The organism is Salipiger sp. PrR002 (assembly GCF_010500775.1).
Taxonomy (GTDB): Bacteria; Pseudomonadota; Alphaproteobacteria; order Rhodobacterales; family Rhodobacteraceae; genus Salipiger.
This window is the reverse complement of record NZ_JAAGOU010000007.1, coordinates 1-109,498: the sequence shown is the minus strand read 5'-3', so window position 1 is coordinate 109,498 and position 109,498 is coordinate 1. Positions and strand designations below refer to the sequence as shown.

Annotated in this window: 117 protein-coding genes and 1 tRNA gene (1 of these 118 cut by a window edge); 45 read left to right on the top strand and 73 right to left on the bottom strand. The window is 66.7% G+C overall.

Translation table 11 applies throughout. The annotated features are described in order from the left end of the window. The 19 genes from G0A00_RS09535 to G0A00_RS26510 all read right to left on the bottom strand — a co-directional run. Positions 1–449: the 5' portion of a DUF2163 domain-containing protein gene (locus G0A00_RS09535; protein WP_164181856.1), read on the bottom strand. It extends 433 nt beyond the left edge of the window; 449 of the gene's 882 nt are visible here — the first part of the coding sequence; its start codon is at positions 447–449; the stop codon falls past the left edge of the window. Beyond that, positions 449–1,081 carry a DUF2460 domain-containing protein gene (locus G0A00_RS09530; protein ID WP_164181855.1) on the bottom strand — a complete coding sequence of 211 codons (633 nt, stop codon included), beginning with the start codon at positions 1,079–1,081 and terminating at the stop codon, positions 449–451. The genes G0A00_RS09535 and G0A00_RS09530 overlap by 1 nt, the downstream gene beginning before the upstream one ends. A 10-nt stretch (positions 1,082–1,091) precedes the next feature. Next, a complete protein-coding gene (locus tag G0A00_RS09525) occupies positions 1,092–1,745 on the bottom strand; it encodes a phage tail tape measure protein (protein WP_164181854.1) in 654 nt (217 codons plus the stop codon). Beyond that, a complete protein-coding gene (locus G0A00_RS09520; RefSeq protein ID WP_164181853.1) occupies positions 1,729–1,941 on the bottom strand; it encodes a rcc01693 family protein in 213 nt (70 codons plus the stop codon). Before G0A00_RS09520 ends, G0A00_RS09525 begins: the two co-directional genes overlap by 17 nt. Then, positions 1,938–2,261 carry a gene transfer agent family protein gene (locus G0A00_RS09515; RefSeq protein ID WP_164181852.1) on the bottom strand — a complete coding sequence of 108 codons (324 nt, stop codon included), beginning with the start codon at positions 2,259–2,261 and terminating at the stop codon, positions 1,938–1,940. Before G0A00_RS09515 ends, G0A00_RS09520 begins: the two co-directional genes overlap by 4 nt. Next, entirely contained in the window at positions 2,262–2,684 is a 423-nt protein-coding gene (locus G0A00_RS09510) for a phage major tail protein, TP901-1 family (RefSeq protein ID WP_164181851.1), read from the bottom strand. Between the two features lie 26 nt (positions 2,685–2,710). Continuing rightward, positions 2,711–3,118: a DUF3168 domain-containing protein gene (locus G0A00_RS09505; RefSeq protein ID WP_164181849.1), complete on the bottom strand. Its 408-nt coding sequence runs from the start codon at positions 3,116–3,118 to the stop codon at positions 2,711–2,713. Beyond that, positions 3,115–3,453, bottom strand: a complete 339-nt coding sequence (locus G0A00_RS09500; RefSeq protein WP_164181847.1) for a head-tail adaptor protein — start codon at positions 3,451–3,453, stop codon at positions 3,115–3,117. Before G0A00_RS09500 ends, G0A00_RS09505 begins: the two co-directional genes overlap by 4 nt. Further along, the gene (locus G0A00_RS09495) at positions 3,450–4,043 is read right to left on the bottom strand and encodes a head-tail connector protein (protein ID WP_164181845.1); all 594 of its coding nucleotides are present in this window, start codon (positions 4,041–4,043) and stop codon (positions 3,450–3,452) included. The genes G0A00_RS09500 and G0A00_RS09495 overlap by 4 nt, the downstream gene beginning before the upstream one ends. A gap of 64 nt (positions 4,044–4,107) precedes the next feature. Then, positions 4,108–5,292, bottom strand: a complete 1,185-nt coding sequence (locus G0A00_RS09490) for a phage major capsid protein (RefSeq protein WP_164181843.1) — start codon at positions 5,290–5,292, stop codon at positions 4,108–4,110. Between the two features lie 28 nt (positions 5,293–5,320). Continuing rightward, positions 5,321–5,875: an HK97 family phage prohead protease gene (locus G0A00_RS09485; RefSeq protein WP_164181841.1), complete on the bottom strand. Its 555-nt coding sequence runs from the start codon at positions 5,873–5,875 to the stop codon at positions 5,321–5,323. A 27-nt stretch (positions 5,876–5,902) separates the two neighbouring features. Continuing rightward, on the bottom strand, positions 5,903–6,169 hold the full coding sequence (locus tag G0A00_RS09480; RefSeq protein ID WP_164181839.1) for a hypothetical protein: 267 nt from the start codon (positions 6,167–6,169) through the stop codon (positions 5,903–5,905). Further along, complete coding sequence (locus tag G0A00_RS09475; RefSeq protein ID WP_164181838.1) at positions 6,123–7,343, bottom strand: phage portal protein; 1,221 nt, start codon at positions 7,341–7,343, stop codon at positions 6,123–6,125. The genes G0A00_RS09480 and G0A00_RS09475 overlap by 47 nt, the downstream gene beginning before the upstream one ends. Before the next feature lie 155 nt (positions 7,344–7,498). Next, entirely contained in the window at positions 7,499–8,545 is a 1,047-nt protein-coding gene (locus G0A00_RS09470) for an ABC transporter ATP-binding protein (protein WP_164181836.1), read from the bottom strand. Beyond that, positions 8,542–9,324, bottom strand: coding sequence for an ABC transporter permease (locus tag G0A00_RS09465; RefSeq protein WP_066106277.1), 783 nt, complete (start codon positions 9,322–9,324; stop codon positions 8,542–8,544). The genes G0A00_RS09470 and G0A00_RS09465 overlap by 4 nt, the downstream gene beginning before the upstream one ends. Beyond that, positions 9,321–10,202: an ABC transporter permease subunit gene (locus G0A00_RS09460; protein WP_066106274.1), complete on the bottom strand. Its 882-nt coding sequence runs from the start codon at positions 10,200–10,202 to the stop codon at positions 9,321–9,323. Before G0A00_RS09460 ends, G0A00_RS09465 begins: the two co-directional genes overlap by 4 nt. A 123-nt stretch (positions 10,203–10,325) precedes the next feature. Continuing rightward, positions 10,326–11,369: an ABC transporter substrate-binding protein gene (locus G0A00_RS09455; RefSeq protein ID WP_235953068.1), complete on the bottom strand. Its 1,044-nt coding sequence runs from the start codon at positions 11,367–11,369 to the stop codon at positions 10,326–10,328. A 325-nt stretch (positions 11,370–11,694) separates the two neighbouring features. Next, positions 11,695–13,041, bottom strand: coding sequence for a DNA-packaging protein (locus tag G0A00_RS09450; protein WP_235953058.1), 1,347 nt, complete (start codon positions 13,039–13,041; stop codon positions 11,695–11,697). Next, entirely contained in the window at positions 12,977–13,318 is a 342-nt protein-coding gene (locus G0A00_RS26510; RefSeq protein WP_235953056.1) for a hypothetical protein, read from the bottom strand. Before G0A00_RS26510 ends, G0A00_RS09450 begins: the two co-directional genes overlap by 65 nt. A gap of 322 nt (positions 13,319–13,640) precedes the next feature. Between G0A00_RS26510 and G0A00_RS09445 the strand changes: the two genes are divergently transcribed. The 4 genes from G0A00_RS09445 to G0A00_RS09430 all read left to right on the top strand — a co-directional run bounded on the left by G0A00_RS09445 (position 13,641) and on the right by G0A00_RS09430 (position 15,935). Further along, positions 13,641–14,828: a pyridoxal phosphate-dependent aminotransferase gene (locus G0A00_RS09445; RefSeq protein ID WP_164181830.1), complete on the top strand. Its 1,188-nt coding sequence runs from the start codon at positions 13,641–13,643 to the stop codon at positions 14,826–14,828. A gap of 18 nt (positions 14,829–14,846) precedes the next feature. Continuing rightward, on the top strand, positions 14,847–15,194 hold the full coding sequence (locus G0A00_RS09440) for a TfoX/Sxy family protein (protein ID WP_164181828.1): 348 nt from the start codon (positions 14,847–14,849) through the stop codon (positions 15,192–15,194). 120 nt (positions 15,195–15,314) lie between these two features. Continuing rightward, the gene (locus G0A00_RS09435; RefSeq protein WP_066106261.1) at positions 15,315–15,494 is read left to right on the top strand and encodes a YqaE/Pmp3 family membrane protein; all 180 of its coding nucleotides are present in this window, start codon (positions 15,315–15,317) and stop codon (positions 15,492–15,494) included. Positions 15,495–15,512: 18 nt separating this feature from the next. After that, positions 15,513–15,935, top strand: coding sequence for a DUF4112 domain-containing protein (locus G0A00_RS09430; RefSeq protein ID WP_164181825.1), 423 nt, complete (start codon positions 15,513–15,515; stop codon positions 15,933–15,935). A 79-nt stretch (positions 15,936–16,014) separates the two neighbouring features. Here the strand turns inward: G0A00_RS09430 and ndk are convergent, their stop codons facing one another. Continuing rightward, complete coding sequence (gene ndk, locus G0A00_RS09425; RefSeq protein ID WP_066106256.1) at positions 16,015–16,437, bottom strand: nucleoside-diphosphate kinase; 423 nt, start codon at positions 16,435–16,437, stop codon at positions 16,015–16,017. A 325-nt stretch (positions 16,438–16,762) separates the two neighbouring features. On the opposite strand from ndk, the gene G0A00_RS09420 reads away from it, so the two are divergent. From G0A00_RS09420 to G0A00_RS09410, 3 genes are all read left to right on the top strand, one after another. Next, entirely contained in the window at positions 16,763–18,637 is a 1,875-nt protein-coding gene (locus G0A00_RS09420) for an ABC-F family ATP-binding cassette domain-containing protein (RefSeq protein ID WP_164181823.1), read from the top strand. A 49-nt stretch (positions 18,638–18,686) separates the two neighbouring features. Next, positions 18,687–19,310 (top strand): MarC family protein, encoded by a 624-nt coding sequence (locus tag G0A00_RS09415; RefSeq protein WP_164181821.1) that lies wholly within the window; start codon positions 18,687–18,689, stop codon positions 19,308–19,310. 88 nt (positions 19,311–19,398) lie between these two features. Then, positions 19,399–19,983, top strand: coding sequence for a TIGR02281 family clan AA aspartic protease (locus G0A00_RS09410; RefSeq protein WP_164181819.1), 585 nt, complete (start codon positions 19,399–19,401; stop codon positions 19,981–19,983). Positions 19,984–19,986: 3 nt separating this feature from the next. On the opposite strand, the gene G0A00_RS09405 is transcribed toward G0A00_RS09410, so the two are convergent. From G0A00_RS09405 to G0A00_RS09395, 3 genes are all read right to left on the bottom strand, one after another. After that, entirely contained in the window at positions 19,987–20,646 is a 660-nt protein-coding gene (locus tag G0A00_RS09405; protein ID WP_164181817.1) for a Crp/Fnr family transcriptional regulator, read from the bottom strand. Between the two features lie 508 nt (positions 20,647–21,154). Further along, positions 21,155–21,613: a DNA polymerase III subunit chi gene (locus G0A00_RS09400; protein ID WP_164181814.1), complete on the bottom strand. Its 459-nt coding sequence runs from the start codon at positions 21,611–21,613 to the stop codon at positions 21,155–21,157. Between the two features lie 67 nt (positions 21,614–21,680). Next, the gene (locus G0A00_RS09395) at positions 21,681–23,153 is read right to left on the bottom strand and encodes a leucyl aminopeptidase (protein ID WP_164181812.1); all 1,473 of its coding nucleotides are present in this window, start codon (positions 23,151–23,153) and stop codon (positions 21,681–21,683) included. Positions 23,154–23,315: 162 nt separating this feature from the next. Here G0A00_RS09395 and lptF point away from each other — a divergent pair, with 162 nt between their 5' ends. From lptF to rsmA, 6 genes are all read left to right on the top strand, one after another. Continuing rightward, positions 23,316–24,440, top strand: coding sequence for an LPS export ABC transporter permease LptF (lptF, locus tag G0A00_RS09390; protein ID WP_164181809.1), 1,125 nt, complete (start codon positions 23,316–23,318; stop codon positions 24,438–24,440). Beyond that, a complete protein-coding gene (gene lptG, locus G0A00_RS09385; protein WP_164181807.1) occupies positions 24,437–25,531 on the top strand; it encodes an LPS export ABC transporter permease LptG in 1,095 nt (364 codons plus the stop codon). The genes lptF and lptG overlap by 4 nt, the downstream gene beginning before the upstream one ends. Then, positions 25,528–27,696 carry an LPS-assembly protein LptD gene (locus tag G0A00_RS09380; protein WP_164181805.1) on the top strand — a complete coding sequence of 723 codons (2,169 nt, stop codon included), beginning with the start codon at positions 25,528–25,530 and terminating at the stop codon, positions 27,694–27,696. The genes lptG and G0A00_RS09380 overlap by 4 nt, the downstream gene beginning before the upstream one ends. Then, complete coding sequence (locus G0A00_RS09375) at positions 27,687–28,925, top strand: peptidylprolyl isomerase (protein ID WP_164181803.1); 1,239 nt, start codon at positions 27,687–27,689, stop codon at positions 28,923–28,925. Before G0A00_RS09380 ends, G0A00_RS09375 begins: the two co-directional genes overlap by 10 nt. Next, positions 28,922–29,908, top strand: coding sequence for a 4-hydroxythreonine-4-phosphate dehydrogenase PdxA (pdxA, locus tag G0A00_RS09370; protein WP_164181801.1), 987 nt, complete (start codon positions 28,922–28,924; stop codon positions 29,906–29,908). The genes G0A00_RS09375 and pdxA overlap by 4 nt, the downstream gene beginning before the upstream one ends. Positions 29,909–29,978: 70 nt before the next feature. Next, entirely contained in the window at positions 29,979–30,818 is an 840-nt protein-coding gene (gene rsmA, locus G0A00_RS09365) for a 16S rRNA (adenine(1518)-N(6)/adenine(1519)-N(6))-dimethyltransferase RsmA (RefSeq protein WP_164181799.1), read from the top strand. A 301-nt stretch (positions 30,819–31,119) separates the two neighbouring features. Here rsmA and mltG read toward each other — a convergent pair whose 3' ends face one another. The 12 genes from mltG to G0A00_RS26360 form a co-directional block, all read right to left on the bottom strand. Next, entirely contained in the window at positions 31,120–32,280 is a 1,161-nt protein-coding gene (gene mltG / locus G0A00_RS09360) for an endolytic transglycosylase MltG (RefSeq protein ID WP_164181796.1), read from the bottom strand. A 1-nt stretch (position 32,281) separates the two neighbouring features. After that, positions 32,282–33,541 (bottom strand): beta-ketoacyl-ACP synthase II, encoded by a 1,260-nt coding sequence (gene fabF / locus G0A00_RS09355; RefSeq protein ID WP_164181794.1) that lies wholly within the window; start codon positions 33,539–33,541, stop codon positions 32,282–32,284. Positions 33,542–33,634: 93 nt separating this feature from the next. After that, on the bottom strand, positions 33,635–34,429 hold the full coding sequence (locus G0A00_RS09350) for a glycosyl transferase (protein WP_164181792.1): 795 nt from the start codon (positions 34,427–34,429) through the stop codon (positions 33,635–33,637). Positions 34,430–34,517: 88 nt separating this feature from the next. Further along, the gene (locus G0A00_RS09345) at positions 34,518–35,807 is read right to left on the bottom strand and encodes a DUF3422 family protein (RefSeq protein ID WP_164181790.1); all 1,290 of its coding nucleotides are present in this window, start codon (positions 35,805–35,807) and stop codon (positions 34,518–34,520) included. 144 nt (positions 35,808–35,951) lie between these two features. Continuing rightward, entirely contained in the window at positions 35,952–37,028 is a 1,077-nt protein-coding gene (locus G0A00_RS09340) for a DUF1513 domain-containing protein (protein ID WP_164181788.1), read from the bottom strand. A gap of 4 nt (positions 37,029–37,032) precedes the next feature. Continuing rightward, the gene (locus G0A00_RS09335; RefSeq protein ID WP_164181787.1) at positions 37,033–38,028 is read right to left on the bottom strand and encodes an imelysin family protein; all 996 of its coding nucleotides are present in this window, start codon (positions 38,026–38,028) and stop codon (positions 37,033–37,035) included. Further along, on the bottom strand, positions 38,029–39,573 hold the full coding sequence (locus G0A00_RS09330) for a di-heme oxidoredictase family protein (RefSeq protein WP_164181786.1): 1,545 nt from the start codon (positions 39,571–39,573) through the stop codon (positions 38,029–38,031). Further along, entirely contained in the window at positions 39,560–40,045 is a 486-nt protein-coding gene (gene bfr, locus G0A00_RS09325) for a bacterioferritin (RefSeq protein WP_164181785.1), read from the bottom strand. Before bfr ends, G0A00_RS09330 begins: the two co-directional genes overlap by 14 nt. Beyond that, complete coding sequence (locus G0A00_RS09320) at positions 39,993–40,289, bottom strand: bacterioferritin-associated ferredoxin (RefSeq protein WP_164181784.1); 297 nt, start codon at positions 40,287–40,289, stop codon at positions 39,993–39,995. The genes bfr and G0A00_RS09320 overlap by 53 nt, the downstream gene beginning before the upstream one ends. A 14-nt stretch (positions 40,290–40,303) precedes the next feature. Next, positions 40,304–41,563 (bottom strand): imelysin family protein, encoded by a 1,260-nt coding sequence (locus tag G0A00_RS09315; RefSeq protein ID WP_164181783.1) that lies wholly within the window; start codon positions 41,561–41,563, stop codon positions 40,304–40,306. A 54-nt stretch (positions 41,564–41,617) separates the two neighbouring features. Continuing rightward, the gene (hemP, locus tag G0A00_RS09310; RefSeq protein WP_083191255.1) at positions 41,618–41,779 is read right to left on the bottom strand and encodes a hemin uptake protein HemP; all 162 of its coding nucleotides are present in this window, start codon (positions 41,777–41,779) and stop codon (positions 41,618–41,620) included. Beyond that, entirely contained in the window at positions 41,779–41,955 is a 177-nt protein-coding gene (locus G0A00_RS26360) for a hypothetical protein (RefSeq protein WP_203595326.1), read from the bottom strand. Before G0A00_RS26360 ends, hemP begins: the two co-directional genes overlap by 1 nt. Positions 41,956–42,169: 214 nt before the next feature. On the opposite strand from G0A00_RS26360, the gene G0A00_RS09305 reads away from it, so the two are divergent. Both G0A00_RS09305 and G0A00_RS09300 read left to right on the top strand, forming a co-directional pair. Then, positions 42,170–43,306: a metallophosphoesterase gene (locus G0A00_RS09305; RefSeq protein WP_164181782.1), complete on the top strand. Its 1,137-nt coding sequence runs from the start codon at positions 42,170–42,172 to the stop codon at positions 43,304–43,306. Beyond that, positions 43,303–45,927 carry an ATP-binding protein gene (locus tag G0A00_RS09300; protein WP_164214200.1) on the top strand — a complete coding sequence of 875 codons (2,625 nt, stop codon included), beginning with the start codon at positions 43,303–43,305 and terminating at the stop codon, positions 45,925–45,927. Before G0A00_RS09305 ends, G0A00_RS09300 begins: the two co-directional genes overlap by 4 nt. Here the strand turns inward: G0A00_RS09300 and G0A00_RS09295 are convergent. Further along, on the bottom strand, positions 45,924–46,535 hold the full coding sequence (locus G0A00_RS09295; RefSeq protein WP_164184082.1) for a 2-hydroxychromene-2-carboxylate isomerase: 612 nt from the start codon (positions 46,533–46,535) through the stop codon (positions 45,924–45,926). The genes G0A00_RS09300 and G0A00_RS09295 overlap by 4 nt on opposite strands. Positions 46,536–46,816: 281 nt before the next feature. After that, on the bottom strand, positions 46,817–47,458 hold the full coding sequence (locus G0A00_RS09290; protein ID WP_164184084.1) for a MarR family winged helix-turn-helix transcriptional regulator: 642 nt from the start codon (positions 47,456–47,458) through the stop codon (positions 46,817–46,819). Positions 47,459–47,646: 188 nt separating this feature from the next. Here G0A00_RS09290 and G0A00_RS09285 point away from each other — a divergent pair, with 188 nt between their 5' ends. Then, the gene (locus tag G0A00_RS09285) at positions 47,647–49,173 is read left to right on the top strand and encodes an MDR family MFS transporter (protein ID WP_235953219.1); all 1,527 of its coding nucleotides are present in this window, start codon (positions 47,647–47,649) and stop codon (positions 49,171–49,173) included. Between the two features lie 16 nt (positions 49,174–49,189). Here the strand turns inward: G0A00_RS09285 and G0A00_RS09280 are convergent, their stop codons facing one another. The 8 genes from G0A00_RS09280 to G0A00_RS26500 all read right to left on the bottom strand — a co-directional run bounded on the left by G0A00_RS09280 (position 49,190) and on the right by G0A00_RS26500 (position 56,934). Beyond that, the gene (locus G0A00_RS09280) at positions 49,190–50,149 is read right to left on the bottom strand and encodes an isopenicillin N synthase family oxygenase (protein WP_164184086.1); all 960 of its coding nucleotides are present in this window, start codon (positions 50,147–50,149) and stop codon (positions 49,190–49,192) included. A gap of 405 nt (positions 50,150–50,554) precedes the next feature. Next, on the bottom strand, positions 50,555–51,820 hold the full coding sequence (locus G0A00_RS09275; protein WP_164184087.1) for a glycerate kinase: 1,266 nt from the start codon (positions 51,818–51,820) through the stop codon (positions 50,555–50,557). Further along, positions 51,817–53,535, bottom strand: a complete 1,719-nt coding sequence (locus G0A00_RS09270; RefSeq protein WP_164184089.1) for a hypothetical protein — start codon at positions 53,533–53,535, stop codon at positions 51,817–51,819. The genes G0A00_RS09275 and G0A00_RS09270 overlap by 4 nt, the downstream gene beginning before the upstream one ends. Positions 53,536–53,692: 157 nt before the next feature. Next, entirely contained in the window at positions 53,693–54,166 is a 474-nt protein-coding gene (locus G0A00_RS09265; protein ID WP_164184091.1) for a lipocalin family protein, read from the bottom strand. A gap of 83 nt (positions 54,167–54,249) precedes the next feature. After that, positions 54,250–54,966, bottom strand: a complete 717-nt coding sequence (locus G0A00_RS09260; protein ID WP_066106176.1) for an RlmE family RNA methyltransferase — start codon at positions 54,964–54,966, stop codon at positions 54,250–54,252. 89 nt (positions 54,967–55,055) lie between these two features. Continuing rightward, positions 55,056–56,168, bottom strand: a complete 1,113-nt coding sequence (locus tag G0A00_RS09255; protein WP_066106173.1) for a Ppx/GppA phosphatase family protein — start codon at positions 56,166–56,168, stop codon at positions 55,056–55,058. Between the two features lie 31 nt (positions 56,169–56,199). Then, entirely contained in the window at positions 56,200–56,511 is a 312-nt protein-coding gene (locus G0A00_RS26505; protein WP_235953221.1) for a hypothetical protein, read from the bottom strand. Positions 56,512–56,664: 153 nt separating this feature from the next. After that, positions 56,665–56,934 (bottom strand): sulfotransferase family 2 domain-containing protein, encoded by a 270-nt coding sequence (locus tag G0A00_RS26500; protein WP_235953222.1) that lies wholly within the window; start codon positions 56,932–56,934, stop codon positions 56,665–56,667. 150 nt (positions 56,935–57,084) lie between these two features. Here G0A00_RS26500 and G0A00_RS09245 point away from each other — a divergent pair, with 150 nt between their 5' ends. From G0A00_RS09245 to G0A00_RS09230, 4 genes are read left to right on the top strand one after another with little or no spacing between them, the layout of a single operon-like run. Next, entirely contained in the window at positions 57,085–57,399 is a 315-nt protein-coding gene (locus tag G0A00_RS09245) for a virulence factor (protein ID WP_164184093.1), read from the top strand. Further along, entirely contained in the window at positions 57,399–58,319 is a 921-nt protein-coding gene (locus G0A00_RS09240; protein WP_164184095.1) for a methylenetetrahydrofolate reductase, read from the top strand. The genes G0A00_RS09245 and G0A00_RS09240 overlap by 1 nt, the downstream gene beginning before the upstream one ends. Before the next feature lie 38 nt (positions 58,320–58,357). Further along, positions 58,358–59,008, top strand: coding sequence for an HAD family phosphatase (locus G0A00_RS09235; RefSeq protein WP_066106162.1), 651 nt, complete (start codon positions 58,358–58,360; stop codon positions 59,006–59,008). A 25-nt stretch (positions 59,009–59,033) separates the two neighbouring features. Further along, complete coding sequence (locus G0A00_RS09230; RefSeq protein WP_164184096.1) at positions 59,034–60,083, top strand: dihydropteroate synthase; 1,050 nt, start codon at positions 59,034–59,036, stop codon at positions 60,081–60,083. 204 nt (positions 60,084–60,287) lie between these two features. On the opposite strand, the gene G0A00_RS09225 is transcribed toward G0A00_RS09230, so the two are convergent. Beyond that, positions 60,288–61,163, bottom strand: coding sequence for a helix-turn-helix domain-containing protein (locus tag G0A00_RS09225; RefSeq protein WP_164184098.1), 876 nt, complete (start codon positions 61,161–61,163; stop codon positions 60,288–60,290). Positions 61,164–61,329: 166 nt separating this feature from the next. On the opposite strand from G0A00_RS09225, the gene G0A00_RS09220 reads away from it, so the two are divergent. Genes G0A00_RS09220 through G0A00_RS09175 form a run of 10 tightly spaced genes read left to right on the top strand, consistent with a single transcriptional unit; the run spans position 61,330 to position 71,993 of the window. Continuing rightward, positions 61,330–62,544: an amino acid ABC transporter substrate-binding protein gene (locus tag G0A00_RS09220; protein WP_164184100.1), complete on the top strand. Its 1,215-nt coding sequence runs from the start codon at positions 61,330–61,332 to the stop codon at positions 62,542–62,544. A 56-nt stretch (positions 62,545–62,600) separates the two neighbouring features. After that, on the top strand, positions 62,601–63,473 hold the full coding sequence (locus G0A00_RS09215) for a branched-chain amino acid ABC transporter permease (protein WP_164184102.1): 873 nt from the start codon (positions 62,601–62,603) through the stop codon (positions 63,471–63,473). Positions 63,474–63,477: 4 nt separating this feature from the next. After that, a complete protein-coding gene (locus tag G0A00_RS09210; protein ID WP_164184104.1) occupies positions 63,478–64,416 on the top strand; it encodes a branched-chain amino acid ABC transporter permease in 939 nt (312 codons plus the stop codon). Beyond that, a complete protein-coding gene (locus G0A00_RS09205; protein ID WP_164184106.1) occupies positions 64,413–65,141 on the top strand; it encodes an ABC transporter ATP-binding protein in 729 nt (242 codons plus the stop codon). The genes G0A00_RS09210 and G0A00_RS09205 overlap by 4 nt, the downstream gene beginning before the upstream one ends. Further along, positions 65,134–65,868 (top strand): ABC transporter ATP-binding protein, encoded by a 735-nt coding sequence (locus G0A00_RS09200; protein ID WP_164184108.1) that lies wholly within the window; start codon positions 65,134–65,136, stop codon positions 65,866–65,868. Before G0A00_RS09205 ends, G0A00_RS09200 begins: the two co-directional genes overlap by 8 nt. A gap of 17 nt (positions 65,869–65,885) precedes the next feature. Then, a complete protein-coding gene (locus G0A00_RS09195) occupies positions 65,886–67,334 on the top strand; it encodes an aldehyde dehydrogenase (protein WP_164184110.1) in 1,449 nt (482 codons plus the stop codon). Between the two features lie 43 nt (positions 67,335–67,377). Beyond that, positions 67,378–68,427, top strand: a complete 1,050-nt coding sequence (locus G0A00_RS09190) for a TRAP transporter substrate-binding protein (protein ID WP_164184112.1) — start codon at positions 67,378–67,380, stop codon at positions 68,425–68,427. Then, positions 68,427–68,933: a TRAP transporter small permease gene (locus G0A00_RS09185; protein ID WP_164184114.1), complete on the top strand. Its 507-nt coding sequence runs from the start codon at positions 68,427–68,429 to the stop codon at positions 68,931–68,933. Before G0A00_RS09190 ends, G0A00_RS09185 begins: the two co-directional genes overlap by 1 nt. Continuing rightward, on the top strand, positions 68,930–70,288 hold the full coding sequence (locus G0A00_RS09180; protein WP_066106137.1) for a TRAP transporter large permease: 1,359 nt from the start codon (positions 68,930–68,932) through the stop codon (positions 70,286–70,288). The genes G0A00_RS09185 and G0A00_RS09180 overlap by 4 nt, the downstream gene beginning before the upstream one ends. 1 nt (position 70,289) lies before the next feature. Then, positions 70,290–71,993 (top strand): thiamine pyrophosphate-requiring protein, encoded by a 1,704-nt coding sequence (locus tag G0A00_RS09175; RefSeq protein WP_164184116.1) that lies wholly within the window; start codon positions 70,290–70,292, stop codon positions 71,991–71,993. A 216-nt stretch (positions 71,994–72,209) separates the two neighbouring features. Here G0A00_RS09175 and G0A00_RS09170 read toward each other — a convergent pair whose 3' ends face one another. Beyond that, positions 72,210–72,443, bottom strand: a complete 234-nt coding sequence (locus G0A00_RS09170) for an acyl carrier protein (RefSeq protein WP_007800270.1) — start codon at positions 72,441–72,443, stop codon at positions 72,210–72,212. A 218-nt stretch (positions 72,444–72,661) separates the two neighbouring features. After that, positions 72,662–73,399: a 3-oxoacyl-[acyl-carrier-protein] reductase gene (gene fabG, locus G0A00_RS09165; protein ID WP_066106055.1), complete on the bottom strand. Its 738-nt coding sequence runs from the start codon at positions 73,397–73,399 to the stop codon at positions 72,662–72,664. A 227-nt stretch (positions 73,400–73,626) separates the two neighbouring features. Here fabG and G0A00_RS09160 point away from each other — a divergent pair, with 227 nt between their 5' ends. Then, on the top strand, positions 73,627–74,589 hold the full coding sequence (locus tag G0A00_RS09160; protein WP_164184118.1) for a homocysteine S-methyltransferase family protein: 963 nt from the start codon (positions 73,627–73,629) through the stop codon (positions 74,587–74,589). 396 nt (positions 74,590–74,985) lie between these two features. Here G0A00_RS09160 and G0A00_RS09155 read toward each other — a convergent pair whose 3' ends face one another. From G0A00_RS09155 to G0A00_RS09145, 3 genes are all read right to left on the bottom strand, one after another. Then, positions 74,986–76,029 (bottom strand): glycine betaine/L-proline ABC transporter ATP-binding protein, encoded by a 1,044-nt coding sequence (locus G0A00_RS09155; RefSeq protein WP_164184121.1) that lies wholly within the window; start codon positions 76,027–76,029, stop codon positions 74,986–74,988. Between the two features lie 11 nt (positions 76,030–76,040). Next, entirely contained in the window at positions 76,041–77,081 is a 1,041-nt protein-coding gene (locus tag G0A00_RS09150; RefSeq protein ID WP_164184123.1) for a proline/glycine betaine ABC transporter permease, read from the bottom strand. 112 nt (positions 77,082–77,193) lie between these two features. Further along, positions 77,194–78,180, bottom strand: a complete 987-nt coding sequence (locus G0A00_RS09145) for an ABC transporter substrate-binding protein (RefSeq protein ID WP_164184125.1) — start codon at positions 78,178–78,180, stop codon at positions 77,194–77,196. Between the two features lie 441 nt (positions 78,181–78,621). On the opposite strand from G0A00_RS09145, the gene G0A00_RS09140 reads away from it, so the two are divergent. Beyond that, a complete protein-coding gene (locus G0A00_RS09140) occupies positions 78,622–79,644 on the top strand; it encodes a phosphatase PAP2 family protein (RefSeq protein ID WP_235953223.1) in 1,023 nt (340 codons plus the stop codon). 81 nt (positions 79,645–79,725) lie between these two features. On the opposite strand, the gene G0A00_RS09135 is transcribed toward G0A00_RS09140, so the two are convergent. Further along, a tRNA-Leu gene (locus G0A00_RS09135) sits at positions 79,726–79,810 on the bottom strand. A 156-nt stretch (positions 79,811–79,966) separates the two neighbouring features. On the opposite strand from G0A00_RS09135, the gene G0A00_RS09130 reads away from it, so the two are divergent. Next, positions 79,967–80,464, top strand: a complete 498-nt coding sequence (locus G0A00_RS09130; RefSeq protein ID WP_164184127.1) for a Hint domain-containing protein — start codon at positions 79,967–79,969, stop codon at positions 80,462–80,464. 24 nt (positions 80,465–80,488) lie between these two features. Here G0A00_RS09130 and G0A00_RS09125 read toward each other — a convergent pair whose 3' ends face one another. Further along, positions 80,489–82,027 (bottom strand): NAD(P)H-hydrate dehydratase, encoded by a 1,539-nt coding sequence (locus G0A00_RS09125; protein ID WP_164184129.1) that lies wholly within the window; start codon positions 82,025–82,027, stop codon positions 80,489–80,491. 171 nt (positions 82,028–82,198) lie between these two features. Between G0A00_RS09125 and G0A00_RS09120 the strand changes: the two genes are divergently transcribed. From G0A00_RS09120 to G0A00_RS09100, 5 genes are all read left to right on the top strand, one after another. Continuing rightward, entirely contained in the window at positions 82,199–82,537 is a 339-nt protein-coding gene (locus tag G0A00_RS09120; RefSeq protein WP_164184131.1) for a P-II family nitrogen regulator, read from the top strand. Between the two features lie 100 nt (positions 82,538–82,637). Then, a complete protein-coding gene (gene glnA, locus G0A00_RS09115) occupies positions 82,638–84,044 on the top strand; it encodes a type I glutamate--ammonia ligase (RefSeq protein ID WP_164184133.1) in 1,407 nt (468 codons plus the stop codon). Positions 84,045–84,184: 140 nt separating this feature from the next. Beyond that, the gene (locus tag G0A00_RS09110) at positions 84,185–84,400 is read left to right on the top strand and encodes a hypothetical protein (RefSeq protein WP_066106022.1); all 216 of its coding nucleotides are present in this window, start codon (positions 84,185–84,187) and stop codon (positions 84,398–84,400) included. A 181-nt stretch (positions 84,401–84,581) separates the two neighbouring features. Then, on the top strand, positions 84,582–85,388 hold the full coding sequence (locus G0A00_RS09105; protein WP_164184135.1) for a lytic transglycosylase domain-containing protein: 807 nt from the start codon (positions 84,582–84,584) through the stop codon (positions 85,386–85,388). 131 nt (positions 85,389–85,519) lie between these two features. Then, complete coding sequence (locus G0A00_RS09100; RefSeq protein ID WP_164184137.1) at positions 85,520–86,170, top strand: hypothetical protein; 651 nt, start codon at positions 85,520–85,522, stop codon at positions 86,168–86,170. Between the two features lie 13 nt (positions 86,171–86,183). Here G0A00_RS09100 and G0A00_RS09095 read toward each other — a convergent pair whose 3' ends face one another. The 10 genes from G0A00_RS09095 to yajC all read right to left on the bottom strand — a co-directional run bounded on the left by G0A00_RS09095 (position 86,184) and on the right by yajC (position 93,915). Then, on the bottom strand, positions 86,184–86,915 hold the full coding sequence (locus tag G0A00_RS09095) for a DUF3445 domain-containing protein (protein WP_164184139.1): 732 nt from the start codon (positions 86,913–86,915) through the stop codon (positions 86,184–86,186). A 386-nt stretch (positions 86,916–87,301) separates the two neighbouring features. Beyond that, positions 87,302–87,853: a DsbE family thiol:disulfide interchange protein gene (locus tag G0A00_RS09090; RefSeq protein WP_235953224.1), complete on the bottom strand. Its 552-nt coding sequence runs from the start codon at positions 87,851–87,853 to the stop codon at positions 87,302–87,304. After that, on the bottom strand, positions 87,846–88,004 hold the full coding sequence (gene ccmD, locus G0A00_RS09085; RefSeq protein WP_193789490.1) for a heme exporter protein CcmD: 159 nt from the start codon (positions 88,002–88,004) through the stop codon (positions 87,846–87,848). Before ccmD ends, G0A00_RS09090 begins: the two co-directional genes overlap by 8 nt. Beyond that, positions 88,001–88,729, bottom strand: a complete 729-nt coding sequence (locus G0A00_RS09080; RefSeq protein ID WP_164184141.1) for a heme ABC transporter permease — start codon at positions 88,727–88,729, stop codon at positions 88,001–88,003. Before G0A00_RS09080 ends, ccmD begins: the two co-directional genes overlap by 4 nt. An 86-nt stretch (positions 88,730–88,815) precedes the next feature. After that, positions 88,816–89,472 (bottom strand): heme exporter protein CcmB, encoded by a 657-nt coding sequence (ccmB, locus tag G0A00_RS09075; RefSeq protein WP_066105998.1) that lies wholly within the window; start codon positions 89,470–89,472, stop codon positions 88,816–88,818. Further along, a complete protein-coding gene (gene ccmA / locus G0A00_RS09070; protein ID WP_164184143.1) occupies positions 89,469–90,083 on the bottom strand; it encodes a heme ABC exporter ATP-binding protein CcmA in 615 nt (204 codons plus the stop codon). Before ccmA ends, ccmB begins: the two co-directional genes overlap by 4 nt. Positions 90,084–90,218: 135 nt before the next feature. Continuing rightward, positions 90,219–90,572, bottom strand: coding sequence for an Mth938-like domain-containing protein (locus G0A00_RS09065; protein WP_066105995.1), 354 nt, complete (start codon positions 90,570–90,572; stop codon positions 90,219–90,221). Between the two features lie 396 nt (positions 90,573–90,968). Next, positions 90,969–91,937, bottom strand: coding sequence for a protein translocase subunit SecF (gene secF, locus G0A00_RS09060; protein WP_164184145.1), 969 nt, complete (start codon positions 91,935–91,937; stop codon positions 90,969–90,971). Positions 91,938–91,940: 3 nt separating this feature from the next. Next, positions 91,941–93,602: a protein translocase subunit SecD gene (secD, locus tag G0A00_RS09055; protein ID WP_164184147.1), complete on the bottom strand. Its 1,662-nt coding sequence runs from the start codon at positions 93,600–93,602 to the stop codon at positions 91,941–91,943. A 25-nt stretch (positions 93,603–93,627) separates the two neighbouring features. After that, positions 93,628–93,915 carry a preprotein translocase subunit YajC gene (gene yajC / locus G0A00_RS09050; protein ID WP_066105986.1) on the bottom strand — a complete coding sequence of 96 codons (288 nt, stop codon included), beginning with the start codon at positions 93,913–93,915 and terminating at the stop codon, positions 93,628–93,630. 226 nt (positions 93,916–94,141) lie between these two features. On the opposite strand from yajC, the gene G0A00_RS09045 reads away from it, so the two are divergent. From G0A00_RS09045 to G0A00_RS09035, 3 genes are read left to right on the top strand one after another with little or no spacing between them, the layout of a single operon-like run. Further along, positions 94,142–94,852: a serine protease gene (locus G0A00_RS09045; RefSeq protein ID WP_235953225.1), complete on the top strand. Its 711-nt coding sequence runs from the start codon at positions 94,142–94,144 to the stop codon at positions 94,850–94,852. Between the two features lie 50 nt (positions 94,853–94,902). Continuing rightward, on the top strand, positions 94,903–96,195 hold the full coding sequence (gene serS, locus G0A00_RS09040) for a serine--tRNA ligase (protein WP_164184149.1): 1,293 nt from the start codon (positions 94,903–94,905) through the stop codon (positions 96,193–96,195). 15 nt (positions 96,196–96,210) lie between these two features. Then, a complete protein-coding gene (locus tag G0A00_RS09035; RefSeq protein WP_164184151.1) occupies positions 96,211–96,912 on the top strand; it encodes a hypothetical protein in 702 nt (233 codons plus the stop codon). Between the two features lie 162 nt (positions 96,913–97,074). On the opposite strand, the gene G0A00_RS09030 is transcribed toward G0A00_RS09035, so the two are convergent. Then, a complete protein-coding gene (locus tag G0A00_RS09030; protein ID WP_164184153.1) occupies positions 97,075–97,359 on the bottom strand; it encodes a hypothetical protein in 285 nt (94 codons plus the stop codon). Between the two features lie 383 nt (positions 97,360–97,742). On the opposite strand from G0A00_RS09030, the gene G0A00_RS09025 reads away from it, so the two are divergent. Next, positions 97,743–98,165, top strand: a complete 423-nt coding sequence (locus G0A00_RS09025; protein ID WP_164184155.1) for a DoxX family protein — start codon at positions 97,743–97,745, stop codon at positions 98,163–98,165. 88 nt (positions 98,166–98,253) lie between these two features. Here the strand turns inward: G0A00_RS09025 and der are convergent, their stop codons facing one another. Next, the gene (gene der, locus G0A00_RS09020) at positions 98,254–99,732 is read right to left on the bottom strand and encodes a ribosome biogenesis GTPase Der (RefSeq protein WP_164184157.1); all 1,479 of its coding nucleotides are present in this window, start codon (positions 99,730–99,732) and stop codon (positions 98,254–98,256) included. Positions 99,733–100,011: 279 nt separating this feature from the next. Continuing rightward, positions 100,012–101,538 (bottom strand): aldehyde dehydrogenase (NADP(+)), encoded by a 1,527-nt coding sequence (locus G0A00_RS09015; protein ID WP_164184159.1) that lies wholly within the window; start codon positions 101,536–101,538, stop codon positions 100,012–100,014. Positions 101,539–102,077: 539 nt separating this feature from the next. Between G0A00_RS09015 and G0A00_RS09010 the strand changes: the two genes are divergently transcribed. Beyond that, positions 102,078–102,743 (top strand): PRC-barrel domain-containing protein, encoded by a 666-nt coding sequence (locus G0A00_RS09010; protein WP_164184161.1) that lies wholly within the window; start codon positions 102,078–102,080, stop codon positions 102,741–102,743. A gap of 10 nt (positions 102,744–102,753) precedes the next feature. Here the strand turns inward: G0A00_RS09010 and G0A00_RS09005 are convergent, their stop codons facing one another. The 5 genes from G0A00_RS09005 to G0A00_RS08985 form a co-directional block, all read right to left on the bottom strand. Beyond that, complete coding sequence (locus G0A00_RS09005; protein WP_066105953.1) at positions 102,754–103,485, bottom strand: gamma-glutamyl-gamma-aminobutyrate hydrolase family protein; 732 nt, start codon at positions 103,483–103,485, stop codon at positions 102,754–102,756. Further along, a complete protein-coding gene (locus tag G0A00_RS09000; protein WP_164184165.1) occupies positions 103,473–104,450 on the bottom strand; it encodes an amidoligase family protein in 978 nt (325 codons plus the stop codon). The genes G0A00_RS09005 and G0A00_RS09000 overlap by 13 nt, the downstream gene beginning before the upstream one ends. Further along, positions 104,434–106,233, bottom strand: a complete 1,800-nt coding sequence (locus G0A00_RS08995; protein WP_164184167.1) for a sensor histidine kinase — start codon at positions 106,231–106,233, stop codon at positions 104,434–104,436. Before G0A00_RS08995 ends, G0A00_RS09000 begins: the two co-directional genes overlap by 17 nt. Positions 106,234–106,349: 116 nt before the next feature. Continuing rightward, a complete protein-coding gene (locus G0A00_RS08990) occupies positions 106,350–106,910 on the bottom strand; it encodes an RNA polymerase sigma factor (protein WP_066105943.1) in 561 nt (186 codons plus the stop codon). Continuing rightward, complete coding sequence (locus tag G0A00_RS08985) at positions 106,907–107,077, bottom strand: NepR family anti-sigma factor (protein WP_164184169.1); 171 nt, start codon at positions 107,075–107,077, stop codon at positions 106,907–106,909. The genes G0A00_RS08990 and G0A00_RS08985 overlap by 4 nt, the downstream gene beginning before the upstream one ends. Positions 107,078–107,199: 122 nt before the next feature. Between G0A00_RS08985 and G0A00_RS08980 the strand changes: the two genes are divergently transcribed. Continuing rightward, positions 107,200–108,000 carry a response regulator gene (locus G0A00_RS08980; protein ID WP_164184171.1) on the top strand — a complete coding sequence of 267 codons (801 nt, stop codon included), beginning with the start codon at positions 107,200–107,202 and terminating at the stop codon, positions 107,998–108,000. Between the two features lie 169 nt (positions 108,001–108,169). Here the strand turns inward: G0A00_RS08980 and G0A00_RS08975 are convergent, their stop codons facing one another. Both G0A00_RS08975 and G0A00_RS08970 read right to left on the bottom strand, forming a co-directional pair. Further along, positions 108,170–108,334: a DUF1328 domain-containing protein gene (locus G0A00_RS08975; RefSeq protein WP_083191243.1), complete on the bottom strand. Its 165-nt coding sequence runs from the start codon at positions 108,332–108,334 to the stop codon at positions 108,170–108,172. Positions 108,335–108,365: 31 nt separating this feature from the next. Continuing rightward, positions 108,366–108,554 carry a PLDc N-terminal domain-containing protein gene (locus G0A00_RS08970; RefSeq protein WP_066105939.1) on the bottom strand — a complete coding sequence of 63 codons (189 nt, stop codon included), beginning with the start codon at positions 108,552–108,554 and terminating at the stop codon, positions 108,366–108,368. A gap of 748 nt (positions 108,555–109,302) precedes the next feature. On the opposite strand from G0A00_RS08970, the gene G0A00_RS08965 reads away from it, so the two are divergent. Next, a partial coding sequence (locus G0A00_RS08965; protein ID WP_164184173.1) for an acetyl-coenzyme A synthetase N-terminal domain-containing protein occupies positions 109,303–109,498 on the top strand: 196 nt, incomplete at its 3' end.

The following is a 109,498-nucleotide window of genomic DNA, read 5'->3' as shown; positions in this document are numbered from 1 at the left end:
GCGCAGGATTTGTGGTAGACCCGCCCCATGGGACGGTTCAGCCGCTCGGTCAGCCCGCGCAGTTCCGCATGAAAGGCCGAAGGGCCGCGCCGGATTTGTCCCAGCGTGCCGCGAAACAGGATGCGGCGCTGGCTGACGTCGATCCAGTTGACCAGCCAAGCGACAAGCTCGGCATCGTCAAAGCGCCCGGCCTCAATGTCCGCCTCCGAGAGCGATGCATCCGACAGCGCGCCCATCGCCTCGGAATTGTCCACCGAAAGCCCGGTCGCCTGCTGCACTGCCTTGGCGCTGAGCCCGCTGTCGGCGCGGAACTCCAGCCCGTCGAAGCTCAGCGCGCGGTCGTGGTCGGTAAAGCCAAGGCGCAGACCGTCGCGCCGGGTCAGCGCCCAGCAGCGCACCACGGTGGTCAGCCCGCCCGCCAGATGGGCGTAAAGCTCTGCCGCGCCCATCAGACCCGCACCTCGACCACCGGCACATCGGGCACTTGTCCGGCCTGAAAGCTCGCGACAGAGACGTTGATCCGGTCGGTGTCGAAGCGCACCGGCACGTCGAACTCAAAGCCCGCGCTGACCTCGGCCCCGGCCAGCGGCGGCTCGGCGAAGGTGACGAGGCCGGTGGTGGTGTCCACCGCGAAATGCACGCCCTCATGCATCTCGACATCCTGCACCGCCGCCAGCACCGTCCCGGCCACCGGCTTGGTGATGGCGCGCGCATAGCTTGCCGTGCCCGAGCGGTAGATCTTGGTGAGTTGGAAGGTGCGGGTCGCGCCGTCGCCGCGAGCGATCACCTGATCCCCGGCAGAGACGCTCTGCGACGGCAGGCAGGAGGCGTAATCCGACCAATCCTTCCAGCGAAACCCGTAAAGCTGCCCGCGCCGCGCCTCGAAGAACGCCAGAAGCTGCGCGATATGATCCAGCGAGCGCAGCCCCAGCCCGGCGTCAAAGCGCCGCCGCGACTGTGCCCAAGGGGTGTTGCGCTCTTCGAAGCCCGAGCTGAGTTCGACCACATCGGTGCGACGCTCTGGCCCGCCCATGGCGCCAAAGCTGAGGTCGGCGGGAAAGCGTATCTCGTGAAAGCTCATGATCGCTCCTTCAGCGGTTGCGCGCGCCCTGCGACAGCGCGCGGCTCATCTGCGCGGCGATCTGCGCGCGGCTGCGCTGAAAGCCCTGCACGTCGGGGGTCTGGATGTTCATCACCACGGTGACCGGCTGGCTGCGTCCCTCGGAGCGCACGCCAAGCCGCCCGTCGGCGCCGCGCGACAGCGGCAGGATCGCCTCGGGCCCCGCCTCGCCCATCAGGCCCGTGCCGCCGCGCATGGGAAAGCGCACCGGCCCGCTGACGACGCCGCCGCTGGCAAAGGGCGTGACCCGCCCCTGCGAGAAGGCGCCGCCCTGCGCAAAGGGCGAAAACGCCCCGAAAAGCTGCGTCACCCCGGCGGCGAGAGCGCCGCCCAGATGGTCGGTCACCGGGCGCACCGCCGCGCGGTAGGCGCTGTCACGCACGCTGCGCGCCACTTGCTCGAGCGCCTCGGAGGCGCTGCGCCCGCCGAACACCACGCCATCGAAGGCCCGCGCCAGCGAGCGGCTGAGCGTGCCTTCGAGCTTTGACGCGCCGCGCCCGGTGGCGGAAAACGTATGGTGGATGCGCTTCAGTTCCGCATCGAACCCCGCCGCCATGGTGCTGGCCCCGCCAAGGCTCTGCTCCAGCCCCTCGAGGGCCCGGTCAAGATCATCCATCTCGGTCATCGCCATCTCCCTGTACCGCGTCCGGGAAGGCCGCGATCAATTCCTCCAGCCGGGCGCGGCCCATCGCGCGCGACCCGCCGCTGCCGCCCAGCATCAGCCGCAGTTCGGCGGGGGTAAGCGCCCAGAACTCCGCCGGGCGCAGCCCCAGCCGCTCGACCGCCGCACGCAAAAGCGCCGCCCAGTCAAAGCCGCTCATCCGGTCTCTCCGGGCAGCGCGAAAGCATGCGCCAGAAGCTCTGCCGCCGCGCGCGCGGCCAGCAGCGGGCCACCGCCGATCTCGGCGCTCACGAGGTCCTGCGCCGTGCCCGGCCAACCGCCCCCGCGCAGCCCCGCGACGATCAGCGCGAGCACATCGCGGGTCGAGCAATTGCCGCTTTCGAAACGGCGCACGAGATCAAGCAGCGTGCCGTCCTCCAGCATCGCCTCAAGTTCCGCCAGCGCGCCCAGCGTCAGCCGCATCACGTGGCGCTGGCCGTCGATCTCCAGCGCCACTTCGCCGCGCCACGGGTTCGGCATTTACGCCTCCACCGCCGGCACGAAGCTCAGCGCCCCCGCCGAGGCGAGCGCGATCTCATAGGTCGCCTCGCCGTCATGGCTGCCGGCATAGTCGATCGAGGTGAGCTGAAACGGCCCCTCGACGGTGCCGAAATCGGGGATGATCACCTGAAAATCCGGCGTCTCTCCGTCAAAGAAGATCTGCCGCGCGCGCTCGTCGGTGCCCGCGTCCTTGAACACGCCCGAGCCAGAGAGATTGGCCGATTTCACCCCGGCCCCGGCGAGCAGTTCGCGCCAGCCCCCGGCGCTTTCCAGAGAGGTCACATCGACGCTCTCGGCGTTGAAGCTCACGCGCGTGGCGCGCAGCCCCGCCATGGTCTCGAACTGGCCGTCGCCGGTCAGGTCGAGCTTGATCAGAAGGTCTTTGCCGTTCTGGGCAACCATTGTCGCAACTCCTTGATTTGGCGCGTTCAGTCGTCTTCGAGCCGCGCGCGGAACGTCATTTCGATGCGGCGAAGCCCGCCGGTCTCGCGGCGGGCGCGGGCGCGGCGGAAGCGCAGGCCGATCAGCCGTCCGCGGCTCAGCACCAGATCGGCCTCATGCAGCGCGTCAGAGACCGCCGCCGCCACCGTCTTGGCCGCCGCAAAGCCCGCCGCCTCGGTCACCACGGCAACGGTGAGATCGTGCCAAGCGCCGCGGCTGCCCACATCCGAGGCATCGCGCGCCTCTTCCGCGCCGAGCGTGACGTAGAGCGGCGGCAGGTTTCCGGCGGGCAGCGCGTCGTAGATGTTGCTGCCGACCAGCTCGGCCAGCGAAGCATCGCCCTGCAGCGCGGCAAACACCGCCGCCTGCAGCGCGCCGGACATCGCATAGCTCATGACGCCAGCTCCTCCTGCGCTTCGCATTGCAGGTAGAGGCCCGAGGTATCGCGCTCGGTCACCGCCTGAATGTCGAAGATTCGGCTGCCGCGCCGAAAGCGCTGGCCCGGTGCCGGGCGGCTCGACGATCCCTCGGGGGCCGCGCGCACGGTGATGCGGAAGCGGCCCCGCGCCACCGGCCCGGCCTCGCCCTGCACCTCGCGCCCGCTGCGCGGCTGCAGTTCGGCCCAGAGCGTGCCGAGCGCCTGCCAACCCTCGGTGAAACCGCCCATACCGTCGGGCGTGCGTGCCGGGGCCTCGAGCACCAGCCGCTGTGAAAGACGCACCGCCCTCATGAGGTGAACCCCATGCGCAGCGGGCGGTAGCGCGCGATCAGCGATGTTACTCCGAAGGGCATGCAACCCTGGCTCAGCGCGGTTTCGTCGCGGTATTCGTAGTAATGCGCCGCGAGCAGCAGCACCGCCTGCGCCAGATCGGGCGGCAGCGCATCGAAACTGGCGGCAAACCCCGCGCTGAAGCGCAGCTCTGCCGCGCCGCCCTCGGGGATGGTCGGAAGCGTGGCCCCCTGCGGGCGCAGCCGCGGGGCGATGCTGTCCACCTCCAGCCGGTAGCGCTCGGGCGCGATCACCTGCGCCGCGCCGTAGCGGTCGATCAGCGCCAGTTCGGTGACGCTCTGCACCGGCGCCAGCGGGAGCACCGCGCCCTCGGGGTCGCGCCAGCCGTGCAGCGTCCAGAGGAAGCTGCGGATCAGCAGCGCCTTGCCGGTCCGTGCCTCGATCGCCGCCAGCGCCGCGCGCAGAAAGGCCCGCAGCACCGGCTCCTGCAGGTCCGCCTCGTCAAAGCCGCTGCCCATGCGCAGCTGCGCCGTCAGCGCCTCGACCGGCAGCAGCTCGTCCGCCACCTGCGTCTCTTCGATCACCATCATCAGCCTTCTCCGGTTCGTGCCGCTGGCGGCCATGGCGACACCCCGCCGCCATGGCCCCTCACGCTCAGCTGGTGGCGCAGCGCAGCAGCTTGATCGCGGCGAAATCGCTCACGTCCCCGCCGACGCGCTTGGTGGCGTAGAACAGCACATGCGGCTTGGCGCTGAACGGATCGCGCAGCACGCGCAGATCGGGGCGTTCGGCGATCGTGTACCCGGCGGCGAAATCGCCAAACGCGATGGGATAGGTATCGGCGGCGATGTCGGGCATGTCCTCGGCGATCAGCACCGGGTAGCCCAGCAGCCGCGCCGGTTGCCCTGCCGAAAGCCCGTCGCTCCACAGGTGCCGCCCGTCCGCATCCTTGAGCTTGCGCAGGGCACCGGCGGTCTTGGAGTTCATCACGAAGCTCGCCTTGGCCCGGTACTCGGCGCCCAGCGCGTAGACGAGGTCGATGATTTTGTCGCCATCGCCGATCCCGGCGGCCACCTCTGAGGGCACATAGCCCAGATTGCCCCACTCCCAGATCTCATTGTCGACCATGCTGTGCGACAGGATGCCCATGGGCTTGTCGACGCCATCCCCCACCACGAAAGCCGCCGCCTCGGCGCGCGAGAACTTGTCGGCGATGCGCCCGGCGAGCCACGCCTCCAGATCGAAGGCCGCGTCGTCCAGCAGCCGCTGCGAGGCTTTGGGCATGGCCGAAAGCTCGTGCAGCTTGATCTGGATGCGGTCGATGGTCGGCGTCTCGCTCTCGGTGCTGTCGGAAAGCTCGTTCGCCCAGCCCGCGCCGGTGTCGCCCTGATCGACCAGCACGTCGAAGGATCCCGCCTCGACGCTCACCACGGCAGCGATGGCACGGATCGAGGCCGCGCCTTCCAGCACGCCGCGCACGGTCTCGGAGGTGACCGGATCGACGAGATAGCCGCCATCCGCCGCGACGGCGGTCGAGAGCGCCTTGCCCTCCAGCACCAGCCCGCGCAGCCCGTCGTCGTCGCCGGTGCGCAGATAGGCGTTGAATGCCTTGCGGTGCGGCAGCTCCAGCTCGGCGGTGGTGGCCAGCGCCGGGCGCGCCGCGGCATGAGAAGTCTTGGTATCCAGCATGGTCAGTCGCTCTTCGTGTTTGTCCAGTTTCGCGTGAATGTCGGCCTGCATGGCCCTGATGTCCGCCGTGAGCCCCGCCATGGCGGCGCCCACTCGGGCGACCGGGGACAGATCTTCCCCGGCCCGAGAATGGCTCTCGGTTGTCTTCATCAACTCGGTCCCCTGTTGAGGGCGCGCGTCAGCGGCGCGCCAGGTCGAGGCGCGCGGCGTCGATGGCCAGCGCCAGATCACGCATCATGTCTGCCTCGGGATGCTCTCCCTTGGCCGCCACCCGCGCACTGGGCAGCATCGGGAAAGTGACAAGCGACACCTCCCAAAGCTCCAGTTCCTTGAGGAGCCTGCGCCCCCCGTGCTCTTTCACCGCCGTGACGGTGCGATAACCGATCGACAGCCCGTCGATGGCCCCCGCAGCGATGAGCGCCGCCGCCTCGCGTCCCTTCTCGACGCTCTCGAGCAGCCGTCCTTTCACATGCAGGCCGCGCGCGTCCTCGCGCACCTCGTCCCAGATGCCGATGGGCTGGCCCGGGTCGTGCTGCCAGAGCATACGAACCGCGCGGCCCTCGTCTGCCAGCCGCTTCAGCGAGGCGGCATAGGCCCCTTGTGCCACGATATCGCCCCCCTGATCCGGCGCGCCGAAGAGCGAGGCATAGCCTTCGATCCGCGTCCCTTCGGCCTTGGTGACCTGCGCGGTAATCTCTGTGCCCAGCCGGCAGAACTTGTGCTCCAGTTGCATCGCTTGCATCCCTTCGTGTTCCGCCCCTCAGGGCGCCATGGTGACCAGTCCCTGCAGCGCCTGCGCCAGCAGACCCGCGGCCACCCCGTAGACCGCCAGCCACAGGCGCTTTTCCAGCCGTTCCAGCACCAGTTCGAGCCGGGCGAGCCGCCCTTCCAGCGCGTCGATCTGCAGCTTGTGCAGCCGCTCGTGGGCATCGAGTTTCAGCGCCGGGGCGCAGGCGAAGGGCTCATAGGGCAGATCGCGCTCACGCACCGGGTTCTTCCCCCATATTCCCCCCCGGTGTGTCGCCATCCTCGGTGAGCGGCGGCAGCCCGAGCATCCGGCGTTTTTCCGGCACGGTGAGGAAGGCCGCCTCGGAGACGCGGCGCCAATGGGTCTCGCGTTCCGCCGACAGGGCTGGCACCTGATCGAGGTCGGGCTTCAGCTCGACCTCCTCGCCGGTGAAGCCCGCCAGCCACCTGCCCAGCGCCGCGCTCACCCGCTGCGCCAGCGGCAGGACGGTCAGCCGATAGAAGGCGCGGTTGGCCTCTTGGTAATTTGCGTAGGTCGCATCCCCGGGGATGCCCAGCAGCATCGGTGGCACGCCAAAGGCGATGGCAATTTCGCGCGCGGCGGCCTCCTTGGTCTGGCGGAACTCCATATCCGAGGGAGAGAACCCCATGGGCTTCCAGTCGAGCCCGCCTTCCAGCAGCATCGGCCGCCCGGCGTTGCGCGCGCCCTGATGGTTGCTCTCCATCTCGGCCACCAGCCGCTCGTACTGGTCCTGCGCAAGCGTGCCCTGCCCATCGGCCCCGGTCCAGACAATCGCCCCCGAGGGCCGCGCCGCATTGTCGAGCAGCCCCTTCGACCAGCGCGAGGCGCTGTTGTGCACATCCACCGCCTGCGCCGCCGGTTGCAGCGGCGACAGGCCATAGTGATCGTCCTGCGGGTGGAAGTTCTTCACATGGCAGATCGGCGCAGGCGTGTCCTGCACGTCAAAGCGATGGCGCCTGCCGTCCACCTGATACTCATAGGCGACGGGCCAGCCATCAGCCCCCGGCACCAGCCGCATCCGTTCCGAGCGCAGCACATGCAGCTCCACGGGCAGCCCGCGTCCCTGGCCCACCGCTTCGACGTAGCCATCCCCCGACAATAGCAGCTGGCCATACAGCGCCTCGAAAAGCTCGGCACGCCCCTGCGCGGGATTGGGTGCGTTCAGGCAGCGCAGGATCGGATGAGTGCTGTAACGCATCTCACTGTCTTGCAGCACCAGCGGCAGCGCGGCGGCAGCCTCCGAGATCAGCTTCACCGCGCGAAAGCCCACGGGGTTGCCAGAGAAACCCTGCCGGGTCAGCGAGCCGGTGTCACGCGGCGTCCACGCCACACGCCCGACCGCCTGCATCGCGACAAGCGGCCCGACGGCCGAGGCCTTCACCTCGGGCAGAGTTTCCCCCTCGCGCGTCCGCCGCAGAAATTCGAACACCATTGCACGCTCCTCGCTTCGCCCCGGAACATCGGCCACCCGGCCGTGTTGCGCGTTGAGAAGAACCCTAGAGAGCGTTGGTTAACCACGCTTGCAGGCAGCGCCCGCCGCTATGGCAACACCCTCTAAGGCAGGTGCAATAAGTCAGGGTCGAAGCGTCAGGCGCCGATCACCAGCGCATCCGAGGGATTGAGCGCCAGCGAGACCGTCTCTCCCACCTGCGGCGGTGCCTGCCGCGTGGTGTTAAACAGATCCACCGCCAGCGGCTGCCCGCCAAGGTCGATGCGCAGGCGGATCACCGAGCCGAGGAAATCAAGCTCGGTGATCGTGCCGGTGAGCGCCGTCTCTCCGGGATGCGCGCCAAGCCGCAGCATTTCCGGGCGCAGCCCCAAGGTCGCCTCACCGGGCGGCACGGCGCGTCCCAGCACCAGCTCGTTCTCGCCCAGTTTCACCCGGCCCACCTGCGGATCAAGCACCTTGGCGTCGAGCGTGTTCAGCGTCCCCACGAAGCCCGCCACAAAGCGGGTCGCGGGGGCATTGTAGATCTCGAAAGGGCTTCCCACCTGCTCGGCCACCCCCTGATGCATCACCACGATGCGGTCGGACATCGACAGCGCCTCTTCCTGATCGTGGGTGACAAAGATGGTGGTGATCCCCAGCTCGCGTTGAATGCTGCGGATCTCGTTGCGCAGGCTCACCCGCACCTTGGCGTCCAGCGCCGAGAGCGGCTCGTCGAGCAGCAGCACCTGCGGCTTGGGGGCCAAGGCCCGCGCCAGTGCCACACGCTGCTGTTGCCCGCCCGAAAGCTGGAACGGATAGCGATCACCCAGCTCCGGCAGGCCGATCAGCGACAGCATCTCCTCGACCCGTGCCGCGATCTCGCGCGCGGGGGTGCCCTTCACCCGCAGGCCGAAGCCGACGTTCTGCGCCACGGTGAGATTCGGGAACAGCGCGTAGGCCTGAAACACCATGCCGATGTTGCGCTGGTTGGGCTTGAGGCTGGAGACCTCGCGCCCCTCGATGGTGATATTCCCGGCGCTTGGGCTCTCGAACCCAGCCACCATCCGCAGCACCGTGGTCTTGCCACAGCCCGACGGCCCGAGCAGCGAGATGAATTCGCCCTTCTGCACATCGAGGTTGAAGTCCTTCACGACGCGGGTGGCGCCAAAGCTCTTTTCCAGGTGAGAAATCGTCAGGAAGCTCATCGGCCCGCCTTGTCGTGTTTGGTAAATCTGGTGACCAGCTGGATCAGCCCCATGCAGGCCCAGGTGATGATGAAAGCGATGGTGGCCAGCGCGAAGGGCTCATAGGCCTTGTTGGCCCCCATCAGCTGCAGATACGGGCCAAAGGCCGGACGGTTCAGCAGCGCCGCCATGGTGAACTCGCCCATGACGATGGCGAAGGTCACGAAAGACCCCGACAGCACCGCGACCAGCACATTGGGCAGGATCAGCTTGGCGATGATGGTGAACCACCCCGCGCCAAGGCTCTGCGCCGCCTCGGTCAGCGTGGCGACGTCGATGGTGCGCAGCCCGGTGTCCACCGCGCGGTACATATAGGGCAGCGACAGCATGGCGTAGCCGAACATCAGCAGCAGGTTGGTGCCAAAGGTCGTGCCGGTCAGCGGCAGCCAGCTCGAGGTGTTGTAAAGCCGGATATAGCCGAACACCGTGACGATCGCCGGGATCACCAGCGGCAGCAGGGTAACAAACTCGACCAGCGGGCGCAGACGCGGCAGCTTCAGCCGCACCCAAAAGGCGGTGGGCACCACCAGCAGGATACCGAAGACGATGGTCAGCAACGCCATCACCACCGAATAGGAGAAGGTCTCGCGGAACTGCGGATCGGCCAGCACCGCGGCATAGGCGTCGAAGCTATATTCGCCCCGCCGCATGGACAGCGAGAACTCGACCATGCCGACCAGCGGCAGGATGAAATAGGTCAGGCCCAGAAGCAGGATGGCCCAAGAGGCAGCCTTGGTCATTTCAGCCACCTTTCGGAACGGATGCGCAGCCAGATGTAGATGACGTTGGCCAGCCCGGTGACGAGGATCATCCCAAAGGCCATGGCATAGCCCAGATGCGGGTTGCCAAGCACGTCACCGCGAATTTGCGCGAACAGCATGATCGGCACGATGTTGAGCGAGCTTCCCGTCAAAGCGATGGCGGTCGCCACGGCGCCGAAGGCATTGGCAAAGAGCAGCGCGAAGGTGCCGAGGATCGTCGGGAAAAGGATCGGCAGCGCCACGATGCGCCAATATTGCGCGCCGCTCGCCCCAAGGCAGGACGCCGCCTCGCGCCATTCGCGCTTCAGCCCGTCCAGCGCCGGGGTGATGATCAGGATCATCAGCGGGATCTGGAAAAAGAGGTATGTGATCGTCAGCCCCCAGAAGCTGAGGATGTTGAACCCCATGGCGCGCAGGTTGATGCCGAACTCGGTGCGCAGGAACATGGTCACCAGACCGAGCGGGCCGAGCGTCGCCAGAAAGGCGAAGGCCAGCGGCACGCCAGCAAAGTTCGAGGCGACGCCAGAGAAGGTCATCAGCGGTGAGCGGATGCCGCGTGGCAGCCCGCCCAGCACCATGCCCGCCGCCATCAGAAAGCCGATGAGACAGCCGATCGCCGAGGAGGCGACGGAAATCTTGATCGAGATCCAATAGGACGACAGGATCGACGCGGTGAACAGCCCGGCGATATTCTCGAAGGTGAAAGAGCCGTCGGCACGCTGGAAGGCACCGATGACGATCTTCATCGTCGGCATCACCAGAAACAGCGCAATGAACAGCGCGAAGGGCAGCAGGCCCAGCCACGTCAGGCTCGGGCGCCAGCGGCGCTTTGGCGGGGGGGATGTCAGGTCAGTCACACAAGGTCCGGATAAGGGCAGGACGGAAAACGCCACTCCCGCCCCGGTGCCTTTGCTTGCAGACACACACCGGCGGGACAGGGGCCCGCCCGGAAAATCCGGTGGGCCCCCAAGAGTTCGGTCTTACTGGACGTTGGCGCCCACGACGGCATCCCAGCCGCCGACGACCGCTTCTTTGTTCCCCGCCTGCTCGTCAAGCGACGGGAAATAGGCGGCTTCATAGCTTTCCGCCGGCGGCAGCGCGTCGAGCAGATCCTGCGGGATCTTGTCATCGGCGGCCATCGCGTTGAACCGCGCCGGGTGGCAGTAGCCCTTGAGCCACAGGCTCTGGCCCTCGTCGGAATAGAGATACTCCATCCACAGTTTGGCGGCGTTCGGGTGCGGCGCGTGGGCCGAGATGCCCTGCACATAGACACCGGCCAGAACGCCCGACTTCGGCACCACCACGTCGACCGGCGGGTTGCCGTTCAGCGTGTCGCGGGCCGCCAGAGCGTTATAGTCCCACATGATGGTGATCGGGGTCGCGCCCTGCGCCAGCGTGCCCGCCTTGCCGATGACCGGCACGAAGTTGCCCGCCTCGTTCATCTTCTTGAAGAAATCGAGGCCCTTCTCACCGGCATCCTTGCCAGCGGCACCACCCTCGGCCATGCCCGCCGCGAGCACCGCGAGGATCGCTTGGTTCGAAGCGCGCGGATCGCCCGCCAGCGCCACCGAGCCCGCGTATTCCGGCTTCAGCAGGTCCGACCAATCCTCGGGCGTGGTGTCGATCAGGTCTTTGTTCACCATGAACGACATGACGCCGTAATAGTCGCCGTACCAGTAGCCTTCCTCATCCTTCACCGCGTCGGGGATCTCGTCCCAGGTCGAAACCTTGTAGGGCTGCAGCAGGCCTTCTTCCTTGGCCTGCGGGCCGAACGACAGGCCCACGTCCAGAACGTCGGGCGCCTGCGGGCCGGTGTTGCCCTTGTTGGCGCGCACCGCTTCCAGCTCATCCGCCGAGCCCGCGTCGGGGTTCAGCTCGTTGACCTCGATGTCGGGGTATTTGGCCTTGAAGCCCGCGATCACGTCGCCATAGCCGCACCAGCTGTGCGGCAGAGCGATGGTGGTCAGCATGCCTTCTTCGATCGCCGCCGCCTCAAGCTCGGACAGGTCTTGCGCCTGTACCATCGACGTCGTGGCCATCAGCGCGGCGACGCCAGCCAGCCAAATCTTTGTATTTGCTTTCACAATCATTCTCCCCGGTATCCGGACCCGGCCCGATTGGCCGTGACGCGCGTGTAGGTTCTTATCTTGACGGTCTCGTGACAGCCGAAAATGTGGCAAAGACCGCGGCGCGAGCCTTGCGTGAAAATTGACGCCGCGCAAGCCTGAGGGTCCGCCGCAGCGCCGCAATCTCGGGAACGTGCATCGAAAACGCCCGCCAACCGGCGAAAATCGCGTCGAAATCCGGATTTGCAGGGGCACCCACCAAAGCCGATGACCCTGCGGCAAGTCACAAAAGCCGCATCCGGGGCCGACGCCAGCTTTCCGCCGGGCCGGTCACCAGTTCGGTCAGCGCCCAGACCAACGCATCCACCCGGTCCGGCGAACCCAGACCGGCAAAGCCCGAAACCGTCATCAGCCCCATCTGCTCTTCGAGCGCTTCGAACCGCCGCGCGTGCCCGATCCGCCCCTGCTCGTAGAGCGCCGCCACCGGCTCGGCGCGGGACGCCTTGCCTCGGGTTGCCGTCACCTTGCGCAGCGGCACATTTGGCGCCACCTGCCGCAGCACCGCCTCGACCATCGCGCCGCCCTGATTGACCTCGGCGACGATGCGGTCCCCCTGCCAGCGCTCCAGCGCCTCGACCGCCGCTTGTGCCCAGCCGGTCGGCCCCATTCCCTGCACCGAGGCATCCTCGAGCACATAGGCCCGCCACGCCTGCGGCGGCCCGTCGCTGACCACGCCGCAGACCACGATCCCGCAGGCATCCGCGCTCTGCCCATCGCCCGCGGGCGGGTCCACCGCCACGACGATCCGGTCAAAGCACCCCGGCACCTCGGCCAGCCGCGCGCGCTCCAGCATGTCCTGCGTCCAAAGCGTGCCATCCACGTCAGAGACCATCTCGCCATCCAGTTCCTGCCGCGCCAGCCGCGTCGCGCCATAACGCGCCCGCACTTCGTCGAGGAAAGACGCCGCAAGATTGGCGCGGTTGGCTTCGGTCGGCGCGCGGGTCACCACGGTGCTCGGCAGCTCCAGCACCTCCTTGAGCACCGCCACATTGCGCGGCGTGGTGGTCACGCAGGCGCGCGGATGGGTGCCGAGCCGCAGCGCGAATTGCAGCATGTCCCATGTCTCGCGCGCCTTGCGCCATTTCGCCAATTCATCCGCCCAAGCGGCATCGAACTGCGGGCCGCGCAAAGCCTCGGGATCATGCGCCGAAAACACCATCGCCTCGGCGCCATTGGGCCACGTCAGGCAACGCCGCGTGGAGCTCCAGTCCGGGCGCCGGTCGGGCGGAGAACAGGCGAGGATGCCGCTGTCACCAAAGACCATCACCTCGCGCGCCTGATCCAGCGTCTCGCCCACCAGCGCCACGCGTTTGCACTGGCCCGGCGAGAGCGGCAGCGCCCCTTCGACCATGGCGCGCACCCATTCGGCCCCGGCGCGGGTCTTGCCCGCCCCGCGCCCGCCCATGATCACCCACGAGCGCCAATCGCCCTCGGGCGGCAGCTGGTGCTCCATCGCCCAGAATTCGAACAGAAAGGGGAGCGCCAGACGCTCCCCCTCGGTCAGCTCAGTCAGAAAGCTCTCCTGCACCGCAGCACCGGCGGAGGCGAGCCATGCGGCAGCCGACCTCAAGCCGGGCCCGCTCGAGATCGAGCGCCCAGTCCCCTGCAATTCCCTTTTGCTTGCGTCTGACATTGGTGATCAGTGCCTCCGTTTCATGAGCGACCTTGAGCCAGTAGCGCAGATCCGCCACCGCCTTGCTGGTCTCGGGTTTGTCCAAAGTACCGCTGTCCTCGTACTGCCCGCGCAGACGCCGCATGTCGGCGCCCAGATGCCGCAGCATGTCGGCGATCATCTCCCGCTCTTCTTCGAGACGGGTCAGTTCCTCGTCGAGATGGATGAGAACCATGGCTCGATACCTTTCTTGCCTGTGGAAAGTGCCTCTGCTCGGCCTGCTTTGGTTTTTTTGGAATGCAGGCCCACCAAACGAAAAAACGGCCACCGGGATCACCCCCGGGGCCGCCTGCTCAATTCGTCCAGCATGTCTGAAAAGCTACGTGGCAGCGCACGCCAAGTCAAGTTACCGGGCCGCGCGGAGCATATCTAAACCACTGTTAATGATTGATAACAACAGAACACCGCAGCGCCCGGTCCAACGCGCACCCTCCGCTCTTGCCGCCCCCCGGACGCTCTGGCACAAAGTCACCCATAGCACAGTCCGGAGCCGCGCCATGCCGACCCTTTCCAGCCGCATCACCTCTCTCAACGCCGGGGGCGGCGATGGCTGGGAGATTTTCTACAAGGCCCGCGCGCTGGTCGCCTCGGGGCAGCCGGTCACCGAACTGACCATCGGCGAGCCCGACACAAAGACCGATCCCGCGATCCTTGCCGAGATGCACCGCGCCGCCAGCGCCGGGCACACCGGCTATGCGGTGGTTCCGGGCACGCCCGCGCTGCGCGATGCCATCGCCGCGCGGGTCACCGAGCGCAGCGGCGTGCCGACCACGCGTGCGAACGTGCTGGTCACCCCCGGCGGACAATCGGCGCTTTTCGCCGCGCATATGGCGGCCTGCACTCCGGGCGGCGCCGCGCTCATGGTCGAGCCGCATTACGTCACCTATCCCGGCACCATCCGCGCCGCCGGGGCGGTCCCCCACAGCGTGCAGACCCGCCCCGAGCGCAGCTTCTTTCCCGATCCCGCCGACCTGCGCCGCAGCGCCGTGGCCAGCGGCGCAAGCTCGCTGCTGATCAACACGCCCAACAACCCCACCGGCGCGGTCTACCCCCGCGAAACGCTGAACGGCATCGCCGATGTGGCGCAAGAGCAGGACCTCTGGGTGATCTCCGACGAGGTCTATGACACGCAGATCTGGGACGGCGCCCACCTCAGCCCCCGCGCCCTGCCCGGCATGGCCGAGCGCACCATGGTGATCGGCTCGCTGTCGAAAAGCCACGCAATGACCGGCAGCCGCATCGGCTGGCTGATCGCGCCCGAAGCGGCGATCGCGGCGCTGATCGATCTGGCCACCAACACCACCTACGGCGTGCCCGGCTACATTCAGGATGCCGCGCTCTATGCGCTCACCGCAGATGCCACGCTGGAGCCGCGCGTCGCCGAGCCGTTCCGCCGCCGCCGCGCGCTGGCACAAGGCATTCTCGCCGCGCAGAACATCGTCGGCCTCGTGCCCTCGGGCGGCGCCATGTATCTCTTCCTCGATGTGCGCGCGACCGGCCTATCGGGCATCGCCTTCGCCGACGCGCTCCTTGACGCGCACCGCATTGCCGTCATGCCGGGCGAGAGCTTCGGCCCCTCGGCGGCGGGCTTCATCCGCGTCGCGCTCACCCTGCCCGACGCGCAGTTCTCCGAGGCGCTCTCGACACTGGCCGGTTTCGCCGCCGGTCTCGCCAAGGCCGCCTGAGCCATGGCAGGCTAGCGCATGTCCGGCACACCGATCTCGAGCATCCGCAACCTTGGGCCCGCGATGGAGGGCGCCTGCATAAACGCGGGCATTCCCGACGCCGAAACCCTGCGCGAGATCGGCGCGGATGCCGCTTACGGGCGGCTGCTCGCCCAAGGCACGAAGCCGCATTTCATCGGCTATTACGTGCTGCATATGGCGCTGCAGGGGCGTCCGTGGAACGATTGCCGCGGCAAGGAGAAAGAGGCCCTGCGCCAGCGGTTCGATGCGCTGGTCGCAGAGCACACAGCCCAAGCCCCGCTCTCCGGGATCGAGGCGATCCTTGACGAGATCGGCGTCGTGGATCCCAACAAGAAAAGCCGTTAGACCACATTATTTAATTATATTTCAACTCCTTGAGGCGCATTCCATCGACCCTCAAGGAACCAGTCCCCGAGTTTGCGTGTTGGCCCTGCAACGACGAACACAACCGCAACGGAGACTGACATGGACCTGATCCGCATCATCCTCTCGATCATTCTTCCCCCCCTCGGCGTCTTTCTGCAGGTGGGTCTGGGCAAGCATTTCTGGATCAACATCCTGCTGACCATCCTCGGCTATATCCCGGGCATCGTGCACGCCATCTGGATCATCGCGCGCACCGGCCCCAAGCAGCAGAGCGTGTAAGCGCGGAGGGCCCCAGCCATGAGCATTTCACAGTCTGATCTCGCGCGGCTCGACCGCATCGATCGCTGGGCGCGGCGCATGGACCGGGCCTACCGCATCCCCTTCACGCCGATCCGGTTCGGCTGGGACGCGGTGCTGGGCCTCGTGCCCGGCGTGGGTGACACGCTCGCCCTCGCGCCGGCGGTCTGGATCGTGAAAGAGGCCCGCGACATGGGCGCGCCCGCGCCGCTGCTGGCGCAGATGGGCGGCAATATCGCGGTCGACTGGATCGTCGGTCTGCTGCCGCTGGTGGGCGATATTCTCGACATCGGCTACCGCGCCAACACCCGCAACGCCATGCTGCTGCGCGACTGGGCGCAGAGCCGCGTGGCGGCAGCGGGCAGCGGCCCCGCAAGGCCCGTCCGCCCGCAGTTGCCTGACGCGGCACCGCCCGCCAAATGAACCTGCCAAACGCAAAAGGGCGCCCCGAGGGGCGCCCTTTCGAATGTCTCGGTCTCACGACCGGGGTGAGCGAAATCGCTCAGCCGACGAGCTCGAGGCCCGAGAAGAAGTAGGCGATCTCTTCGGCGGCGGTTTCCGGCGCGTCCGAACCGTGCACCGAGTTCTCGCCGACCGACTCGGCGAACTCTGCGCGGATGGTGCCCTCTGCGGCGTCTGCCGGGTTGGTGGCGCCCATCACTTCGCGGTTCTTGGCGATTGCGCCTTCACCTTCCAGCACCTGCACGACGACCGGCTCGGAGGCCATGAATTCGCACAGCTCGCCGTAGAACGGACGCTCGGCGTGGACCTTGTAGAACTCGCCGGCCTGCGCCGGGGTCAGCTGGATGCGCTTCTGCGCGACGATGCGCAGGCCAGCTTCTTCGAACTTGGCGTTGATCTTGCCGGTCAGGTTGCGGCGGGTTGCGTCGGGCTTGATGATCGACAGGGTGCGTTCGACGGCCATTTTGGTCTCTCCAATATCGCAAGGCCGGGCGACGGCCCGGCCAGTATTCTCTGGGAGGGGCGTTACCATGGGGTTGATGGATTGGGAAGACCCTGCTGGCCGCCGATGCCTCATTGATAGGCAAAAAGGGGGCGCTGCCCCCTCGCCGCTGCGCGGCTCACCCCCGGCGTATTTTGGAAAGAGAAGAAGATGACGCGCCTTGGTCTTCTTCTCTTTGAAAATACGCACGGCGCGACATGGCCTCCGGGAGGCGCGGCTCGGGCAAAGGCGCTATGCGTGTAAAGGGGGATGTTGCCTGCCCGCGGCCTCTGCTATGGGCAGCCTCATGCTGAGTATTCGTGACATCTCCTATTCCGTCGAAGGCCGCCCTCTGCTCGAGGAAGCCTCTGCCGTGATTCCCGCCGGCCACAAGGTCGGCCTCGTCGGCCCCAATGGCGCTGGCAAGACCACGCTCTTCCGTCTGATCCGCGGCGAGCTGACGCTGGACGGCGGCGAGATCGAGCTGCCCGCCCGCGCCAAGATCGGCGGCGTTGCGCAGGAGGCGCCGGCCTCGGATGTCTCGCTGATCGAGACGGTTCTGGCCTGCGATCTTGAGCGCGCCGCGCTGATGGCCGAGGCCGAGACCGCCACCGACGCGCATCGCATCGCCGAGGTGCAGACGCGGCTGGCCGACATCGACGCCTGGTCTGCCGAGGCGCGCGCCGCCACCATCCTCAAGGGCCTCGGGTTCGACGAGGCGGCGCAGCAGCGCCCCTGCTCGGATTTCTCCGGTGGCTGGCGGATGCGCGTGGCGCTGGCGGGCGTGCTCTTTGCCGAGCCCGACCTGCTGCTGCTCGACGAGCCGACCAACTACCTCGACCTCGAGGGCGCGCTCTGGCTCGAGAGCTACCTGCAGAGCTACCCGCATACGGTGATCGTGATCAGCCACGACCGCGGCCTGCTGAACCGGGCCGTCGGCGCGATCCTGCATCTCGAGGACCGCAAGCTGGTGCTCTATCAGGGCAATTACGACACGTTCGCCCGCACCCGCGCCGAGCGCCGTGCGGTGCAGGCCGCCATGGCCAAGAAGCAGGACGACCGCCGCGCCCACCTGCAGAAATTCGTCGACCGTTTCCGCGCCAAGGCCTCGAAGGCCCGGCAGGCGCAGGCGCGGGTGAAGATGCTGGAGAAGATGGAGCGGATCACCGCCCCCGAGGATGTGGCGAAGCGCGTCTTCACCTTCCCGCAGCCCGACGAGCTGTCGCCGCCCATTCTGGCGCTGGAAGATGCCTCCACCGGCTATGGCGAGACCGTCGTGCTGCGCAAGCTGTCGCTGCGCATCGATCAGGACGACCGCATTGCGCTGCTGGGGCGCAACGGTCAGGGCAAGTCGACGCTGTCGAAGCTCTTTGCCGGGCGGCTGAATCTGATGGGCGGCAAGATGACGTCCAGTTCCAAGCTGCGCATCGGCTATTTCGCCCAGCATCAGGTGGACGAGCTGCATCTCGACGAGACCCCGCTGCAGCACCTGCAGCGCGAGCGCCCCGAGACAGCGCCGCCGAAGCTGCGCGCGCAACTGGCGGGCTTCGGGCTTGGTGCCGATCAGGCAGAGACGGAGGTGGGCCGCCTCTCGGGCGGGCAGAAGGCGCGTCTGTCGCTGCTGCTGGCGACGCTCGATGCGCCGCATATGCTGATCCTCGACGAGCCGACCAACCACCTCGACATCGAAAGCCGCGAGGCGCTGGTCGAGGCGCTGACCGCCTATTCCGGCGCGGTCATCCTCGTGTCGCACGACATGCACCTGCTGGGGCTGGTCGCCGACCGGCTGTGGCTGGTCAAGGACGGCACGGTGACGCCCTATGAGGAAGACCTCGAGGCCTATCGCAAGCTGCTGCTGACCCAAGACAAGCCCGAGAAACCCGGCAAGGCGGCAAAGGCTGCCGAAAAGGCCGCCGCCGCCAAGCCCAAGCGCCCGAGCCGCGACGAGATGCAGGCGCTGCGCTCGGAAGCGCGCAAATGCGAGGAACGGGTCGGCAAGATCGAAGAGATGCGTGAGAAACTGGCCAAGAAGCTGGCCGATCCTGCGCTCTATGAAGATGGCCGCGCGGGTGAGCTGGAGACATGGAACCGCAAATATGCGGAAGTCATGGACGGGCTGCATCGCGCCGAGGCGCTGTGGGAGGCGGCGATGGAGAAGCTGGAGACCGCTCAGGCCAGCTGAGCCCTTCGTTTTTCTGGACAGGCGGGCGTCGAGCCCCTAGCCCTTAGTCATGGACATGGCCTTTCTCATCAGCGCCTTCGCCACGCTTTTCGTGGTGATCGACCCGATCGGGTTGACCCCGGTGTTCATCGCGCTGACCCAAGGGGCGGACAGCGCGCACCGCCGGGCTGTGGGCATTCGCGCCTGTATCACCGCGTTGGTGATCCTGATGCTCTTTGCCTTCTTCGGCGAGGCGGTGCTGGGCTTCATCGGCATCTCCATGCCCGCCTTCCGCATCTCGGGCGGGCTGCTGCTGTTCCTGACCGCGCTCGACATGCTATTCGAGCGGCGCACCAAGCGCCGCGAGGATAAGGTCGAGGATGAGGTGATGCCCGACCCTTCGGTGTTTCCCATCGCCATCCCGCTGATCGCCGGTCCCGGGGCCATCGCCTCGATCATCCTGCTGATGGGCCAGTCGGACGGCGCGCTCGAAACCGCCATGGTGCTGGGCGTTCTGGGCATCGTGCTGCTGATGGTGCTGGGCTGTTTCCTCGTGGCGGGCCCGATGGAGCGCGCGCTTGGCCATGTGGGTATCGTGGTGATCACCCGGCTTTTCGGCATGCTGCTGGCGGCGCTTTCGGTGCAGTTTGTCATCGACGGCATCCGCGGCATCGACTGGTCCGGCGTGTTCTAGGCCCCTGCCCGCGAGCTGCCGCCCCACGCGGGACTCGTAAGCTGCCACAAGACCGCCTACATTACCCCAATGACAGAAGGAGCGCGCCGTGTCGGGCTATGAGATCGGACGTCTGGGCTATCTGGGGCTGTTGCTGACGGCGCTGGTGATCTGGATGTTCGTGCAGCACCGGGGCCGCATCGGTCAGAAACTGCAGCAATTGGCGGCCTGGGGCCTGATCTTTGTCGCGGTGCTGGCGGCCATCGGCCTTTGGGGAGACATCCGCCAGACGGTCCTGCCGCAGCAGTCGATCTTTGCCGAGACCGGGCGGATCGAATTGCCGCGCGCGCCCGACGGGCATTATTACCTGACCCTGCAGATCAACGACGTGCCCGTGCGCTTCGTGGTCGACACCGGCGCCAGCGGCGTGGTGCTGACCCGCCGCGATGCCGAGCGCGCCGGACTGGATCCCGATGCGCTGATCTTCCATTCGCGCGCGCGCACTGCCAATGGCTCTGTCGAGACCGCGCCGGTGAGGCTTGATAAGGTCACGCTCGGACGGTTCGAGGACAGCGATCTGCCCGCCTATGTCAACGGCGGCGAGATGGACAATTCCCTGCTTGGGATGAGCTATCTGCAGCGCTTCGACCGGCTCGAGATTGCCGGTGGAAAGATGGTGCTGCAGCGGGGCTGAGGCTCAGACGTCGATCTTCAGCCGCTCGCGGTCCAGCACGAGGATCGCACCGCGCCGCAGCTCGATGATCCCCTCTCGGCGCAGATCGCCCAGCAGCTTGTTGATGGTCTGCCGCGAGCACCCCACCATGGCGGCAAGGTAGGACTGGCTCAGCCGCGCCTCGCGATGCTCGTCGGTGGTGAACTGGTGCAGGTAGATGCACAGACGCTCTTCGACCGAGAAGAACTGCGCAATGGCCCGCAACTCATTGTCCCGCGTCAGGCGGCTTTGCAGGATCGCAGCAGCGTTGCGCACGATCAGGCGCGGCGGCATGTGCCGGAACAAAAGCTCGTCGGTGGCCGACAGCACGATGGCATCCGGCAGCGTTCGGCAGGTCGAGGCGCAGCGCGTGCCCGACAGACCTTCGACCTCGCCCAGCACTTCACCGGGATCGGCCACATGCACCACGGCGGCATTGCCCTGCTTGTCGAGATAGATCACCTCTACCCGGCCGCGACCGATCAGGTAGAACACCGGGGTCGGCTCACCCTGCTTGAGGATATCCGTCGGCGCATCAAAGCGATGAACGGTACAATCGGCGAGGAAGGCCTCTTTCTGAGCAACCGTCAGCCCCTCGAGGAGTGGACAGCCGAGCAGCGCCTGATGATCGATCAAAGATGTCATAAGATCAGTCCGTTACCCAATTTAACAACTTGTGCAAGAACAAAACACGCATTTCACATGCGGGAAGCTGCAACCTTTTTAAAAGTCGATCATCAACCTAGGCGTTTTTTGGGGATTTTCTATGGGTAAATGGCCGTTTCAACCCAACCCATGGCCCAGGCTTGCAGGGATTTACCCGACGCGCCCAAATCCACAAAGGTCTGAATTGAAACAGCCGTTACTCGTATACCCTCACCCTCTTGCGGGTAAGACCCGCGCAAGACACCGCCGCTCCGCACGAGTCGCGCGTCCGACGATGTAGCGCTCTTATAGGAAGTTTTCCGCCACCAAAGTGTAAGAGAGGTGACATTTCCGAGCAAATTCCGCCGAAAAAGTTTTAAATTTGATAATCTTTATATACTGTTGCAAATGCGCAAGTGTTTTTTCGCGCAGGGCGGGAAAGCGGATATATCCGAACACGTTAGGCGGAGAAAATCTGAAAATCCGCCAGTATCGCAGGAGGTGCCGCTCAGGATTCGGCCTTTTTCTCCCAGCGCCCACTTTCCTCGGACCAATATTGCGCCGTGCACCCTGCGGCGGTCAGCGCGCGCCACTGCCCACGGGCCTGTGTCAGCGCCCGCTCGTCCATACCGTCAAAGAGGATACAGACACGTTCCATCTGCGCGACCTCTTCGGCAGAGACCTCGGCACCATCCACCGACATCAGGCAGCTGGCGCCATTGGGCAGATCGGCGCGCTCGGTCAGCAGGATCGGCTGCTGCGCATCATGGGCGCCCCCGGCCCTGCCATGCGGCAGAAAGCCTTCTTCGGGCCCAAGCCACAGCCGCTCGTCCAGCCAGTCGAGCCGCCCCGGATCGACGCCGCGCACCGCCACCCGCCAGCCTGCCGCCAGAGATTTCTCCAGCAGCATCGGCAGCGTCTCCTCCAGCGGCCTCTGGGTGAGGTGATAGAACATCGCAACGCCCATGGCTCAGGCTCCGTGATCGGCGTGTGGAAGGGGCGCATGGAAGCGCAACGCGGCAGCGCCCATGATCTCAGCCCTCGGTCTTTTCGAAACGCTCGCGCACCAGCCGGTCGAGCGACAGCACGCCCCAGCCGGTCGCCCCGGCGGGCGCAAGCAGGGTCGGCGATTTGACCTTGGCGACCCCGGCGATGTCGAGATGGATCCACGGCACATCGTCGCGCACGAAGCGCTTGAGGAATTGCGCCGCGGTGATCGACCCGGCGGGACGCCCGCCGATGTTCTTCATGTCCGCCAGCGGAGATTTCAGCATGTCGTCATAGGCTTGGCCCAGCGGCATCCGCCACGCGCCCTCGCCTTCGGTCTCGGCGGCCTTGAGGAAGTCGCGGGCGAAATCGTCTTCATTGGCGTAGACGGCGGCATTCTCATGCCCCAGCGCAACGATGCAGGCGCCGGTGAGCGTGGCCAGATCGACCATCGCGGCGGGCTTCACATGCTCTTGCGCGTACCACAGCACATCGCACAGCACGAGGCGGCCCTCGGCGTCGGTGTTGAGGATCTCGATCGTGTCGCCCTTCATGGATTTCACGATATCGCCGGGCCGCATCGCGGTGCCCGAGGGCATGTTCTCGACCAGCCCCACAAGACCCACCACATGGGCGGGTGCCTTGCGCAGCGCCAGCGCCTTCATCACACCCGCAACCGTGCCCGCGCCGCCCATGTCCATGGTCATGTCTTCCATGCCCGGCCCCGGCTTCAGCGAGATGCCGCCGGTGTCAAAGACCACGCCCTTGCCGACCAGCGCCAGCGGATCGTCCTCGGCCCCCTTCCAGCGCATCACCACCATCTTCGACGGCGCGGCAGATCCCTGCCCCACGGCCAGCAGCGCGTTCATGCCCAGTTCGGCCATACGGGCCTCGTCCAGCACCTCGACCTCGACACCAAGCGCGGTCAGCGCCTCGAGACGGGCGGCAAATTCCTCGGTGGTCAGCACGTTGGCGGGCTCGCTCACCAGATCGCGGGTAAAGGCGACCCCTTCGGCCACCGCCAAGAGCGAGGTCGCGGCGGTTTCGGTCTGCTCGGGCTTCGAGCACAGGATGGTTGCCTTCGCCGGGGTCTCGGCGCTCTCGGACTTGTGATTGACCACCGCGTGGCCGCGCAGCGCCAGCGCCAGCGCCAGATGCGGCAGCCGCGCGGTGCTTTCCCCGACGATGGTCAGGGCCGCCGTGCCGGCGGTTTTCGCCAGCGCGGCCCCGGCCTTACGCGCCTCGGCAACGCTCGGACGGCGCTCCAGCTTCACGACATCCAGCGCCTCGGCGGCGAGGCCAGTCGGAAAGGCCAGAGTGATCACTTCACCCGCTTTTGCCTTTTCCCAACGGTCCGACTCCAGCAGCCGCGCCACGGCGCCCTTGGACAGACGGTTGAGGCGCCGGGCACCGGGGCTCATCCGGCCCTCGGCGTTGACCAGCAGCGCCAAGCGCCCTTCCCGCTCGGCCAGCCCATCCAGTTGCACCGCCGAAAATTCGAAACCGCGCAGCTCACTCATCCGCCGTCCTTCCCGTTGTCTGTCGTGTTTGTGTTTGTCTCCGAGTCCTAGTTCGCCGCAATCGGCTTGACCAGAGGCACCTTTTCCGACGATGACCGATCGTCTAGGGTCGTCGCCAAAGGAAAGCCGGGGGAAAATCGAGTGCAGAGATTCGACAGATACATGCTGTCGCAGCTCATGATCCTGTTCGGATTTTTCTCGCTGGTGCTGGTGATGGTCTATTGGGTGAACCGTGCGGTGAACCTCTTTGGCGACCTGATCGCCGATGGGCACACCGGCGGTATTTTCCTCGAGTTCACGCTGCTCAGCCTGCCCGCGGTGATCGGGATCGTGCTGCCGATCGCGGCCTTTGCCGCCGCCGTCTATGTCACCAATCGCGCCAGCAACGATTCGGAACTGACCGTCGTGCAGGCCGCGGGCTTCTCGCCGTGGCGCCTCGCGCGTCCGGTGCTGGTCTTTGGGGTGATCATCGGCGCGATGATGGCGGTGCTGACCCATGCGCTTGTGCCGCTGTCGATTGCCCAGTTGCGCGAGCGTGAGGCCGAGATCTCGGGCTCTGTCTCGGCGCGGCTGCTGCATGAGGGCACCTTTCTGCACCCCACCAAGGGCGTGACCTTCTACATCCGCGAGATCTCGCCCGAGGGCGAGCTGCGCGACGTCTTTCTGTCCGACCGCCGTCAGGAAGGCCGCGAGGTCATCTACACCGCGCGCACCGCCTACATTCTGCGCGGCGACACCGGCGACACCATGCTGACCATGGTCGAGGGCATCGCCGAGACGCTGCGCTTGTCGGACAACAGCCTGTCGACCACCACGTTCACCGATCTCACCTACGACATCTCTGGCCTGATCACCCCCGACCGCCGCCCCGGCCGCCGTGCGCGGCAGATCGGCACGCTGGAGTTGCTGACCGACACCGAAGCGGTGGCCGAAGAGGTCAACGACTCGGTCGGCGAGGTGCTGGAAGAGGCGCATATGCGCTTTGAGCAGCCGCTGCTTTGCGTTGTCGCGGCGCTGATCGGCTATGCGGCGCTGATGACCGGCAGTTTCTCGCGCTTCGGCGTCACCCGGCAGATCGTCGGGGCGATCTTCCTGCTGGTGCTGATCAAGATCATCGAAAGCGCGGTCTCGACCCCGGTGCGGGCCAATGGCGCGCTCTGGCCGCTGATCTACCTGCCCAGCATCGCCGGTTTCGCCATCAGCGCGCTGATGCTCTGGCGCGCCGCCCGCCCCCGCCGTCCCAGCGCCGCACGCCGTCGGCAGGCCGCTTCCGGAGCCGCCGCATGATCCTGCACTACTATTTCGCCCGCCGTTTCCTGAGGCTGTTCTTCGCCATCGGGCTGGTCTTCGCGCTGTTCTTCTTCCTCGTCGATCTGGTCGAGCAGCTGCGGAAGTTCGGCGAGAGCCAAGGCTTTGGACAGGTGGTTCACATCACCCTGCTGAAGCTGCCCGAGGGCGTTTACACGATCCTGCCGCTGGTGATCATCCTTGCGGCGATCTCGCTTTGCATCTCGCTGGCGCGCAGTTCGGAACTGGTGGTCAGCCGCGCCGCGGGGCGCTCGGGCCTGGCGGCGCTGATGGGGCCGGTGGGCGTGGCGCTGGTGATCGGCTGCTTCGCCGTGGCGATGGTCAATCCCATCGTCGCTGCCACCTCTAAGCGCGCCGCCGATCTTGAACAGGAATGGGACAGCGACGGTGGCTCGGTGCTGTCGATCGGCTCCGAGGGCCTGTGGCTGCGGCAGGGCGACGAGAACGGCCAGACGGTGATCCGCGCCAGCCGCACCAACCCCGACGCGACCGTGCTTTACGATGTCAGCTTCGTCTCCTACGCGCCGGGCGGCGGGCCGGACCAGCGCATCATCGCCGAGCGCGCCCGGCTGGAGGGCGGCGACTGGGTGCTGACCAAGGCCAAGACATGGCCGCTCAGCGGCGCGGTGAACCCCGAGGCCGCCTCGCTCAGCTACGACGAGATGCGCCTGCCCTCGAACCTCACCCAAGACGGCATCCGCGACCGTTTCGGCCAGCCCTCGGCGATCCCGATCTGGGAGCTTCCGGCCTTCATTCGCGGGCTTGAAAACGCGGGCTTCTCGGCGCGGCGGCACATCGTGTGGCTGCAGTCGGAACTCGCCCAGCCGGTGTTTCTGGTGGCCATGGTGCTGGTCGCCGCCGGGTTCACCATGCGCCCGGCGCGGCTGGCCAACACCGGGCTTTCGGTGCTCGGGTCCGTCATGCTCGGCTTCGGGCTTTACTACGTCAGGAACTTCGCGCAGATCCTCGGCGAAAACGGGCAGCTGAACCCGCTGCTTGCCGCTTGGGTGCCGCCTGTCGCCGCCTTGCTGCTGGCGCTGGGTCTGGTGCTTCAGATGGAGGAAGGATGACCCCCCACACCCGCCTTCTCGCGGCGGCACTGGCCCTTGGCCTGCCGCTCTGCGCGACCCTTCCCGACGCGCTGCGCGCCCAGACTGCCATCCCTCCAACCGGCGGCGAAGCAGCTGCGACGCCCGCCCTGCTGGTCGCCGACAGCGTCTATGTCGAAAGCGGCAACCGGCTGATCGCCCAAGGCAATGTCGAGGCGCTGCAGGACGGCACGCGGCTGACCGCCAGCCGTATCGTCTACGATCAAGAGGCCGACAGCCTGCAGATCGAAGGGCCAATCCGCATCACCGATGCTTCGGGCAACCTTATGCTGGCCGAGAGCGCCGAGCTTGAAGAAGGGCTGCGCAACGGCATCCTCAGCGGCGCGCGCATGGTGATGAACGAGCAATTGCAGCTGGCCGCCGTCGAGGCGCGCCGCGCCGAGGGCCGCTTTACCCAGCTCAGCCGCGTCGCGGTTTCCTCCTGTCAGGTCTGCGGCAAGGAAGAGGTCCCGCTCTGGTCGATCCGCGCGCAGCGCGTGGTGCACGACGAAGAGGCCAAGCAGATCTATTTCGAAGGCGCGCAGCTGCGGGTGCTTGATGTGCCGGTGTTCTGGGTGCCTAGCATGCGCCTGCCCGACCCCACGCTGAAGCGCACCCGAGGTTTCCTGATCCCGACGTTCCGAAGCTCCACGCTGCTCGGCTTCGGGGTCAAGCTGCCCTATTTCGTGCCGATCGGCGAGCATCAGGACGTCACGCTGACGCCCTATATCTCGCCCGTCACAAAGACGCTGGAGGCGCGCTATCGCCGGGCCTTCGCGCGGGGCGATCTGGAACTCAACGGCGCGCTCACCCGCGACACGCTGACCGATGACACCACCCGCGGCTATCTCTTTGCCGAAGGCACATTCGGGCTGCGCAACGAGTTCCAGCTTGATCTCGATCTCAAGATGGTCAGCGACGAGGCCTATCTGAACGATTACGACTATGAAGACCTCGACCGGCTGGGCAGCACCATCGAGCTGTCGCGTGCCCGGTCCGACGATCTGCTGCGCTTTGGGCTGTCGCATTACCAATCGCTGCGCGCCTCGGAAAAGGACGAGGAACTGCCGTCGTGGATTTTTGACGGGTCTTACGAGAAGCGGTTCTTCCCGGATCGCATCGGCGGCGAGCTGCGGCTCGGCACCGAGCTGCACGGGCATTACCGCACTTCCGACGAGGACATCATCGGGCGCGACGTGGCGCGGCTGACCGCCGAGGCGAGCTGGCGCAAGCGCTGGACGCTGGCGGGCGGCATCCGCATGGGCTGGACCAACAGCCTGTGGTTCGACCGCTACGACTACAGTCAGGACAGCAGCTCGGACAGCGACGTCTCGCGCGTGATGGGATCCACCGCCGTCGAGCTGCGCTGGCCGCTGATCCGGCGCGGTGCCGATGGCGCGCGCACGCTGCTCGAGCCGGTCGCGCAATACGCGCTGGTCGGCGGCACGCGGGTCAATATCGTCTCGGATGAGAGCACCCGTGTCGAGTTCGACGAGGGCAACCTGCTGTCGCTGTCGCGCTTTCCCGCTGCCGACCGGCGCGAGCATGGCCAGTCGGTGGCCGCTGGCCTGCGCTGGCTGCACGAGGCTCCCGATGGCTGGCGCGCGGGCATGACCGTCGGGCGGGTCTGGCAGGCGGATGTGGATGAAGACTTCAGCCGCTCGTCCGGTCTCGACAGCAGCCTGTCCGACTGGCTGATCGCCGCAGGCTTCAGCAATGACGCCGGGCTGACCATCTCGGCGCGCGGCCTGCTCGGCGGGATCACCGATTTCAACAAGGCCGAAGCGCGTGTCGACTGGAGCAATGCGCGCATCGATCTTGGCGCCTCTTACCTGCTGCTGGTGCAGGACCCCGACGAGGACCGCGACGAGACGCAATCGGAATGGTCGCTCGATGGCAGCTACCGCTTCGCCCGCAATTGGACCAGCTCGGCAGAATGGCGCTACGACCTTGCCGATCAACGGCTTGACCGCGCTGGTCTGGGCCTGCAATACCGCAATGAATGCGTCCAGGTGGATTTCTCGGTAACGCGCAAATACGCGTCCTCGAGCAACCTGGAACCGTCAACCGATTTCGGCCTTTCCGTCGCGCTGACAGGCTTCGGCACCACGGATAGCGCCAAGGAGTATCGACGCACATGCAAGTGACCCCCGTCCGCTTTTCGGCCCGCCTTCTCCGTTCCGTCCTCTTGGCGGCCGGTCTGGCGCTCGCTCCTGCCGCGCTGCCCGCGCAGGGGCTGTTCTCGCCCGCGATCACCGTCGACGAGATGGTGATCACCAATTACGAGATCCAGCAGCGCGCACGGATGATTGAGGTGCTCAACTCCGGCCAGAACCCGCAGCAACTGGCGCGCGAACAGCTGATCGACGACCGGCTGCGCATGCAGGCCGCCTCTGACGCGGGGATCACCCCCACCGACGAGGAAATCGAAGACGGGATGAGTGAATTTGCCCAACGCGGCAATCTCGGCCTCGATCAGTTCGTCGCCCTGCTGGCGCAGAACGGCGTCGACGAGCAGACCTTCCGTGATTTCGTCCGCGCCGGATACGCGTGGCGGCAGCTGGTGCAGGCGCGCTTTCAGGGCCGCGCGCAGGTGAGCGACGAAGAGGTCGACCGCGCGCTCTCGGGCACCGGCACCGGCTCGAACGTGCGCGTACTGCTGTCGGAGATCATCATCCCGATCCGTCCCGGCACCGAGGCGCAGGTGAACAGCCTCGCCGAGCGCATCTCGAACTACCGCTCGACCGCCGATTTCTCCGCCGCCGCGCGCGAGTATTCGGCCACCGCCACCCGCGGTGAAGGCGGACGGCTGCCGTGGCAGGATCTCAACGAGCTGCCCCCGGTGCTGCGCCCGCTGGTGATCGGTCTCGCCCCCGGTGAGGTCACCGCGCCGATCCCGATCCAAGGCGCCGTGGCGCTCTTCCAGATGCGTCAGGTCGAAGAGAGCGGCTATTCCGAACCCGAGATTGCCTCGATCGATTACGCCACCTACTACATGGCCGGTGGCCGCAGCGCCGAGACCCTCGCCAAGGCGCGGGTTCTGGCCAGCAAGATCGACCGCTGCGACGATCTTTATGGCATCGCCAAGGGCCAGCCCGCCGAGGTGTTGCAACGCCACCAGCAGGCACCTTCGGAGATCCCCACCGACATCGCCTATGAGCTGTCGAAGCTCGATGCGGGCGAGGTCTCGACCGCGCTGACGCGCTCGAACGGCCAGACGCTGATGTTCCTGATGATGTGCAGCCGCACGCCGGAGGTCACCGCAGATGCCGACCGCCAGCAGGTGAGCATCGGTCTGCGCAACCAGCGGCTCAACCAGCTCTCCGAGGCCTATCTCGCGCAGCTGCGCGCCAACGCGCGCATCATCGAGAAATGAGCCCGCACCGGCCCGCTCTGCCCCTCGCGCTGTCGTGCGGCGAGCCCTCGGGCATCGGGCCGGAACTGGCCGAGGCCGCGTGGCAGGCGCTTGGGGCTGAGCTGCCGTTCTTCTGGATCGGCGCGCCGCACCACCTGCCGGGCACTGTGCCGCATGTGATCATCGAGCGCCCCGCCGAGGCGCCAGAGGCCGCCACGCGCGGCCTGCCGGTGCTGGTGCAAGAGATGCCCGGGCCCCGCGTGCCGGGCGTGCCGCAGGCGGCGCAGGCCGCTGGTGTCGTCGCCGCCATCGAGCGCGGCGTCGCCCTGTGCCAGAGCGGTGAGGCCGCGGCGCTTTGCACCCTGCCGATCTCGAAGCAGGCGCTGGCGAGCGGCTGCGGCTTCGGCTTCCCCGGCCATACCGAATTTCTCGCCCATCTCGGCCATGTGCCCGAGGTGGTGATGATGCTCGCCTGTCCCGAGCTGAAAGTGGTGCCCGCCACCATCCATATCGCGCTCGAAGAGGTGCCGCAGGCGCTGACCGCCGAACTGCTCGAGGCGCGGCTGCGCATCACGCATGCGGCCATGGCAGGCTTTGGCATCGCCCGCCCGCGCATCGCCGTGGCCGGGCTCAACCCGCACGCCGGCGAAGGCGGGCGCATGGGCCGGCAAGAGATCGAGATGATCGCGCCGCTGCTGGACCGGATGCGCGCCGAGGGCTTGGATCTGATCGGCCCGCTGCCCGCCGACACGATGTTCCACGCCGCCGCCCGCGCGCGCTATGACGTGGCGGTCTGCATGTACCACGATCAGGCGCTGATCCCCGTAAAGACACTGGGCTTTGACGAGGGCGTCAATGTCACGCTCGGCCTGCCTTTCGTGCGCACCTCGCCCGATCATGGCACCGCCTTCGACATCGCGGGCAAGGGGCTGGCAAATCCCTCCTCGACGCTGGCGGCGCTGCGCATGGCCGCCGAGCTTTCGGCTGGCGCGGTCCCGGCGTAACGGTATAGAGGGGGCGCTGCCCCCTCGCCCTTCGGGCTCACCCCCGGCGTATTTGGAGAACAATGAAGACATGAGCGGTATCGACGGCCTGCCCCCGCTGCGCGAGGTGATCGCCACCCATCAGCTGAGCGCCAAGAAATCGCTCGGGCAGAACTTCCTGCTCGATCTCAACCTGACCGCAAAGATCGCGCGGGCGGCGGGCGATCTGTCGAATATGGATGTGCTGGAGATCGGCCCCGGCCCCGGCGGGCTCACCCGCGGGCTGCTGGCCGAGGGCGCGCGGCGGGTGCTGGCGGTCGAGAAGGACGCGCGCTGCCTGCCCGCGCTCGACGAGATCGTGCAGCACTACGAGGGCCGCCTCGAGGTGATCAACGGCGACGCGCTGGAGGTCGACCCACTGGAGCGGCTCACCCCGCCAATCGCCATCTGCGCCAACCTGCCCTACAACGTCGGCACCGAGCTGCTGGTGCGCTGGCTGACGCCGACCGACTGGCCGCCCTTCTGGTCGACCCTAACGCTGATGTTCCAGCGCGAGGTGGCCGAGCGCATCGTCGCGCAGCCCGGCTCGAAGGCCTATGGGCGGCTCGCCCTGCTGGCGCAATGGCGCTGCGAGGCGCGCATCGTAATCAGCCTGCCGCCCTCGGCCTTCACCCCGCCGCCCAAGGTCTCCTCGGCGGTGGTGCACCTCAGGGCGCTTCCGGAGCCGCGCTACCCCGCCGATGCCAAGACTTTGGAGCGGGTGGTCGCCATGGCCTTCAACCAGCGCCGCAAGATGCTGCGCGCCGCGCTGAAGGGGCTGACGACGGACATCGAGGACAAGCTGCGGGCGGCGGGCATCGAGCCCACCGAACGCGCCGAGCAGGTCTCGCTCGAGCAATTCTGCGCGCTGGCGCGGGTGCTGAAGGGTTGAACTTAAAGTAGCCTCGGCAGCCGGGCGTGCGCCGGACCGTGGGGTGCCGCCGCACCCAATGGCATGCGCGCTTTATGCCCGCCAAATCCGAAGCACATACGAACGTTTGGCGAGCTAGCCAAAGCGCCAGCCCGCCGGCCGAGCGGTCGTCCATCGCGCTTGGACCGATGGCGCCACGATGAACGACTGCTCGCCCGGCGGCTTCGCCTTGATCCCGGGCGTTTTCATACCGTGCTCTCATCCCAAAACGAAAAAGGCCGGGCATCGCGCCCGGCCTTTTCTTGTTCCCCACAGAGAGCGCTCAGTTGCCCTGAGCCTTCTCCGCTTCGATCTTGCGCCATGCGGCGACGTTGCGGTTGTGCTCGGCCAGCGTGGCCGCGAAGGCATGGCCGCCCGATCCATCCGCCACGAAGTACACATAGTCCGATTGCGCCGGGTTCAGCGCCGCCTCGATGCTGGCGCGGCCCGGGTTGGCGATCGGGGTCGGCGGCAGCCCGTCGATGACATAGGTGTTGTAAGGCGTCTCTTTGCGCAGCTCGGACTGGCGCAGCCCGCGGCCCAGCACGCCCTCGCCATTGGTCAGCCCGTAGATCACCGTCGGGTCCGTCTGCAGGCGCATGCCGCGCTCGATACGGTTGACGAAGACCGAAGCCACCATCGGACGTTCCTCGGCGACACCGGTTTCCTTCTCGACGATCGACGCCATGATCAGCGCCTCTTCGGGGCTGTCATAGGGCACGCCCTCGGCGCGGTTCTGCCACGCCTGCGCGAGGATCGCCTCCTGCGCCTGCTCCATACGCGCGATGAGATCGGCGCGACTGTCGCCGGGGCTGATCTCATAGCTGTCGGGGGCAAGCGAGCCCTCGGCGGGACGCTCGGCGACTTCACCGTCGAGCACGTCGATCTGGCCCAGTTCCTCGACCACTTTCCAGCTGGTCACACCCTCGGCCAGCGCCACGCGGAAGCGCGTGCCGACCTCGGATTTGATCGCCTCATAGCCCTCGGGGCGCGGCTCGTCGCTGGCGGGATCGAACTCGATGCGCTCCACATAGCGGCCGGTCTCGGGGTCGAGCTCGCGCACCTGCACCTCAGCGCTGTTGACGCCGATGCGATAGACCACCTCGGTGCCACAGGTCGACGCGCCGCCCTTGGTGACGATGTCGGTGATCTGCGTCATCGAGGCATGCTCGGGCACCAGATAGGACCCGGCCTTGAGCAGATCGGTCTTGTCGCCATAGTCGGCGCCGAGACGGAAGATCATGTCAGAGCTGATCGCGCCCTGTTCCGCGAGATCGTGCGAGACGCGGGTGAAATTCGAGCCGCGTTCGACCTGCAGGCACATGGGCTGCTCCAGCGGACCCTCGGCGCTGTACTCGTTCTGAGCCCAGAGCAGCAGCCCGCCGGCGAGGAACACCAGCACCACCAGAAAGGTCATCGCGTTGGAGGCGATGTTGCGCCACATATCAGCTGATCTTCCCGAAGATCACGCTCGCGTTGGTGCCGCCGAAGCCGAAGCTGTTGGACAGGGCGTAAGTCACCTTGCGCTCGCGCTTGGCGTTGGGGGCGAGATCGATGGGCGTCTCCACCGCCGGGTTGTCGAGGTTGATCGTCGGCGGCGCGACCTGATCGCGGATCGCGAGGATCGAGAAGATCGCCTCGATCGCACCGGCGGCGCCCAGCAGGTGGCCGGTGGCCGATTTGGTCGACGACATGGTGACGTTCTTGGCGTGATCGCCCAGCAGCCGTTCCACCGCGCCAAGCTCGATCGTGTCGGCCATGGTCGAGGTGCCGTGGGCGTTGATGTAGTCGATGTCCGACGGCTCTAGCCCGGCGGATTTCAGCGCCGCGCGCATCGAGCGCTCGCCGCCCTCGCCATCCTCGGAGGGGGCGGTGATGTGATAGGCGTCGCCCGACAGACCGTAGCCGATGACCTCGGCGTAGATCTTCGCGCCGCGCGCCTTGGCGTGCTCGTATTCTTCCAGCACGACGATGCCCGCGCCCTCGCCCATGACGAAACCGTCACGGTCGGCATCATAAGGACGGCTGGCCTTCTGCGGATCGTCGGCGCGCTTGGTCGACAGCGCCTTGCAGGCGTTGAACCCGGCGATGCCGATCTTGCAGATCGCTGCCTCTGCGCCGCCCGCGACCATCACGTCGGCGTCGCCGTATTTGATCAGCCGCATCGCGTCGCCAATGGCGTGCGCGCCGGTCGAGCAGGCGGTGACCACCGAGTGGTTCGGGCCCCTGAAGCCGTATTTGATCGAGACCTGACCCGAAATGAGGTTGATCAGCGCGCCGGGCACAAAGAACGGCGAGACGCGGCGCGGGCCCTTCTGCTCCATCATCACGGCGGTGTTGGCGATGGAGTTGAGGCCACCGATACCCGAGCCGATCAGAACGCCGGTGCGCTCCAGATCTTCCTTGTCGGTGGGTTTCCAGCCGGAATCCTCGACCGCCTGCTGCGCGGCGGCCATGCCGAAGAGAATGAAGGTATCGACCTTGCGCTGCTCTTTCGGCTCCATATAGGCATCGGCATTGAACGTCCCGTCCGACCCGTCACCCAGCGGCACTTCGCAGGCATAGGTGGTGGTGAGCCCCTCGGTATCGAAGCCTTGAATCGGGCCAGCGCCCGACTGGCCGTCAAGAATACGTTCCCAGCTCTTTTCGACACCATCCGCCAGCGGCGTGACAAGCCCCAGCCCGGTAACCACAACGCGACGCATTGCTCTGCCTCTCTCTCAAGTTCGTAATGTTGACGCCGCTCTTACCGCGCGGGCGGCATAGTCGGCAAGCATAACGGTTAATCTTCCGAAGGATCAGGCCCAGTCTTGGCCGAGATCCGCGCGTGCCCGGTCGATCCAATGCTCGCGCAGCCAATCGCAGGGTTTGGAATGGCGGATCAGGCTGCCGTTGTAGCCCTCCAGCGCCTCGGACATCTTCGGGTGGCCGTGGAAGCAGACCACGCGCGCCACTTCCGGCAGGCGCGGCGCATGCAGCCAATTGCCCGGGAAGGGATTGCAGTCATACTTGAAGGACACAACCCAAGGCTCTGGGATATATGTAAAAACATCGCGATCCATCGCTTTGTGCGAGGTGTAGCGCTGCTCTGACCCGCGGGCCTTTTCGACCTCGGCATAGGCGCCCTTGGCAAGGTCTTCATAAAGAAACCCATGCTGCGCCGGATCGAAACGGAACACCGAGCCATGGCCGGTGGGCCGCCCCTTGCGCTTCTCGGTCCAGTCGTGACGCATGGCGATGGTGCCGGGCGCGAGATCGTGAATTTCGCCCAGCGGGCCGGTGATCACGACGTCGAGATCAAAGCCCAGAACCGGCCCTTCCAGATCGGGAACAAGTCCCGGGCGGAACAGCGAGACCTTGCGCATGGCGCCCTGCCGGTTGGCGACGGCCAGCGCGGCGGCCATGGGCTCGGCAAAGGGTTCGACCGGCAGGTCGATGATCTCGATATCGGGGTGCAGCCCCTCGGCGTGTTCGGTCATGCAAAAGAAGCGCACCGGGCGATCCATATGCCGCCGCACGCCGGAATACAGCCGGTTGACGTATTCCGGCCCAAAGGCGGTGCCCCATTTGATGCAGAAGATATTGGCGCGCATGGTGCCCTCCGAACGGTCTTTCCCGCGCTTTATCGCAAGGCGCGGGAAAGTGCCAACCTTTCGAGGAAAAACCGCCCGCGGCGGCGCGCTAGTGCCCTTCGACCTTGTGCCGGATGCGGTGGATCCCCAGCCAGACCAGCAGCACCACCGGCAGCACCGACATCGCGGTCAGCATGCCCTTCGAGATGCCCACCGCATCGGCGACGGGATAAAGCAGATAGCCCACCAGCGAGACCGCGTAGTAAGAGATCGCGACCACCGACAGCCCCTCGACCGTGGTCTGCAGTTGCAACTGCTGGTCGGCGCGCTTGTCCATGCTGGCAAGGATCTCTTGGTTCTGGGCCGAGCGTTTGACCTCCACGCTCGTCCGCAGAAGCTCGGCGGCGCGCATGGCGCGGGCCGACATGTCCGAGAGCTGCTTTTCGCTGCTTTTCACCGTGCGCATGGCGGGATCAAAGCGCCGCGCCATGAACTCGCGGAAGGTCTGCCGGCCTTCGAACCGCTCTTCGCGCAGCACCGCGATGCGCTGGCCCACCAGCGCCTCATAGGCCGCCGTGGCCGAGAGCCGGAAGGCGCTCTGCGCCGCAACGGTCTCTAGCTCGGAAGACACCCGCAGCAGCGCGCGCAGCGTATCCTCTTCAGGGGTGTCGCCATGGGTCATCTCGGTGGACAGCCGCGTCAGATCCTCGTCGATGCGGATCAGGTCCGAGCGGATGGCGGTGACACGGGTAAACCCGAGCATTGCCATGGTCTTGTAAACCTCGATCTCGCAGATCCGCTGCACCACGCGGCCCACGCGCCGGTCGCCGACGCCGGGGCTGACAAAGATGCCAAAGCGCTGATGTCCGGCCGGGTCGATGCGGAAATCGCCGCCCACCACCAGCGCATCATCCAGCATCCGGCTGACCGCCACGCTGTCGGCGACGAACCAATCGCTGAAGACGTCGTTCATCTGGTTTGGATCGGCGGGACGCCGCGCGATGCGGATCATCGCCGAGGTCATCCGCACGCCGGGGGCTTTCTCGAGCCAGTCCTCGGGGAAGATGCCAAAGTCGCGCGGATCAAAGGGCGTGTCGCCCAGCCCCGGCAGAAAGGCGGTGTAGGTGACGAACTCGGTGTGCAGTTCCCACTTGATCTCGGCCTTGCCGATCTTGCCCGAGTAATGCTTGGCGTCGGGCTGCGGATGCTGCGCGCCGTGACGGTCAAGCAGGTCGATGAGATGCGCCAGATCCGCGCTGCGATCGCGCGAGGCGGCGTCGCTGGGCCGCTTGATCGCCAGATAGATGGCGCGGCAGGGCGCCTCTAGCGATGGGAACGGCCTTGCGTGCAACTCATTGGCAAGCTGATAGCGCAGCGGGTGGTCTTGGATCGGCGGCATAGTGCAGGCTCCGGCAGTCTTTCTCTCGACAGTAGCCAGACACCTCGCGAAGTAAAGAAATTACGCAAGCGATTTCAGTATATTAGCGGAATACCTTTGTATACCGCACGAAGCACCGGCACCCTGCGATGCCAGTGCCCGCGTTCAGCCTGCGATGCGCACCAGATGGTTGTCCCACGCCACCTCGGCGCGGCGCAGCGCCCTCGGGGCGTCTCCGCGCAGTTCGAGGAGCCCGCCAAGCCCGTCGCTGGCGATATAGCCGCCCTCATGCGTGGCCAGACCGCAGACATCGGTCCGCGACACCGCGCCCAGGAAAGCGCCCGCCTCCGAGAACCGGTGGATGCGCCCACCGCGCGGCGAGGTGATGGCGATCTCCTGCCCATCTCCCGAAAAGGCGACGCTGCCCGCATAGCCGTTCATCGCCAGCTCGTCGGCCAGCGGTGCCTCGCAGAGCACCGGTGCCTCACCGCGGCGGTGCAGCCCCAGAAGCGGCGTCGCCGCCCCCGGCTCGCCCTGCCATTGCATGCAGAAGCCCACCAGCCCATCAGCGCGCAGTGCAAGATGGCGGATGGAGTTCTGGTGCAGGTCCTCCTCCAGTTCGACCATCTCCAGCAGCGTGCCATTCAAGCCGACATACGACAGGTTCGGCTTCATGCTGTCGATGTTGAGCTTGGTGCGGTCCCATGCGTCGGTCTGAATGCCGCCATTGGCCACCACAAGGCTCTGCCCGTCCGGCATCAGGCGCATCTCATGCGGGCCAAGGCCGTGGGTGGGGAAATCCGAGACACGTTTGTAGCCCGCCTCGACGTCCCAAATGCCGATCCGCCCGGCGCTGCCTTCGGCCTCCTGCTCGGAGGTGAAGAGCACGGTGCCATCGGCGGAAAACGCACCGTGGCCGTTGAAACTGTGGCCCTCGGGGGCGCTCAACTCGTGCAGCAGCGCGCCGGTGATGCAGTCGATGACCAGCGCATAGGTGCCCGGACGGCGGGCAAAGCCCACGGCCTCGGCGCGGCTGGGGTGGGCGCAGGCGGCATGGCCGCGCGCCGGCAGCGGCACGCGAAAGGCCTCGGCCCCATCGTCGCGCAGGCCGATCAGGGTGAAACTGCCGTCACCCTGTTTCGCGGCGGCCAGATAGGCCGGATCGCCCACCGCCGCCCAGCCCGTCGCGGGCGCGGCAGAGACGGCAAGCAGGCTGGCAAGAAAGCTGCGGCGTGTGGTCATGGCGTCAGTCTCCGTCTGCGGAATTGAACCCGGCGGCGATGCCGAGCGGCGCGCCCAGTTCGGCCTCGATGGCGTCCTTCAGCGCGCGCACCTGCTGCTGCACAATCTCCACATGCAGACGCTCCGACGGATCGCCCACCTGCTGGAACGAGGGGTCCTCGACCCGGCTCGCCACCTCACGCAATTGCTCCATGGCGGCATCGGTCACCGGCATCTCCCAATCGGCCAGCGCCTTGGCGAGCGCATAAGCACCTTCGGCATCGCGCAGCACGTTGCGCAGACTGCGCCCCGAGCGCCACGCCTCGGCGCGGGTCGGACGCGGGCGCTCGAAGCTGCCCAAGGGACGGCCAAGGCGGGTGTCGGCGGTGAACTCGAGCCCCGAGACCACCTGCGTGAAGAGCGCGCGCATCGCCTCATCCTCGGCGAGATAGGTGGCGTTGCCCTCTTCCCCGGCGGTCAGCAGCACATTGGCAAAGCTCTCGGTCCAGCCGGTTTCCAGCGCTGCCGCCTGCCGCGCCAGATCGCGCGTCATCGTCTGCACCAGCGTGCAGGCGTAGCTGCCCTGCGCGTAGCCAGAGAACTCCTCGTCGTAGAGCATGAACTCCAGCGGGTAGAGCCCGCGCACCGCGATCGAGGCATCGGCAAAGGCGGCAGGATCGGTGCCCACCGGGTCTTCGGACGCGATGAAGCGCGACAGCGTCTTGGGGGTGAAGCCCCGGCTGTCGGGCCAGAAGGCCACCGGCAGCGCGCCGGTTTCCGACGGGCCTATGTGAATGTCGGCCAGCGCGTTCCAGCGATCAAAGGCGTGGTTCCAAGGATCGCGCAGGCTTGCGGCGGTGCAATCTTGCTCGGCAGCCTCGGCCAGCGTCGCAGTGGCCTCGGCGAAGGCCTTGAAGCTGGGCAGGATCTGCTCGGAGAGCGCCTCGGGCACCCCGGCGTGAAGCGGGCCACAAAGCGGACCTGCGGCCAGCACGGCGCAGAGGGTCAGACGGTGTTTCATTCACAAACTCTCCAGATATCGGATCAAGGCCGCGCGGTCCGGCGGCGCCATGGACACCACCCGCGCGCGCTGCGTTTCGGCCTCGCCGCCATGCCAGAGGATCGCCTCCAGCAGGCTGCGTGCCCGTCCGTCGTGCAGGAAGGTGGTATGACCGCTCACCCGTTCGGTCAGGCCGATGCCCCAGAGCGGCGCGGTGCGCCACTCGCGCCCCGTGGCGCGGCCCTCGGGCCTGTGGTCGGCCAGCCCCTCGCCCATGTCGTGCAGCAGCATGTCCGAATAGGGCCAGATCAGCTGAAAGCTCTGCTCGGGTTGGGCGTCGAGCCGGTGGGTGACGAATTTCGGGGTGTGGCAGGCTGGGCAGCCGGTCTCGTAAAAGACCTGCTTGCCGCGCAGCACCTGCCGATCGTCCGCATCGCGCCGCGCGGGCACGGCAAGGTTGCGGCTGTAGAAGGTGACGAGATCGAGCGCTTGCTGATCCGCCTCGAAGCCGCCATGCGCCTCGCTATCGCCGCCGGGCGCGGCGCGGCAGACCTCCTGCGCGGCGGTGCAATCGCCCCAGACATCGGGAAAGAGCGGCGTCGAGATGCCGATGTCATGGGCAAAGGCCGAGGCCGACTGCTCGCGCAGCGTCGCCATGCCCGCCTTATGGCCAAAGCGGCCCAGCATGGCTGCGTCATATTCCTGCGACCAGACGATCGCGGCGCGGCCAGAGATGCCGTCGCCATCCGCATCCTCGGGGTCGGCCAGCGCGAGGATGTCCTCTGCCGGGATCGCCTCGAGCAGGCCAAGCCCGATCATCTGCGGGGCCACGCGCGGGCTGAGCATCGCGCCTTTTGCAAGCGGGCCATAGGCGAGGTCTTCGGCGGCATAGCTGGGCGCGCGCAGCACGGCGGTCTCGCCACCCGAGAGCGGCACCTCGACCTCTTCATAGGAGACCGAGAACCGCGCCTCGGCGCCCTGCCCGACCGTGCCGAAATCCTGTATCTGCGTGCCGTAGACCGGATCGGGCGCCGTGGCGATCCACTCTTCGATGGCGGGCATCTCCGCCTCGGGCGCGGCAGGCACCGAGACCCGCAAGAAGATCGACACCGCGCCGTCATTCGGCCCCGCGGGCGGATGGCCGCGCCCGTCCTTCAGATGGCAGTTCTGGCAGCCGCGCGCGTTATAGAGCGGCCCCAGCCCGTCCGAGGCCAGCGTCGACGAGGGCGAGGAGACCCAGAGCTTGCGGAACAGCCCATTGCCGACCTTGAAGTCAAGCTCGCGGTCGAACTCCATATTGCCCGAAGGCTGCGAGAAGGCATCGGCGTTGCGTCGGACGCGCACGGTGGCGGCACCGCCGGGCAGATCCTCGAACTTCTCGGGCGCGCTGAAATCCTGCGGCAGAGCCGTCACGGCGGCGATGCGGGCGGCCTCGGCTTCGGTGCGGGGAATGATGTTGAGGTGCAGATCGCGCAGCGCTGCGCCGGGGCCCGGCGTATCGGCAGCGGCTGCAGCGGATGCGCCGCCCAGAAGGGCGGCGCAGAGCGCGAGGTTACTCGGCTTCATCCATCGGCATGGCGTTGATGACCGCATAGCGTTCGGCACCGACCCGGTCGTAGAGTTCCAGTTGCGTTTCGAGGAAGTCGATATGACCTTCTTCGTCGGTCATCAGCTCCTCGAACAGGTTCTTGCTCACATAGTCGCCCACCGACTCGCAATGCTCGCGGGCTTCTTTGTAAAGCGCCCGTGCCTCATGCTCGGCAGCGAGGTCGCATTCAAGGGTTTCTTTCGGATCCTGACCGATCCGCAGCGGATCGAGCTTTTGCAGGTTCGGATGCCCGCCGAGGAAGATGATCCGGGTGATCAGCTTGTCGGCGTGGCGCATCTCTTCGATGCTTTCCTCGCGGCTTTTCTTGGCCATGTGACCAAGACCCCAGTCTTCCTGAAGGCGATAATGCAGCCAATACTGGCTGACCGCCGTAAGCTCAGACCGGAGTGCCTTGTTGAGATACTCGATGACCTTCTCGTCGCCCTTCATATCCGTCTTCCTGTGGTTGCGCGCGACGCCGGAGGCCGCGCAGGTGCATGGGTACCTCCAGATTGTCGTTGCGTCGCATGGTTTGCAAGAAGAGCGGCATGCAACCTCCGCAATCGGCTGCTTTTCCCAGCGCGTGATATATTTTTCCGGGCGTGATGATCGTCTGCGGGTCAGCTTGACGCATCCAGTCGATCGCGGCGTGAATGTCGCGGTCAGAGATACCCATGCAGTGGCAGACGATCATCGCTTCGGTCCTTCTTACTGGAAGACGGCGTTGGGGTTGTCGAGGCTGTCGGAGCCTTCGAACTCCATGTCCTCAAGCTCGAGCGCGGTGACGATGCGCTCGATGGTGCGGGTCTGGTCGATGAGACCGTCGACGCCGCCCATGATCAGCGCCTCGCCCTTCTCGTTGCCGGCCTCGAGCATCTGATCGTAGCTGAAACCACCCTCGGCTGCGGTCTTGATCTCGCCGAGCGCCACCATGGTCGCGTCGAGCTTGGCCTTCATCTCGGTGTCGAGATCTCCCGAAGTTTCGGCCACCAGATCGCTCAGCGACGGGCCCGAAACGACCGAGCCGTCAACGCGCTCGTACTGGCCGAGATAGACGTTCTGGATGCCCTTGCCGTCGTAGAAATGCGAGTTGTGGGTGTTGTCCGAGAAGCAGTCATGTTCTTCCTCGGGATCGTTGAGCATCAGGCCAAGGCGCATACGCTCGCCCGCCTGCTCGCCGTAGGAGAGCGAGCCCATGCCGGTCAGCATCATGACGATGCCCTGATCGGCATTCTCCGACACCGCCTCGCGCGCGGCGCCGCCCTCGGCCCAGTTGGCGGCCATCTCTTCGAGGTCGGACACCAGCAGGTCGGTCGCGGCGGTCAGATACTCCGCGCGGCGGTCGCAGTTGCCGCCGGTGCAGGCGTCGCCGGTGACGTAATCGGTATAGGGACGCTCACCCGCGCCATGCTCGGTGCCGTTGAGATCCTGTCCCCAGAGCAGGAACTCGATGGCGTGATAGCCGCGCGCCACATTGGTTTCGATGCCGTCGGCCTCGTTCAGCGTGTCGGCGATCAGCTCGGGAGTGATTTCCGACGCGTCCACCTCGGAACCTGCCAGTTCCAGCGTCGAATTGGCGATGACGTTGGACGCGGCGAAGGGGTTCTCGTCGGTGGCACCGCCGTAGGTCTCGTCGACGTAGTCGATCAGACCCTCGTCGAGCGGCCATGCGTTCACCTTGCCTTCCCAGTCATCCACGATCGGGTTGCCGAAGCGGAACACTTCGGTCTGCTGGTAGGGGTTGCGCGACGCGAGCCATGCGTCGCGGGCGGCGGCCAGCGTCTCTTCCGACGGCTCGGCCACCAGCGCGGCGACCGCCTCTTGCAGCGCCTTGGCGGTGGTCAGGCTGTCCTCATAGCCTGCCTGCGCGATGTCGGCGTAGGTGGACACCACCTCAGCCTTGTCGGTGGCGGCCAGCGCCGGTGCGGCAATGGTCAGCGCAAGTACGGATGTGGTCAGGAATTTCATCTCGGTCTCTTCCCTCGTGGCTTGTTATTTTTTGATGCGGCTAGCGGGGGTGGATCACTTGGTCAGGATCAGCTTGCCGGCCTTGGTGATGCGCAGCGTGTAGATCTGCCCGTCGAGCTCGATCTCGGCCAGATTTCCGGCTTCGGTCAGCTGACGCGCGTCGTGGCGCGGAATTGCGGGCTGCACGGCATCGGCCTTCAACCTGTCGATCATCATTATCTCACTCCTCGTGCGGTACGTGCCTTGTCCCCGTCCCGGGATGTCTCGACCCGGTCGATGAGCGCCTCGAAAGTCGCGTCGATCGGCCAGAGACCGCCAAAGACCATATCCAGAAGCTCAGCGCGCATACCGCGCGCCGATACTGCCTCGGAGGTGCCGATGTCGCTGTGCATTCTGGAATCCTCGTCCCTGCGTTCCCGGTATCGGCTTCCCCGCAGGATCCGCGGAGTGGCTGGCTTGCGGTCAAAACTGAGCAAATGAATCGGATTTGTCAATCCGACAAATTCCGTCAGATTTCACAAACCCGCGCAACACCGTGCGGATTCCCGCCCTGTTCGCGTTGCGTTCGCTGTGCAGATGCGCGATCACTTGCGCAAAGGGGAGACAATGGCCGAATTCCGCTTCATCCACAGCTCGGACCTTCACTTGGGCCGGCGCTTCGCCGCCATGCCCGAAGAGATCCGCCCGCATCTCGCCGAGGCCCGCCACGGTGCCATCGCCCGTCTGGCCGAGGCCGCCCGCGCACATGGCGCGGCGCATGTCCTGCTCGCCGGGGATGTCTTCGACACGCCCACGCCCAGCCCGCGCGTTCTGGTGCAGGCGCTCAACGCCTTTGGGGCCGAAGAGGCGCTGACGTGGTGGGTGCTGCCCGGCAACCACGACAGCCTCGGCGCCGAGGCGCTCTGGGCCGAGGTCGCCGCCCGCGCTCCGGCGAATCTGCGACTGCTCGACCGCGCCGAGCCGGTAGAGATGGCCGCCGGGGTCTGGCTCCTGCCCGCGCCGCTGCCGCGCAAGTTTCCGGGCTATGATCTGACCGGCTGGATGACCGGCGCCGAGACGCCCGCGGGCGCGCTGCGCATCGGGCTTGCCCATGGCGCCGTGCGCAGCTTCGACGAAGAGGATGCGCGGGTCGACGAGGTGATCCCGCCCGACCGGGCCGAGACGGCGCGGCTCGACTATCTCGCGCTTGGCGACTGGCACGGGCAGATGTCGCTGGGGCCGCGCACGTGGTACGCGGGCACGCCCGAGCGTGACGGCTTTCGCCACGAGGGGCGCGGCGCCTGTCTTGCGGTCACCCTGCCCGGCCCCGGCGCGGCGCCTCAGGTCGCTGCCGTCGACACCGGGCTTTACCATTGGGCCGACACCGAGCTGAGCCTGCTGCCCGGCCAAGACGCCGCCGAGGCCCTGACCGAAGCGCTGCCCGAGGGCCGCGCGCGCCGCCGCGATCATCTGCTGCGCCTGCGCGCCACCGGCCGCACCACGCTCGCCGGACGCGCCGCGCTCGAGGGCGCTGCGGCGCAGGCGAGCCCCGACTTCGGCTATTTCGAACTCGACACCTCGGCCTTAGGCACCGAACACGAGTTGTCGGATCTCGACGCCATCGACCGCGCCGGGGCACTGCGCATCGCCGCCGAGCGCCTCGCCGAGGCTGCCGAAGACACCGCCACCACCGAGCGCGACAGGCAGGTCGCCAGCGCCGCGCTCAACCGGCTCTACGGGCTCTTGCAGGAGGGTGAGGCATGAAGCTGCGCTCGGTCACGCTTTCCGACATCCGCCGCTTTTCCCGACCGGTCACGCTGCAGGGCTTCGGTCCGGGGCTCAACGTGCTTTCGGCCCCCAATGAGGACGGCAAGTCGACGCTATTCGACGCGCTGCAGGCGCTGTTCTTCGTGCCCCACCGCAGCCGCGCCAAAGAGGTCACCGCGCTGCGCCCCCATGCGGGCGGCGCGCCCACGGTGTCGGCGGAGATCGAGCGCGACGGTACGGTCTTCCGCCTCACCAAACGCTGGTTCTCGCGCGCCATGGCAGAGGTCCATGAGGGTGCCAAGCTTATCGCCAAGGGCGAGGCTGCCGAGGAATGGATCGCCGCGCTCACCGAAGCGCCGGAACAGGGCGGCCCGGCGGGGCTGCTGTGGGTACGGCAAGGGCTGGTGGCGCTTGATCAGGGCGAAAAGCGCGAGCAGGACAATGCGCAGCGCGCACGCCGCGATCTTCTTGCCTCGGTCGCCGGTGAGGTCGAGGCGCTGACCGGCGGGCGCCGGATGGACCGCGCGCTGGCGGCCGCCGAAGCCGCGCTGGCCGAACTGGTCACCGCCTCGGGCAAGTCCAAGGCGGGCGGCCCGCTGAAGGCCGCAGAGGATGATCTGGCCACACTCACCGAGCAGCAGGCCGAGCTTTCGCGCACCGCTCAGGCGCTGGAACGGGCGATCGACGAGCGGCGGCGTCTGCGCGGCGAATTGGCCGAGCTACAGGACCCCGAAGCGCAGGCGGCCCGCGAAACCCGTCTCGCAGAAGCGCGCGCCGCCTATGATGCCGCCCGCGCCCATGCCGACCGCCAGCAGCGCGCCGAAGAGCAGGTTGCCGTGCGGCAGGCGCAGCGCGACAGCGCCGCCGAGAAATCCGCCGCCCTCGCCCGCGCCCGCGCCGCCGCCACCGAGGCCGAGGCGCGCCTCAAGGCGCTGCGCGAGGAAGAGGAGGTGCAGGCCGCCGCCGCGCTGACCGCGAAACAGGCCTTGCAAGGCGCGCGCGAGGCCCGCGAGGCCGCGCGCCAGACCTTCCAGACCGCGCAGAAGGATCAGGCGGCGGCGCAGCAGGCCGCGCTGCTTGCCCGCACCCGCGCCGACCGCGCCGCGCTGCAAAAGCGTCTGAGCGAGGCACGGGCGCTGGCAAAGGCCGAACAGGACGCGCTGAGCGCCGCCCGTCACGGCCCGGACGACACCGCCTTGGAGCGGCTCGAGGCCGCCGCCTCGGAACTGCGCGTCCAGCGCGAGTTGCACGCGCGCAGCGCACCGCGGCTGCGGCTCGACTACCTGCCCGGCGCGCCCGAGGTTTTGCTGGACGGCTGTCCGCTACCCGGCGGCGAAGAGCGCCCGCTGCAGGGCGACACTGCGCTTGATCTGCCGGGCCTTGGCACCCTGCATCTGAGCCCCGGCGCGGTGCAGCAAGGCGATGCGCTCGAGCGTGCCCGCGAGGCGTTCGACGCGGCTCTGGCCGCGACCCATTGCGCCTCACCCGAAGCCGCCCGCGATGCCGCCCGCGCCCGGCGCAAGGCCGAGGCCAGCCTGCAAGAGACCCGCGCCGCCCTGCGCGGGGTCGCACCCGACGGTCTGCGCGCCATCGAGGTGGCGCTGGCGGCGCTGCCCGATGGCCCGAGCGAGAGCGCAGACACGCCCGCCGCCCCCGACCCCGAAGCCGCCGCTGCCGCGCTGCAGGCCGCCGAAGACGCGCTCGCCACCGCCGAGACAAAGCTCGAAGCGGCGCGCAGCCGCGACGAGCAGGCGCGCATGTCCGAGGTCCGCGCCCTCACCGCGCGCGAGGCCGCCGAGGCCCGGCTCGCGGACCTGCAGGCCACGCTGCCCGAGGACCCGGAAGCCGCCGCTGCCCCGCTGGCCGAAGCACTACAGCAGGCCGAAGACGCGCTGACCGCAGCCCGCGATGCCGCCGCTGCGCTGGCCGGCGAGGCTCCGGATCTGCAGAGCGCCGAGGCGACGCTTGCCCGCGCGCAGGCGGTGCTCGATCAGGCCGCCAAGCGCCAGCGCGAACTGGCCGAGCGGCAGGCCGCGCTCGACACCGAGATCAGCCTGCGCGCCGGGGAGGGTGTCGAGGAGGAACTGGCCGCAACCGAAGAGCAACTGACCCGCGCCCGCGCCCGCGCCGAGCGCTATGGGTTCGAGCGCGACACGCTGCTGCTGCTGAAAGAAACGCTGGAGACCGCCCGCTCGGAGGCCCGCGAGCATTATTTCGAGCCGGTCACGCGCGAGCTGACACCGCTGCTGCGGCTGCTCTGGCCCGAGGCCGAACTGGTGTTCGACGAAGACAGCGCCCTGCCCCGGGCTCTGGCGCGCGACGGGCTCGAAGAGCCGATGGAGGTGCTCTCGGGCGGCACGCGCGAGCAGATCGCACTGCTGGTGAGGCTGGCTTTCGCGCGGCTTCTGGCGCGCGGCGGGCGGCATGCGCCGGTGATCCTCGACGATGCGCTGGTCTATACCGATGACGCGCGGATCGAGCGGATGTTCGACGCGCTGCACCGGCAGTCGGGCGATCAGCAGATCCTCGTGCTCACCTGCCGCCAGCGCGCCTTCCGCGACCTTGGCGGCCAGATGCTGACCTATGCGCCCGGAGAATTGCCCGAGGAGGCGCGCTAGGCCGCGTCGCGCTGCAGCGCCGCGCGCAGGCAGTCGATCTGATCCTGCCCGTAATAGCGTCTGCCGTGCAGCACATAGGTTGGCGAGCCAAAGACCCCCGCGTCGATCGCACCGTCGGTCACGGCGGTGACCGCATCGCGCATCTCTTCGGTCTGCGCCCGCGCAAGGATGCGCCCGCCGGGCAGATCGGCGGCTTCGAAGGCTTCCTGCAGATCGCCCGGATCGGCGATGTTGCGGTGCTCGGCCCAGACCCCGCGCAGGCAGGCGAAGGTCACCGCATCCTGATCGAGGCCAAGCACGCCTGCGGCCAGAATGCAGCGGCAGGCAAGCCGCGGATCGGTGGGCCAGCTTGGCGGCATCGCCTCCATCCTCAGACCGCGCAACCGCGCGAGGCGGGCCTGTTGCTCGATCCTGTAGCTGCGGCGGGCCTCGCCATGCTCGTAAGGTGGCGTGACCCCGGCGGCGGCATAGACCCGCGCCATGTCGAGCGGCAGAAAACGCACCCGCGCCCCGGAGTGCCGCGCCAGCGCCATGAGATCGTGATGCCCAAGATAGGCGTAGCCCGACATTGGCGCGAAATAATAGTCAATCACGGGCTCGGCGGGCATGGGTGGGCGCTCCTGGTTTCGGTCAGCTAGCCTGGGTCAGCTCAGAGGGGCGTCCCGCGGGGCCATGGCACAAGCGCCGCATCAAGGCGCTTCGCCCGGGCGTTGCACGCGGGGGCCGATCCCTTCAATCAGGACAAATCCCGCGGATTTGGTCAACGCAGCCAAAGGGCTTGATGCCCCGCCATGCCGCGCCGCGGCGGCCACCGGCAGCTTCCCGCCAGTGGCAGAGCGCGAACGCCTGCATTATTCGCAATGTGAAGACAATCCGCCGTTCTGCGCGGTCACGCCTCGGGCGGTTCCGGCAGTTCGGCAAGCGCCGCGCGAAGATCGGCGATCCGCTCCGCGACCGGCGCGCTGTGCTGCCCGGCGCGGTCCGACCACGCGCTGAACCGGTCCAGCAGCGGCAGGAAAAGCGCGATCTCCCCCGGGTCCCAGTCCTTGAGAAAACTTCCCAGAACCAGAAACTTGTAGCTGCGCACCGCCGAGACGATCTCGGCGCCCGATGTGGTCAGTTCCAGCACCGTGCGGCGCGCGTCCTTCTGGCTGACCGCGCGGCGCACCAGCCCCATGCGGATCAGATCCGAAGCGATGCGGCTGGCGCGCGAGGGGTCGATCCGCAGCCGCGCCGCCACGGTCGATACCATTGTTTCCTCGCCGCGCGCGTCTTCGAATTCGCCCTCGGGCGCGCGCACCGCCAGCAGCACGTCAAGCTGAGCAAGGTCGATCGACAGCCCCAGATCGGCCAGCGCCCGTTCGCCCAATTCACGTTTCATCACCCGCCGCCGCCACTTCTGCAGCGCGACGTCGATGTCGATCGCCGCCTGCGCCGAGGCATCGTCGATCCCCGCGCGGCGAAGATGATCCCTGATCCGGGCGTCTTTGTCGGGCAAGGTCAGGCCCTCCGGATTACGTGCTGTTGACATGTATTTGCTCTTGTCACATATATGCCCTCGACAGCTACCAATCGCAAGGTGCCCCGCCGTGGCCGGTCCGAAGGGACCCGAGCCGGACCGGCGCGCGGCGCCTTACGTGTGTATGCCCTCTGCCTGCCCCGACTGCAGACTGCCCAGACTACTGCCGATCCTGACCGCCGCCACCGAGGAGCCCCCGCATGACCCATCGCGCCGACCCGCTGGACAGCCCCGAGCCCATGGCTCCCGCCCGCTCCGACACCGATCCGGCGGTGATCCGGCTGGCGCTGATCGCCGTGGCCTCGACGCTGCTCTTTGCCTCGCTGGGGCAGACCATCGTGTCCACCGCGATGCCCACCATGGTGGCCGATCTGGGCGGGATGGAGCATATCACATGGGTGATCACCGCCTATCTGATGGCCTCGACCATTGGCGCGCCGATCGCGGGCAAACTGTCGGATCTGTTTGGGCGCAAGGCGGTGCTGCAGACCGGCATCGGCGTCTTCCTCGTGGGCGCGGTGCTCTGCGGCTTTGCCACAAGCATGAGCATGGTCATCGCCGGGCGGCTGGTGCAGGGCGCCGGGGCGGGCACGCTGATCGTCACCTCCATGGCGGTGGTCGGCGATCTGGTGCCCGCGCGGCAGCGCGGACAGGCGCAGGGCCTGATGGGCGCGGCCTTCGGCATCTCGACGGTGGTCGGCCCGCTGCTCGGCGGCTTCATCGTGCAGCACTGGTCGTGGCACTGGATTTTCTTCGTCAACTTCCCCGTCGGCGCGCTGGCCTTCGTCGTGCTGGGCATCGCCCTGCCGAGCCGCACCGACCACAGCCACAAGCCCATCGACTATCTCGGTGCGCTGCTGCTGACCACGCTGCTGGCAAGCGCCGTGCTGATCTCCAACATGGGCGGCAGCGTGCTGGCGTGGAGCCATCCGGGCGTGCTGGCGCTGGCGGCGCTCTGCCTTGCGGCGCTGGTCGGCTTCATCGCGGTGGAGCGCCGTGCGCCCGAGCCGATCCTGCCGCTCTCGCTGTTCCGCAACAACGCCTTTCTGGTGGTCAACTCCATGGGCTTTCTGGTGGGCATGGCGATGTTCGGCACGATCACCTTCCTGCCGCTCTTCCTGCAGGTGGCCAAGGGCATCTCGCCCACCCAGTCGGGGCTTTTCCTTGTGCCGATGATGGGCGGGCTGCTGGCCGCCTCGATCGGTGCCGGGCGGGTGATGTCGAAGACGGGCCGTTACAAGGCGCTGCCGGTGGCCGCGACGGCGCTGCTGGCGCTGGCGATGCTGACGATGACGCAGGTCTCGGGCGAGACGCCGCTCTGGCGCATCGCGCTGAGCATGGTCGGCGTCGGGCTCGGCCTCGGGCCGGTGTTCAGCGTTGGCGTGGCGGCGATCCAGAACTCGATCCCACGCAGCATGATCGGCATCGGCACCGCCAGCGCCAATATGTTCCGGCTGATCGGCGGCTCGATCGGCACCGCCGCCTTTGGCGCGATCTTCGGCCTTGGGCTTGCGCGCAATCTCGACGGAGCCCTGCCCGAAGGCGCAAGCGGCGGCATCCGCAGCATGAGCGCCGAGATGATCGCAGGACTGCCGCCCGAGCAGCAGGCGCAGATCATCGACGGCTTCAGCGCGGCGCTGCATCCGGTGTTCTGGATTGCGTCTTGCGGTGGTCTGCTGGCCTGCGCCATTGGCCTGATGCTGCGCGAACGCCCGCTCGAGGACTGAGCCCCTCCGCAAAAGATCAGGACGCGATGTCGCGCGCCCTGTCCTCTTCCAGCAGCTCCTGCTCCTGCGGGTGTTGCGCGCCGATGCTCTCGAGCCGCGAGCGCAGGTAGTCGGCGGCCATCACCGGAGGGTAGACCGGCGTGCCGGTGCCGGGTAGCGCGGCGATCATGCTCTCGGGGTTCGGATCGAGGAAGAAGGCTACCGACTGCCGGCGCCGCGCGGGCGGCAGCACGCGGTGGGTGGTCGAGACATAGATGTCATTGGTCCAGCGCATCAGGCAATCGCCGATATTGACGATCAGCGCCCCCGGCAACTGCGGCACATCCATCCAGTGCCCGCCGCGCGGCAGCACCTGCAGCCCCGGCTCGCCATCGGTGGCCAGCAGCGTCAGCGCGCCATAGTCCGTATGCGCCGCCGCCCCATGCTCATCGGCGGCCCCGGTGCCGGGCGGGTAGCTCAGCAGCCGCAGCGTCGCCATCGGCTGGGTGAAATGCGGCGCGAAGAACTCCGGCGGCTGGCCGAGATCCATGGCGATCGCCTCATGCAGCTTTATCCCCAGCGACAGCATATGGCCGTAGCAGGCCAGCATCGCCTCGCGGAAGCCCGGCAGATCGGGCCAGAGATTGCTGCCGCGAAACGGCTCTCCGGCCAGAACCCTCGGGTCGTTTTCCGGCAGGTCGAGCCCGACATTGAACGCCTCTTTGCGGTCGGGACGTCCGGCGCCCCCGGCCTGCTCCGAGCCGATCCGCGCCCAGCCCCGGTTGCGCGCATTGCCGGTGATCGACAGCGGCGCTTTCAGCGCTTCGGGCATGTCGAAGAACGCCGCGGCGCGGTCGAAAACGGCGGGCAAAAGCTCGGGCGGCAGCGGCGGATTGGCGAGAAGGAAGAACCCATCCTCGCGGCAGGCCTGCCCCAGCGCGAAGGCAAAGCCCTCGGGATCGTCGGTCAGATCGTCATAATCGAGCACGGGGATCATCGCTGCATTCCCTCCGTGGATCGGCTCACCTGAAGGCGCGGACCAAGGGCCAGCGCGGTTCAGGCAATTCTCCACCATCCTGAAGGCTTCGCAAGCGGTTTGAGCGCCCGGCCCGTGCGCAATGGCACCGAACCGCGCATGGATGAGGGCACGAGGCCCCTCTTCAGCGTCCCTGTGCGGCCCGTCAGCCGCGCAAACGGCGCATCATATGTGCCAAAAGCCCGTTTGGCGCGGGCAGGAAGCAGCAGATCAGCACGAAGCGCAGAGGATTGATAACCATCATGGCGTGATGTCCCCAGAATGCAGCAGCGCCGGCGCGACCCTCGTGCCGGTCGCGGTAAATCTGCCGCCTCGCCGTCACGGATTCGTGACGCCGCCATGACGTTGCAGTGACGCTCTGGGCGCTCAGATCTTTATGAGGATGGCGCGGAAATCATTCACATTGGTGCCCGTCGGCCCCGGCACGAAGAGATCGCCCAAAAGATCGAAGGCCCCCCAAGCATCGTTGCGCGACAGCGCGGCCATGGCATCGCCGCCCGCCGCACGCAGCCGCGCGGCGCTGCCGCCATCGGCGAAGGCGCCAGCGTTGTCCTCGCTGCCGTCGATGCCGTCGGTGTCCGCCGCCAGCGCGTGGATCCCCGGCAGACCGTCGATCGCATGGGCAAAGGACAGCAGAAACTCGGTGTTGCGCCCGCCGCGTCCGCCGCTGCCGCGCAGGGTGACCGTGGTCTCACCGCCCGAGAGCATCACCACCGGCGCGGTGAAGGGCCGCCCGTGCAGCACCACCTCGCGCGCCATCGCCGCATGCACCCGGCCCACGTCGCGCGCCTCGCCCTCCATTGCGTCCGACAAGATCACCGCTGGCACGCCCTCGGCTTCGGCGCGGGCCGCCGCCGCCTCGAGCGACAGCCGCGCCGAGGCTACCACATGCACCTCGTTGCGGGCGAAACAGGCATCCTCGGGCTTTGGCCCCGCCGCAGCGGGGCTGCGGATATGCGCAAGGATGTTGTCGGGCAGCGCGATGTTCCACGCCTCGATCATCGCCAGCGCCGCCGCCGCATCCACCGTGTCGGGCACGGTCGGACCCGAGGCCACCTGCGCCGGATCATCCCCCGGCACGTCCGAAACGATCAGGCTGACCACTTTCGCCGGTGCGCAGGCCGCCGCGAGCCGCCCGCCCTTGATGCCGCTGGCGTGTTTGCGAATGGCGTTCATCACGCCGATCGGCGCGCCCGACGCCAGCAGCGCGCGGTTGAGCGCCTGCTCGTCCTCCAGCGTCAGCCCGTCGGGCGGCGACGGCAGCAGCGCCGAGCCCCCGCCGCAGACCAGCGCCACCACCAGATCCTTTTCGGTGAGCCCCTCGACCGCCTTGAACAGCGCCGCACTGGCCTCGAGCCCCGCCGCATCGGGCACCGGGTGCGAGGCCTCCATCACCTTGAGCTGCGCGCAGGGCGCGGCATAGCCGTAGCGGGTGACGATGACGCCCTCGAGCGGCCCGTCCCAGAGCGCCTCGAACGCCTGCGCCAGCTGTGCCGCCCCTTTGCCGAGGCCGATCACCACCGTGCGCCCCTCGGGCTTTGCGGGCAATGCCGTGCGCAGCGCCTGTTCCGGGTCCGCTGCCGCGACAGCCGCCTCGAACAGGCCCCTGAGAAAGCGCGTCTCTTCGTTCATTCCGGGCTCCTCCGCCGTGTCGTGTCTGTCTCGGGCCAGGCGCTGATCCGCACCGCATGCGCCCGAGGCTCTCCTCCCTCCGGCAGCGACAGATCCGCCTCCACCGCCGCAATGGCGCCGCCTGCGGCGCGCACGTGATCCTGCACCGCGCCAAGCGCGGAGACCAGAGCCTCCTGCGCGCCGGTTCCCAGCCCCAGTTCCTGCCCCAGATCGCGCCGCGCCCGCGGCGACAGCGGCAAAAGCGCACTTACGCGGCCCCCGCCAGGGCGCGACAGCCGCAGCAGATAGCCAAAAGACGGGCCCGAGCGCAGATCCAGTGTCACCGCCGCGCCGGTCTCATCCCCCGCCTGCGCCGCCCCCACACCCAGCACCGCCCGCGCCTCGGGACCATCCACGGTGACCGGTGCCTCTTCGCCCGGGCGCGGCATGAGCGGCGGCTCGCCGCCGGGCCGCAGCGTGCCGATCTCGATCACCGCATGCAGCGCCTCGAGCGCCGGTTTGAGCCCGGCCAGCGGGATCACCCCGTCCTGCATCAGCGCCTCGGAGCGGCTGCGGGTCATCTCGGCCCGGTTCAGCGCCAACAGCGCCAGCGGCATGCCGATGCGCTGCCGTGCCTGCGCCGCCGCAAGCCCGGCCCGGCCCCATACGCCGCCTAAGCCCCCCGCACCGCTGCGGACCACCGCCAGCGACAGCACCGCCTCGCCGGTCATCATCTCGGCAAACACCCGCGCCAGCCGCCCGTCCTCGCTGTTCAGCAGCCCGGCACAATCGACCGGGTTGGACGCGGCCACCCCCGCCTGCAGATCGCGTGAGAGCGCCTCGCGCTGCAGATCGCTCAGCGCGGCAAAGCGCAGCCCGCTGCGCCGCCCGACGGCGTCGATCTGCGCCGCCAGCCCGGGTGCGCAGGCCATGGCCGAGAGCGCATTCGCAGGCAGCGGGCCTACCATATGCAGGATCCACAGTGCCTCGACCAAAGCCTTCGGCCCGCCCACATGCGCCGCCCCGGCGCGCCGCAGCAGCGCCTTGCGACCCGGCCCAAGCCCGGTGCTGAGAAAGATCAACGCCTTGCCATGCTGCTGCGCGACACGGCCAAGATCCACCAGCGCCGCCGGATCGCCAAGGGTCTCGGTCTGCACCGCCAGCGCGGTCACCCGCTCGTCGGCCAGAAGCCGCGGCGCAAGGCTGTGAAGCGCGGTCGTTCCCCCGCGCGACATTGGCAAAACATAGGAAAGCGGCAGGCCCCGCGCGCGCGCCAGCACCCGCTCCGCCTGCTCGGGAGCGTCGCAGAGCAGCGCCACGCCCCGGCGCATCTGCGCCTGTTGTTCCGCGCCGGGCCAGAGCGCCACGCGCTCGGCGGGGATCAGCAAGCCGCCGGGAAACACCGGCAGCGGCGGCGCCTCGGGTGCGGCAGCCAGATGCGGGCAGACGGCAGCCCCCGCCCCTTTGGCCGCCAATTCCGCAAGGACCGCGCCGAGCGCCCCGTCCCGCAACGCGACAAAGGCCAGATCCGGTGCCTGCGGCAGCACTGCGATACCTGCAAAGCCGCGCACCCCGGCCACCGCTGCGCCCGCGTCCTGCGCATCCGTCGGCACCGGCCAGATCGTCCAGGGATAGCCCTGCGCGCGCAGCGCCTCGATCACCGGCGCAAGCTCTGCGACGGGGCCGATCAGCGAAATCGAGCGCGGGGCGAATATGCGGCTGTCGTGCTGGGTCATGCGGCCTTACCGGTGTCTTACCCCACCGATTTCATATGAAAACGCAGCGGGTTGCGAGCGGAAAACGAGCGCAGATCACAGGTTGTTCATGGGCTGCGGGTGTTTCGGTCACATCTCCGGCATAGCGCTGCCGCGACCATCCCGCAGGGCGCAGCCCTCAGCCGCCCGCCATGCGCGACAGATCGTAGCCATACCACGTCAGGATCTCGCGCGCCGCCGTGCGCCGCTCGCCGGGGCGGCCGGTCCGGTCCATGATCCAAACCCGTCCGCCCGCGGGATCGCCAAGCGCCGCGGTTCGGTCGTCAGCGTCGATCCAATGCACCCAAAGCGTCTCTCCCGCGACCTGCAGGCGGCCCGGCGCCTCTTCCTGCAGCGGCAGCGCGACGCCATCGATGCGCATTTCAGAGCCCGACACCTCGATCCGCGCTCCAGGCGCCATCCCGGCCCCTTCGGTCACCGTCCAGCCGCCCTGCAGCCGCTCCAGCCGCGCATCGGCCTGCGAGCCCACGGGGGCGGTCGGATTGCGCAGGGGAATCTCCACCGGCGGCGGCGGCGCCTTGGCAGCGCAGGCCACCACAAGCGCCAGCGCGGGCAGCGCGGCAAACTTCCGTATCAGCTTTTGGGTGGGCATTGCGGTACGCTCCCGAGGTTTCGTCCGCCAGCCTCTCGCAGCCCGCCCGCAGGCGCAAGCCGCGGCAGGATGCTGCGCGCGCCTCAGCCCCGGAACCCGGTGGCGACGACGAATTTCTCGGAGGAATCCGACCGGCTTGCCGGCGGCTTGACGTTGGCGACCTTGTCGAAACGCTGTTTGAGAAGTTGCTGCAGCGAGCCCTCGGCCCCGCCCGCCAGCACTTTGGCGACAAAGGTGCCGCCCTCGTCGAGCACGTCGAACGCCAGATAGGCCGCCGCCTCGCAAAGCGCGATGATCCGCAGGTGGTCGGTCTGCTTGTGGCCCGAAGACGACGCCGCCATGTCGGACATGACCACATCGGCCTTGCCGCCGAGCCATTCCTTGACCTTGTCGTCGGCGCCATCTTCCATGAAGTCGAGCTGGTGGATCTCGGCGCCTGCGATGGGCGTCACCTCCTGCAGGTCGACCCCCAGCACGGTGCCCACGGCCTTGCCCTTCTTCTCGCCAAGCGCGTTGACCCGCGGCACCGCCACCTGACACCAGCCGCCGGGGGCGCAGCCCAGATCGACCACCCGCGCGCCGGGCACGAGGAAGCGGTATTTCTCATCCAACTCGAGGATCTTGAACGCCGCCCGGCCGCGATAGCCCTCGGTCTGCGCGCGTTTCACATAAGGGTCGTTGAGCTGGCGCTGCAGCCAGCGGGTCGAGCTGAGCTTGCGGCCACGCGCGGATTTCACCTGGACCTTGAGGTCCCGCTGGCCGCGCCCCGATGTGTTCTTGCCGTCAGGTTTCTTCGCCATCGTCCCGCTCTTCGTCTAGATGCAAATATCCCGGGGGAGTCCGCGTCAGCGGACGGGGGCAGCGCCCCCTGCCGGAGTTTCAGCCACCCCTATAACGGCCCGTCTTCCAGAACGCCATCCACCGACATCTGCGCATAAAGCAGCCCCTCGCGCAGCCCGCGGTCGGCCACCGACAGCCGGTCGGTGGGCCAGATGCGCAACAGCGCCTGCAGGATCGCCGCGCCCGACATGATCAGCGCCTGCCGGTCCTGCCCGATGCGCGGATCGCGCCGCCGCCCGGCCGGGCCCAGTTCGAGATATTTGCGGATCACCGCCTCGATCTGATCCGAAGACATGCGCAGCCCGTCGACCTTGGTGCGATCATACCGGCGCAGCCCCAGATGCGAGGCCGCCACCGTGGTCACCGTGCCCGAGGTGCCGATGATCTGAAAACCCTCGCGGCTCTGCGCGTCCTTGTAAGGCGCGAATTCCGAAAGGTTTTCTTCAAAGAACCAACTCATCAGCGCGTAGCGCGCCGCGTCGTCCTGCACGTCGTTGAACTGATCGCGCAACGTCGCGACCCCCAGCGGCACGGAAATCCAGTCGACCACTTTCGCGGCGGGAAACGGGCTTTCGGGCGGGTGGAACCCCGAGTGCAGCCGCATGATCGCGCGCGGACGGTCGCGGTGCGGCACCGACGACAGGTCGATCCACACCAGTTCCGTCGAGCCGCCGCCAATGTCCACCACCAGCAGCTGCTCGGTGCGGGTCGAGACCAGCGGCGCGCAGGAGATCACCGCCAGCCGGGCTTCTTCCTCGGGCTGGATGATCTCCATTTCAAGGCCGGTCTCGCGCTTGATCTGGCGGATGAACTCGCGCGAGTTCTTCGCCCGCCGGCAGGCCTCTGTGGCCACCAAGCGCATGCGCGACACCTCATGGCGTCGAATCTTCTGCTGGCAGACCCGCAGGGCCGCCACCGTCCGCCCCATCGAAGCACGGGACAAACGGCCGCTCCGCTCGAGCCCATGCCCAAGCTGGACGGATTTGGAAAACGAGTCGACCACATGAAACTGGCTGCCCTTGGGTTGGGCAATCAGCATGCGACAACTGTTCGTACCCAGATCCAGCGCCGCATACAGCGCATTCGGATCGGGTTTGTTCGGCGCGGGGCTCTCGACCGGTTTCGGGAAAGCGCCCGCACCTCTGGGACGCCTTGGCGCCATGTTCTGCGCCTTTCCGTATATGTAGTTGTATTCAGGATACGCGGCGCAAAGACGAGGCGCAAGAGAACCTTCCGCCCGGTTTGAACGGGTTGGGGTAGAAGGCGTTCAAATATTCGTACTCTGCCTCGAGGAAGACCCCCAGCGCCTGCAGCGTCTGCGGCTGCAGGCTTTCGGGATCGAGCGGCGCGGCGCTGCGGTTCTCGCGCGGCATCACCACATTCTCTCCGCTGCGCTTGGCCAGATCGGCGGCAAGCTGCGGAAATTCGGCGGTGGTATAGACCCTGTCATATGCATCGAGGTCGGGGCCAAGGAACAGCCATGCGGGCAGCACGTGGTGTTTCACGCTCGAGGCGCTGTCGCGATACGCGGCGAGGTTCTGGAAAAAGAAATCCGGGTCCGGATCCAGCGGCAGCCCCTCCTCCGCGCGCCGCAGCCGCCGGGAATTGTGAAGCTCGCGCAGATCGACGACACGGTTGGTGTAGACCGACAGAAGCCGCTACAGCGGCTCGCGCACAACGCAAAAGCGCCAATGATCCGCGACCTTCTCCCAGCGGTGCGGGCGGAAGCGGCGGGTGGGATAGATCGCGTGCCAGCTGTTCACGTCGCGCTCGGCCTCGGGCGGCAGGCTCGCCTGCGGGTCGATCTGCGCCAGCGCTGCCTTGACCGTCGAACAGCCAGCCTTCGGCAGCGCCATATAGGCGATCTTGTGGGTTTCCACCGCAATGACCATAAGGCGCCGCCCCAACTGCCGAACAAACACCGACAAGCCTACCGTCCCATCCAGCCCGCGGCAACGCGGCATCGGGTTTGGCCCGGCCCTGCCTGTCGCTCACGGCCGCTACGCGGTCGAAAACCGACCATGGCACGCGCCTGCCCACCCCTAGACTGAAGTTCAGGCACAAGGGAGCCCAGCGGCATGACCGAGATGACCATCCTTTATTGGCGCGATATTCCCGCGCAGGTGATCGCGGGCACCGGTCGGCGCGCCGAGAAATGCGTGCTGCCGCCGCGGTTCGAGGCGGCCATCGACCGCGCCGCGATGAAAAGCGGGGCCAGCGGCACCGACGCCTATCTCGCCGCGTGGCGCCGCGCCTTCGCCGAAGGCACAGCCGCGCAGAGCGCCGCTGCGCTGGCCGCGCGGCTCGATCACGAGTATGACCCCGAGCGCCTGCGCGCGCTCGTCGAGCGCGGCGGCTGGTCCGCGCAGCCCGCCGATGTGAAAGGACCCTGATGACCCTGCTGAGCTTCCGCAAGTCCCGTGCCGCCGCTCCCGTAACGCCGCTCTCTGCCCTCGCGGGCTATTCGATCGAGGTGATGCCGCGCACCGCCGCCGCGATCCCCGATTTCCGCGCCCTGCTGCCCGAGGGCACCCGCGTCTATATCGCCCATATCGACGGCACGCCGATCGAGGACATGGTGGCCACCGCCGCCCGGCTCGCAGCGCAGGGCTTTGCCGTGATGCCGCATTTCCCCGCCCGCTCGATCCCCGATGCCGCGACCCTCGCCGACTGGATCGCCCGCTATCAGGGCGAGGCGGGCGTCACCGAAGGGCTGATCCTCGCCGGCGGCATCCCCGAGCCGCGCGGCACGTTCCACAGCTCGATGCAGCTGCTCGAGACCGGGGTCTTCGACCGCGCAGGCTTCACCCGGCTGCATGTGGCGGGCCATCCCGAGGGCAGCCGCGACATCGACCCCGACGGCTCGGACCGCGCAGTGATGCAGGCGCTGCGCTGGAAGCAAGACTTCGCACAGCGCAGCGATGCGCAGATGGCGCTGGTCACGCAGTTTGCCTTTGATGCCGCGCCGATCCTCGCATGGGGCCGCCGCCTGCGCGACGAGGGCATCGATCTGCCGGTGCATCTGGGCATCGCCGGGCCTGCGAAACTTCAGACGCTGATCCGCTTCGCCGTCACCTGCGGCGTCGGCCCGTCGCTCAAGGTGCTGCAGAAACGCGCCCGCGACGTCAGCAAGCTGATGCTGCCCTACGAGCCCAACGATCTGATCGCCGAGATCACCCGCGCCCGCGCCGCCGAGCCCGATCTGCCCATCGCGCAGTTGCATCTCTTCCCGCTGGGGGGCATCCCTGCGGCTGCGGCATGGGCGGCCCGGCATGGGGGCGCCGCCGCGCAACCGGCCGCGCGGGCAGTCTGAGCCAGCGGCCCCCACCGCAGGCAAAGGGCATACACCGCATGATCCGCGCACTTCTCTTCGATCTCGACGGCACGCTGCTGCACTCCGATCCGCTGCATTTCGAGGTCTTCGCCGATCTTTTCGCCGAACGCGGGCGCGAGCTGACCGAGGCGGGCTACCTGTCGGACATCCACGGGCGGCACAATCTCGAGAGCTTTCCCGAGCTGTTTCCCGGCGAGGACGCGCAGGCGCTGTCGAACCACAAAGAAGCGCGCTTCCGGGACAAGCTGGGCGATGGCCATGCGCCGATGCCGGGCGCCGAGGCGCTGATGCTGCGGGCCAAGGCGCAGGGCTGGCGCATCGCCGTGGTGACCAATGCCCCGCGCGACAATGCCGAGGCGATGCTCGGTGCCACCGGGCTGCGCGCCTTCGCCGAGACGCTGGTGATCGGCGACGAATGCGCCCGCGCCAAACCCGACCCCGAGCCCTATGCCGTGGCCATGCGCGCCTTTGGCGTGCCGCCGCAGGAATGCATCGCCTTCGAGGACAGCCCCTCGGGCATGCGCGCCGCCGCCGCTTCGGGCGCGCACACCGTGGGCATCCTGTCGTCCGGCCTGAGCGCCGACCAGCTGCGCGCCGCGGGCGCGCAGACCGTGATCCGCGATTACACCGACCCGGCCCTCGAGGAGTTGCTCGCACGGCTGGAATAGCATTCGACCAGGGAGGAGGCCCTACATGACTCGCACCGTTCTGGAATCCCGGACCCGCACCGTGACCATCGGCTTTGATGAGCCGTTCTGCGTCATCGGCGAAAGGATCAACCCCACCGGCCGCAAGAAGCTGGCGGCAGAACTGGAGGCCGGGGATTTCTCCACCGTCGAGGCCGACGCGCTGGCGCAGGTGGCGGCGGGGGCGATGGTGCTCGATGTGAACGCGGGCGTGGTCTACAACTCCAACCCCGATCCGAACCAGACCGAACCGCCGCTGATGCGCAGCCTGATCGAATTGGTGCAGGATCTGGTGGATGTGCCGCTCTGCATCGACAGCTCGGTGCCCGGCGCGCTGGAGGCAGGTCTGGCGGCGGCGCAGGGCCGCCCCCTGCTGAACTCGGTCACCGGCGAGGAAGAGCGGCTCGAGCGCGTGCTGCCGCTGGTGAAGAAATACAACGTGCCGGTGGTGGCGATCTCCAACGATGACACCGGCATTTCGGAAGACCCCGAAATACGCTTTGCCGTGGCGAAAAAGATCGTCGAGCGCGCGGCGGATTACGGCATCCCGGCGCATGACATCGTGGTCGATCCGCTGGTCATGCCGGTGGGCGCCATGGCCACGGCGGGCCAGCAGGTCTTTGCGCTGGTGCGGCGGCTGCGCGAAGAGCTTGGGGTGAACACCACCTGCGGCGCGTCGAACATCTCCTTCGGTCTGCCCAACCGCCACGGCATCAACACCGCCTTCCTGCCCATGGCGATCGGCGCGGGCATGACCTCGGCGATCATGAACCCCGTCGCCCTGCCGGTGACGCAGGCGAAGATCGCTGCGAAGAAGGCCGAGGTCGCCGCCGCGGGCATCACCCTGCCCGAGATCGACGACGAAAGCTTCGTGCGGCTCTTCGGGCTGGGCGCGATGAAGGCCGGTCCCGGCGCCGAGATGATCGCGATCCGTGCGGCGAATTTCCTCGTGAACCAAGACCCGCACGGCGCGGCATGGATCGCCATGAACAAGGGCGAAGACAGCGGTGCCGAGTCCCGTGGCGGGCGGCGCGGCGGACGGCGGCGGCGGGCCTGATCCCTGATCCTTCGCGATGAGGGACGCGCCCGAGCCTGGGTGGGCGCTTTGCACCGCATGTGCAAGGCGCTTTATCCCTCCAGCCCGGACGCGGGGTGAGCTGAGACTGAGATCGCAAATGCGCCAGCCCGCCGGGACGGGCAGGCGCTCGCCCGGCGGCCTTCGGCCTTGATTCCTGGCAGATGGCGCTCTGTTCAATCGGTGTCACGGCCACGCCGCATAGGACGTGGACGGCGCGCTGCGCCGCGCCGCGCGGCGTCGGAACCGGCTCGGAGGAACGCCCTCCATCCGTTTGAAAAACCTGTTGAAATAGGCCGGGTCCGAAAACCCGAGCCGGAACCCCACCTGCGCCACCTGCAGGCCGGAGTTGGTCAGCAGTTCCGCCGCCTCGCGGTGCAGCGCCTCATGCAGCCAGACCTGCGGCGCGCGCCCGGTGGCGCGGCGCACCGCATCCGAAAGCCGGTCGCGCGAGACCCCCAGCGCGGCGGCATAGTCTCCCACCTGCCAGTGCTCGCGCAGATGCAGCCCGGCCAGTTGCACGAAGCCCTGCACGAGGCCGCCGGTGGCCACATCGGGGCGCTGCCGCCCCGCCTTCACCCCGCGCCAAAGCTGGATCAGCAGCAGCGACAGGATGTGGCCCGCCATCATCTCGGCCCCCGGCGCGCCGCCGGTCAGTTCTTCGCGCAGTTCCGCCAGCCGCCGCAGGATCTGCGCGCGCTCCGGCCCGACCGGCACCGACAGATCGCCGCGCAGCACTTGGCTCAACTCGTCGCCAAAGGCCGAGGCGGGCAGCACCCGCGCCAGCGCGCCCTTGCTGAGCTGCAGCATCTCGCCGCGACTGCCCGGAGACAGCCGCAGCGCCCCCGCCCGCCCCGGCGCCAGCCAGACGAAGCGCGGCGATTCCACCGCCATGTCGCGCGCCGCGCCCTCGACCCGCGCGCGCCCGGCCTCAAGCAGCAGCAGGCAGGCGCTTTCCTCGCGCAGACCGTAAGTGGTTTCCGCCAGCGGGCTGCGGATTTCATGCGCGGTAATGCCGTGATGCGTGGCCTGCCGCAGCGGGTAAGTTTTCATCATGCTCATGATTTGGGCGCGCTTTGGTCCTTATGCGTGCAATTCTTCCCCGCACCAGTGCATTTTATCAATGTTTTTTTCAGATACCTTCTTCGTCACCCGTCACAGGACGCCTCGAGGAGGGGGACGCGTGTGGCGCAATCGGATGCTGCAAATGCATCAACGGGAGGACTGCATGTTACACAACACGAGGCGCGCCGTGCTGCGCGCGTTGCCGCTTGCCATGGTCTCGGCGCTGGCGCTCAGCGCCCCGCTGGCGGCACAGGAAGACCCTGTCACCATCGGCTATGCCGTGTCGAAATCCGGCCCCAGCGCCACCGGCGCGGGCATCACCACCATCCCCAATTACGAGCTTTGGGTGAGCGAGGTGAATGCCGCAGGCGGGCTCGAGATGCCCGACGGCAGCCGCCGCCCCATCGAAGTGATCGAATATGACGACCGCTCCAGCGCCGAAGACCTCGTGCGCGCCATCGAACGGCTTGCCACGCAGGACAAGGTCGATCTGATCCTGCCGCCCTGGGGTACCGGCGGCAATCTTGCCATCGCGCCGCTGATGGACCGTTTCGGCTATCCGCAACTGGCCGTCACCTCGGTGACCGACAAGGCGCCCGAGTTTGCCAAGCGCTGGGACCGCTCGTTCTGGATGCTGGGCGGCGGGCATGACTACGCCACCGCGCTGGTCGAGACGCTGGCCGCCGCCAAGGAGGCCGGGACGATCAACGACAAGGTCGCGATGATCTCGGTCGCCGACGGCTTTGGCATCGATCTGGTGAAGGCCGCGCGCCCGGCGTTTGAGGAGGCCGGGTTCGAGCTGGTCTACGACGAGAGCTACCCGCTCGGCACCTCCGATTTTGCCGCGATTCTCAACGAGGTGCAGGGCTCGGGCGCTGACAGTTTTGTCGCCTTCTCCTACCCGCCGGGCAGCTTTGGCGTGACCAAACAGGCGATCACCACCGGCTTTAATCCCAAGGTGTTTTACATCGGCGTCGGCGGCGCCTTCCCGATCTACGGCAAGATCACCGAAGGCAAGCAAGAGGGCGTGATGTCCATCGGCGGCGTCGATGCCTCCAGCCCCGCCATTCAGGAGTATTTCGCCAAGCACACCGAAGCCAAGGGCGCCCCGCCCGACAGCTGGGCGAGCGCGATCACCTATGCCTCGCTGGAGATGCTGGAAGAGGCGGTGAAGCGCGTCGGCCTCGACCATGAGGCGCTGGCGCAAGAGCTTTCCACCGGCAGCTTCGAGACGGTGATCGGCGAGGTGAAGCTGGAAGACAACCAGCTGCGCAAGCTGTGGTGGGTCGGCCAGTGGCAGGGCGAGCACTTCGTCGCCGTGAGCCCCGCTGACCAGACCGGCGCAGCCGCCCCGGTCATCCCGAAACCCGAATGGTAATCGGCGGTGGCGGGCCCTGCGCCCGCCCTGCCCCAACCCTCTAGCAGGGACGATAAATGTTTCTTTCCACGCTCTTTCTCGGGCTGGTGCTGGGCGGCACCTATGCGCTTCTGGCGCTAGGTCTGTCGCTGCAATACGGCATCGCCCGGATCATGAACCTCGCCTATGGCGAGTTCATGCTGCTCGCCTGTTTCGCGGTGACGATGATGTTCACCAGCTGGGGTCTTGGCCCGCTCTGGGGGCTGCTGGTCGTCGTGCCGCTGGGCTATGCGCTTGGCTGGATCATCCACGCGGTGATGATGCGCCCGCTGATCAACCGCTCGGGCGGCGGCGGGCGGCTTGAGGTCGACACCATTCTGGCCACCTTCGGCCTGCTCTTCGTCGTGCAGGGGCTGATGCTGATCACCTTTGGCAGCGATTTCACCTCCTACAGCTATCTCGACCAAGGCGTCGGCATCCTTGGCACCACCATCGCCGCCAACCGGCTGATCGCCTTCGCGGTGTCGCTGATCATCGGCTTTGGCCTTTACGCCCTGATGATCCGCACCCGCTGGGGCCGCGCGCTGCGTGCGGTGGCGCTTGCCCCGGCCTCGGCCTATCTCGTCGGCATAGACGTCAACAAGCTGGGACGGCAGGGCTTTGCCCTTGGCGGCGCGCTGGCCGCTGCCGGTGGCGCGCTCATCTCGATGTTCCAGACCTTTTCGGCCACCGATGGCGTGGTCTTCACCATGAAGGCGCTGATCGTCGTCATCATGGGCGGCGTCGGCAACATCCTCGGCGCGCTCATCGCGGGTCTGCTGCTGGGGCTGGCCGAGACCTTCGTGGCCGCCTTCATCGATCCGGGCCTGACGCTGGCCGCAACCTACACATTGTTCCTCGCCGTGCTGCTCTGGCGGCCGACGGGGCTGTTCGGCAAGGCGGGGGGTTGAGACGATGCACTATCTGATCGCAACCGTCTGCCTGGGGCTGCTCTTTGCCTTGCCGTTCTGGCTTGGAGACTATGGCACCGGCCTTCTGGTGGGTCTTGCGGGCTATGTGACGCTGGCCACCGCCTGGGCCATGTTCTCGGGACCGACGCGCTATATCTCGCTGGCCACGGTCGCCTTCTTCGGCGTCGGCGCCTACACGGTGGCGGTGCTGAACGAGGTGCTGCCCTACCCTCTGGTGCTGCTCTGCGCCGCCGGGATCGGCGGGATCATGGCGCTGCTGGTGGGCCTGTCGACCCTGCGCCTTGCGGGCATCTACTTCGTCATTTTCACCTTCGGCCTTGCGGAACTGGTGCGCCAGTTGATCACCTGGTTCGAGGTCAATGTGACCGGCACGCTGGGCCGCTACATCTTCCTCGATCTGGAGGCCAAGCACATCTACTGGCAGCTGCTGGCGCTCGGCGCGGCGACGCTGGCGCTCTCGGCATGGATCCGGCGCTCGCGCCTTGGCCTTGCGCTGCGGGTGATCGGCGATGACGAGACCGTGGCGGCGCACTCGGGGATCAATCTCGCGCGGACCAAGCTGGTGCTCTTCGTCGCCTCGTCGGTGATCATCACGCTGGTGGGCGCGATCCAAGCGCCGCGCTGGGTCTATGTGGAACCCTCGATCGTCTTCAACCCGACGGTCAGCTTCCTGACGGTGATCATGGCGCTGCTTGGCGGGGCGACCCGTCTTTGGGGGCCGATCTGTGGCGCGGTGCCGCTGTTCCTGCTCTTCGAATGGCTCTCGGCGCGTTTCCCGGATCACTTCTCGATCCTGCTGGGGCTGATGTTCATGGCGGTTGTCTATGCGCTGCCGAACGGCGTGCTGGCGGCGCTGGAGAAGTTCCGCGGCCCGCGCGGCAACGGCGCGCCGAAAGATGAGCGCAAGGAGGTGAACGCATGAGCGTGCTGCTGGAAACCCAAGGGCTCACCAAGCGGTTCGGCGGGCTGACGGCGGTGAACGAGGTCTCGCTCACAGTCCGGCGCGGCGAGGTTCTGGGGCTGCTGGGGCCGAACGGCTCGGGCAAGACCACGCTGATGAACCTCATCTCGGGCGCGCTGAAACCCACCGAGGGCGCGCTGGTCATCGACGGGCGCGACCACACCGGCGCCCCGCCCCACCGCATCGCGAAAGCGGGCGTGGCGCGGACCTTCCAGCTGGTGAAGATCCTGCCCTCGCTGACGTTGGAAGAGAACGTCATGGTGCCCGCCGCCTTTGGTCCGGACCGGCTCTGGGGGCGCGCGCTGAAGGCGCAGGTGGCCGAATGCCTCGATCTGGTCGGGCTGCACGCCCGCGCCGGGCAGCAGGCGTCGGAACTGACCTACATCGACCAGAAGCGGCTGGAACTGGCGCGCGCGCTGGCCGCCGGGCCCAAGCTGCTGCTGCTCGACGAATGGCTCGCCGGGCTCAATCCAACCGAGTTGCACGAGGGCATCCACCTGATCCGCGAGCTGGAGCGTACCGGCATCACCATCGTCATGGTCGAGCACATCATGGACGCGGTGCGCGCGCTCTGCCCGCGCTGCGCGGTGATGAACTCCGGCACGCTGATCGCCGACGGCCCCACCGACCAAGTCCTGTCGGACCCGCATGTGGTCGCTGCTTATCTGGGAGAAGAGGATGCTTGAGATCGACAACCTGCGTCTGACCTACGGCAAGCACACCGCGCTTGGCGGGGTGAGCATGGCGGTGGACAAGGGCGAATGCGTGGTGATCCTCGGCGCCAATGGCGCGGGGAAATCCTCGCTGCTGAAGGCGGTGGGCGGCGTGGTTCGCCCGGCCTCGGGCACCATCAGCCACGAGGGGCAGGATCTGGCGCAGGTGCCCGCGCATGAAATCGTCGAGCGCGGCATTGCGCTGGTGCCCGAAGGGCGCGGCATCTTCGCCCGGATGAGCGTGGCGGACAATCTCGCGCTCGGCTGCCACCCGGCGCGCGCGCGCAGCGGTGCCGAGGCGCGCCGCCGCGAGGTGCTGGATCTCTTCCCGCGCCTTGCCGAGCGGCAGAAACAGCTTGTCGGCACCATGTCGGGCGGCGAGCAGCAGATGGTCGCCATCGCCCGCGCGCTGATGTCGAACCCCGATCTGCTGCTGCTCGACGAGCCCAGCCTCGGGCTTGCGCCCATCGTCACCAAGGAGGTCTTTGCCGCGCTCGGGCGCATCCGTGAGACCGGGCTGACGCTGCTGATCGTCGAACAGAACGTGCGCGCCAGCCTCGCCCTCGCCACCCGCGGCTACCTGCTGGAAGCCGGGCGCGTGGTCGGTGGCGGCAGCGCCGCAGAGTTGCAGAGCGATCCGGCGGTGCAGCGCGCCTTTCTGGGCGGCACCTCCGAGCCTCTTGAAAACGAATTCATTTAACAAGGAGACAGACAGGCATGGACAGCCTCAACCTGTTTATCGACGGCGAACATGTGCCCGCCGAGGAAGAGCGCCAGTTCGAGCGCGCCAACCCGGTGACGGGCGAGCTGGCCACGCGCGCCGCCGCGGCCAGCAAGGCCGATGCGATCCGCGCCGTGGATGCTGCCGCCGCGGCCTTTCCCGAATGGGCCGCCGTGCCGCCAGGCCAGCGCCGCAAGCTGCTGATCAAAGCCTCGGAAGCGCTGGCGGCGCGCGGTGACGACATCGTCGCTGCGATGAAATCCGAGATCGGCGCAACCGAGGCATGGGCCCGGTTCAACGTCATGCTCGCCGCCGACATGCTGCTGGAAGCGGCCAGCCTGACGACCCAGATCAAGGGCGAGATCGTGCCCTCGAACCGCCCCGGCTCTACCGCCTATGCGGTGCGCCAGCCTGCGGGCGTGGTGCTGGCCATGGCGCCGTGGAATGCGCCGGTGATCCTCGGCGTGCGCTCGATCGCGACGCCGCTGGCCTGCGGCAACACCGTGGTGATGAAGACCTCCGAGCTGTGCCCGCGCACCCATGCGCTGATCCTCGAGGCGGTCTCGGAAGCGGGCCTGCCCAAGGGCGTGGTCAACGCCATCTCGAACGCGCCCGAGGATGCGCCGGAATTGGTCGAGACGCTGATCGCCCACCCCGCCGTGCGCCGGGTGAACTTCACCGGCTCGACCCGCGTGGGCCGGATCGTCGCCGAGTTGTCGGCGCGGCACCTCAAACCCTCGTTGCTGGAACTGGGCGGCAAGGCGCCTTTCATCGTTCTCGATGACGCCGACATCCCCGCCGCCGTCGCCGCCGCGGGCTTTGGCGCCTACATGAACCAAGGCCAGATCTGCATGTCGACCGAGCGCATCATCGTCATGGATGAGATCGCCGACGCCTTCGTTTCGGCTTTTGCCGAAAAGGTCGAAAGCCTTACCGCCGGAGACCCGCGCGAGGGCAAGGCGCCGCTCGGCAGCCTCGTCAACATGGGCGCTGCGGACCGCATCCGCGACCTTATCGAGGACGCCGTGCAGAAGGGCGCGCGGCTGATCGGCGGCGGCGGCTCGGGCACCATCCTGAACGCCGCGGCGCTCGACGGGGTGACCCCGCAGATGCGCCTTTACACCGAAGAGAGCTTTGGCCCCGTCGCCTCGATCATCCGCGTCGGCAGCGTCGACGAGGCGGTGCGCGTGGCGAACGAAAGCGAATTTGGCCTGTCGGCGGCGGTGTTTGGCCGCGATCAGGCCCGCGCCATGGCCGTCGCCCGGCGCATCGAGAGTGGTATTTGCCACGTCAACGGCCCGACGGTTCATGACGAGGCGCAAATGCCCTTCGGCGGCGTGAAAGATTCAGGCTACGGTCGCTTTGGCGGCACGTGGGGAGTCGCCGAGTTCACCGAATTGCGCTGGCTGACGACGCAGGACGGTGATCTGCACTACCCGATCTGATCCGGGGAGGGATCATGTCGGACCATAAATGGGAGGAGAAATCATGAAACTGAAACTGGCAAAAACCGCTGTCGCGGCCCTCGCCCTCAGCGCCGCCGCAAGCGGCGCATGGGCGCAGGAGCATGTGTTCAAGCTGCACCATTTCCTTGGCGCCAAATCACCGGCGCAGACCGAGATGCTGGAGCCTTGGGCAAAGGCCGTCGAGGAGAACTCCGGCGGCAAGGTGAAGATCGAGATCTACCCCTCGATGACCCTCGGCGGACGTCCGCCCGAACTGATCAACCAAGCGCGCGACGGTGTCGTCGACCTGATCTGGACGGTGAACGGCTATACGCCGGGTCTCTTCCCGCGCACCGAGGTGATGGAACTGCCCTTCGTCTACAAGAACGATCCGGTGGCCGCGAACCTCGCGCTTTACGATATGTACGACGACTACCTGAAGGACGACTTCAAGGGCGTCGAGCCGATGTTCCTGCATGTCCACGCCGGTCAGGCCATCCAGACGGTGGACACCGAGGTGCATATGCCGACCGATCTGGAAGGGCTGAAGCTGCGCATCCCCACCCGCACCGGGGCATGGGTGATCGAGGCGCTTGGCGCGTCGCCGGTCTCGATGCCGGTGCCGGACCTGCCGCAGGCACTGTCCAAGAAGGTGGTCGATGGCGCCTTCATCCCGTGGGAGATCATCCCGGCGCTGAAGATTCAGGACCAGACCCAGTATCAGATCGAAGGGGCCGACAAGACCCGCTTTGGCACCACCACTTTCCAGGTCTCGATGAACAAGGCGCGCTGGGACAGCCTGCCTGAAGATGTGCAGACAGCCTTCCGCGACGCCTCGGATCGGGACTGGGTGGCCAAGGTCGGCCAGATCTGGCGCGACATCGACGAGCGCGGCATCAAGGTCGCGACCGACGCGGGCAACACCCATGTCACCCTCACCGAAGAAGAAACCGCGGCCTTCCAGACCGCGCTCGAGCCGGTGGTCGACCATTGGATCGAAGATGTCTCCGCCAAGGGCATCGACGGCAAGGCGATGGTCGAGAAAGCGCGCGCGCTGATCGAGGAAAACGCCGACGCGGGCATGAGCAACTGATGTTCGCCGCAGAAGTCGAAGGCCGCAGCGGGATCTCCGCTGCGGTCGCACGTCTCGTCACCCTGTGGGCGCTGCTGGGCGGCGTGCTCTTGCTGGTGATCGTGCTGATCAACATCGCCTCGGTGGTCGGAGCCGTGGTGGCCAAACCCTTCCCCGGCGATTTCGAACTGACCGAGATGGGCGTTGCCGTCGCGGTCTTTGCCTTTCTGCCCTATTGCCAATTGACGGACGCCAATGTGACCGCCGACATTTTCACCGCGAACGCACCCGGCCCCGTGCTGGCGGTGCTGCGCGCCCTCGCCTCGCTGATCGCCTTTGGCTTCGCCTGCATCCTCGTGTGGCGCATGTACCTCGGGATGCTCGACCAGAAGGCCTATAATTACACGACGACGATCCTGCAGCTGCCGATCTGGTGGGCCTTCGTGCCGATCCTCGTCTCGCTGGTGCTGCTGATCGCCGCCGCCGCTCTGACGGTGAAGGAAAGCCTGTCGGAGGTGCGGCCATGAGCGATCCCATCACCCTTGGCATCCTGTCGCTGGTCATCCTTGTGGTGCTCATCGCCATCCGCATTCCCATCGCCTACGGCATGATCCTCGTCGGCGGTGTCGGCATCGCGCTGGTCAACGGGCCGATGCTGCTGATGAGCCAGCTCAAGACCCTCGCCTACGGGCAGTTCTCGATCTACGACCTGTCGGTCGTGCCGATGTTCGTGCTGATGGGCGAGCTGGCCACTGTCGCGGGGCTCTCACAGGCGCTCTTTCGCGGGGCCAACGCATGGCTCGGCTGGATGCGCGGCGGCACCGCCATGGCCGCCATCGCGGGCTGTGCGGGTTTTGGCGCGGTCTGCGGCTCGTCGCTGGCCACCGCCTCGACAATGGGCAAGGTCGCCCTGCCCGAGCTCAAGCGCTACAATTACGCCGGATCGCTGGCCACCGGCTCGCTCGCAGCGGGCGGCGTGCTGGGCATCCTCATTCCGCCCTCGGTGGTGCTGATCGTCTACGCGGTGATCGTCGAGGCCAATATCGTCACCATGTTCGCCGCGGCCATGCTGCCCGGCATCCTCGCGGTGATCTTCTTCATCCTGACCATCGCGCTCTATGTCATGATCCGCCCCGAGGCAGGCCCGCCGGGCGGCGCCTCGAACCGCTCTGAGTTTATCTCGGCGACGCTGGGCCTTCTGCCGGTCATGGTGATCTTTGGGCTGGTGCTGGGCGGCATCTATGCGGGATTCTTCAACCCCACCCCGGCGGCGGCGGTGGGCGTATTCCTCGTCTGGGTCTACGGCATGGCCAAGCGCCGCCTGTCGCTGGCGCAGATGGTCATCGCGCTGAAATCCACCGCCCGCACCTCGGGGATGATCTATGTGATCCTGCTCGGTGCCGAACTGATGAAGATCTTCATGTCGCGCATCGGTCTGCCGCAGCAGGCCGCCCTATGGATCGCCGAAAGCGGCATGGCGCCGATGACGGTGATGGTGCTGATCCTCGTGGCGCTGATCCTGCTGGGCTGCCTGATGGACAGCATGTCGATGATCCTGCTGGTGATCCCCTTCTTCTGGCCGATGCTGGTCGAGATCAACGGCGGGCTATATGCCACCGCCGATGGCGCGGGCTTTGGCATGAGCACCGAAGACCTCAAGGTCTGGTTCGGCATCCTCGCGCTCATCGTCGCGGAACTGGGGCTGATCACCCCGCCGGTGGGGATGAACGTTTTCATCATCTCGGCGCTGGCCAAGGACACGCCAATGATCGAAACCTTCAAGGGCGTCGCGCCCTTCTTCTGCGCCGAGCTCGTGCGGGTGGCGCTGCTTCTGGCCTTCCCCGCTCTGGCGCTCTGGCTGCCATCGCTGCTGGGAGGCTGAGATGAAAGACAAGGCAACCGTCACCGCCGGGGGCGCGATCTTCCCCCGGCTGAAGGCGCTCGGCGTGGACTATGTCTTTGCCAATTCCGGCACCGACTTTCCGCCGATCATCGAGGGGCTGGCGCAGGCCGCCGCCGAGGGCATCGATCTGCCGAAAGCGCTGGTCATGCCGCATGAGCACGCGGCCATGGGTATGGCGCATGGCTACACGCTGATGACCGGCAAGGCGCAGGCGGTGATGCTGCACACCAATGTGGGGCTGGCCAATGGCGCCATCGGCGCGATCAACGCCGCCTGCGAGCATATCCCGATGATCCTCATGTCGGGCCGCACCCCGGTCACCGAGCAAGGCCGCTTCGGCGCCCGCACCGTGCCCATCGGCTGGGGGCAGGAGATGCGCGATCAGGCCGCCTTGGTGCGCGAGGCGAGCAAATGGGAGTATGAGCTGAAATTCCCCGAGCAGGTGACGGGCCTGCTCGACCGCGCCCATGCCATCGCCAGTTCGACCCCCAAGGGCCCGGTGTACCTGTCGATCCCGCGCGAGGTGCTCTGCGAGCATGTCTCCACCGAGGGGCTGGAGGCCCCCGCCACCATGGCGCCCGCGCAGGCCGCGCCGGACCCCGAGGCGATCGCCACGCTGGCGCATTGGCTGGCCGAGGCCGAGCACCCGCTGATCATCGCGCAGCGCGGCGCGGGCGATGCCGAAAGCTTCGCCGCCTTCGCCGACTGGGCCGAGGCGTGGGGGATCGCGGTCTGCTCGTGGTGGGCGACGCATCTGGCGATTGCCACCGACCACCCCTGCCACGTGGGCGCCGACCCCGGTCCGTGGCTGGAGCAAGCCGATGTGGTGCTGATCCTCGATAGCCTCGCGCCATGGATGCCCGACGCCCATGCGCCAAAGCCCGGCGCGAAGGTGATCAACATGGGCCCCGACCCGATCTTCTCGCGCTTCCCGGTGCGCAATTTCCGCTCGGACCTGTCGATCACCGGCGAGAACGCCCGCAGCATCCCGGCGCTGATCGCCGCCATGGAGGGGCTGGCCAAGGGCGATCACATCGCCCCGCGCCGCGCCCGGCTGGCCGAGACCACCGCCCGCGCCCGGCAGGCGCAGACCGAGGCGGCGCAGCCCAAGGCAGAGATCCTCACCAAACCCGCCGTCAGCCATATCCTCGGCGAGGCGCTCGACGCGCAGCAAGCGCCGTCGTCGGTGTTCTCGGAGCTTGGCACGATGCTGGGGCCGCTGCCGCGCCGCGCGCACCGTTCGTGGTTTCAGGAGCCGCATTCGGGCGGCCTTGGCTGGTCCTTCCCCGCCGCGCTCGGCGCGCAACTGGCCGAGCCTGACCGGCTCTGCGTCGCGACGCTCGGCGATGGCAGCTATATGTTCGCCAACCCCGTGGCCTGCCATCAGATCGCCGAGGCGCTGGCGCTGCCGATCCTAATCGTGATCCTCAACAACGCCGAATGGGGCGCGGTGCGCGCCTCGGTCACCGGGCTCTACCCCGAAGGTGCCGCGAGCCGCGCCAACCAGATGCCGCTCACCGGCCTCGCGCCCGCGCCCGACTTCTGCAAGGTGGCCGAGGCGAGCAACGCCTGGGCCCGCGCGGTCGAGACGCCGGAGGATCTGCGCCCGGCCCTCGACGCGGCGCTGCAGGTCATCCGTTACGAGCGGCGCTGCGCCCTGCTGAATGTGCGCATCGCGGGCTGAACCGCCGGATTTGCGTATTTGAAAAGAGAAGAAGGACCGCGCGCGCGTAGCCCGGGCGCTTCTTCTCTTTGAAAATACGCCGGGGGTGAGGCCGCAGGCCGAGGGGGCAGCGCCCCCTTTTTTCCGCAACGCCCCCGCCCGACACGCCCTTCCAGAACGCAAAACGGCGCCCACGAGGGGCGCCGCTTGCAACTCCGGTGACGGAGTCGGAAAAGCTCAGGAGGCTTCCTTGATGAACTTCACCGCGTCGCCGAAGGTCTGGATGGTTTCGGCTGCGTCATCGGGGATCTCGATGCCGAACTCTTCTTCGAAGGCCATCACCAGTTCCACGGTGTCGAGGCTGTCTGCGCCCAGATCGTCGATGAAGGAGGCGCTCTCGGTCACCTTGTCTTCTTCAACACCCAGGTGCTCTACCACGATCTTGCGCACGCGATCAGGAATATCGCTCATTCTTATGTCCTCACAATGTCCTTGGGCCGTTTGACCCATCTCTTGCCCTCGCCCCAGCGGGGTGGCTGCTCAATCCGCCCGGAACCGGGCAGCGTATCCCCGGCTGGCCGGGAGCGACCGAAAAGCACGCAAGGCCCTCTCCGGTCAAAGTTCCTGCGCGCCTATAGCATACGCGCGCAGGATGGCAAACGCTTTCCGAGATGCCCGAAGGCACCCGGTCAGAGCATTGCCATTCCGCCGTTCACATGCAGCGTCGCGCCTGTGACATAACCAGCTTCTGCGCTCGAAAGATAGAGCACCGCTGCGGCAATTTCATCGGCGGTGCCCATACGGCCCGCGGGAATCTGGCTCATGATGCCCGACTTCTGATCATCGTTGAGCTTGTCGGTCATCGCGGTCTCGATGAAGCCCGGGGCCACCGCGTTGGCGGTGATGCCGCGACTCGCAACCTCATAGGCCAGCGATTTGGTCATCCCGACGAGGCCCGCCTTGGCGGCGGCATAGTTCGCCTGACCGGGGTTGCCGGTGGCACCGACGATCGACGAGATGTTGATGATCCGGCCCCAGCGCGCCTTCATCATGCCGCGCATCACGCCCTTGCAGAGCTTGAAGTTGGCGGTGAGGTTGACGTCGAGCACCGACTGCCACTCCTCGTCCGACATGCGCATGAAGAGGTTGTCGCGGGTGATGCCGGCGTTGTTGACCAGAATGTCGACCGCGCCCATCGCCTCGGCCGCCTGTTTCGGCAGAGCCGCCACGGCTTCGGGGTCCGACAGGTTGCAGGGCAGCACGAAGGCGCGCTCGCCCAACTCGTTCGCCAGTTCCTGCAGCGGTGCCTCGCGGGTGCCCGAGAGCCCCACCGTTGCGCCAGCGTCATGCAGCGCCTTGGCGATGGCGCCGCCGATGCCGCCCGATGCGCCGGTGATCAGCGCGCATTTTCCCGTCAGATCGAACATAAGGTCCGTGCCCCTCTCGTTTTGCCGTAAATCTTTCCGGGCGATATGGCATCCCCGCCGTCCTCGGGCAAGGGCAAGCACCCGCAGCCCGGCATTGGCCCGCCGCTTAACCTGCCGCCAGACCTCCCACCTGACCTCCCACCTGACCTCCCACCTGACCTGCCGGCGCAGGGTCGTCCGAGATGTGCTATTGTCACCAGAAGACCGGCGTCGGCGAGGAGGACCGCATGGCCAAGGCAACCACATTCCCGCGCGTGCAAGGGCTGCTCTATCTGACGGAGGGCGGCACCGAGACCGAGGTCATGTACCGGCACGGCCATCCTCTGCGCGAGTTTGCCATGTTCGAGTTGATGGACAAGCCAACGGCGGTCACGGACCTGCGCGCCATGTACCGCCGCTATCTCGATGCCGCTGCCGAACATGGGTTTGCGGCGCTGCTTTCGGGCTTTGACTATCGCGCCAGTCCGGACTGGGGAGCGAAGCTGGGCTATTCCGCCGAAGGCCTGCGCGAGATGCAGCACAAATGCATCGACTTCCTGCGCGAGGTCGCCCGCCCCTACGAGCGGCAGCTGCCCCGCGTCGCGATCGCGGGCTGTGTTGGTCCGCGCGGTGATGCCTATGCGCTCAACCGCGAAATCACCGCCGCAGAGGCCGAGGAGTACCATACGGCGCAGATGCAGACGCTCCGCGCGTGCGGCGTCGATCTGGTGTGGGCCGCGACGATCAACAATGTGCCCGAAGCGGTGGGGCTTTCGCGCGCCGCCGCAGAAGCGGGCCTGCCGCTGAACCTCTCGTTCACCCTCGACAGCAGCCACCACCTACGCTCGGGTCCGAGCCTGCGTGAGGCCATAGAGGCGACCGATGCTGAGGCAGGCGAGTCGGCTCCCGATAGCTATGGCATCAACTGCTCGCACCCGGTGGAGTTCGAACCTGCGCTGGAGCCCGGCGCATGGACCGAGCGCCTGCGCTCGCTGCGGCCCAATGCGGCGAAGATGGACAAGGTGTCGCTGTGCAAGCTGGGGCATATCGAGGAAGGCGACCCGGTCGAGCTGGCGCGCATGATGGGGGATCTGGCGCGGCGCTATCCCGGCATTGATATCTGGGGCGGCTGCTGCGGCAGCTGGGACCAGCATCTGGGGCTGATCGCCAGCGCGGTCCGCGCCGCGCGCGAGGCCCCGGTAGCTGTCTGAAACGACGGGGAAAAATCTTCGCCCAGAAATCCGATAAATTCACTCAACTATATGAATTTACTCATTTTTTTCACGCAAGGCCTTGCGCACCCTGCGGCGGGCGGTTATCTGAGGCTCAAGACAGCAAGCCAGCCCAGACGCCAGCCAGCTATCGATCTCCCCGCCAGCCGAAACCACGCCGCGCCCCAGCGTCTTTATGACAGCCAGGCAGCCACGCAGCTTTCCGCCAGTGACCGGAGACGCCCTCCCCCCGCTCGGATCGCAGCTGTTCCCGAAGGAACGCGCCACGCCCCCGCAGCGGGTTGCGCCAGAGCGTTGCACCAGACGGCCCTCACGAAAAAGCCCCGCGACCCATCAGGGACGCGGGGCTTTTCCTTTTTACGGGAGCGCTGCGGCTCAGGCGGCCTCTTCGGCCACCCGCGGCACCAGCGCGCGCATCACATCCGCCATGTCGATCACGCCCACCGGCTTGCCCCCGCGCAGCACGCGAAAGCGGCGGTCCATCTCGCCGCCCGCTGCGGCGATGACGCTTTCGAGGTTGTCAGTGTGCTGCACATCGCCGCTGAACAGCTCGCCTCCGGGCACGCCCTTGTGCATCACCGAGCGCACGCGCAGCACGCGGGCGCGGTTGATGTCGGCGACGAACTCTTCGATGTAGGGATCGGACGGGTTGAGCAGGATATGCTGCGGCTCGCCCTGCTGCACCACCGCGCCATCCTTCAGGATCACAAGGTGATCGGCCAGCTTCAGCGCCTCATCAAGGTCGTGGGTGATGAAGATGATCGTCTTGTGCAGCTCTTCCTGCAGCTCCAGCAGCAGGTCCTGCATGTCGGTGCGGATCAGCGGATCAAGCGCCGAGAAGGCTTCGTCCATCAGCATGATGTCCGAGTTCGACGCCAGCGCGCGGGCAATGCCCACCCGCTGCTGCATGCCGCCCGAAAGCTGGTGCGGATATTGCTCGCCGTTGCCCGAAAGGCCGACGCGGTCGAGCCACTTCTGCGCCTCGGCCTCATAGTCGGCCCGCTTCACGCCGCGCGTCGCCAGCGCCATGCCGGCGTTTTCCAGCACGGTGCGATGCGGCAGCAGCGCGAACTTCTGGAACACCATCGACATGTTCTCGCGGCGGAACTTGCGCAGGCGGGTCTCATTGAACGACAGGATGTCCTCGCCGTTCACGATGACCTCGCCCGCGGTGGGTTCGATCAGCCGGTTGAGGTGGCGGATCAGCGTCGATTTGCCCGAGCCCGACAGGCCCATGATCACGGTGATCTCGCCCTCGCGCATGTCGACGTTGATGTCGTCGAGCCCGAGCACGTGGTTCGAGGTCTCCAGCAGATCGGCCTTCGACTTGCCCGCCTTCACCTCGGCCAGCGCGCCCTGAGGGTCCTCGCCGAAGATCTTGTAGAGATTGCGGATCGAGACTTTCACAGTGTCTGTCATGTCATCCTCCTTCAGCGGCTGGACTGGCTGGCGTCGATGCGCGCGAGCGAGGCTTTGGTCACACGGTCCAGCGCGATCGCCAGCACCACGATGCCAAAGCCCGCCACAAGGCCGGTGCCCAGTTCGAGGTTGCGGATGCCGCGCAGCACGAGGATGCCAAGCCCCGGCGCCGAGACCATCGAGGCGATGACCACCATGGCAAGGCTCATCATGATCGTCTGGTTCACACCGGCCATGATGTTGGGCAGCGCCAGCGGGATCTGCACGCCAAAGAGCTTCTGGCTCTTGGTCATGCCGAAGGCGTCGGCGGCCTCGATCACGTCCTGATCGACGAGGCGGATGCCAAGGTCGGTCAACCGCACCACCGGTACGATGGCGTATAGGATCACCGCGATGCCGTAGAGCTTTGGCTCGGTCACCGAGAAGAGGAAGATCAGTGGGATCAGGTAGACGAAGGGCGGCAGCGTCTGCAGCATGTCGAGCACCGGGATCGCCACGCGCTGAAGCCTGTCACTGCGCGACATGGCGATGCCTATGGGCACCCCGAAGAGAACGCAGATAAAGGCGCAGACGAAGATGATCGCGAGGGTCTGCATCGCCACCGTGTAATGGTCCACAAAGGCCAGCAGACCAATCACAGCGGCCACGAGGCCCACGATCTTCCACGACCGCGTCACGGCCCAGCAGATCAGCAGCAGGATCGGCACCATGATCCACCACGGCGTGTCGGTCATCACCACGAGCGACTCGCGCAGCATCCAGCTGAGCGGCTGAGTGAGCGGATCGACCACGACGCGCAGCGCATCACGGATCCCCAGAAAGCCCTGCTCGAGCCCATCGGTGAGATCGCGGGTTTCGGGAATCGCGCCGCAGGCGTCGTGCAGCGCATCGAGCGAGGGAAAGGGAAGATCCCAAAGCGAGGTTGCCTCGGCGGCATCGCCGCCCTTGGTCTTGGCCAGCAGGTCGGCCATGGACATGGGACCATCGCTGGCCCCGCCATCGCACCAATCCCGCAGCCCCAACGTGTCGAACAGACCGTCATATGTTGCCATGTATCGATGTCCGGACCCTCAGCGGGCCCGCCCTGAATTGTGAAAGCAAAAGAACGGGACCGCGCCCGGCGGCCCCGTTCGAGCGGGCGCACTGCGCCCTTGGGTCATGCGATTACTGCAGCAGCTGCGAGAGCTTTTCCTGCGCGTCCTCGTTCAGCCAGCCCTGCCACTCGCCCGAATTGGCGGTGATGAAATGCACGGCGGTCTCTTCAGCCGAGGCGTTGTTCTCGTCCTGCCATGCCAGCAGGCCGCTCATGGTCGAGGTTTCGAACTTCATGTTGCGGAAGAACTCGGTCACCGCCGGGTTCTCTTCGGCAAACTCCGCGGTCACGGCGGTGAGGATCGGCGCGGCGGGGAATTCCGAGACCTGCGGGTCGGGCGTGTCGGGGTTCTGCAGGTTGTTGAAGGCGGACTCGTCGTAGTCGCCCAGCTTGACCTGCGTCATGTCATACTTGCCCATCGGCACGGTCGGGCCCCAGTAGTAGCCGAACCACGGCTCACCATCGGTGACCGCCGCGCCCATCGAGCTGGCCAGCGTCTCGCCCGAGCCGTGGTTGAACACTTCGATGCCCGCGCCTTCGAGATCGAGCGCACGCACGAGGTTGTCCGACACCACGCGGCAGCCCCAGCCGTCGGGGCAGTTGTTGAAGCGGCCGCCGACCAGTTCGGGGTTCTCCATCACGCCCTCGATGGTGGTCAGCTCGGGGTGCTCTTCGGCCAGCGCGGTGGGGATCCACCAGCCTTCGACGCCGCCCGGCTCCAGCACCGAAGTCAGTTCGACCAGCGAGCCGCCCTCTTTGAGCTTCTTGTAGGCATCGCCTGCCGAGTTCATCCAAAGGTTGGTGATCACGTCCGGCTCGCCGTTCTCGGCCACCGAGGTCATCGCGGGCACGGTGTCGGACTGCACGAGGCTCACATCGCAGCCATAGCCCTGCTCGAGCATGAATTTCGCGACATTGGTGGTCACCTCGGCGGCGGCCCAGCCCATCTGCGCGATGGAAACGTCGCCGCACTGGCCCGCGTCATCCTGTGCCTGCGCCGCGAGGGGCAGCACCAGAGAGCCGGCAAGAGCGGTGGAAACGAGCGTCAGCTTACGCATGGGTAAACTCCTTACAAACTTGAATGGGAGGATTTCAAAACAACGCCGGGTCGCCTGAGGCGTCCGGGGGTTCGGATGGCCGCGCAGGAACGCGGCGCAAACAGACCTCTTTTTGTCGTTTTTGGTCATCGGGGCGGTGCCTAACAAGCCAGTCCCCGAGGTGCAAACAGTTGACCTGTTAACGCGAGCGGCACGCTATGTGCTTGCGCGCACGTTGATTTCTGGCGCGGCCGCGTCATATCTCTCCTGTTTGCCTGCGCGCGCCCCATTTCGCCAAGTTGCCCGGGCCAACCGCACCGTTGAGCCCGCGCAACAGCGGCGGGCCTAGCTGCGAGCCGCTCTTGCGCTGGTGTGGCTGTGAGGGGAACTTTCCACAAAATCCGCATCCTGACGCCGCAATCTGGCGATAGAGACCGGATTGAGGCAGCACCGCAGCGAGGCATGATGCAGGCAACACCGGCGTTCCGTTTCTTCACGTTCGGCGCATTCTATGCGGCGGCGTCGCTGGCGTTCGCCCTGCTCACCCGCGACGGCGTGTTCGACCATCTGCTCAGCTCGCTGGCCGTTGGGACGCGCGTGCCGGTGCAAATGTTCACCCTGTTCTGCATCGTGCTGGTCTTCGCCTTGCTGCGCGCCAAGCGCCGCAAGCAAGGGACAGTGGCCATGGTCGCGCTGCAGATCACGCTGGCCTACCTTGGCGTGGCGGCGCTGAACTTCGGCTTCACCCTGTTCAAGACCGGCATGCCGGCGCTGCTGCCCTATTTCGCCGATCCGCTGCTCGCCGATCTCGACGCATGGCTGCACGGCGGCACCGACCCATGGCGGCTGGTGGATGACACGCTGGGCTCGGATGTGGCGCGGCAGATCCTGCCGGTCTATCAGGGGCCGTGGCTGCTGCTGGCGTTTCTCTTCCCGGTGCTGCTGGTGGCGACGGATGATGACAGCGCGCGCGTGAGCCGCTTTCTCACGCTCTACTGCGCGGCGTGGGTGCTGATCGGCAACCTTCTGGCGCTGGCGGGGCTGTCGGTGGGGCCGATCTATTATGACCGGCTGCTTGGCACCGCACGATTCACCGAGTTGCAGCAGATGCTGGACACGCAGGGCGTCGATCAGATCTTCCTCGGTCAGGTGCAGGAGTTTCTCTGGCGGATGTATCGCAGCGGCAAGCACGCGCTGGGAACCGGCATCTCGGCCTTTCCCTCGGTGCATGTCTCGGTGGCCTTCACCGTCACGCTGTACTGTCTGGAGCGCTCGGCCCTGCTGGTGCTGCCCGGCCTCGCCTTCGCCGCCGCGATCCTGCTGCTCTCGGTCTGGAGCGGCTATCACTATGCGATCGACGGCTATGTCTCGATCCTTGCGATGCTGGGCCTCTGGGGCTGGCAGCACCTTCGCGCCCGCAGCCCGCGAGAGATCGCCTCGGACCCCGTGGCCGACGCCGCCGCGCGCGAAGCGCAGGGCAGCTGACGTTGCTCAACCGTGGCCGTAGCGCCACAGCTGTTCGAGCGCCACACGGACCGGCTCAGAATTTCCCGAAGAAGATCAAGATGGTGCGGGTGGAGGGACTTGAACCCCCACGCCTTGCGGCGCCAGAACCTAAATCTGGTGCGTCTACCAATTTCGCCACACCCGCACACAGGCGCGCAAAGCGCCCGGATCGGGCGGATCTCTAGCAAAGAGCCACAGGCGAGGCGAGAGGAAAAATCACCTTCCAGAAAACGCGCGACTTTAATCTGCCATTGACGTAGGGTCTGGCAAAACGAGGCAGTGATAAAGCAGGACAGCGCCCATGGAACCGAAAACGGTCCGGCGCGACGACGGGAGCCTTCCCGCGCGCCATATCGATTCTTCGTGCAGGCTCAACGCGCTTGTGGCTGGCACTACGGTGCTGACCCTCGATGGCGCTTTGCCGGCGGAATATCTCTCTCCGGGAGACCGGGTCATCACCCGCGACAGCGGCGTCGCCATCCTGCGCCGGGTCCGCCATTTCCGGCGGGCCGTCGACATGGTGGCGATCAAGGCTGGGTCGCTGGGCAATTCGCGCCCCGAGGGCGACACGGTGCTGCCCGCCGATCAGGAGATTCTCATGCGCGGCTGGCGCGCCTCGGCGCTGTTTGGGGCCAGTCAGGCGCTGGTGCCGCTGAGCCGGATCGAGGATGGCCATTTCGTGCGCGCCTTGGGCCATCGCACCGCCACACTCGTGGCGCTCAGCTTCGATCAGCCGCATATCCTCTATGGTGACGGGCTGGAACTGGCCTCGGCCGATCCGGTGCCCCTGCCCGTGTGAGCGCCCGCCGCCGACACATGGCACCTACCCAGCAAACTCGGCGAGCACCCGCGGCAGCACCTCGGGCAGATCTTCAGCAATGAGGCCGGGGCCGAATCTGCGCGCCGCCTCGACGTGCAGGAAGGCCGCTGTTTCGGCGGCCTGCATCGGCTCCGCGCCGCGCGCCATCAGACCGCAGATCAGCCCCGCCAGCACGTCCCCCGCGCCCGCCGTGGCCAACCATGGCGCCGCGCGCCCATAGACCGCCGCGTGGACCGACGCCGCCCTGTCCGGTGCCGCGATCACCGTGTCGGCACCTTTCAGCAGAACCGTGCAGCCCGCGCGCGCCGCCGCAGCACGCACCGCGTCGAGCTTTGAGAGCGCCGGTCCCTTGGTCGCGGGCGCGGACAGTCCCGCGGCGATGTCAGGGAAGAGCCGCGCGAACTCGCCGCCATGCGGCGTCAGCACGCAGTTTGGGTGCAGACAGGAGAAGAGCACCTCCGGTGCCTCGGCAAAGGCGCTGAGCGCATCGGCGTCCAGCACCGTCGCCCGTCCGGCCATCAGCGCCGCGGGCACAAGCGCGCGCGCCCTGTCGATGCCAAGCCCCGGCCCGAGACAAAGCGCATTGAGCCGCCCGTCTTCGAGCATCGCCGTCAGATCCTCGGCCTCTTCTATGCGGCGCAGCATGAGGGCGGTGATCTGCGACGCCACCTCCATCTGCGCGCCGCCGGGGGCGCCGAGCGTCACCAGCCCCGCGCCGACACGCAGCGCCGCGCGCGCCGCAAGCCGGGCCGCGCCCGTCCTGCCGAAACCGCCGCTCAGCACCAGCGCATGGCCATAGCCGAACTTATGCCCCGCGCTCTTGGTCAAGGCCACGCTCGGCCCGGTCACAAGCTGCGCCGCGCCCGCGCAGGGCGTGTCCTCCAGACCAATGTCCACCACGTCGAGCGCCCCGCAATTGCCCGGCCCCTCGGCAAGGAAATGCCCCGGTTTCGCGCTATGAAAGGTCACCGTCAGATCGGCGCGAAGCACCGCACCCGGCCCGTCGCCGCTGGTCAGAACGCACCCCGAATCTGCACAAAGCCCCGAGGGCACATCCACCGCCACGCGCTGCCAGTCCTGAAACTCCGGCGCCTCGAAGCGGGCCAGCGCCTCCGCGATCTCGGGGCCGAGCCCGCGCGTCAGACCGGTGCCAAAAAGCGCGTCGATCAGCACGCCCTGCCCGCCGTTCAGTTGCGGCGCCTCTGTGAGCGACCGCACCGGCCCCAGCTCGCACCAGCGCCGGTGATTCAGCGCCGCATCGGGCGGCAGGCGCTTGCCATCGCCCAGCAGGAACACCTCTACCTCCCAGCCCGCGCCATGCAGCATCCGCGCGATGACAAAACCGTCGCCGCCGTTGTTGCCCGGTCCGCAGAGCACAATCGCCCGCTGCGTCTCAAGCTCGGTCTCGAGCCAGCGGCGCCCGACCGCGGCCACCACACCGGCACCCGCGTGCTCCATCAATTCGGCGCCGCTCACCGCACCGCTTTGGATCGCAGCCTGCTCGGCGGAGCGCATCTGCGCACTGGTCAGGAGTGCTGACATTGCTCGGATCCTTAAGTTTTCAAACTGCCCACATAAACGGCGACTTGCGCAAAATGTAACCACATGCCAAAAATCGCCTCATATTTCCCTGCCGCGACAGCCTATGCGATTGTCGGCGCCGGTGAGAAGTGTTCTGGCAGGGTCCGACACGGGATCACGAGGAGACAGGCCATGAAGAAGGTCGAGGCGATCATCAAGCCCTTCAAGCTCGACGAGGTAAAGGAAGCCTTGCAAGACGCGGGCATTCAGGGCCTCTCTGTGCTCGAAGTAAAAGGCTTCGGTCGTCAGAAAGGCCACACCGAGCTCTACCGGGGCGCGGAGTATGTGGTTGATTTTCTTCCTAAGGTGAAAATCGAAGTGGTGCTCGACGACGATCAGGTGGATGCCGCCGTCGAAGCGATCATCTCAGCCGCGAAAACCGACAAGATCGGCGACGGCAAGATTTTCGTCAGCCCTGTCGAGCAGGCGATCCGTATCCGCACCGGCGAATCTGGCTCCGACGCTCTCTGAGCTACGGCCTAGATACGACCGCGCTCCGCGTGCCCTCCGGCGCACGGAGCAGCCAATCACCCGAAAATTTCGGACCCAAGTACAGAAAGGGAAGAAGGGAATGAGCAAGGACGCAGTTCTCAAGCTTATTAAGGATGAGGACGTCGCATACGTCGACATCCGCTTTACCGACCCGCGCGGCAAGCTCCAGCACGTGACCGTCATCGCCGACCTCGTCGACGAAGATTTCCTCGATGAAGGTTTCATGTTCGACGGCTCGTCCATCGCCGGCTGGAAGTCGATCGAAGCTTCCGACATGAAGCTCATGCCCGACACCGAAAGCGCCTACATCGACCCGTTCTACGCCGAGAAGACGCTCTGCCTGCACTGCTCGGTCGTCGAACCCGACACCGGCGAAGCCTACGACCGCGACCCGCGCGGCACCGCAGCCAAAGCAGAAGCCTACCTGATCTCCTCGGGCATCGGCGACTCGGCGTTCTTCGGCCCGGAAGCTGAATTCTTCCTGTTCGACGACGTGAAATACTCGGTCACCCCGAACAAGATCTCGGCAGAAGTTGATGCGGACCACGCCGCATGGAACACCGACGCTGACTTCGAGATGGGCAACCTGGGCCACCGTCCGACCTACAAAGGCGGCTACTTCCCGGTGAACCCGTCGGACGACGGCCAGGACATCCGCTCCGAGATGCTGTCGACCATGAAGCGCCTCGGCATGAAGGTCGACAAGCACCACCACGAAGTTGCGACCTCGCAGCACGAGCTGGGCCTGATCTTCGGCACGCTGACCAAGCAGGCCGACGAGCTGCAGAAGTACAAATACGTCATCCACAACGTGGCACAGGCCTACGGCCGTTCGGCAACCTTCATGCCGAAGCCGATCAAGGGTGACAACGGCTCGGGCATGCACGTGAACATGTCGATCTGGAAGGACGGCAAGCCGCTCTTCGCAGGCGACAAATACGCGGACCTGTCGCAGGAAGCTCTGTACTTCATCGGCGGCATCCTGAAGCACGCGAAGGCCCTGAACGCCTTCACCAACCCGGCGACCAACTCCTACAAGCGTCTGGTTCCGGGCTTCGAAGCCCCCGTTCTGCGCGCCTACTCGGCACGCAACCGCTCGGGCTGCGTCCGTATTCCGTGGACCGAATCGCCGAAGGCAAAGCGTGTGGAAGCTCGCTTCCCCGACCCCGCGGCAAACCCCTACCTGTGCTTCTCGGCGCTCCTGATGGCCGGCCTCGACGGCATCAAGAACAAGATCGATCCGGGCGAAGCGATGGACAAGAACCTCTACGACCTTCCGCCGGAAGAGCTCGCAGAGATCCCGACCGTCTGTGGCTCGCTGCGTGAAGCGCTCACCGAGCTGGAAGCCGACATGGACTTCCTGCTGGCTGGCGACGTGTTCACCAAGTCGCAGATCGAAGGCTACATCGCTCTGAAGATGGAAGAGCTGGAAGCCTACGAAATGACCCCGCACCCCGTGGAATTCGCGCTGTACTACAGCTGCTGATCCCGCACCGCGGAGACTTCGGAAAAGGCGCCCTGCGGGGCGCCTTTTTCATGCCGTGATCCTGCCCTGTAAAATCCAGAATGCCCCCTGAGGCTCACCCATGAGGGAATTTCGACCTCACGCCTCAGAGGAATTTCAGAATGAACGAAAATTTCACCGACCGCTTCGACAGCTTCGCGAGCCACGGCGACGCGCAGCCGCTTTCGACCCTGTCCGGTAGCTTTGCCGACGCCGAGACGCCGCGGGAACGCCGCCGACGGCTGCAGCGCAACACCATGCTTGGCCTCGCCATCGCGGCCCTGCTCGTTCTGGTGGTGATGATCATCACCCGCGCCATGGAAATCGCCTCGATCTGAGCCCCACGCCGCCGCCGCACTGGTCCGCATCGGTTCGTATCGGCCCGATCGCGTGCCGTGTCTGGCGTACCGTGAAGCAGCGGAGACCCGCCGCGCAACACCTGCGACAGCCTCTTCCCTTTCCGAACCCCTGACGGCGAACTACCTATTTCAACCAAAGACGTTTGTTCGGAGTCCCAAGATGCGCCGCACCTTTCTGAAGTTTCTCGCAGCCGCCACGCTGTCCCTGTCCGCCGGATCCGCCATCGCGGCCACTTGCGGCAATTCCGCCGCCGGGTTTGACGCGTGGAAACGCGAGTTCGCCGCCGAGGCGCAACGCGCCGGTGTCGGCCAGCGCGGCATCGACGCGCTGATGAGCGCCCCCTATTCCAGCTACACCATCAAGGTCGACCGCAGCCAGAAGGGCGTGAAATACCCGCTCGACGAGTTTATCCGCATCCGCCTCGGTTCGCTCGACGGCTTTGCCGCGCAGGTGCGCAAGCGCCGCGACCAGAACCCGCAGTTCTTCCGCTCGATCGAGCAGCGCTACGGCGTGCCCGCCGGGATCCTTCTGGCGATCCATGGGATGGAAACCGGCTTTGGCCGCACCATGGGCAATGTGCCGGTGGTCTCGTCGATCACCACGGTCGCCTATGACTGCCGCCGGTCGTCCTTCTTCACCCCGCATGCCATCGCGGCGCTGCAGATGGTCGATCGCGGAATGCTCTCGCCGAGCCAGCAAGGCGCCGCCCATGGCGAGCTTGGCCACACCCAGTTCCTGCCCGGCAACGCGCTGCGCTACGGCGTCGACGGCAATGGCGATGGCCGCGTCGATTTCTACAACCAGTTCGACGCGCTGGCCTCGACCGCCAATTTCCTGCGCCAGAAAGGCTGGCAGCCGGGTCAGCCGTTCAGCGAAGGCACCGCCAATTTCCGCGTCCTGAACGAGTGGAACGCCGCGACGGTCTACCAGCAGGCGATCTCGCTCGTGGCGCAAAGAGTCGGCTGATTTACATTTCTGCAACTCCGGGGTGGGCAAGGCTGTGAGCACTTGCCCACCCATGGGCAATTTCCCGCCCGATTTTCTCCCCATTTGCCACGCAAATTTTCCGTCAAAGGCGTTCCAGAAGGAAAACGACAATGACGGGCAAAGCCCCCTACGCAGCTCTTCACCTGCCGCTCGATGCTGGCAACCCCGATCTGTTCGAATTGCTCAAGGCCGCAGGCAAGGCCCTTCTCGAACATGACAACGGCACTGGCCGCCCGCTGCGTATCTCGCGCCGCCGCCTTGCGCTGATGGGCGACCGTCTGGGCCTGTGCCTGAGCCACTTCAAGGCCAGCGGCGGCAAGGGCCCGAGAGTTGTGGTTCGGGTGCTCAGCCGCGACGGCGGCATCGCGCGGGGCGCCCGCGCCATTGCCCTGCTGCTCGAAGCCGTGCGCAGCCTCTCGGCGCTCAGCGGCGCCACCGAGATTGAATGGCTCTCTCCCGACACAAGGCTCACTCCGGACACGCTGCCCGAGCAATCGCAGCGCGAACTGCGCAAGCGCTTCACCGCGCTCGACACCGCCGAAGAGCGCGCTTTGACCGAAAGCATCCGCGCCGCCATGGATCGCCACGCTGGCGCAGGGTCCAGCGCAGCAAGCGCCCCATCGGAGCCAGAGCGCAAAGCGCCCAAGCCGGTGAACGGATGGGTGACCACAGGCGCCATGGCCGTGCTGAGCTTTCCCGCTGCGCTGGTGCTCGCGGTGGTTGGCGGCATCCGTGGCGGCGACCTGCGGACCGCTCCGTAGTCAGCCCCGCGCCCTAGAGCGTCTCTGGACCGCGCCGCACCACATAGGTGTGGATCGAAAACACCACGGCGCGGGTCTCGGGCAGGCGCAAAAGGCATTGCCGTTCCGAGCGCAGGTAAGGCGCCGTCTTCGGAGAAGCCCGGTCGTTGTTGCTGCGCCGGGGCACCGGCTGGTGCAGCAGCGGATCGTCATGGAAAAGCCGGTTGACCCGCATCAGTGGCCGCCCCGGCTGAACCCCGTCGAACAGGCGCTGCACCCGCCGCCCGATATTCTCGTCATACTCGGGGATCGGCACATGGATGATGCTGAGCGGACGCGAGATCTTATCCGCCAGCCGCCACCCCGCCGGAAAGCACAGCACGGCTCCGGTCAGCACGTGCTCATCGCCGCGCTTTTGCAGCAGGCACAGATCCTCCTGCACCAGAACGCCAAGCGTGCCCATGGGATCGCCCCGGTCCAGCGTCACCACCACACCGTCGGGACGTGTCACCTGCTCGCCGTCCCGCGCATAGCCTTCGGGCAGATGCGCCAGTACCACCTCCAGAAGTTCCTGCGCCGCGGGCATCGCCTCAGGCTCGATCCCCAGCACGGTCTCGCGCACCTCGCGCAGCAGGCGCGCGCGCTCTTCCATCTGCGCCGCGAAAGCGTCATCGACCTGCAGCCAGTCCGCCGGATCGAGCGGGGCGATGCCCGGCAGCGGCTTCAACTGGCTCAGGTCATAGGGAATCTGCGCCTGCAGGATCATCGCATTGGGTCTCCGCTCTTGGCCCTTCGAAGGGGCAGTTGCCCCCGAAACGGTGGCGCGATTCCGCGTTGCGCCGCAAGGGGATCGCTGGGTCAGCTGCGCAAAGGAGGCATCGGTCGCGCCTGAAATGAGCAGGTTCAGACCACCGCGGCGACACCCGCCACTGGAGCCTTCCCCGGCTTTCGTCGTTCTGCAAATACGCAAATCCGCGCCCTGCCCGCATCAGCCTGCGCGTGGCATGGGCCGGACGCCTCCGGCGGGCGTATTTGCGGAACAATGAAAACACCCGTTGGACCGAGACTTGCAGAGCTGCCCCGCCAAGTGCGGCGGGCGCCCTTTCATCTTTCCCCAAATACTCGATGCCCGGCGTTTCCGCCTGCGCGCGCTCAGGGCTCGAGATCGCGGCCCAAAGCCTGCTCCAGCGCGGGCAGGAAATCTTCGGTGTAAAGCGTGCCGGCGAGCGGGCCGACGTGCTTGTGCAGCACCGTGCCCTCACCGTCCAGGATGAAGGTCTCGGGCGGGCCGGTGACGCCCCATTCGATGGCGGCGCGGCCCTGCGGGTCGAACGGCACGCCGATGAAGGGCGAGCCGTCCTCGGTGAGATAGCCCGAGGCGGCGCCGGTCTTGTCTTTGTAGTTCACCCCGACGATGCGCACGCCCTGCTCGGCCAGATGCAGCAGTACCGGATGTTCGGCGCGGCACGGCGGGCACCAGCTGGCCCAGAAGTTCACCACCGTCACCTCGCCCGAGCGCAGCGCCGCATCGGCCACTTCGGGGAAGCCTTCGAGCGTCTGCGGCGGCAGCGCCGGGGCGCTCTTGCCGAGGAAGGTCGAGGGCAGCGTGTTGGGATCGCCACGCTGCATGCCGAAATAGGCCATCACCGCGAAGGCGGCAAAGATCACCGGCGGGATCACCATCAGCGGCGAGATCTTAGCCATGCCGTTTCACCCGATCTTCGATTTTCTGCAATTCGGCGCGCACCTTGCGCGCGCGGGCGATGCTCAGCGCCACGACCACGATGATCAGCCCGAGGCTGACGCCATAGGACGCCAGAACCGCGAAGGCGTATTTTCCCAGATCGGGCATCATGTGCGTCCCTCCCGCGCCAGCAGCGCGCGCGACCGGCGGGCGCGAATTTCCGTCTGGGTGCGCAGGAAGACCAGCGCCACGAAGAGCAGCACGAAGCCCGCGATGCAGACCAGCAGCGGATACCAGAAGACATCGGCCACGTTCTCTTCCTTGTCCATGGACAGCGAGGCGCCCTGATGCAGCCCTTGGTTCCAGAACAGCACCGCATAGCGCGACAGCAGCGCGAAGACCGAGCCGACGAGGCAGAGGATCGAGGTGAGATCGGCGGCGGTGTCGTCATTCTCGATCGCCGACCACAGCGCCATATAGCCGAGGTAGAAAAGGAACAGGATCAGGAAGGAGGTCAGACGCGGATCCCAAGCCCACCATGTGCCCCACATCGGCTGCCCCCAGAGCGCGCCGGTGGCCAGCGCGATCACCGTGAACACCGCGCCCACCGGGGCGGCGGCGCGGGCCGCCAGCGCCGAGACGTGGTGGCGCCGGATGATCCAGATCAGCGAGGCGACCAGCATCATGATCCACGCGTTGATCGCCATCAGCGCCGAGGGCACATGCAGGTAGATGATCTTCACCGTCGAGCCCTGCCGGTAATCGTCGGGCGTGAAGAAATAGCCCCAGACCAGCCCTGCCGCGAGGCAGAGCACCGCCCCGGCCGACACCCATGGCAGGATGCGGTCCGTGGTGCGGATGAATTTTACCGGATTGGCGTATTCCCAGATCGACATGGGCCTCCCCTAGCGCAGCTCACGCCCCGTTACACTTCAAATATTCGGCAAGCGCAATCTCTGGCGCCCGCCCCGGCTGTGGCGCGTCAGCGCAGATTGATGCGCAGCACCGCCGCGCTGGCGAAGGGCAGCAGCGCCAGCGTGCCAAAGCTGATCCCCGCAAGCATCAGCAGCGGCGTCTGCACCGCCAGCCCCTCGGCCCCGCGCCGCGCCACTTCGGCGCCGAAGATCAGCGTCGGCACATAGAGCGGCAGCACGAGGATCGACAGCAGCAGCCCGCCACGCTTCAGCCCCACGGTCAGCGCCGCCCCAAAGGTGCCGATGACCGACAGCGCCGGTGTGCCGAGCGCCAGCGAGACCAGCACCCAAAGATAGCCCGAGGGCGGCAGGCTCAGCAGCACGCCAAGCGCGGGCGCGGCAAGCACCAGCGGCAGGCCGGTGGTGATCCAATGCGCCAGCGCCTTGATGGTGACGATCCCCTCCATCGGCAGCGGCGCGGTGGCCAGCAGGTCGAGCGAGCCATCCTCCCAGTCGAGCGCGAAGATCCGGTCGAGCGACAGCAGGCAGGCCAGCAGTGCGCCGATCCACAGCACGCCGGGCGCGATGCGCGACAACAGCCCGGTCTCCGGGCCGACGCCGAATGGAATGAGCACCGTGACGATCAGGAAGAACGCAAGGCCGAGGCCAAAGCCGCCCCCTGCCCGCACCGCCAGCCGCAGGTCCCGTAGAAGTAGCGCGATCACAGGAAGGCCTCGTCCTCTATGGAGACGCGCGGCGCCGCCTTGAACGGGGTGACGTCGAGGATCTCTGCCTCGTTAAGCCCCAGATCGATATGCGTCGCCATGAGCGCCGAGCCGCCGCCCGCCAGATGACCGCGCACCGCGTCGGCGAAGCGCGCCACCGAGGCAGCGTCAAGCGACACGGTGGGCTCGTCCAGCACCCAGACCGGACGGCCGGTGACCATCAGCCGCGCAAGGCCCAAGCGGCGCTTTTGCCCCGCCGAGAGCGTGCCCGCAGGCCGGTCTTCGAGCCCGCGCAGATCGAAGGCGTCAAGCGCCGGGTCAATGTCGGATTGCGCAAAGACCTGCGCCCAGAAGCGCAGGTTCTCAGCCACCGTCAGCATGGATTTGAGACCGTCGGAATGGGCGGCATAGGCGATGCGCTCGCCCGCGCCTTCGATCGTGCCGCTGAACGCGGGCTGCAGCCCCGCGATGCTGCGCAGAAGCGTTGTCTTGCCCGAACCATTGGGCCCGCGCAAAACCAAGGCACGTCCGGGGGCGAGCGTAAAGCTCAGCCCCTCCAGCACCGGCACCCCTCCCCGGGCCACGGCCAGATCGCGAACAGATAGGTCCATGCTTTCGCTTACCTCAGTGATGAGGTTCGGGAAAGCGCGAAAGCCGCGCCGCGACAAGCTGTTGCAGGAAAATGGCTGGTCCGGTCTGATCATCGCTAGGGGATGACGCCACGGACTGGCTGGGATGGGTAATCGTCAGACGGGCAGCGCGGCCAGCGCAACCCGGCGTCCCTCACCCAGCAGCACGTTGTAGGTGCGGCAGGCAGAGGGAGAGTTCATCACTTCGACGCCGACACCGGCCTCTTCGAGCCGGGCCGAAAGCGCCTTGGGCAGCAGGGCGATATCGCCGCCGGTGCCGACAAAAATCACGTCGACCTCGCCCGCGAGCGCGACCAGCGTCTCTTCGTCCGAGAGCCCCGCCCAGGACTTCATGCCCTGCGGCGAGATGCAGACGCCGCCATCGACCGGCCGACCGCCGATACGAAAGAAGCCCGGGCCATAACCCTCGACAGGCATGGCATCGCTAAAGTTGATTTCGTTCATCCGCATGGTTCTTCCCCTAGTCCCACACAGGCGATCCGACGCGGACCGCACTTCCATGAACGCGCAGGCCAAGACGCGGTACACCCCTCCCACGTCAACATACGACGCCTGGCCTAGCCGCGTGGCCGCACTTTATGACACATCGGTGAAGAATCAAATGAATTTTGCCGCACAGCAGCATTGGCGCCCTAGCCGGGGTGGCGGGCGCCCTTGTGTATGGAATTTGACACTAGCGCGCCTATGCCAAGGACCCAATGCGCTAACCTAAAGTCTAGTCCTGCAACACTGCGTTTCCGGACGTTCTGCACAAAGCTTGATCACTGCCGGGGCATCCCCCGGCGACCAAACGAAAAAAGGGGCCGACGATGCGGCCCCTTCCATACCAGAATGGAACTCTGCGCCTCAGACGCTGGTCCCGGATTTCTTGGCTTCGACCTCGGCCTCGGGCTTGGACCAGTCGCGTTTGACGCCGAACCACAGCAGCAGCGCCGAGGCGATGAACACCGACGAATAGGTGCCGACGAAGACGCCCCAGATCATCGCGAAGACGAATCCGCGGATCACATCACCGCCCAGAGCAAACAGCGCGAAGAGCGCCAGCAGCGTGGTGAAGGAGGTCATGAAGGTCCGGCTGAGCGTCTCGTTGATCGACAGGTTCAGCACGTCCTTGAGCTCGGTCTTCTTGTATTTGATCAGGTTCTCGCGGACCCTGTCAAAGACCACCACCGTATCGTTGAGCGAGTAGCCCACGATGGTCAGCAGCGCCGCGATGGTGGTGAGGTCGAACTTGATCTGCAGTTCCGAGAAGACGCCGATCGTGAGGATCACGTCGTGCACCAGCGCCAGCACGGCCCCGGCGGCGAACTGCCATTCGAACCGCAGCCAGATGTAGATCAGCACCGCGCCGATCGCCAGAGCCACGGCCTCGACGGCGGTCCAGATCAGCTCGCCCGAGACTTTCGGACCAACGGATTCCACCGAGACAAACTTGATGTCCGGCGAGACGCTCTGCAGCGCCGCCTCGACGGTGGCGATGGTTTCCGGGGTCACCGACTCCACATCGTTCTGCGCCTGAATGCGCACCATGGCGACGTTCTGATCCGGCCCAAAGGACGGGTCGAACACCTCGGAGATGACCACATCCCCCAGCCCCAGCGCGCCGAGCGCGTCGCGGTAAGCGCCGACGTCGACGGCCTCCGTGCTTTGGGTCCGGATGGTGGTGCCGCCGCGGAAGTCGATGCCGTAGTTCAGGCCGCGGATGCCGAAGCTGGCCAGCGCGAGCACGAGCATGACGCCCGAAATGCCCAGCCACAGCTTCCAGTGCTTGAAGAAGTCAAAGCTCGTATTGTCGGGAATGACGCGAAGACGCATGGCTCAGACCTCGATGGTTTTGGGACGGCGACGTTCGAACCACATCGCGATCAGCAGCCGGGTGACATAGATCGCGGTGAAGACCGAGGTGACGATGCCGAGGCCAAGGGTGATGGCGAAACCGCGCACCGGACCCGAGCCCATGACATAGAGGATGATCGCCGTGATGATGGTGGTGATGTTGGCGTCGACGATGGCCGAAAGCGCCTTTTCATAGCCAAGCTCGATGGCACGGGCCGGGCCGCGCGCGGTCTTCAGTTCCTCGCGGATACGCTCGAAGATCAGCACGTTGGCGTCCACAGCCATACCCACGGTCAGCACGATGCCAGCGATGCCGGGCAGCGTCAGCGTGGCGCCGATGGTCGACAGCAGGCCGAAGATCAGGCCGATGTTGATGATCAGCGCGACGTTGGCGAAGAGGCCAAACAGACCATAGCTGGCCCACATGAAGCCCAGCACCGCGACAAAGGCGACACCGGTGGCGAGCTTGCCCGCGTCGATGCTGTCCTGCCCCAGTTCCGGCCCGATGGTCCGCTCTTCGAGGAAGTCGAGCCCCGCAGGCAGCGCACCGGCGCGCAGCAGCACGGCGAGATTGGTGGATTCCTCGACGCTGAAGTTGCCGGTGATGATGCCCGAGCCACCGGGAATGTGGCTCTGGATCACCGGGGCCGAGATCACCTCGTCGTCGAGCACGATGGCGAAGGGCGAGCCGATGTTCTCGGCGGTGTAATCGCCGAACTTGCGCGCGCCGCCGGGGTTGAAGCGGAAGGTCACCGCCGGGCGGCCGTTCTGGTCAAAGCTGGGCTGGCTGTCGGTCAGTTCCTCGCCGGTGACGACGGGGGCCTGCTCGAGCACATAATAGACGCCCTCTTCATCCATCGACGGCAGCAGCTCATTGCCGACGCCGGGGGTGGTGTCGGCATTGGTGGTGCGGCTGACGACCGGCTGGAAGGTCAGCTGCGCGGTGGTGCCGATGATGTCCTTGAGCTCTGCAGCCGAGCCGACGCCCGGCACCTGGATCAGGATGCGGTCGTTGCCCTGACGCTGGATCGTCGGCTCACGCGTGCCGACCTCGTCGATACGGCGGCGGATGATCTCCAGCGACTGCTGCATGGTGCGCTCGTCGGTGGCCTGTTTCTCGGCGTCCGACAGCGTCACCACGATCTCGTCGCCGTCGCCCGCGACCTGCAGGTCGTTGGCGCCCGCGCCGGTGAGCGAGGTCACGGGGCGTGCAAGGCCGCGCACCAGTTCCAGCGCGCTGGCCATGCCGTCGGGGTTGGAGATGCGCACGCGCAGCTCGCCGGGCTGAGAGGGCTGCAGGCGGATGGTGCCGACGGTGTCGCGCTCGGGGCGCAGGATGTCACGCACGTCCGGCCAGAGGGTTTCGAGCCGCGAGGCATAGACCTCATCCAGCTTGACCTCGGCCAGCAGGTGAGCGCCGCCGCGCAGGTCGAGACCGAGGTTCACCAGCCCCGAGGGCAGCCAGTTCGGCCAGCTGGCCGCGGCCTCTTCACGCTCGGGCGTGGCACCGGATTTCTCGATCGCGGCAACCGCGTCGTTGTGGGATTCTACCCTGTTATAGAACAGGTTAGGGCTGGCCAAGGCCAGCCCTACGATCACAAGCGCCCAGATTGTCAGGCGTTTCCAAAGATCGATCTGAAGCATTGTCGTGGGCGCTTTCGCGTTGGGATCAGGATTCTGCGGGCTCGGTCTTCGACAGGACCTGAGCGACGGTGCTCTGCACCACGCGGACCTTCACACCCTCGGCGATCTCGACCTCGACTTCGCCGCCTTCCTTGACCTTGGACACCTTGCCGATCAGGCCACCCTGGGTAACGATCTGGTCGCCGCGGCGCAGAGCGTTCACCATCTTCTGGTGCTCTTTGACCTTCTTCTGCTGGGGACGGATCAGCAGGAAGTACATGATACCGAAGATCAGGATCAGGGGAACGAACTGGGCAATTGCGCTGCCATCCATGGGCGGGCTCCTCTTGGTGTATGTTGGGGGACACCCCCCGCAAAATTTGGCCGGAACCTATGTGCGATCCTCCGCCGATGCAAGGCGCGATGGCAGCGGTCACACCGCATGCACAAAGGATGCACGGGCCATGCGCACACGTGTGCGTGATGGACGCTGGGGAAGCCTGCCCCTAGGTTGGCCCAAGAGATTGCACGAGGGCCTCAGAAGGATGCGGATTTCGGTCATGTTCGGTACGTCGATGGGACGGCTTCTGGCCCCGACCCTCCTCCTCGCCCTCCTGCTCCTCGCCCTGCCCGCCGCTGCGGCGGACCTTCCGCCCTTGCCGCCCGAGGACCATGCCCAGTGGCAGGCGATCGGGCGGGTCAATACCAAGGGTTACAACCGGCGCGGCATGTGTTCGGGCACGCTCGTCGCGCCCGATCTGGTGCTGACCGCCGCCCATTGCGTCGCCGGGGCCGAGGGCGACCCGCTGCGGCCGGAGCGGCTGCATTTCGTCGCAGGCTGGCTGGGCGGGGACTTTGCCGATCACGCCGCCGTCGCCTCCTATGAGGTGCACCCGCAAGCCTATTCGGGCCACCGTATCGACATCGAGCATGACCTTGCCCTTCTCAGCCTCGCGCATCCGCTCGAGGTGACGCCGCTGACGCTGGGGGATGCGCCCGCGCCGCCCTTCGCGGTGATCGGCTATCATGATCTGCGGCCCAACCGGCTTTCGGCGCGCTTTGACTGCGGCGGCGCGCTGGACCATGCGCTGCTGCGCCTGTCGTGCCCGGTGCGGCACGGCAATTCCGGCGGCCCGGTACTGACGCAAACCGACGGGATCTGGCGCATCATCGGCGTCGTGAGCGCCACCAATGCGCAAACCAGCCTCGCGGTACCGGTGGATCGCTGGCTGAGGGATCGCCTTCCGCACGGCGCCCTCTACACTCCCTGAGCGATTCAGGGCATAACCCGCGCGAGTCGCAGACAAAGAGGATTAGACCGATGCATGACATCCGCGCCATTCGCGAAAACCCCGCCGCCTTTGATGCGGCGCTCTCGCGCCGGGGTGTGGAGAATGCCTCGGCCCCCGTGCTGGCGCTGGACGAAGAGCGCCGCGCCGCGATCCACGCCGCCGAAACCGCGCAGGCGGCGCAGAAGGCCGCCTCCAAGGACGTGGGCAAGGCCAAGGCCAGCGGCGATGAGGCCGAGTTCGAGCGGCTGCGCGCGCTGGTCGCCGAGAAGAAGGCCGAAGTCGCCGAGATGCAGGCCAAGGCCAAGGATCTCGACGCGCAGCTGACCGACATGCTGATGGGCATCCCCAACCTGCCCTATGACGACACGCCCGATGGTGCCGACGAAGACGACAACGTCGAGATCCGCCGCTGGGGTGAGCCGAGGGCGCTTGGCTTCGAAGCCAAGGAGCATTTCGAGCTGCCCGCCGTGATCCCCGGCATGGACTTCGAGACCGCCGCCAAACTCAGCGGCTCGCGCTTTGTGGTGCTCTCGGGCGCCGTGGCGCGTGTGCACCGGGCGCTGGCGCAGTTTATGCTCGACACCCACATCGAAGAGAACGGGCTCGCCGAGACCTGGACCCCGGTGCTGGTGCGCGATGAGATGATGTATGGCACCGGCCAGCTGCCGAAGTTCGGCGAGGACAGCTATCAGACCCGCGAGGGCTGGTGGCTCGTGCCCACCGCAGAGGTGACGCTGACCAATATCGTCAACGGAATGACGGTGGACGAAGGCTATCTGCCGCGCCGCTATGTGGCGCACACCCAGTGCTTCCGCTCCGAGGCGGGCTCGGCGGGCCGCGACACCGCGGGCATGCTGCGCCAGCACCAGTTCGAGAAGGTCGAGATGGTCTCGGTGACGCATCCGGACAAGAGCCGCGAAGAGCACGACCGCATGACCAAATGCGCCGAGGGGATCCTTGAAAAGCTCGGCCTGCCCTATCGCACCGTGGTTCTGTGCACCGGCGACATGGGCTTCACCGCGTGCCGCACGCATGACATCGAGGTCTGGCTGCCCGGTCAGAACCAATACCGCGAGATCAGCTCGGTCTCGACCTGCGGCGATTTCCAAGCCCGCCGGATGAACGCGCGCTTCAAGCCTGCAGATGGCGGCAAGCCCGAGTTCCTGCATACGCTGAACGGCTCGGGCCTCGCCGTCGGGCGCTGCCTGATCGCGGTGCTGGAGAACGGCCAGCAAGAGGACGGCTCGGTGGACTTGCCCGAGGCGCTGCATCCGTGGCTGCGCGGCAAGACCCGCATCGCCGCTGACGGCACGTTGGTATAAGGGGGCGGGCCTGAGATGATCTGGGTCCGGCCGCTTCTGCTGTTCCTCGCGGCGGTCGCCTTTGCGGCCTCGCCGCTGGTGTTTCCCGGGTTCAACGGGTTCGCGCCGGACGCCTTTCCCGTGCCGCAGATCGACCCGCCGGTGCAACCGGCGGGCTATGCCTTCGCGATCTGGGGGCTGATCTATCTCTGGCTGATCGCGGGCACCGGCTTTGGCCTCTTCCGCCGCTCGGATGATTTCGACTGGATGGATCACCGCGACCCGCTGCTGGTCAGCCTCGCGGTGGGCATCTTCTGGCTGCCGGTGGCGCAGGCCTCACCGATCGCCGCCACCGCGATGATCTGGGTGATGCTGGTCACCGCGCTGCTGGCCCTGTTCCGCGCCGGTGACATGGATCGCTGGTGGCAAATCGCGCCCATCGCGATCTATGCAGGCTGGCTCTCTGCGGCCTCCTGCGTCTCGGTCGGCCTGCTGCTGTCGGGCTACGGGCTGCTGCCGCAGACCCCGGCGGCGCTGCTGGCACTGGCGCTGGCGCTGGCGCTCTCGGTGACCATCCAATACCGGCTGCACCGCGCGCCGCTCTACGGCATCACGGTGATCTGGGCGCTGGTGGCGGTGATCGTCGCCAATGCCAGCCCGTTCAACATCGCCGTTGCCGGACTGGCCGCCGCAGGCATCGTGGCGATCCTCGCGCTGCGCGGAACCGACACCGAATAAGCCGGCCGCCTGCCCTTCGCCGACATGAAATCACCCTCACAGGATATCCCGTGAGGGTGTTTTTTATCTGGATGCTGTCGGGGTGTCCTGCACTCTGGCGGACCCGCCGAATAGCCCCCTCCCTAACCCGCGCTCGGCTCATTTGAGCCGACTTTAGGCCTGTCAGTCGACCGGGATCATGACGACGGTGGTTCTGATCTCGTAAGGCAGGATTACGATTTCATGCACTTCCGGGTCGTCACCCGAGATCGAGATCTGGGTTGCAGCTTCGCAGATCTTGGCTTCTGCCTCGGTCATGGACCCTGCGTTTTCTTCTGCTGCCATAGCGATTTCATCAGCGATGGCGATGACGAAACCGTCACATTTCACCTGCTTGGTATTTGCCATGGCTGCGCCAGACGCCATCACAAGAACAGCCGCGATTGCGGAAAGATGAGTCAATTTCATTCCAAATACTCCAGATCAATGTGACTCGAAGGTTAACCAGAGCCCTTTAATCTTGCAACCTTCTGTTGCGTAAGGGCGCCAAGCGCACACTTATGCTGCGAGTGCGAAGGCGCTCAAAACCGCCTAACTGCACACGCTAAAGGGCCTTTCCGACGCGCTCAAAGCCCGGATGAGTTGTCGCGCGCAGGCCGCGGCAGTGCGGCAGATCCTGGGTGGCATCAAGGTCTGGCATGCATAAAACCCCCAGAAATCGCCTCATATTGAGAATACCGCGAGGATAATATTCCAACAACTTACCACATTATCGCGGCAGTCGCGCGCCGCTATCTCTGCCTCATCAAATGATACGCCGCCAAACGCGGCCCCGATCTTGGAGAGATACAATGACTAACATCCTGCAATCGCTTGGTTTCGGCTCAACAAATTCGATCCTCACCGCCACCTTGCTGCTGCGCGTCGCGCTTGGCGCGCTCTTCCTCGCCCACGCGTGGCTGAAGGTCTTCGTCTTCACCCCCAGCGGCGCGGCACAATACTTCGCATCGCTCGGCGTGCCCGGCGTCATGGCCTATGTCACGATCGCCGCCGAGGTCTTGGGCGGTTTTGCGCTCATCCTCGGGTTCCAGACCAGCCTCGTGGCGCTGCTGCTGATCCCGGTGCTGCTTGGTGCCGCCATCCTCGCCCACGGTCCGAACGGCTTTTGGTTCACCAACGAAGGCGGCGGCTGGGAATATCCGGCGTTCTGGGCGCTGGCGCTGCTGGTGCAATCGCTGCTCGGCGGCGGGTTGCTGGCCATCACCAAGGGCTGAGCCCTTCGCCACCGCGAAACAGAAACGCGAAACAAAAAGCGCCGGAGCCTCCGCTCCGGCGCTTTTCCATGTCCCAAGGGTGCGGCCCTTAGCCCTTCTGTTTGGGCAGCTTGCCGAGGTGCTTTTTCAGCGCACCGGCGTTCTTCTCGCGCTTGCCCTTCCAGGGGTTCTTGTCGCCCTGCCCGCGCAGCGTCAGGCGGATCGGCGTGCCGGGCATGTCAAAGGCTTCGCGCAGCCCGTTCACCAGATAGCGGGTGTAGCTGTCGGGCATGTCCTGCGGGCGCGAGCACATCACCACGAACCCCGGCGGGCGGGTCTTGGCCTGCGTCATATAGCGCAGCTTGATGCGGCGGCCCTGCGGCGCGGGCGGCGGGTGGCTCGAGACCATGCCTTCGAGCCAGCGGTTGAGCTGGCCGGTCGACACGCGGCGGTTCCAGGTGGTCCAGGCCTTCATGATCGCCGCGTTCAGACGGTCGAGACCGCGCCCGGTCTTGGCCGAAACGGTGACCAGCGGCGCGCCGCGCAGCTGCGGCAGCAGCCGGTTGAAGGCTTCCTTGAGGTCGCGCAGCTTCTCCTGCTTGTGCTCCTCGACGTCCCATTTGTTGACCGCGATGACCACGGCGCGGCCCTCACGCTCGGCAAGGTCGGCAATGCGCAGATCCTGCTGCTCGAAGGGGATGGCCGCATCGAGCAGAACCACCACAACCTCGGCGAATTTCACCGCGCGCAGACCGTCGGAGACCGAGAGTTTCTCGAGCTTTTCCTGCACCTTGGCGCGCTTGCGCATACCGGCGGTGTCAAAGATGCGCATGGGCACGCCCTCCCAGTCCATACGGACCGAGATGGCGTCGCGGGTGATCCCGGCCTCGGGGCCGGTGAGCAGCCGGTCCTCGCCGAGGATCTTGTTGATCAGCGTCGACTTGCCCGCGTTGGGGCGGCCCACCACGGCGATCTGCAGCGGCTTGGTCGCGGTCGGCATCGGCAGCGTGGCCTCGCCGTCCTCACTGTCCAGGTCCTCATCCTCGACATCAAGCTCGACCTCCGGCGCCTCCTCGGCGGCGCGCTCGGCGAAGCCGTCGGCGAGCGGCTGCAGCGCGCTGTAGAGATCGGGCAGACCCTCGCCGTGCTCGGCGGAAAGCCGGATCGGCTCGCCAAGGCCGAGGCTATAGGCCTCGAGCACACCGGCATCGGCGGCAGAGCCCTCGCCCTTGTTGGCGGCAAGGATCACATGCGCCGAGCGCTTGCGCAGGATCTCGGCGAACACCTCGTCGGTGGGGGTCACGCCAACGCGGGCGTCGATCATGAAGAGGCACACATCGGCCATATCCACGGCGCGCTCGGTCAGCCGGCGCATACGGCCCTGAAGGCTCTCGTCGGTGGCTTCTTCCAGACCGGCGGTGTCGATCACGGTAAAGCGCAGATCGCCCAGCTTGCCCTCGCCCTCACGCAGGTCGCGGGTGACACCGGGCTGGTCGTCGACCAGCGCCAGCCGCTTGCCGACAAGCCGGTTGAACAGAGTGGATTTGCCAACGTTGGGGCGGCCGACGATGGCGAGGGAGAATGTCATGGCACGCACCTCTTGCGGATTCAAACCCCGCCTTTAGCGCAAAGCGCGGGCGGGAGAAAGGGATCTCGAACGCGGCCGCCGCTTAGGGCCGCCGCGCAGGGTTGCTTGGGGGCGCTGCCCCCGGCCGCTGCGCGGCCTCCCCCGGGATATTTCCGTCTAGACGAAGCAGCCCGAGCGCGCGCCCCTGCTTCTTCTCTTTAAAAATACGCAAATCCCAAAAGCAGACGCCCGCGCCACCCGTTCGGGGCAGCGCGGGCGCGGGCCGCATGAGCGCGGGGATTACGTCAGGTCGACCGGCAGCAGCGCATCGGGCAGGTTCTGATAGCTGACCGGGCGCAGGAAGCGGCGGATCGACATGGTGCCCACCGAGGTCGCCCCGAAGTTGGTCGAGGCCGGGTAAGGCCCGCCGTGGACCATCGCGTCGCAGACCTCGACGCCGGTCGGGAAGCCGTTGACCAACACCCGGCCCGCCTTGCGCTCGAGCACCGGCATCAGGCGCTGCGCCAGCGCGGTGTCCCCTTCATCCATATGGAGCGTCGCGGTGAGCTGGCCTTCGAAGCCGCGCGCCAGTTCGTCCATTTCGTCCGGACCCGAAACACGCACCACCAGACCGAGCGGGCCGAAGACCTCTTCGCCAAGCGCATGGTCCTGCAGGTAGTTGGCGGCGTCGGTCTCGAAGAGGTTGGGCAGCGCATTGCGGCCCTCGCTGTCGGTGACCAGCACCGGCTTCACGGCGTTGCGGCCATCGAAGCGCGACTTGCCGTCCTTATAGGCCTGCGCGATGCCATCGGTGAGCATGCACTGGGTGGTCACGCCCTTCAGCGCCTCGGCAGCCGCGGCCACGAAAGCGTCGCCCTCGGGGCCGGTCTCGACCACGGCGATGCCGGGGTTGGTGCAGAACTGCCCCGCGCCCATGGTGAGCGATCCCGCCCAGCCGGTGCCGATATCAGCGCCGCGCGCTTTCATCGCCTCGGGCAGCAGGAACATCGGGTTCACCGAGCCCAGCTCGCCGAAGAAGGGGATCGGCACGTCGCGCTGCGCGCAGAGATCAAAGAGGGCACGGCCACCGCCAAGCGATCCGGTGAAACCCACGGCGTTGATCAGCGGGTGCTGCACCAGCGCCTGACCGACGTCGCGCTTGCCACCCTGCACCAGCGAGAAGACGCCCTTGGGCATGCCGGTCTTTTCGATGGCGGCGAGGATCGCTTCGGCGACAATCTCGCCGGTGCCGGGGTGCGCGCCGTGGCCTTTGACGACCACCGGGCAGCCCGCGGCCAGCGCCGCAGCGGTGTCACCGCCCGCGGTGGAGAAAGCCAGCGGGAAGTTCGAGGCACCAAAGACGGCAACCGGGCCGATCGGGCGCTGCACCAGCTTGATGTCGGGGCGCGGCAGCGGCTGGCGGTCGGGCAGAGCCTTGTCGTGGCGGATGTCGAGGTAGTCGCCCTTCAGGATGTGCTCTGCGAACAGCCGCAGCTGGCCGGTGGTGCGGCCACGCTCGCCCTGCAGGCGGCCTTCGGGCAGGCCGGTTTCCTGCGTGCCGATCTCGGTGATCGCTTCGCCGCGCGCCTCGATCTCGTCGGCGATGGCGTTCAGAAACTCGGCGCGGGCCGCGCGGGTGGTGTAGCCATAGGTCCAGAAGGCTTCCTCGGCCGCCTTGCAGGCCTGATCGACCAGCTCGGGCGTGCCGACCGAATACTCATGGCTGGGGCCATGCGCGGGTTCGGAGGCGAAGGTGGTCTCGCCTGCCACCCACGCGCCGGCGATCAGGTGTTTGCCATGGGGGGTGAACACGGATTTGTCGAGCATCGAAATATCCTCTGCGTTTGCGCAGCCCCTCCCGGGCCGCGCTTGGATTCGGAAATGGTATACCAGCATCGGGCGGAGGGACGTCAAGCGCGGCAACCCGCAATCGGCCTCTGCGGAAGCTGTTCGCCCGTGGGGACAGCGGGCTGACATTGGGTGCGCGGGCGCTGTGCAGGCCGCAACTAAGGGACCTGACTATGCTTCGCAAAGGGCCGCAGACGCAGGAAGGCGGCACCCTTTGCGGGAACCGCCCTCCTCGTCGTGCTTCTTCTGCGCACGGAAGTCTTGCGTCCTTCCGGGCCGGTGGCCGGATCGGGTCGCTCGGGTCTAGCGCGAATTCCTGTCATGCTCCTTTTCACTCGTCAGGGCAAAGATCAGGACCGCGATGATGATAAGAGCGGCCAACCCGACGATAAAGATATCGATGGTCATGGCTGTCTCCTTTTGCGCTTGCCATGAGAACGCGGCAGCGCAGCGCCGGTTCCGGAACAGAATGTCGCATATCCGTGTTAAGATTTCGGAACCCAAGGAAAGGCGAAAACATGCTCATCTCGCTCTCGGACCTGCTCACATGGCGCCTCACGGGGGGCGAGCGCGATTTTGTGTTGCAGGATCTGCTGTTCGATCCCGACGGGCGCAAGCTGGCCTGGGCCATTGTCTCGCCCGCCGGTTTCGGTGCCGCCGAGCGGCTTCTGGTGACCGCCTCTTCGCTGGGGCTCCCCGAGGCACATGACCGCAGCCTGCCGCTGCATGTCACCGATGGCGAGCTTCAGCGCGCGCCGCGCATGGCGGGCGGGCGCGAGGATATGCTGGCGCTGATGGCGACCATGCCGCCGCTGGTGGTGGGGCCCTTCGGCTCGCCGCATGCGCCGCTGCCCGCGGGAACCCTGCCCGAGGCCGAGACCGACCCGCGCTGGGAGGCGGCGCTGGAACGCTATGAGAGCCTTGCGGATTGGATCGGCAAGCCGGTGTTCGGACGCGACGGCGAGGCGGGCAGCGTCAGCGACCTTCTTTATGAGGCGCAGACCGGGCGGCTGAGCCATATCGTCGTGGACAACGGCAAATTCTTTGGTCACGAGCGCCGGGTCGTGCCGATCTTCGAGATGGTCACCCATGCGGATGCCGATCACGGCGGCCATATCGTGCTCGACCTACCGCTGGCGCAGATCGAGACGGCGCCGCCGGTGGCCGATATGATCAGCGGCTGAGCGCCGCGCTTCAGCGGTCGAAGAACTGCGGCAGCGCCGCATCGGCCTCGGCGGCGTCCAACTGGCATTGAGCGTCGCGGCGGGCGCGGGCGGCGGCCACCAGCGCGCGGAAAAGACGCCGGTGCGCGCGGCGGTAGACGAGGTATTCAGGGTGCCATTGCACCCCCAGCGCAAAAGGATCGCTCAGCCGCTCGACCGCCTGCACCATGCCGCCATCGTCGCGCCCCGCGACGCGCAGCCCGTCACCGAGCCGGTCCACCGCCTGCGAGTGCAGCGCATTGACCCGCAGACAGTCGGTGCGCGCGGTGTGCGCCAGCAGCGTTTCCGACAGCACATCGACCTTCTTGCGCGGCAGCACCGTGCGGTAGCGCCGCGACGGGTGCACCGCATAGGCATCCGCGTGTAGCGTACCGCCGAGCACCACGTTGAGCATCTGCGCCCCGCGGCAAATCCCCAAGATCGGCATGTTGCGCTCGAACGCGCCGCGCAGGACGCCTTGTTCCAGCGCGTCGCGTTCCGGATCAAGCCGCACATCAAGCTGCAGCTCGCCGCCGTAGAGCGTGGGTTCGATGTCGTCGCCGCCGCCAATGACCACGCCATGCACGCCGTCGAGATCGACCTCGCGCCGCCCGGTCTGCCAGCGCAGCGCGCGGCCCCCGGCCAGCCAGACAGCGAAGGCCATGAAGGGAAAGACCCGCCAGCCCGACCTGCGCGAGACGGTGACCCCGATCAGAGGTCGCACAGCCCTGCCCCTTGCAGCATCCGCTCGACCCGATAGGACCAATCGAGGCGGATCGAGGTCAGCGCATCGCGGTGGTCGCGCCATGCGGCGCAGAGCCGCGCCAGCAAGTCGGCATCGCCCGCAACGGTTTCCACCAGCACCCAGCGGTTCCATTCCGTCGCGAGGGTCCAGCCCTTCTCGTCGATGCGGCAGTCGGGCAGACGCCAATGGTAGGTCGGGCGCGGCGAGACCAGTTCCATGTCCACCGCTTTGGCCACTTTCTCCTCGTCGAGATGGGCAAAGAGGCACAGCATGTCGAGCGAGTGGTTCCGCGACGGCGCAAGCTCGAGATAGGTGTCGATAAGCGCGTCCATCGTCGCGGGCGGCTTTTCGGCGGCCAGACGGTCGACAAGCGCCCGCGGATAGGGCGCGACCCATGTCATCACGCGGCGCGAGAAATCGGTGCCCGCGACGCGCTTGATGTAATCTTCGAGCAGCGCGTGGGCGGTGATCACCGGCATCACATCGGCATAGTCGGTCGACACGACCTCGGGGTTGAAATGCACCCCGAAGGCCGACAACACGCCGGTGCCAGTGCCCTCGGCCCCGGCCTCGCGCAGCGCCTGAATGGCGCGGTCGAACTCGGCGATCTGCGGAACTTCCAGCGGGTCCGAGACGATCTCGACCGGCACCACCGCGCGCGCCAGATCGCGGATCTGCCCGCCGACACCGTCATGGTCGAGCCGTTCCAGCGGCTGGCTGTCGAGGTAGACCTCGAAATTCCCCATGCCGCCGCCTTCGACCACCCAATGGCCGCGCTTTTCCTCGCGGGCGCTGCCGCCCAATTGTTTGACGAGGATGCGCGCCACCTGCGCCTCGGTGAGGCCCGAGAACTCGATCTCGACACCGATGCGGCGCGGTTTGCCTTCGGCGGTTTTGGGCCGCGGCAGCGGCAAAGGCTCGGTCAGATCAGTAGTCCGGGACATTGGGCATCCCCGTTGGAGTGGTTGGATCAGGGGTGAAATCTACCAGCGCGAAGTTGATGTACACACGGTATTCGCCGGTCTCTGTGTGATGCTGCTCGAGCGTGCCGCCCAGCTGCGTCGCGAAGGCCATCATCAGTTTCGAGCCCAGCCCGGCGGGCTCGCCGCGCATGCCCTGCGGGACCGCCTCTTCGGCTTCGGCCCTGCTATTTTGGGTCGAGGAGTTCAGCACCTCAAGCTCGGCCCGGCCAGCGGCCAAGCGCGCCAGACGGATTGACACGCGGGTGATGCCGTCGGCTCCGGGGGTGGCGTATTTCATCGCATTGGTCATCGCCTCGGCGGTGAGCAGCGACAGCGGCACCGCCTGATCGGGCACCGCCTCGATATCGTCGGCAGAGACCGTCAGATTGACCCGCCGCCCGCTGACCTCGGACATCTGCTCCATCTGCTGGACCAGATCCTTGAGCAGCGCACCGGCGTTCACATGACCAAGATCTTCGGTCTGATAGAGATTGCGGTGAATGGTGGCGAGGCTGCGCACCCGGTCCTGCAGCCGGTGCAGAATGGCGCGGGTCTCATCGCTGCGCGACTGGCGGATCTGCATGTTCATGATCGAGGAAATGAGCTGCAGGTTGTTCTTCACCCGGTGATGGACTTCCTTGAGAAGAATGGTCTTTTCGCGCAACGCGTTTTCCTGCTGCGCCTCGTCGCGCAGGATCGCATCGGCCATGTCGAGGAAATCGTCTTCCATATCTGCAAGTTCGGCGGGCATCGCTTCGTCACGGATCGCAGGCACCCGGCGCGACAGCGCAAAGGCGCGCATGCGCCGCGAGAGGCGCTTGATGTGGCGGATCACCAGCCGGTTGACAGCGAGGAAGGCGACGATCACCGAGGCCGCCCACATCAGGAACGGCAGAGCGGCGGCCATGACCGCCAGCCCATCGACACTGATCGCCTGCGCTTCGGCGTTCTTGCGGCTCCAGATGCCGATCGCGTGGATCATCCCCGGCACCAGCGGCGCGGCGGCATAGACCCGGGTCTCGCCGTCGGCGCTGCGCGCGGCAAAGCTCTGGGACTTGGCGCCGATCAGGCTCTGCAGGTCAAGATCCGCGGGAAGCAGCCTTTCGACATCCCCCACCTCTTCGCGGGAGGTGAGGATTTCACCGTGATCGTTGATGGTGATGAGATCGTCGAAATCGCTTGGTCCGCTCTCGCCATGACCGCGGGGCAGCAGCACCGAAGGCACCGAAAGCAGAACGTGACCGGCAAGCTCGCCACCCACGAAATAGGGCTGGGCCACAACGATCACCGAGCGCTGCGAGATCGCACCACGGATGCTGAGCCACGCGGTGGCCCCGGGCTCGTCAACGATGCGCTGAAGGCGCGGATACTCCGCCGCAGACAAGGGAATGCCGCGTGAATTGCACGCGACATCTCCGTCGAGGGTCATGATCCCGGCAAAGGAATAGCCCGGCGAGGCACCGAGATAGGCCGCCAACTGATCTGAGCACTCAACCGGGTCGCCCAATCTCTGGCCCAAGGTCGCGCCAAGCGCCTGCGCCCCGCCCTGCGCCCGCAGGATCGTCTCGCGCTCGCCAAGCGCGGCGGCTTCGGTCAGCGCAACAAGGCTGAGCTGAGAACGCAGACGCGTCTCTTCGGCCAGCTTGCTGGTTTGGAAATAAGCGACGACGCCGATGGGTACGAGGGCCAGCGACAGGAACAGAATGATCCGAGCGGCGAGACCTGTCGGCCTGCGTTGCCACACGCCGCCTGCAAGTGATTTCATGACACCTCTATCCGCTCTGCCCGCCTGCCGGTCCGGTGCGATCCATGCCACGCCGTATCCCGGGTCGTTGAACCGGCGCCATCATCGGGCGCCGGTGGTTTTCCTTGAAGGGCGCTTTAGCCCAGTGCTCCGCTGGGACGCGCGCCCGAGACCACGGCCATCGTGGCTTGGTCGGTCAGTTCGAGCCGGTCGTGCTCGTCAAGCTCCAGCAGTTCTGCCAGACGCGCCCGTGCGCGGTTCACCCGGCTTTTGATCGTGCCCACAGCAACGCCGCAGGTCTCGGCGGCCTCTTCATAGGCAAAGCCCTGCGCGCCAACGAGGATCAGCGCCTCGCGCTGTTCGTCGGTCAGCTTGGCGAAGGCACGGCGGAAGTCGTTCATCTGCAGACGACCGTCATGCGCCGGCTTTTCCGAAAGGCTTTCGGTAAAGACCCCTTCGGCATCCGACACTTCGCGCCCGGCCTTGCGGCGGTTCGAGTAGTAGGTGTTGCGAAGGATGGTGAAGAGCCAGGCGCGCATGTTGGTGCCCTGCTCAAATGTGTTGATCTTGGTCCACGCCTTGACCAGCGTGTCCTGCACCATGTCGTCGGCCAGCGCGGAATTGCGGGTCAGCGAGAAAGCGAAGGCGCGTAGCGCCGGAAGGTGATCGACGATCTCGTCACGAGGATCGGAACTCATGCATTGTCCCCGCCTTGGGTGCCACCGTTGTCGTCCTGCGCGCGCAGCTGTGCGATCAGGTCGAGGAACCGGTCGGGAACTTTCTCTTCGAGCATGTCCTGATAGACCCGCCGAAGATTTTCGTCGATGACCTCTGCCTCTTTGGTATTGCGCCGCGATTGTGTCATTGCCGCCGTTAGATCCTTGCCTTTGCAGAGGGGATTTTCTGCATCTATCTTTGCCGTATCAGGGAACCAATGCCGAGGTCCGGCGTTTGGTTCCCGAGAAAAGCGAAAAAAAGGACGTATTCATGACACAGGGCGATTTGGGCCAGACCATCGGCGCGGTCCTTCCCTATCTTCGTCGCTACGCGCGCGCGCTGACCGGCAGTCAGACCACCGGCGACAATTATGCAGCGGCGACCCTGGAAGCGATCCTTGCGGACCGCGAAGGCATTTCCTCCGCATCCTCGCCGAAGGTCGGCCTGTTCCACGTGTTCCACGGCATCTGGGCAAGCACCGGCGCGCCCGTCACCGAAGAGGCGACCGGCCCGCTTGCCAAAGCGCAGTCCCGCCTCTCGAAGCTGACCGCGAACAGCCGCGAAGCGCTGCTTCTGCACACGATCGAAGAGTTCTCCCTCGCCGAGGTTGGCGAGATCATGCAGATTTCCGAGGCCGAGGTGACCGAACTGGTGAACCTCGCACGTCAGGAGATGGCGGATGCGGTCACCGGCCGCGTGCTGATCATCGAGGACGAGGCGATCATCGCCATGGACCTCGAAAGCATCGTCGCCGATCTGGGCCACCGCGTCACCGGCGTGGCACGGACCCGCGCCGCCGCTGTGGAACTGGCGCAGCAAGAGACCCCCGATCTGGTTCTGGCCGACATCCAGCTGGCCGACAATTCCTCGGGCATCGACGCGGTGAACGACATCCTTGGTGCGCTGGGGGATCGCCCGGTGATCTTCATCACCGCCTTCCCCGAGCGTCTGCTTACAGGCGAACGCCCGGAACCGGCCTTCCTGATCTCCAAGCCTTACTCGGAAGAGCAGGTTCGTTCGGCGGTCAGCCAGGCGATGTTCTTCTCGTCGACGGAAACCCTTAAGGCCTGATCCAGAGCTCGGTCCCGGCGCCGCCCACCGGCCCCTGATCACCCGCCCTGCGATCATTGAAAACCCCGCCCTGTTTGGCGGGGTTTTCTTTTTGTGGCAAAGCCTTGCGGCAAAGACCTGATGCGATGAGAGAAAAGCGTGGGCGGCGGGATACGCCGCCCATCTGCGATCAGGTCTTGCGTACGAACCGCATGATCAGCGTCACCACGAAAAGCACAAGGAAGATGAAGAACAGCACCTGTGCGATGCCCGCCGAGGCGGAAGCGATGCCGCCAAAGCCGAAAAGTGCGGCCACGATGGCGACGACGAAGAAGAGAAGTGCCCAGTACAGCATTGAAGTATCCTCCAGAAAATTCAGTCGATGATCAAACCGTGGCGCGGCTCGATTTCGGGCCCGCGATCAGCCAGATGATGAAGCCCAGCACCGGCAGGATGATGATGAGCAGCGTCCAAAGCACCTTGGCGCCCGTGCTGGCGCTGGAGCCGAGCACCGAGACGATGGCCCAGATATCCAGAACCAAAACGATGAAGCCGCCGATTCCTGCAAATTCCATGACGTGATCTCCTTTTCTCGTAACGGCAGGCACATCTTGCCAGCCCGGTGCCCGAGGGCTCCGGCCCCGCGGAGGAGCTCCGCGTGATCCGTCTTGCTACATGATCGTCCGGTCCGGTCCCGCGCCCTGCGCCTCGCCGTTCCGTCTCCTGTCAAGAACCCGCAATGTGGAAAAAGGTTCCGCACGGCCTCACGGTTGCGCGAGAGCCGCCCGGTGCAATCGCCGGGCGGGTGGCTGATCAGGCTGGCTGATCAGGCGCAAGTTGGCAGGCGGAGAAGGTCGAGCGGCGAGGCCAGATGCAGCGCAACAGGCAGCAGGGTCGATCCACCATTGCGCCTATACGGGGGGAAAATCGCTTACGGGCGCACCCCTCTCCGCCCTAACGTCACCTTGTCGGCGAGTCGCACGGAGGGCATGCGCCTTCTCGGTGATCCAGAAGCTTAGGCGCAAACATGGTATACCACGGCACACTGCATCAGATTGTCACACCCACGCTGTGGGATAGCTTTTCTGTAAGGCGTCCTCAGAGAGGCTTTGCGACGTTACGTCAGTTCATTGGAATGCAATGTGTTTCCGGTCTGACCGCAAAGATTTTTACAAAATGCTGCACTGCAGGGCAAATGATTTACAAAAAAAATCTTAGTTTACTGTACCTTATTCAAATATTTTCGATCTGGGGTATGATCCTTGCCAGGGATGGACATTGTCGCACGGCGACATCGAAGAGAATGGACCTAGGGAGGACCTCATGAAAGACGACGCCCAGACTGCGCCCACCGGGACCTACGCCCCGTCCGAGGAGTTCGCCAAGACCGCCCATGTGAGCGCGGCCCAATACGACGAGATGTATGCCCGCTCGATCACCGACCCCGAGGGGTTCTGGGGCGAGCAGGCCCAGCGTCTGGAGTGGATGGCGCGGCCGACGAAGATCAAGGACACCTGCT

What these genes read in the sequence shown, in the direction of transcription:
- G0A00_RS09175 (WP_164184116.1), top strand. Translation starts at nt 70,290, where the DNA reads ATGAAAGACAAGGCAACCGTCACCGCCGGGGGCGCGATCTTCCCCCGG.
- G0A00_RS09100 (WP_164184137.1), top strand. Translation starts at nt 85,520, where the DNA reads ATGACGGGCAAAGCCCCCTACGCAGCTCTTCACCTGCCGCTCGATGCT.
- G0A00_RS09235 (WP_066106162.1), top strand. Translation starts at nt 58,358, where the DNA reads ATGATCCGCGCACTTCTCTTCGATCTCGACGGCACGCTGCTGCACTCC.
- G0A00_RS09270 (WP_164184089.1), bottom strand. Translation starts at nt 53,535, where the DNA reads ATGACCCAGCACGACAGCCGCATATTCGCCCCGCGCTCGATTTCGCTG.
- G0A00_RS09340 (WP_164181788.1), bottom strand. Translation starts at nt 37,028, where the DNA reads ATGACCACACGCCGCAGCTTTCTTGCCAGCCTGCTTGCCGTCTCTGCC.
- G0A00_RS09260 (WP_066106176.1), bottom strand. Translation starts at nt 54,966, where the DNA reads ATGGCGAAGAAACCTGACGGCAAGAACACATCGGGGCGCGGCCAGCGG.
- G0A00_RS09120 (WP_164184131.1), top strand. Translation starts at nt 82,199, where the DNA reads ATGAAGAAGGTCGAGGCGATCATCAAGCCCTTCAAGCTCGACGAGGTA.
- G0A00_RS09195 (WP_164184110.1), top strand. Translation starts at nt 65,886, where the DNA reads ATGGACAGCCTCAACCTGTTTATCGACGGCGAACATGTGCCCGCCGAG.
- G0A00_RS09440 (WP_164181828.1), top strand. Translation starts at nt 14,847, where the DNA reads ATGTCCGGCACACCGATCTCGAGCATCCGCAACCTTGGGCCCGCGATG.
- pdxA (WP_164181801.1), top strand. Translation starts at nt 28,922, where the DNA reads ATGAGCCCGCACCGGCCCGCTCTGCCCCTCGCGCTGTCGTGCGGCGAG.
- fabF (WP_164181794.1), bottom strand. Translation starts at nt 33,541, where the DNA reads ATGCGTCGCGTTGTGGTTACCGGGCTGGGGCTTGTCACGCCGCTGGCG.
- G0A00_RS09220 (WP_164184100.1), top strand. Translation starts at nt 61,330, where the DNA reads ATGTTACACAACACGAGGCGCGCCGTGCTGCGCGCGTTGCCGCTTGCC.
- rsmA (WP_164181799.1), top strand. Translation starts at nt 29,979, where the DNA reads ATGAGCGGTATCGACGGCCTGCCCCCGCTGCGCGAGGTGATCGCCACC.
- G0A00_RS08985 (WP_164184169.1), bottom strand. Translation starts at nt 107,077, where the DNA reads ATGACACAATCGCGGCGCAATACCAAAGAGGCAGAGGTCATCGACGAA.
- G0A00_RS08970 (WP_066105939.1), bottom strand. Translation starts at nt 108,554, where the DNA reads ATGGAATTTGCAGGAATCGGCGGCTTCATCGTTTTGGTTCTGGATATC.
- G0A00_RS09455 (WP_235953068.1), bottom strand. Translation starts at nt 11,369, where the DNA reads ATGGTACAGGCGCAAGACCTGTCCGAGCTTGAGGCGGCGGCGATCGAA.
- G0A00_RS09215 (WP_164184102.1), top strand. Translation starts at nt 62,601, where the DNA reads ATGTTTCTTTCCACGCTCTTTCTCGGGCTGGTGCTGGGCGGCACCTAT.
- G0A00_RS09380 (WP_164181805.1), top strand. Translation starts at nt 25,528, where the DNA reads ATGACCCCCCACACCCGCCTTCTCGCGGCGGCACTGGCCCTTGGCCTG.
- G0A00_RS09435 (WP_066106261.1), top strand. Translation starts at nt 15,315, where the DNA reads ATGGACCTGATCCGCATCATCCTCTCGATCATTCTTCCCCCCCTCGGC.
- ndk (WP_066106256.1), bottom strand. Translation starts at nt 16,437, where the DNA reads ATGGCCGTCGAACGCACCCTGTCGATCATCAAGCCCGACGCAACCCGC.
- G0A00_RS09300 (WP_164214200.1), top strand. Translation starts at nt 43,303, where the DNA reads ATGAAGCTGCGCTCGGTCACGCTTTCCGACATCCGCCGCTTTTCCCGA.
- G0A00_RS09520 (WP_164181853.1), bottom strand. Translation starts at nt 1,941, where the DNA reads ATGAGCGGCTTTGACTGGGCGGCGCTTTTGCGTGCGGCGGTCGAGCGG.
- G0A00_RS09490 (WP_164181843.1), bottom strand. Translation starts at nt 5,292, where the DNA reads ATGAAGACAACCGAGAGCCATTCTCGGGCCGGGGAAGATCTGTCCCCG.
- G0A00_RS09400 (WP_164181814.1), bottom strand. Translation starts at nt 21,613, where the DNA reads ATGGGCGTTGCGATGTTCTATCACCTCACCCAGAGGCCGCTGGAGGAG.
- G0A00_RS09095 (WP_164184139.1), bottom strand. Translation starts at nt 86,915, where the DNA reads ATGATCCTGCAGGCGCAGATTCCCTATGACCTGAGCCAGTTGAAGCCG.
- G0A00_RS09140 (WP_235953223.1), top strand. Translation starts at nt 78,622, where the DNA reads ATGATGCAGGCAACACCGGCGTTCCGTTTCTTCACGTTCGGCGCATTC.
- yajC (WP_066105986.1), bottom strand. Translation starts at nt 93,915, where the DNA reads ATGGATGGCAGCGCAATTGCCCAGTTCGTTCCCCTGATCCTGATCTTC.
- G0A00_RS09150 (WP_164184123.1), bottom strand. Translation starts at nt 77,081, where the DNA reads ATGGCAACATATGACGGTCTGTTCGACACGTTGGGGCTGCGGGATTGG.
- der (WP_164184157.1), bottom strand. Translation starts at nt 99,732, where the DNA reads ATGACATTCTCCCTCGCCATCGTCGGCCGCCCCAACGTTGGCAAATCC.
- G0A00_RS09350 (WP_164181792.1), bottom strand. Translation starts at nt 34,429, where the DNA reads ATGCGCGCCAATATCTTCTGCATCAAATGGGGCACCGCCTTTGGGCCG.
- G0A00_RS09200 (WP_164184108.1), top strand. Translation starts at nt 65,134, where the DNA reads ATGCTTGAGATCGACAACCTGCGTCTGACCTACGGCAAGCACACCGCG.
- G0A00_RS09470 (WP_164181836.1), bottom strand. Translation starts at nt 8,545, where the DNA reads ATGAGCTTCCTGACGATTTCTCACCTGGAAAAGAGCTTTGGCGCCACC.
- G0A00_RS09185 (WP_164184114.1), top strand. Translation starts at nt 68,427, where the DNA reads ATGTTCGCCGCAGAAGTCGAAGGCCGCAGCGGGATCTCCGCTGCGGTC.
- G0A00_RS09345 (WP_164181790.1), bottom strand. Translation starts at nt 35,807, where the DNA reads ATGCCGCCGATCCAAGACCACCCGCTGCGCTATCAGCTTGCCAATGAG.
- G0A00_RS26360 (WP_203595326.1), bottom strand. Translation starts at nt 41,955, where the DNA reads ATGCACAGCGACATCGGCACCTCCGAGGCAGTATCGGCGCGCGGTATG.
- G0A00_RS09420 (WP_164181823.1), top strand. Translation starts at nt 16,763, where the DNA reads ATGCTGAGTATTCGTGACATCTCCTATTCCGTCGAAGGCCGCCCTCTG.
- G0A00_RS09065 (WP_066105995.1), bottom strand. Translation starts at nt 90,572, where the DNA reads ATGCGGATGAACGAAATCAACTTTAGCGATGCCATGCCTGTCGAGGGT.
- G0A00_RS09045 (WP_235953225.1), top strand. Translation starts at nt 94,142, where the DNA reads ATGTTCGGTACGTCGATGGGACGGCTTCTGGCCCCGACCCTCCTCCTC.
- G0A00_RS09285 (WP_235953219.1), top strand. Translation starts at nt 47,647, where the DNA reads ATGACCCATCGCGCCGACCCGCTGGACAGCCCCGAGCCCATGGCTCCC.
- secF (WP_164184145.1), bottom strand. Translation starts at nt 91,937, where the DNA reads ATGCGTCTTCGCGTCATTCCCGACAATACGAGCTTTGACTTCTTCAAG.
- G0A00_RS09205 (WP_164184106.1), top strand. Translation starts at nt 64,413, where the DNA reads ATGAGCGTGCTGCTGGAAACCCAAGGGCTCACCAAGCGGTTCGGCGGG.
- G0A00_RS09160 (WP_164184118.1), top strand. Translation starts at nt 73,627, where the DNA reads ATGGCCAAGGCAACCACATTCCCGCGCGTGCAAGGGCTGCTCTATCTG.
- G0A00_RS09190 (WP_164184112.1), top strand. Translation starts at nt 67,378, where the DNA reads ATGAAACTGAAACTGGCAAAAACCGCTGTCGCGGCCCTCGCCCTCAGC.
- G0A00_RS09305 (WP_164181782.1), top strand. Translation starts at nt 42,170, where the DNA reads ATGGCCGAATTCCGCTTCATCCACAGCTCGGACCTTCACTTGGGCCGG.
- G0A00_RS09170 (WP_007800270.1), bottom strand. Translation starts at nt 72,443, where the DNA reads ATGAGCGATATTCCTGATCGCGTGCGCAAGATCGTGGTAGAGCACCTG.
- G0A00_RS09475 (WP_164181838.1), bottom strand. Translation starts at nt 7,343, where the DNA reads ATGGTGTTCGAATTTCTGCGGCGGACGCGCGAGGGGGAAACTCTGCCC.
- G0A00_RS09280 (WP_164184086.1), bottom strand. Translation starts at nt 50,149, where the DNA reads ATGATCCCCGTGCTCGATTATGACGATCTGACCGACGATCCCGAGGGC.
- G0A00_RS09515 (WP_164181852.1), bottom strand. Translation starts at nt 2,261, where the DNA reads ATGCCGAACCCGTGGCGCGGCGAAGTGGCGCTGGAGATCGACGGCCAG.
- G0A00_RS09125 (WP_164184129.1), bottom strand. Translation starts at nt 82,027, where the DNA reads ATGTCAGCACTCCTGACCAGTGCGCAGATGCGCTCCGCCGAGCAGGCT.
- lptG (WP_164181807.1), top strand. Translation starts at nt 24,437, where the DNA reads ATGATCCTGCACTACTATTTCGCCCGCCGTTTCCTGAGGCTGTTCTTC.
- G0A00_RS09130 (WP_164184127.1), top strand. Translation starts at nt 79,967, where the DNA reads ATGGAACCGAAAACGGTCCGGCGCGACGACGGGAGCCTTCCCGCGCGC.
- bfr (WP_164181785.1), bottom strand. Translation starts at nt 40,045, where the DNA reads ATGAAGGGCGACGAGAAGGTCATCGAGTATCTCAACAAGGCACTCCGG.
- G0A00_RS09290 (WP_164184084.1), bottom strand. Translation starts at nt 47,458, where the DNA reads ATGTCAACAGCACGTAATCCGGAGGGCCTGACCTTGCCCGACAAAGAC.
- G0A00_RS09090 (WP_235953224.1), bottom strand. Translation starts at nt 87,853, where the DNA reads ATGGCTAAGATCTCGCCGCTGATGGTGATCCCGCCGGTGATCTTTGCC.
- G0A00_RS09015 (WP_164184159.1), bottom strand. Translation starts at nt 101,538, where the DNA reads ATGCTCGACAAATCCGTGTTCACCCCCCATGGCAAACACCTGATCGCC.
- G0A00_RS09025 (WP_164184155.1), top strand. Translation starts at nt 97,743, where the DNA reads ATGACTAACATCCTGCAATCGCTTGGTTTCGGCTCAACAAATTCGATC.
- G0A00_RS09465 (WP_066106277.1), bottom strand. Translation starts at nt 9,324, where the DNA reads ATGACCAAGGCTGCCTCTTGGGCCATCCTGCTTCTGGGCCTGACCTAT.
- secD (WP_164184147.1), bottom strand. Translation starts at nt 93,602, where the DNA reads ATGCTTCAGATCGATCTTTGGAAACGCCTGACAATCTGGGCGCTTGTG.
- hemP (WP_083191255.1), bottom strand. Translation starts at nt 41,779, where the DNA reads ATGATGATCGACAGGTTGAAGGCCGATGCCGTGCAGCCCGCAATTCCG.
- G0A00_RS09275 (WP_164184087.1), bottom strand. Translation starts at nt 51,820, where the DNA reads ATGAACGAAGAGACGCGCTTTCTCAGGGGCCTGTTCGAGGCGGCTGTC.
- G0A00_RS09265 (WP_164184091.1), bottom strand. Translation starts at nt 54,166, where the DNA reads ATGCCCACCCAAAAGCTGATACGGAAGTTTGCCGCGCTGCCCGCGCTG.
- G0A00_RS08990 (WP_066105943.1), bottom strand. Translation starts at nt 106,910, where the DNA reads ATGAGTTCCGATCCTCGTGACGAGATCGTCGATCACCTTCCGGCGCTA.
- G0A00_RS09110 (WP_066106022.1), top strand. Translation starts at nt 84,185, where the DNA reads ATGAACGAAAATTTCACCGACCGCTTCGACAGCTTCGCGAGCCACGGC.
- G0A00_RS09035 (WP_164184151.1), top strand. Translation starts at nt 96,211, where the DNA reads ATGATCTGGGTCCGGCCGCTTCTGCTGTTCCTCGCGGCGGTCGCCTTT.
- G0A00_RS09405 (WP_164181817.1), bottom strand. Translation starts at nt 20,646, where the DNA reads ATGACATCTTTGATCGATCATCAGGCGCTGCTCGGCTGTCCACTCCTC.
- G0A00_RS09255 (WP_066106173.1), bottom strand. Translation starts at nt 56,168, where the DNA reads ATGGCGCCAAGGCGTCCCAGAGGTGCGGGCGCTTTCCCGAAACCGGTC.
- G0A00_RS09295 (WP_164184082.1), bottom strand. Translation starts at nt 46,535, where the DNA reads ATGCCCGCCGAGCCCGTGATTGACTATTATTTCGCGCCAATGTCGGGC.
- G0A00_RS09315 (WP_164181783.1), bottom strand. Translation starts at nt 41,563, where the DNA reads ATGAAATTCCTGACCACATCCGTACTTGCGCTGACCATTGCCGCACCG.
- G0A00_RS09480 (WP_164181839.1), bottom strand. Translation starts at nt 6,169, where the DNA reads ATGGCGACACACCGGGGGGGAATATGGGGGAAGAACCCGGTGCGTGAG.
- G0A00_RS09485 (WP_164181841.1), bottom strand. Translation starts at nt 5,875, where the DNA reads ATGCAACTGGAGCACAAGTTCTGCCGGCTGGGCACAGAGATTACCGCG.
- G0A00_RS09530 (WP_164181855.1), bottom strand. Translation starts at nt 1,081, where the DNA reads ATGAGCTTTCACGAGATACGCTTTCCCGCCGACCTCAGCTTTGGCGCC.
- G0A00_RS09415 (WP_164181821.1), top strand. Translation starts at nt 18,687, where the DNA reads ATGGACATGGCCTTTCTCATCAGCGCCTTCGCCACGCTTTTCGTGGTG.
- G0A00_RS09320 (WP_164181784.1), bottom strand. Translation starts at nt 40,289, where the DNA reads ATGATCGTCTGCCACTGCATGGGTATCTCTGACCGCGACATTCACGCC.
- G0A00_RS08980 (WP_164184171.1), top strand. Translation starts at nt 107,200, where the DNA reads ATGACACAGGGCGATTTGGGCCAGACCATCGGCGCGGTCCTTCCCTAT.
- G0A00_RS09240 (WP_164184095.1), top strand. Translation starts at nt 57,399, where the DNA reads ATGACCCTGCTGAGCTTCCGCAAGTCCCGTGCCGCCGCTCCCGTAACG.
- G0A00_RS09230 (WP_164184096.1), top strand. Translation starts at nt 59,034, where the DNA reads ATGACTCGCACCGTTCTGGAATCCCGGACCCGCACCGTGACCATCGGC.
- G0A00_RS09495 (WP_164181845.1), bottom strand. Translation starts at nt 4,043, where the DNA reads ATGATGGTGATCGAAGAGACGCAGGTGGCGGACGAGCTGCTGCCGGTC.
- fabG (WP_066106055.1), bottom strand. Translation starts at nt 73,399, where the DNA reads ATGTTCGATCTGACGGGAAAATGCGCGCTGATCACCGGCGCATCGGGC.
- G0A00_RS09030 (WP_164184153.1), bottom strand. Translation starts at nt 97,359, where the DNA reads ATGAAATTGACTCATCTTTCCGCAATCGCGGCTGTTCTTGTGATGGCG.
- G0A00_RS09505 (WP_164181849.1), bottom strand. Translation starts at nt 3,118, where the DNA reads ATGAGCTATGCGATGTCCGGCGCGCTGCAGGCGGCGGTGTTTGCCGCG.
- serS (WP_164184149.1), top strand. Translation starts at nt 94,903, where the DNA reads ATGCATGACATCCGCGCCATTCGCGAAAACCCCGCCGCCTTTGATGCG.
- glnA (WP_164184133.1), top strand. Translation starts at nt 82,638, where the DNA reads ATGAGCAAGGACGCAGTTCTCAAGCTTATTAAGGATGAGGACGTCGCA.
- G0A00_RS09500 (WP_164181847.1), bottom strand. Translation starts at nt 3,453, where the DNA reads ATGAGGGCGGTGCGTCTTTCACAGCGGCTGGTGCTCGAGGCCCCGGCA.
- G0A00_RS09245 (WP_164184093.1), top strand. Translation starts at nt 57,085, where the DNA reads ATGACCGAGATGACCATCCTTTATTGGCGCGATATTCCCGCGCAGGTG.
- G0A00_RS09375 (WP_164181803.1), top strand. Translation starts at nt 27,687, where the DNA reads ATGCAAGTGACCCCCGTCCGCTTTTCGGCCCGCCTTCTCCGTTCCGTC.
- lptF (WP_164181809.1), top strand. Translation starts at nt 23,316, where the DNA reads ATGCTGTCGCAGCTCATGATCCTGTTCGGATTTTTCTCGCTGGTGCTG.
- mltG (WP_164181796.1), bottom strand. Translation starts at nt 32,280, where the DNA reads ATGTGGCGCAACATCGCCTCCAACGCGATGACCTTTCTGGTGGTGCTG.
- G0A00_RS09430 (WP_164181825.1), top strand. Translation starts at nt 15,513, where the DNA reads ATGAGCATTTCACAGTCTGATCTCGCGCGGCTCGACCGCATCGATCGC.
- G0A00_RS09180 (WP_066106137.1), top strand. Translation starts at nt 68,930, where the DNA reads ATGAGCGATCCCATCACCCTTGGCATCCTGTCGCTGGTCATCCTTGTG.
- G0A00_RS09330 (WP_164181786.1), bottom strand. Translation starts at nt 39,573, where the DNA reads ATGAAGCCGAGTAACCTCGCGCTCTGCGCCGCCCTTCTGGGCGGCGCA.
- G0A00_RS09105 (WP_164184135.1), top strand. Translation starts at nt 84,582, where the DNA reads ATGCGCCGCACCTTTCTGAAGTTTCTCGCAGCCGCCACGCTGTCCCTG.
- G0A00_RS09080 (WP_164184141.1), bottom strand. Translation starts at nt 88,729, where the DNA reads ATGTCGATCTGGGAATACGCCAATCCGGTAAAATTCATCCGCACCACG.
- G0A00_RS08995 (WP_164184167.1), bottom strand. Translation starts at nt 106,233, where the DNA reads ATGAAATCACTTGCAGGCGGCGTGTGGCAACGCAGGCCGACAGGTCTC.
- G0A00_RS09225 (WP_164184098.1), bottom strand. Translation starts at nt 61,163, where the DNA reads ATGAGCATGATGAAAACTTACCCGCTGCGGCAGGCCACGCATCACGGC.
- G0A00_RS09010 (WP_164184161.1), top strand. Translation starts at nt 102,078, where the DNA reads ATGCTCATCTCGCTCTCGGACCTGCTCACATGGCGCCTCACGGGGGGC.
- G0A00_RS09210 (WP_164184104.1), top strand. Translation starts at nt 63,478, where the DNA reads ATGCACTATCTGATCGCAACCGTCTGCCTGGGGCTGCTCTTTGCCTTG.
- G0A00_RS26510 (WP_235953056.1), bottom strand. Translation starts at nt 13,318, where the DNA reads ATGGTTCTCATCCATCTCGACGAGGAACTGACCCGTCTCGAAGAAGAG.
- G0A00_RS08975 (WP_083191243.1), bottom strand. Translation starts at nt 108,334, where the DNA reads ATGCTGTACTGGGCACTTCTCTTCTTCGTCGTCGCCATCGTGGCCGCA.
- G0A00_RS09395 (WP_164181812.1), bottom strand. Translation starts at nt 23,153, where the DNA reads ATGAGTGAGCTGCGCGGTTTCGAATTTTCGGCGGTGCAACTGGATGGG.
- G0A00_RS09510 (WP_164181851.1), bottom strand. Translation starts at nt 2,684, where the DNA reads ATGGTTGCCCAGAACGGCAAAGACCTTCTGATCAAGCTCGACCTGACC.
- G0A00_RS09145 (WP_164184125.1), bottom strand. Translation starts at nt 78,180, where the DNA reads ATGCGTAAGCTGACGCTCGTTTCCACCGCTCTTGCCGGCTCTCTGGTG.
- ccmA (WP_164184143.1), bottom strand. Translation starts at nt 90,083, where the DNA reads ATGGACCTATCTGTTCGCGATCTGGCCGTGGCCCGGGGAGGGGTGCCG.
- G0A00_RS09000 (WP_164184165.1), bottom strand. Translation starts at nt 104,450, where the DNA reads ATGTCCCGGACTACTGATCTGACCGAGCCTTTGCCGCTGCCGCGGCCC.
- G0A00_RS09525 (WP_164181854.1), bottom strand. Translation starts at nt 1,745, where the DNA reads ATGACCGAGATGGATGATCTTGACCGGGCCCTCGAGGGGCTGGAGCAG.
- G0A00_RS09155 (WP_164184121.1), bottom strand. Translation starts at nt 76,029, where the DNA reads ATGACAGACACTGTGAAAGTCTCGATCCGCAATCTCTACAAGATCTTC.
- ccmD (WP_193789490.1), bottom strand. Translation starts at nt 88,004, where the DNA reads ATGATGCCCGATCTGGGAAAATACGCCTTCGCGGTTCTGGCGTCCTAT.
- G0A00_RS09335 (WP_164181787.1), bottom strand. Translation starts at nt 38,028, where the DNA reads ATGAAACACCGTCTGACCCTCTGCGCCGTGCTGGCCGCAGGTCCGCTT.
- G0A00_RS09445 (WP_164181830.1), top strand. Translation starts at nt 13,641, where the DNA reads ATGCCGACCCTTTCCAGCCGCATCACCTCTCTCAACGCCGGGGGCGGC.